The 115,343-nt window shown below is 69.3% G+C and carries 92 protein-coding genes (1 of these 92 cut by a window edge); 55 read left to right on the top strand and 37 right to left on the bottom strand.

Annotated features, from left to right (window positions below):
• Positions 1 to 3,536, bottom strand: a 3,536-nt coding sequence (locus AB0O15_RS27775; RefSeq protein WP_364323916.1) for a hypothetical protein, incomplete at its 3' end; no start/stop codon positions are given.
• A gap of 57 nt (positions 3,537 to 3,593) precedes the next feature.
• On the bottom strand, positions 3,594 to 3,971 hold the full coding sequence (locus AB0O15_RS27780) for a YbaB/EbfC family nucleoid-associated protein (RefSeq protein ID WP_364323918.1): 378 nt from the start codon (positions 3,969 to 3,971) through the stop codon (positions 3,594 to 3,596).
• Between the two features lie 381 nt (positions 3,972 to 4,352).
• On the opposite strand from AB0O15_RS27780, the gene AB0O15_RS27785 reads away from it, so the two are divergent.
• The 9 genes from AB0O15_RS27785 (at position 4,353) to AB0O15_RS27825 (ending at position 21,199) form a co-directional block, all read left to right on the top strand.
• Positions 4,353 to 4,604 (top strand): hypothetical protein, encoded by a 252-nt coding sequence (locus tag AB0O15_RS27785; protein WP_364323920.1) that lies wholly within the window; start codon positions 4,353 to 4,355, stop codon positions 4,602 to 4,604.
• A gap of 35 nt (positions 4,605 to 4,639) precedes the next feature.
• Positions 4,640 to 4,951, top strand: coding sequence for a WXG100 family type VII secretion target (locus AB0O15_RS27790; protein WP_364323922.1), 312 nt, complete (start codon positions 4,640 to 4,642; stop codon positions 4,949 to 4,951).
• Between the two features lie 82 nt (positions 4,952 to 5,033).
• Positions 5,034 to 5,783: a hypothetical protein gene (locus AB0O15_RS27795; protein ID WP_364323924.1), complete on the top strand. Its 750-nt coding sequence runs from the start codon at positions 5,034 to 5,036 to the stop codon at positions 5,781 to 5,783.
• Positions 5,784 to 5,856: 73 nt separating this feature from the next.
• Positions 5,857 to 8,667, top strand: a complete 2,811-nt coding sequence (locus AB0O15_RS27800; protein WP_364323926.1) for a hypothetical protein — start codon at positions 5,857 to 5,859, stop codon at positions 8,665 to 8,667.
• Complete coding sequence (eccCa, locus tag AB0O15_RS27805) at positions 8,664 to 12,635, top strand: type VII secretion protein EccCa (RefSeq protein ID WP_364323928.1); 3,972 nt, start codon at positions 8,664 to 8,666, stop codon at positions 12,633 to 12,635. Before AB0O15_RS27800 ends, eccCa begins: the two co-directional genes overlap by 4 nt.
• Positions 12,632 to 14,032 (top strand): type VII secretion integral membrane protein EccD, encoded by a 1,401-nt coding sequence (gene eccD / locus AB0O15_RS27810; protein WP_364323930.1) that lies wholly within the window; start codon positions 12,632 to 12,634, stop codon positions 14,030 to 14,032. Before eccCa ends, eccD begins: the two co-directional genes overlap by 4 nt.
• Before the next feature lie 10 nt (positions 14,033 to 14,042).
• Positions 14,043 to 15,341: a type VII secretion protein EccB gene (gene eccB, locus AB0O15_RS27815; protein WP_364323932.1), complete on the top strand. Its 1,299-nt coding sequence runs from the start codon at positions 14,043 to 14,045 to the stop codon at positions 15,339 to 15,341.
• Positions 15,342 to 15,353: 12 nt separating this feature from the next.
• Positions 15,354 to 17,876 carry a hypothetical protein gene (locus AB0O15_RS27820; protein WP_364323934.1) on the top strand — a complete coding sequence of 841 codons (2,523 nt, stop codon included), beginning with the start codon at positions 15,354 to 15,356 and terminating at the stop codon, positions 17,874 to 17,876.
• A 35-nt stretch (positions 17,877 to 17,911) separates the two neighbouring features.
• The gene (locus tag AB0O15_RS27825) at positions 17,912 to 21,199 is read left to right on the top strand and encodes a right-handed parallel beta-helix repeat-containing protein (protein ID WP_364323936.1); all 3,288 of its coding nucleotides are present in this window, start codon (positions 17,912 to 17,914) and stop codon (positions 21,197 to 21,199) included.
• Positions 21,200 to 21,246: 47 nt separating this feature from the next.
• Here the strand turns inward: AB0O15_RS27825 and AB0O15_RS27830 are convergent, their stop codons facing one another.
• Positions 21,247 to 21,942 carry a hypothetical protein gene (locus AB0O15_RS27830; RefSeq protein ID WP_364323938.1) on the bottom strand — a complete coding sequence of 232 codons (696 nt, stop codon included), beginning with the start codon at positions 21,940 to 21,942 and terminating at the stop codon, positions 21,247 to 21,249.
• A gap of 339 nt (positions 21,943 to 22,281) precedes the next feature.
• Between AB0O15_RS27830 and AB0O15_RS27835 the strand changes: the two genes are divergently transcribed.
• From AB0O15_RS27835 to AB0O15_RS27855, 5 genes are all read left to right on the top strand, one after another.
• A complete protein-coding gene (locus tag AB0O15_RS27835) occupies positions 22,282 to 22,881 on the top strand; it encodes a hypothetical protein (RefSeq protein WP_364323940.1) in 600 nt (199 codons plus the stop codon).
• 18 nt (positions 22,882 to 22,899) lie between these two features.
• Positions 22,900 to 23,406: a sigma-70 family RNA polymerase sigma factor gene (locus AB0O15_RS27840; protein WP_364323942.1), complete on the top strand. Its 507-nt coding sequence runs from the start codon at positions 22,900 to 22,902 to the stop codon at positions 23,404 to 23,406.
• Complete coding sequence (locus AB0O15_RS27845; RefSeq protein WP_364323944.1) at positions 23,403 to 24,134, top strand: hypothetical protein; 732 nt, start codon at positions 23,403 to 23,405, stop codon at positions 24,132 to 24,134. The genes AB0O15_RS27840 and AB0O15_RS27845 overlap by 4 nt, the downstream gene beginning before the upstream one ends.
• Before the next feature lie 23 nt (positions 24,135 to 24,157).
• The gene (locus AB0O15_RS27850; protein ID WP_364323946.1) at positions 24,158 to 24,706 is read left to right on the top strand and encodes a hypothetical protein; all 549 of its coding nucleotides are present in this window, start codon (positions 24,158 to 24,160) and stop codon (positions 24,704 to 24,706) included.
• Positions 24,707 to 24,891: 185 nt separating this feature from the next.
• On the top strand, positions 24,892 to 25,818 hold the full coding sequence (locus AB0O15_RS27855; protein ID WP_364323948.1) for a TIGR03619 family F420-dependent LLM class oxidoreductase: 927 nt from the start codon (positions 24,892 to 24,894) through the stop codon (positions 25,816 to 25,818).
• A gap of 689 nt (positions 25,819 to 26,507) precedes the next feature.
• On the opposite strand, the gene AB0O15_RS27860 is transcribed toward AB0O15_RS27855, so the two are convergent.
• From AB0O15_RS27860 to AB0O15_RS27880, 5 genes are all read right to left on the bottom strand, one after another.
• Positions 26,508 to 27,389 carry an alpha/beta fold hydrolase gene (locus tag AB0O15_RS27860; protein ID WP_364323950.1) on the bottom strand — a complete coding sequence of 294 codons (882 nt, stop codon included), beginning with the start codon at positions 27,387 to 27,389 and terminating at the stop codon, positions 26,508 to 26,510.
• 188 nt (positions 27,390 to 27,577) lie between these two features.
• The gene (locus AB0O15_RS27865; protein ID WP_364323952.1) at positions 27,578 to 28,240 is read right to left on the bottom strand and encodes a LuxR C-terminal-related transcriptional regulator; all 663 of its coding nucleotides are present in this window, start codon (positions 28,238 to 28,240) and stop codon (positions 27,578 to 27,580) included.
• A gap of 221 nt (positions 28,241 to 28,461) precedes the next feature.
• Positions 28,462 to 28,773, bottom strand: a complete 312-nt coding sequence (locus tag AB0O15_RS27870) for a hypothetical protein (RefSeq protein ID WP_364323954.1) — start codon at positions 28,771 to 28,773, stop codon at positions 28,462 to 28,464.
• 50 nt (positions 28,774 to 28,823) lie between these two features.
• Positions 28,824 to 29,837 (bottom strand): methyltransferase, encoded by a 1,014-nt coding sequence (locus AB0O15_RS27875; RefSeq protein ID WP_364323956.1) that lies wholly within the window; start codon positions 29,835 to 29,837, stop codon positions 28,824 to 28,826.
• 161 nt (positions 29,838 to 29,998) lie between these two features.
• Positions 29,999 to 30,853, bottom strand: coding sequence for a helix-turn-helix transcriptional regulator (locus tag AB0O15_RS27880; protein ID WP_364323958.1), 855 nt, complete (start codon positions 30,851 to 30,853; stop codon positions 29,999 to 30,001).
• Positions 30,854 to 31,143: 290 nt separating this feature from the next.
• Between AB0O15_RS27880 and AB0O15_RS27885 the strand changes: the two genes are divergently transcribed.
• The 3 genes from AB0O15_RS27885 (at position 31,144) to AB0O15_RS27895 (ending at position 32,506) form a co-directional block, all read left to right on the top strand.
• Complete coding sequence (locus AB0O15_RS27885) at positions 31,144 to 31,425, top strand: hypothetical protein (RefSeq protein ID WP_364323960.1); 282 nt, start codon at positions 31,144 to 31,146, stop codon at positions 31,423 to 31,425.
• A gap of 115 nt (positions 31,426 to 31,540) precedes the next feature.
• Positions 31,541 to 31,870 (top strand): Lsr2 family protein, encoded by a 330-nt coding sequence (locus AB0O15_RS27890; RefSeq protein ID WP_364323962.1) that lies wholly within the window; start codon positions 31,541 to 31,543, stop codon positions 31,868 to 31,870.
• Between the two features lie 276 nt (positions 31,871 to 32,146).
• Positions 32,147 to 32,506, top strand: a complete 360-nt coding sequence (locus AB0O15_RS27895) for a hypothetical protein (protein WP_364323964.1) — start codon at positions 32,147 to 32,149, stop codon at positions 32,504 to 32,506.
• 324 nt (positions 32,507 to 32,830) lie between these two features.
• On the opposite strand, the gene AB0O15_RS27900 is transcribed toward AB0O15_RS27895, so the two are convergent.
• From AB0O15_RS27900 to AB0O15_RS27920, 5 genes are all read right to left on the bottom strand, one after another.
• Entirely contained in the window at positions 32,831 to 33,238 is a 408-nt protein-coding gene (locus tag AB0O15_RS27900; RefSeq protein WP_364323966.1) for a hypothetical protein, read from the bottom strand.
• A 140-nt stretch (positions 33,239 to 33,378) separates the two neighbouring features.
• Positions 33,379 to 33,774 (bottom strand): PIN domain-containing protein, encoded by a 396-nt coding sequence (locus tag AB0O15_RS27905; protein WP_364323968.1) that lies wholly within the window; start codon positions 33,772 to 33,774, stop codon positions 33,379 to 33,381.
• On the bottom strand, positions 33,759 to 34,007 hold the full coding sequence (locus tag AB0O15_RS27910; RefSeq protein ID WP_364323970.1) for a type II toxin-antitoxin system prevent-host-death family antitoxin: 249 nt from the start codon (positions 34,005 to 34,007) through the stop codon (positions 33,759 to 33,761). Before AB0O15_RS27910 ends, AB0O15_RS27905 begins: the two co-directional genes overlap by 16 nt.
• Before the next feature lie 237 nt (positions 34,008 to 34,244).
• Positions 34,245 to 35,393, bottom strand: coding sequence for a hypothetical protein (locus tag AB0O15_RS27915; RefSeq protein WP_364323972.1), 1,149 nt, complete (start codon positions 35,391 to 35,393; stop codon positions 34,245 to 34,247).
• Complete coding sequence (locus tag AB0O15_RS27920) at positions 35,390 to 36,052, bottom strand: hypothetical protein (protein ID WP_364323974.1); 663 nt, start codon at positions 36,050 to 36,052, stop codon at positions 35,390 to 35,392. The genes AB0O15_RS27915 and AB0O15_RS27920 overlap by 4 nt, the downstream gene beginning before the upstream one ends.
• A gap of 220 nt (positions 36,053 to 36,272) precedes the next feature.
• Here AB0O15_RS27920 and AB0O15_RS27925 point away from each other — a divergent pair, with 220 nt between their 5' ends.
• A complete protein-coding gene (locus AB0O15_RS27925) occupies positions 36,273 to 36,524 on the top strand; it encodes a hypothetical protein (RefSeq protein ID WP_364323976.1) in 252 nt (83 codons plus the stop codon).
• Between the two features lie 214 nt (positions 36,525 to 36,738).
• Positions 36,739 to 37,314, top strand: coding sequence for a DUF4232 domain-containing protein (locus tag AB0O15_RS27930; RefSeq protein WP_364323978.1), 576 nt, complete (start codon positions 36,739 to 36,741; stop codon positions 37,312 to 37,314).
• Positions 37,315 to 37,619: 305 nt separating this feature from the next.
• Here AB0O15_RS27930 and AB0O15_RS27935 read toward each other — a convergent pair whose 3' ends face one another.
• Positions 37,620 to 38,591 (bottom strand): hypothetical protein, encoded by a 972-nt coding sequence (locus AB0O15_RS27935; RefSeq protein WP_364323980.1) that lies wholly within the window; start codon positions 38,589 to 38,591, stop codon positions 37,620 to 37,622.
• Positions 38,592 to 38,731: 140 nt separating this feature from the next.
• Positions 38,732 to 38,914: a hypothetical protein gene (locus AB0O15_RS27940; RefSeq protein WP_364323982.1), complete on the bottom strand. Its 183-nt coding sequence runs from the start codon at positions 38,912 to 38,914 to the stop codon at positions 38,732 to 38,734.
• A gap of 182 nt (positions 38,915 to 39,096) precedes the next feature.
• Here AB0O15_RS27940 and AB0O15_RS27945 point away from each other — a divergent pair, with 182 nt between their 5' ends.
• From AB0O15_RS27945 to AB0O15_RS27955, 3 genes are all read left to right on the top strand, one after another.
• The gene (locus AB0O15_RS27945) at positions 39,097 to 39,639 is read left to right on the top strand and encodes a sigma-70 family RNA polymerase sigma factor (protein ID WP_364323984.1); all 543 of its coding nucleotides are present in this window, start codon (positions 39,097 to 39,099) and stop codon (positions 39,637 to 39,639) included.
• Between the two features lie 101 nt (positions 39,640 to 39,740).
• Positions 39,741 to 40,538, top strand: a complete 798-nt coding sequence (locus tag AB0O15_RS27950; RefSeq protein WP_364323986.1) for a hypothetical protein — start codon at positions 39,741 to 39,743, stop codon at positions 40,536 to 40,538.
• A gap of 345 nt (positions 40,539 to 40,883) precedes the next feature.
• Positions 40,884 to 41,609 carry a tetratricopeptide repeat protein gene (locus AB0O15_RS27955; protein ID WP_364323988.1) on the top strand — a complete coding sequence of 242 codons (726 nt, stop codon included), beginning with the start codon at positions 40,884 to 40,886 and terminating at the stop codon, positions 41,607 to 41,609.
• Positions 41,610 to 41,949: 340 nt separating this feature from the next.
• On the opposite strand, the gene AB0O15_RS27960 is transcribed toward AB0O15_RS27955, so the two are convergent.
• Positions 41,950 to 43,056: an alpha/beta hydrolase gene (locus AB0O15_RS27960; protein WP_364323990.1), complete on the bottom strand. Its 1,107-nt coding sequence runs from the start codon at positions 43,054 to 43,056 to the stop codon at positions 41,950 to 41,952.
• A 689-nt stretch (positions 43,057 to 43,745) separates the two neighbouring features.
• Here AB0O15_RS27960 and AB0O15_RS27965 point away from each other — a divergent pair.
• The 5 genes from AB0O15_RS27965 to AB0O15_RS27985 all read left to right on the top strand — a co-directional run bounded on the left by AB0O15_RS27965 (position 43,746) and on the right by AB0O15_RS27985 (position 51,952).
• A complete protein-coding gene (locus tag AB0O15_RS27965) occupies positions 43,746 to 44,267 on the top strand; it encodes a SigE family RNA polymerase sigma factor (protein WP_364323992.1) in 522 nt (173 codons plus the stop codon).
• Positions 44,257 to 45,714, top strand: coding sequence for a PQQ-binding-like beta-propeller repeat protein (locus AB0O15_RS27970; RefSeq protein WP_364323994.1), 1,458 nt, complete (start codon positions 44,257 to 44,259; stop codon positions 45,712 to 45,714). Before AB0O15_RS27965 ends, AB0O15_RS27970 begins: the two co-directional genes overlap by 11 nt.
• Before the next feature lie 83 nt (positions 45,715 to 45,797).
• Positions 45,798 to 45,971 (top strand): hypothetical protein, encoded by a 174-nt coding sequence (locus AB0O15_RS27975; RefSeq protein ID WP_364323996.1) that lies wholly within the window; start codon positions 45,798 to 45,800, stop codon positions 45,969 to 45,971.
• A gap of 18 nt (positions 45,972 to 45,989) precedes the next feature.
• A complete protein-coding gene (locus tag AB0O15_RS27980; RefSeq protein ID WP_364323998.1) occupies positions 45,990 to 48,953 on the top strand; it encodes an ABC transporter permease in 2,964 nt (987 codons plus the stop codon).
• Positions 48,950 to 51,952, top strand: a complete 3,003-nt coding sequence (locus AB0O15_RS27985; RefSeq protein WP_364324000.1) for a hypothetical protein — start codon at positions 48,950 to 48,952, stop codon at positions 51,950 to 51,952. The genes AB0O15_RS27980 and AB0O15_RS27985 overlap by 4 nt, the downstream gene beginning before the upstream one ends.
• A 129-nt stretch (positions 51,953 to 52,081) precedes the next feature.
• On the opposite strand, the gene AB0O15_RS27990 is transcribed toward AB0O15_RS27985, so the two are convergent.
• Positions 52,082 to 52,816, bottom strand: coding sequence for a maleylpyruvate isomerase N-terminal domain-containing protein (locus AB0O15_RS27990; RefSeq protein ID WP_364324002.1), 735 nt, complete (start codon positions 52,814 to 52,816; stop codon positions 52,082 to 52,084).
• 126 nt (positions 52,817 to 52,942) lie between these two features.
• On the opposite strand from AB0O15_RS27990, the gene AB0O15_RS27995 reads away from it, so the two are divergent.
• The 5 genes from AB0O15_RS27995 to AB0O15_RS28015 all read left to right on the top strand — a co-directional run bounded on the left by AB0O15_RS27995 (position 52,943) and on the right by AB0O15_RS28015 (position 58,065).
• Positions 52,943 to 54,139, top strand: a complete 1,197-nt coding sequence (locus AB0O15_RS27995; protein WP_364324004.1) for an SDR family NAD(P)-dependent oxidoreductase — start codon at positions 52,943 to 52,945, stop codon at positions 54,137 to 54,139.
• A 201-nt stretch (positions 54,140 to 54,340) separates the two neighbouring features.
• A complete protein-coding gene (locus AB0O15_RS28000) occupies positions 54,341 to 55,546 on the top strand; it encodes a serine hydrolase domain-containing protein (protein ID WP_364324006.1) in 1,206 nt (401 codons plus the stop codon).
• Between the two features lie 36 nt (positions 55,547 to 55,582).
• Positions 55,583 to 56,785, top strand: a complete 1,203-nt coding sequence (locus tag AB0O15_RS28005) for a sensor domain-containing protein (protein ID WP_364324008.1) — start codon at positions 55,583 to 55,585, stop codon at positions 56,783 to 56,785.
• The gene (locus AB0O15_RS28010; RefSeq protein ID WP_364324010.1) at positions 56,773 to 57,426 is read left to right on the top strand and encodes a response regulator transcription factor; all 654 of its coding nucleotides are present in this window, start codon (positions 56,773 to 56,775) and stop codon (positions 57,424 to 57,426) included. Before AB0O15_RS28005 ends, AB0O15_RS28010 begins: the two co-directional genes overlap by 13 nt.
• Before the next feature lie 165 nt (positions 57,427 to 57,591).
• Positions 57,592 to 58,065, top strand: coding sequence for a cupin domain-containing protein (locus tag AB0O15_RS28015; protein ID WP_364324012.1), 474 nt, complete (start codon positions 57,592 to 57,594; stop codon positions 58,063 to 58,065).
• On the opposite strand, the gene AB0O15_RS28020 is transcribed toward AB0O15_RS28015, so the two are convergent.
• The gene (locus tag AB0O15_RS28020; RefSeq protein WP_364324014.1) at positions 58,043 to 59,035 is read right to left on the bottom strand and encodes a helix-turn-helix domain-containing protein; all 993 of its coding nucleotides are present in this window, start codon (positions 59,033 to 59,035) and stop codon (positions 58,043 to 58,045) included. The two genes, AB0O15_RS28015 and AB0O15_RS28020, sit on opposite strands and share 23 nt — an antisense overlap.
• 27 nt (positions 59,036 to 59,062) lie before the next feature.
• Positions 59,063 to 59,212 (bottom strand): hypothetical protein, encoded by a 150-nt coding sequence (locus tag AB0O15_RS28025; protein WP_364324016.1) that lies wholly within the window; start codon positions 59,210 to 59,212, stop codon positions 59,063 to 59,065.
• Between the two features lie 143 nt (positions 59,213 to 59,355).
• Between AB0O15_RS28025 and AB0O15_RS28030 the strand changes: the two genes are divergently transcribed.
• From AB0O15_RS28030 to AB0O15_RS28045, 4 genes are all read left to right on the top strand, one after another.
• A complete protein-coding gene (locus AB0O15_RS28030) occupies positions 59,356 to 60,300 on the top strand; it encodes a GGDEF domain-containing protein (RefSeq protein WP_364324018.1) in 945 nt (314 codons plus the stop codon).
• Positions 60,301 to 60,715: 415 nt separating this feature from the next.
• Positions 60,716 to 61,465: a serine protease gene (locus AB0O15_RS28035; protein ID WP_364324020.1), complete on the top strand. Its 750-nt coding sequence runs from the start codon at positions 60,716 to 60,718 to the stop codon at positions 61,463 to 61,465.
• Positions 61,466 to 61,493: 28 nt separating this feature from the next.
• Positions 61,494 to 62,108 (top strand): sensor domain-containing protein, encoded by a 615-nt coding sequence (locus tag AB0O15_RS28040; protein ID WP_364324022.1) that lies wholly within the window; start codon positions 61,494 to 61,496, stop codon positions 62,106 to 62,108.
• A gap of 16 nt (positions 62,109 to 62,124) precedes the next feature.
• Complete coding sequence (locus AB0O15_RS28045) at positions 62,125 to 62,685, top strand: histidine kinase (RefSeq protein WP_364324024.1); 561 nt, start codon at positions 62,125 to 62,127, stop codon at positions 62,683 to 62,685.
• Between the two features lie 19 nt (positions 62,686 to 62,704).
• Here the strand turns inward: AB0O15_RS28045 and AB0O15_RS28050 are convergent, their stop codons facing one another.
• The 3 genes from AB0O15_RS28050 to AB0O15_RS28060 all read right to left on the bottom strand — a co-directional run bounded on the left by AB0O15_RS28050 (position 62,705) and on the right by AB0O15_RS28060 (position 64,939).
• Positions 62,705 to 63,271 (bottom strand): LuxR C-terminal-related transcriptional regulator, encoded by a 567-nt coding sequence (locus AB0O15_RS28050; RefSeq protein WP_364324026.1) that lies wholly within the window; start codon positions 63,269 to 63,271, stop codon positions 62,705 to 62,707.
• A 264-nt stretch (positions 63,272 to 63,535) separates the two neighbouring features.
• Positions 63,536 to 64,345 carry a helix-turn-helix transcriptional regulator gene (locus tag AB0O15_RS28055; protein WP_364324028.1) on the bottom strand — a complete coding sequence of 270 codons (810 nt, stop codon included), beginning with the start codon at positions 64,343 to 64,345 and terminating at the stop codon, positions 63,536 to 63,538.
• A gap of 36 nt (positions 64,346 to 64,381) precedes the next feature.
• A complete protein-coding gene (locus AB0O15_RS28060; protein WP_364324030.1) occupies positions 64,382 to 64,939 on the bottom strand; it encodes a carboxymuconolactone decarboxylase family protein in 558 nt (185 codons plus the stop codon).
• Positions 64,940 to 65,067: 128 nt separating this feature from the next.
• Here AB0O15_RS28060 and AB0O15_RS28065 point away from each other — a divergent pair, with 128 nt between their 5' ends.
• The 3 genes from AB0O15_RS28065 to AB0O15_RS28075 all read left to right on the top strand — a co-directional run bounded on the left by AB0O15_RS28065 (position 65,068) and on the right by AB0O15_RS28075 (position 78,541).
• Complete coding sequence (locus tag AB0O15_RS28065; RefSeq protein ID WP_364324032.1) at positions 65,068 to 65,514, top strand: hypothetical protein; 447 nt, start codon at positions 65,068 to 65,070, stop codon at positions 65,512 to 65,514.
• 534 nt (positions 65,515 to 66,048) lie between these two features.
• The gene (locus AB0O15_RS28070) at positions 66,049 to 66,726 is read left to right on the top strand and encodes a hypothetical protein (RefSeq protein ID WP_364324034.1); all 678 of its coding nucleotides are present in this window, start codon (positions 66,049 to 66,051) and stop codon (positions 66,724 to 66,726) included.
• A 259-nt stretch (positions 66,727 to 66,985) separates the two neighbouring features.
• Positions 66,986 to 78,541 (top strand): amino acid adenylation domain-containing protein, encoded by an 11,556-nt coding sequence (locus AB0O15_RS28075; RefSeq protein ID WP_364324036.1) that lies wholly within the window; start codon positions 66,986 to 66,988, stop codon positions 78,539 to 78,541.
• A gap of 96 nt (positions 78,542 to 78,637) precedes the next feature.
• Here AB0O15_RS28075 and AB0O15_RS28080 read toward each other — a convergent pair whose 3' ends face one another.
• Positions 78,638 to 80,431 carry a hypothetical protein gene (locus tag AB0O15_RS28080; protein ID WP_364324038.1) on the bottom strand — a complete coding sequence of 598 codons (1,794 nt, stop codon included), beginning with the start codon at positions 80,429 to 80,431 and terminating at the stop codon, positions 78,638 to 78,640.
• A gap of 438 nt (positions 80,432 to 80,869) precedes the next feature.
• Between AB0O15_RS28080 and AB0O15_RS28085 the strand changes: the two genes are divergently transcribed.
• A complete protein-coding gene (locus tag AB0O15_RS28085; protein ID WP_364324040.1) occupies positions 80,870 to 81,148 on the top strand; it encodes a thiamine pyrophosphate-dependent enzyme in 279 nt (92 codons plus the stop codon).
• 240 nt (positions 81,149 to 81,388) lie between these two features.
• Positions 81,389 to 83,185: a GMC oxidoreductase gene (locus AB0O15_RS28090; protein ID WP_364324042.1), complete on the top strand. Its 1,797-nt coding sequence runs from the start codon at positions 81,389 to 81,391 to the stop codon at positions 83,183 to 83,185.
• Between the two features lie 183 nt (positions 83,186 to 83,368).
• On the opposite strand, the gene AB0O15_RS28095 is transcribed toward AB0O15_RS28090, so the two are convergent.
• From AB0O15_RS28095 to AB0O15_RS28115, 5 genes are all read right to left on the bottom strand, one after another.
• Positions 83,369 to 84,346, bottom strand: coding sequence for an alpha/beta fold hydrolase (locus AB0O15_RS28095; protein ID WP_364324044.1), 978 nt, complete (start codon positions 84,344 to 84,346; stop codon positions 83,369 to 83,371).
• 382 nt (positions 84,347 to 84,728) lie between these two features.
• Positions 84,729 to 85,286 carry an emopamil-binding family protein gene (locus AB0O15_RS28100; RefSeq protein WP_364324046.1) on the bottom strand — a complete coding sequence of 186 codons (558 nt, stop codon included), beginning with the start codon at positions 85,284 to 85,286 and terminating at the stop codon, positions 84,729 to 84,731.
• A gap of 393 nt (positions 85,287 to 85,679) precedes the next feature.
• A complete protein-coding gene (locus AB0O15_RS28105) occupies positions 85,680 to 87,182 on the bottom strand; it encodes a protein kinase (protein ID WP_364324048.1) in 1,503 nt (500 codons plus the stop codon).
• A gap of 25 nt (positions 87,183 to 87,207) precedes the next feature.
• Positions 87,208 to 87,834 carry a hypothetical protein gene (locus AB0O15_RS28110; protein ID WP_364324050.1) on the bottom strand — a complete coding sequence of 209 codons (627 nt, stop codon included), beginning with the start codon at positions 87,832 to 87,834 and terminating at the stop codon, positions 87,208 to 87,210.
• A gap of 326 nt (positions 87,835 to 88,160) precedes the next feature.
• Positions 88,161 to 90,743, bottom strand: a complete 2,583-nt coding sequence (locus AB0O15_RS28115; RefSeq protein ID WP_364324052.1) for an AAA family ATPase — start codon at positions 90,741 to 90,743, stop codon at positions 88,161 to 88,163.
• A gap of 181 nt (positions 90,744 to 90,924) precedes the next feature.
• Between AB0O15_RS28115 and AB0O15_RS28120 the strand changes: the two genes are divergently transcribed.
• Entirely contained in the window at positions 90,925 to 91,578 is a 654-nt protein-coding gene (locus AB0O15_RS28120; RefSeq protein ID WP_364324054.1) for a LuxR C-terminal-related transcriptional regulator, read from the top strand.
• Between the two features lie 16 nt (positions 91,579 to 91,594).
• On the opposite strand, the gene AB0O15_RS28125 is transcribed toward AB0O15_RS28120, so the two are convergent.
• Positions 91,595 to 92,086, bottom strand: a complete 492-nt coding sequence (locus AB0O15_RS28125) for a heme-binding protein (RefSeq protein ID WP_364324056.1) — start codon at positions 92,084 to 92,086, stop codon at positions 91,595 to 91,597.
• Positions 92,087 to 92,158: 72 nt separating this feature from the next.
• Here AB0O15_RS28125 and AB0O15_RS28130 point away from each other — a divergent pair, with 72 nt between their 5' ends.
• The 3 genes from AB0O15_RS28130 to AB0O15_RS28140 all read left to right on the top strand — a co-directional run bounded on the left by AB0O15_RS28130 (position 92,159) and on the right by AB0O15_RS28140 (position 94,211).
• Positions 92,159 to 93,145, top strand: coding sequence for a helix-turn-helix domain-containing protein (locus tag AB0O15_RS28130; protein WP_364324058.1), 987 nt, complete (start codon positions 92,159 to 92,161; stop codon positions 93,143 to 93,145).
• A gap of 238 nt (positions 93,146 to 93,383) precedes the next feature.
• Positions 93,384 to 94,007 (top strand): LemA family protein, encoded by a 624-nt coding sequence (locus AB0O15_RS28135; RefSeq protein WP_364324060.1) that lies wholly within the window; start codon positions 93,384 to 93,386, stop codon positions 94,005 to 94,007.
• Positions 94,008 to 94,025: 18 nt separating this feature from the next.
• The gene (locus AB0O15_RS28140) at positions 94,026 to 94,211 is read left to right on the top strand and encodes a hypothetical protein (protein WP_364324062.1); all 186 of its coding nucleotides are present in this window, start codon (positions 94,026 to 94,028) and stop codon (positions 94,209 to 94,211) included.
• 163 nt (positions 94,212 to 94,374) lie between these two features.
• On the opposite strand, the gene AB0O15_RS28145 is transcribed toward AB0O15_RS28140, so the two are convergent.
• Positions 94,375 to 95,112 (bottom strand): tetratricopeptide repeat protein, encoded by a 738-nt coding sequence (locus AB0O15_RS28145; protein WP_364324064.1) that lies wholly within the window; start codon positions 95,110 to 95,112, stop codon positions 94,375 to 94,377.
• Positions 95,113 to 95,833: 721 nt separating this feature from the next.
• On the opposite strand from AB0O15_RS28145, the gene AB0O15_RS28150 reads away from it, so the two are divergent.
• Complete coding sequence (locus AB0O15_RS28150) at positions 95,834 to 96,736, top strand: trypsin-like serine protease (RefSeq protein ID WP_364324066.1); 903 nt, start codon at positions 95,834 to 95,836, stop codon at positions 96,734 to 96,736.
• A 71-nt stretch (positions 96,737 to 96,807) separates the two neighbouring features.
• Here AB0O15_RS28150 and AB0O15_RS28155 read toward each other — a convergent pair whose 3' ends face one another.
• Positions 96,808 to 97,725, bottom strand: coding sequence for a helix-turn-helix domain-containing protein (locus AB0O15_RS28155; RefSeq protein ID WP_364324068.1), 918 nt, complete (start codon positions 97,723 to 97,725; stop codon positions 96,808 to 96,810).
• A gap of 180 nt (positions 97,726 to 97,905) precedes the next feature.
• Between AB0O15_RS28155 and AB0O15_RS28160 the strand changes: the two genes are divergently transcribed.
• From AB0O15_RS28160 to AB0O15_RS28185, 6 genes are all read left to right on the top strand, one after another.
• Entirely contained in the window at positions 97,906 to 98,649 is a 744-nt protein-coding gene (locus AB0O15_RS28160) for a hypothetical protein (protein ID WP_364324070.1), read from the top strand.
• Positions 98,646 to 99,023 carry an IPT/TIG domain-containing protein gene (locus AB0O15_RS28165; RefSeq protein WP_364324072.1) on the top strand — a complete coding sequence of 126 codons (378 nt, stop codon included), beginning with the start codon at positions 98,646 to 98,648 and terminating at the stop codon, positions 99,021 to 99,023. The genes AB0O15_RS28160 and AB0O15_RS28165 overlap by 4 nt, the downstream gene beginning before the upstream one ends.
• Positions 99,024 to 99,223: 200 nt before the next feature.
• Entirely contained in the window at positions 99,224 to 100,918 is a 1,695-nt protein-coding gene (locus AB0O15_RS28170; protein WP_364324074.1) for an alpha/beta fold hydrolase, read from the top strand.
• Between the two features lie 243 nt (positions 100,919 to 101,161).
• Positions 101,162 to 101,929: a hypothetical protein gene (locus AB0O15_RS28175; RefSeq protein WP_364324077.1), complete on the top strand. Its 768-nt coding sequence runs from the start codon at positions 101,162 to 101,164 to the stop codon at positions 101,927 to 101,929.
• An 85-nt stretch (positions 101,930 to 102,014) separates the two neighbouring features.
• A complete protein-coding gene (gene bluB, locus AB0O15_RS28180; protein ID WP_364324080.1) occupies positions 102,015 to 102,674 on the top strand; it encodes a 5,6-dimethylbenzimidazole synthase in 660 nt (219 codons plus the stop codon).
• A 331-nt stretch (positions 102,675 to 103,005) separates the two neighbouring features.
• Complete coding sequence (locus AB0O15_RS28185) at positions 103,006 to 103,173, top strand: hypothetical protein (protein WP_364324082.1); 168 nt, start codon at positions 103,006 to 103,008, stop codon at positions 103,171 to 103,173.
• A gap of 120 nt (positions 103,174 to 103,293) precedes the next feature.
• Here AB0O15_RS28185 and AB0O15_RS28190 read toward each other — a convergent pair whose 3' ends face one another.
• Entirely contained in the window at positions 103,294 to 104,190 is an 897-nt protein-coding gene (locus AB0O15_RS28190) for an ATP-binding protein (RefSeq protein ID WP_364324084.1), read from the bottom strand.
• A 309-nt stretch (positions 104,191 to 104,499) separates the two neighbouring features.
• On the opposite strand from AB0O15_RS28190, the gene AB0O15_RS28195 reads away from it, so the two are divergent.
• Together AB0O15_RS28195 and AB0O15_RS28200 are read left to right on the top strand one after the other, a co-directional pair.
• On the top strand, positions 104,500 to 104,631 hold the full coding sequence (locus AB0O15_RS28195) for a hypothetical protein (RefSeq protein WP_364324086.1): 132 nt from the start codon (positions 104,500 to 104,502) through the stop codon (positions 104,629 to 104,631).
• A gap of 384 nt (positions 104,632 to 105,015) precedes the next feature.
• The gene (locus AB0O15_RS28200; protein WP_364324087.1) at positions 105,016 to 106,851 is read left to right on the top strand and encodes a calcium-binding protein; all 1,836 of its coding nucleotides are present in this window, start codon (positions 105,016 to 105,018) and stop codon (positions 106,849 to 106,851) included.
• Positions 106,852 to 106,953: 102 nt separating this feature from the next.
• Here the strand turns inward: AB0O15_RS28200 and AB0O15_RS28205 are convergent, their stop codons facing one another.
• The 5 genes from AB0O15_RS28205 to AB0O15_RS28225 are packed head-to-tail and all read right to left on the bottom strand — an operon-like array spanning position 106,954 to position 114,177.
• Entirely contained in the window at positions 106,954 to 108,126 is a 1,173-nt protein-coding gene (locus tag AB0O15_RS28205; RefSeq protein WP_364324088.1) for a glycoside hydrolase family 76 protein, read from the bottom strand.
• Between the two features lie 2 nt (positions 108,127 to 108,128).
• On the bottom strand, positions 108,129 to 111,203 hold the full coding sequence (locus tag AB0O15_RS28210; RefSeq protein ID WP_364324090.1) for a hypothetical protein: 3,075 nt from the start codon (positions 111,201 to 111,203) through the stop codon (positions 108,129 to 108,131).
• Positions 111,204 to 111,221: 18 nt separating this feature from the next.
• On the bottom strand, positions 111,222 to 112,046 hold the full coding sequence (locus AB0O15_RS28215; RefSeq protein ID WP_364324092.1) for a carbohydrate ABC transporter permease: 825 nt from the start codon (positions 112,044 to 112,046) through the stop codon (positions 111,222 to 111,224).
• Positions 112,043 to 112,900 carry a sugar ABC transporter permease gene (locus AB0O15_RS28220; RefSeq protein ID WP_364324094.1) on the bottom strand — a complete coding sequence of 286 codons (858 nt, stop codon included), beginning with the start codon at positions 112,898 to 112,900 and terminating at the stop codon, positions 112,043 to 112,045. Before AB0O15_RS28220 ends, AB0O15_RS28215 begins: the two co-directional genes overlap by 4 nt.
• Positions 112,897 to 114,177 (bottom strand): extracellular solute-binding protein, encoded by a 1,281-nt coding sequence (locus AB0O15_RS28225; RefSeq protein WP_364324096.1) that lies wholly within the window; start codon positions 114,175 to 114,177, stop codon positions 112,897 to 112,899. Before AB0O15_RS28225 ends, AB0O15_RS28220 begins: the two co-directional genes overlap by 4 nt.
• Before the next feature lie 121 nt (positions 114,178 to 114,298).
• Here AB0O15_RS28225 and AB0O15_RS28230 point away from each other — a divergent pair, with 121 nt between their 5' ends.
• A protein-coding gene (locus AB0O15_RS28230; protein ID WP_364324098.1) for a hypothetical protein crosses the window boundary here: on the top strand, positions 114,299 to 115,343 show its 5' portion. 626 nt of this gene lie beyond the right edge of the window; the window shows 1,045 of its 1,671 coding nt (coding positions 1–1,045); it begins with the start codon at positions 114,299 to 114,301; its stop codon lies off the right edge, out of view.

The raw sequence follows: 115,343 nt of genomic DNA on the forward strand, positions 1-115,343 counted from the left end.
GTTATGGATTGTTCGAGGGCGTTGGTGAGTTCGGTGCTGTCGTCGGGTTCGGTGGTGGGGCCGGTGTGGTAGTCGGATGTTATGGATTGTTCGAGGGCGTTGGTGAGTTCGGTGCTGTCGTCGGGTTCGGTGGTGGGGCCGGTGTGGTAGTCGGATGTTATGGATTGTTCGAGGGCATCGGTGAGTTCGGTGCTGTCGTCGGACGCGGTTGACTCGTCGGGTTCGGTGGTCGGGTCTGGCTGTGGTTGAGGATCTGGTGCTGGAGTGGCTTCGGACGGCTGTTCGAGGTCCGGAGCGGGTTCGGCCGTGCCAGGTACAGCGGGCAGCGGTTTGTTCAGGTCGATGGGGTTTTTGACCGTGTCCGGCGGGTTGGGTTCGGGGGTGGAGTCTGGCCGAGGCTCCGGTGCCCGCTCGGGTGCTGGTCGGAGAGCCTGGGATTGTGAAGCCAACTTCGGCACGAAGCGTCCAGCAGCTTTCGGTTCGCTGGGTTCGCCGGGAGAACCTCCCTGGAGCGCTTCAGACCGGGGCCCAGGCAGGGAGACCGCCGGAGGGACGTCATCACGGCGATCGGGCGAGTTCGGTGAGTGTGGACGGCCCGCGCCTCGGCGGGTATCACCCAAGTCCAGCATCGCGCTGATCTGCGAGGATGAGCCGACCGTTGACGGTAGTCCGGCCACTGGTGTTCCGTCAGTCTCGACGACCTGCCATCGGAGATCGACTTGAGTGCCCAGGATGGCGCGGGCGCGTTGTTCCAGCTGATCCGCCGGGAAGGAGCGAGGGGGTTCTCCGCGGCCATCTCCAGGGTCGAACGCGTGAAGCGTCCCATCCGGCAACGACATGACCGCGAAGACGTGACCGATCTGGCCGAACCCTGAGCCGAGTGAAGGCCGGCCCATCGAGACCACCGCCCGCCTGCCCGGCACTGCGCCGCCGAGCCCCTGACGCACCGCCGCGAAGCTGGTCACCGGTGGCCAGGATGCCGGGGGGACCGCGCCGCGCCACACTGCGCCCCGGTCCCGCGCGTCGGTGTCGGCCGCCCTGCCTTGAGCGGACCGGGACGGCACCGACAGTTGCCAGAACTCGTCCACTACGGCCAGACACCACTGCGGCCCTACCACGCCCGGGGCCCGTTTGCCCGCGGCTTGAACGGCCAGGCGCCCCAGGTCCTCGATGTCGGATGGCTTCTCGATCGGCCGGCGGGTGCCGAACGCACCCTCGGTCGAAGGCTCGGCGCGCGCGTGAGTCGCCTCGGCTGTGGAGGCCGACGGTTGGGTCGCCGACTCGGCCGTTGCGGGAGCCCTGACCGAGGTTCCGTGCGCGCTGGACTCCGCGTGCGAAAGCGGAAGCGGTGTGTCAGCCGCAGTCGGGCCGGCAACTGTGCTCCGGCTCGAGGGGGCCGGCTGACTACTCGCTGACGTGGGTGCGGCGGTGTTTTGGGCGGTGGTCGGATTCGTGGTTTGTGAGGCGGACGCCGAGGCCTGGGGTGCCGGGTTTTGCGGCGTGGCGGCCGAGTCCGCGGTTGGGTCGGTAGTGCCCGATTGCGGGGCAGCCGGCGTTGTACCGGATTGAGTTATCTCCTGGCCCTGGTGAGATGGCGGTGTGGTGGTGGTAGTAGTAGCGGTGGTGGCGTTGCTGGATGTGTCGGCCGGTGGCGGCGAGGGCTGGTTCACGGCAGCGGCTGCGGCGTTGCCGTCGTAGTGCAGGGGCAGGCCCGCCTGGGCGGTCGTCGGCGCCGAGCTGGAAGAAGCCGCCGGAGGCTGGTTGGTTGGGCTGGTGGGCGAGGCCGCGTTGGAGAGGCCGGGGTCGTGGCTCGTCGAGGCCGACGACGTGTGGCTCGACGCCGACTGTTGTACCCCGTCGGGAGATGTGGTCACGGTGCCTACCGGTGTAGCCGGTGGTGCCTGGCCGGGTGTGTCCGCCGTGGAGGTGGCGGCCACGGCATCCGGAGCCGAAGTCGTCGGCTGGGCGGCGGCGCCTGCGGCCGCGTCGGCCGGCGCCTGGTGGGTGGCACCGGAGGCCGGGGTTGTGGTGGTGGCCGGTGTGCCGTTGGGAGTTGCTGCGGTTTGGTCAACGGTCTGGTTGGTGCTGGTGGTGGGCTGTCCGACGGTGGCGGCTGTGCCGTCGCTGTTGATGGCGGCGTTGCCCTGGGTGCTGGCCGAACTGGCCGGATTACCGGCTGCGGGCGATGCGGAGCCGCCGTCGACTCCTCGGCTGGACGACGTGGCTCCGGCCGTCGTGAGGGTGCTGGTTGGTCCGGTCGTGCTAACGGGCGGGTTCGATGCTGCGCCTGCGTGTGCCCCGTTGCCGTTCGTGCTGCCGGTGGGAACAGACCTTGCCCCGCCCGCGGCGGCCACAGGGGGTGCCTGTAGCCCGGGATTGGCGGCTTCCTCGTACGCGGGTGGCGCCGGCGAGTAGGGGGGTGGTGCGTCGTCGTAGTCGTGGCCGCCGGTGTTGCTGTCGTTGTGGCGGGCGACTTGGATGCCCAACATGCGCTCGAGGGCGTGGTGGAGTTCCATGGGCAGGGCGCCGGTGAGGAAGGCGTTGACGAAGGTGGCGCCGAGGCCGCCGAAGCTGCCGCCGAGTACGCCGATCATGCCGGCTTCGACAGGTACTTCGGCGGCGCCCTCGAGCAGGCCTTGGACTCTGCCCCGGTGCATGAAGTCCTTGCCGAACATCTTGTTGCCGATGAGGTTGTATTTGGAGATGAGCAGGCCGATGAGCAGGCCGGCGACGAAGTCGGTGATGGCGCTTTCGGTGTCGAAGTCCTTGGTGCCCTTGCGCTTTTCCTGAGCGTACTGGACGGCCTGGGCGAAGATGTTCTCGGAGATTTCCTGGACGCCTTCTTCGGCGCCTTCCTTCAGCATTTTCGCGGCGATGTTGATCAGGCCGTGTTTTTCGAGGGCCTCGCGGACAGTGGCGGCGGAGAACACCTTGGGGATGCTGCCGGTCTGCTGGGCTGCCCGGAGGAGATCCTGGAGGTTGCTGGGCCGTCCGGCGGCGCCGGGCACGGGGGTGCCGCGGAGCTCGGCGAGTTTCACGGCCGTGTTCATCAGTTTGGATCGGCCGGCGACCCGGGTGGCGTAGAAGAGCAGGCCGCCGAAGGCGATCCATTCCATGGCGATGGCGAAGCCGATGCCGGGGTAGGTGACGGCCTCGGCGAATTCGACGGCGATGAAGGCCATGCCTTGGATGAGGGTGATTTTGGTGTGCTCGGTGGTGAGGGCCAGGCCGAGGGTCAGTTGCGCGGCGATCGACATCAGCGCGAGGTCGTCGGCGACGCCCTGCATGACGGTGCTGGTCTCGGCGTAGGCCAGGTCGGCGGTCTCGCCTTCGAGGACTTGCGGGATCCGCGCGGCGAGATGTTCGACGCCACTGGAGGCGCGGGCGTAGTCGGCGGAGAAGGCGGCCATCTTGGCCTCGGCCGACCGTATCGTGGATTCGCTCTGTGGGGGGTAGTCCTCACCCATGGCGAACCACTTGATCATCCCGTAGACCCCGTACAGCTCGCGAGGAATGTCGAGATCGCCGTACGGCATCGGTCAGTCGCCCCTTTGAAGCTGCAGTCGTCGAAGGTACGAGGGGAATGCGCTCGTTCAGTCCTGCTGCAAGAACTCCACGATCTCGCGGGGCAGCGTCGGCCCGGCGGCCGGCAGGAACGACGCCGGGTCGACGTCGCCGGCGAGGAGCTTCTCGACGTCCACGCCGGGTGGCAGTCTCGGGGCGAGCACCTCGGCGAGCTTGCCGGCCACCTCCTTCGCGGCCTCATCGATCGTCTCCATCAGGAGCGTCGCGAGCTCGGCCGGCGCGAGCCGGCGGTAAGCGGTGCCGGTGAACTTGATGTCTCGTACCGCACCGGAATGCGAGACGGTCACGGACACCTCGCGCCGTGCAGAGGTGGCCGTCGCCGAGATGGCCTGGATCTGCCGGTAGCGTTCGGCCGCCGACTCGCGCTGCTTACGGAATGCGCTCAACAGCTCGTCATGCGAGAAGCTCACAGGTTTGCCTAACTTCCGAAGATAGTGGACCGACCGTCATGCAACGGCGTCCGAAGTGATGGTGGCAAGTGTGGTCCGGCGTGGACGGACGAACGCGCAATCATTCCTACCCGCGAGATCGTTGGCCCAGCGTCGAGCGTCGATCAAAGGGGCACCCATGCCAGCCAGGGAGCCAATGGGAAATCCCGTGACTTGCACCAGATGTCGACTGCCGTGACAGTGGTGTCGGCGCGACCGGCCGGTTCGCGCCGACACGCTCCGGCATCGAGGAGAACCGTGGTTGACAACAGTGGTATCGGTAGCGATTCAAGAACTCTCCACGCCGTTTACGGCCAGCTGAGCAGTTCGCGTGGCGGCATGACCAACGCCCAGGCGAGGGTCGAGGATGACGTGGCGATGCTGCATAAGGTGTTTCAGGGGGACTTCGGGTCCAAGGAATACTTCGATGCCATGAACGTATGGAACGAAGCCTGCGGATCGATCACCCGCAGCCTCGATGCGATCATTCACAAAATGCAGGAGGAGGTAGCGGCGCTTGCTCACACCAGTGGCGACGCCTCCGACGCGGCCACGCAGGTCGGATCGGTCGTCCGCGGCCTTCCCATCTGAAATACGTAACTGGTTGAAATACGAAAGGAGTCGTCATGGTAAACCTGCAGATGAACCCGGGTGCGGTTGACACCGTAGTCGACAATCTTCAGCGCTCCAACGGCACGATCAGGGATCAGCTGTCGGCGATCCATGATTTCGCGAACCAGCACCGCGACACTTGGCACGGCCCGTCTCGTGAAGCCTATGACAAGGCTCAACTGCTGTGGGGCAACAGTGCGCAGAATATGAACAACGCGCTCGGGGTGGCTGTGACCAAGCTGGCCGAGATGAAGGCGGCGATCATGCGAGGCGAGGCTAGGAGCGCGAGCGGCTGGGGCGACGTCAGCGCTGGTCTGCCCCGATAGAACGCAGCGGGACATCTGGCGTGCGGCCGCCGCTGCGGCCGGCCTTCGAACCGGAGCAAGGGCCCGACGTAAAGGCTAGGGAATGGCTATTGAAGACTGGCATAGCAAACTGAAGTACAACGTGAATCCGGAGGATATTCACAAGGATTATCCATCGGATTTCAGTGATGCCGACGTGCACAATGCCACGGAGTTCTTGAAGCGATACGCCAGCGGCTACGGCGACAACCAGTGGATGAACTCCAACTGGACGAGCCTAACTGAGCTCGATGATGAAAAGGCCGCGTATCTGAAGTTTCGTGAACTCGTCGAGAGAAAGTTTCTGGAGGATCCGGCGTCGGACGGCGCATACGGCGAGGGCACCAATTACCTGCCCGGGGACGGTCAGCAGGAGAAGAAGGAAGAGGCGCATCCCCCCGAAGACGGAGACCTGCCACCGCCGGTCGCCGGCGGCGAGGATGGTGATGCCAAGCTCGCAGTCAACACCGAGGCCCTCAAGACCTTTTCTTCCAACCTGGAAAAGCTGCGCCTGCGCCTGGCGACTGTCGCCAAAACTCTTTCCGAAGACGGTCCCATCAAGCCTGGGACGGCTTTCAGCGCGGCCGCTCTCCTGACGGACGCTGTCGAGGGAGCCGCCGGAGTCCGACCGGCCACGACTGACTATCTGACGAAGATCGACTACTCGTTCACGCTCATCTGCGACAAGATTCAAGAGATCAGCAAGGATTACGACAACGAGTCGGAAATGAACAAGATGACGGCCGAGAAGCTCGCAAAAGTCATGACCGAACCCTTCGGGCAGCTTGGCGGGCTGGAGAAGAAAGAGGCCTGAACCTCTCCGTCCTCGTCGCGCCGAAGATCCGCGTCATCCAAGCTACGTTATCGCCGATAGGGTTTCTTCAGTAATGACATCCCCTTCGCCGTTCAAAACCGGCGCCGACAGCTCCGTCGTTCTTGACCCGACGCAGAAGGCCGCGGCCAACGCCGCTACGACGAGCGACTACATGGGGTTCGACTGGAAGCAGATCAAGGCGGGGCTGTTCGGCTCCGGCGGGCTCACCGGTTCCGATACCAACGCCAAGACCGGAGCCACGGTGGGACAGGGGATGGTCGACCCGTCGTCGCTCATCACGGCGGGCAACGTGTTCGCCCAGGCGACCGTCGAAATGGAGGCCATCGCCGACAATCTGCTGAAGCAGGCACGCGGTCTTGCCGGTGAGGGCCGCCCTTGGACGGGGCCGGCGGCCGAGGCGTTCCTGGGGAAGATGGAATATGTCGCGGCGTCCATGAAAGCGCGGGCCGCGACTCTCTATGGCGCACCGCTGACGTCCGAGGTGAAGCTCGATGGCGCCACCAAACCACCATCCAATGTGGCAACGCAGCTGTGGACGGCGGGTAACGCGCTGTCGTGGGCGCGCACCGCGGTGACAAAGATCGAGAGTTTCTACGCGAATTACGCGGCCACCGTCGAACCGCACGCCGTGCAGCCCGACGGCACGGTCTTCGTCAGCCTGGTACCTGGGGTGCCGGAGAAGATGACGACGGCGATGCGCAAGGTGATGACCCAGTTGGTGGCGAAGTACAAGACGGACGTCTATCACGCGCCTGCCCCGGACCCGGCCGACTTCAAGCCCCCGCCGCCCAAGGCGCCGGACATTCCTCTACCGAAGGTACCTCCTGCGAAGGAGCCGCCGCCCGATGTTCCGGGTGCTGACAAGCCTCCGGGTGCTGACAAGCATGTGCCAGACATCAAAGTCCCGGGTGACGACGACAAGGATCCGAAGCCCGAAGGGCCGCCCGACGACAAGAACAACCGAGTCGGCGAACACATCCCCGACATCGAGATTCCGCCCGGCGACCCTCCGCCCGGATCCGGCCAGGGCAAATCGGCGCCGGACGAGTTGATGAACGCCCTGAGCCCCTACGTACCGCCGGGTTCGGGTTCGAAGGCCGGCACCGGCGGAGGTGGCGGTGGCGGCACGGCCGACGTCAAGGTTCCCGACTTCCCAGGTGCGGGTTCGCCGCAGGACATCGGTCCCGGGCCCGGTCCGGTCGGTTTCGCTCTGGGCGGAAACGGTCCGGGCGCGTCCGGCGGCGGCGCTTCGGCCAACGAACGCAAGGCGGCCACGGTGCCTCCGAAGGTGCCCACCATCGAGAACCTCGGCTCGCCGCCGGAGGCCGTTTCGAGTCCGATCCTTCCGGAGGGTTCTGGAAGCACGACCGTTCCTGATCTGCCACCGTCGAGCCTGCCGCCGGCCGCGACCGGCGGCGGAAAGACGGGCGACTCCGGCAGCGGATCCGATTCTTCCGGTCTGTTGCCGGGCAGTACTGATCCGTGGGTGCCGGATGCGCCCCCCACCGGAACGCCGGCCGGAGTGGGCGGTGGCTCAGGTTCCGGTGCGTCGGGTTTCGCCGGCGGCGGTGCCGATGTCGGCGGACTGGGTGATGCGGCCGGCGGCGCCGCGATTCCGGAAGCGCCGCACGTCGGGGGCCTGGACGGGAGCGGCGGCGGAAGCACCGCGGGGTCCAATGCTGGTGCTGGTGCTGGTGCTGGTGCTGGTGCTGGTGCTGGTGCTGGTGCTGGTACGGGTGCCGGATCGGCGGCCGGGCTCGGTGGCGGCGCGGGCACCGGTGGTGGGGTGCCGCCGATGATGCCGATGATGCCGCCGGGTGCGACCGGTACGGGTGCACCGGAGCGTTCTGACGCCGCGGGGCTGCTGGCGACGGATACCGCGCCCTGGACGACGGGCGTGGGTACGGATCTGGTGGGCGAGACCTTCCCGGGCACGCCTGGCGGTGAGGGCGGTGCCGCCCCGGGTGGTGCCGGCTTCGACGGCACAGCGCCGGGTCTTCCGGCCGGTTCCGGTGTGGGCGTCCCGGAGGACGATGCAGCGGCGGGCGGTGGCGTGACGCATCCGGCGACGCCGGAGCTCGGCTCGGCGGGCGGTGTGCCACCGATGATGCCGATGATGCCGCCGGGCGCGACCGGTACGGGCGCACCGGAGCGCTCTGATGCCTCCGCTCTGGTGGCCACGAACGCGGAGCCCTGGTCGGGCGACACGGCGCCGCCGGAACAAGCGAGGGGTGGAGCCGGCCAGGCTCATGGGGGAGAAGGCTTCATCGGCGCTCCGCCCCCGCCTCGGCCCGCGCCGCCGCCCCCAGCCGAGAACAGGCCGTCCGTGCCGCCGGTGCCGGCCGGCCTCCCGGCCGTCCCCGAAGAGGCCGATCCGCCGGCCGACCGCGTCGCGGTCGTCGGGGACGGCGACGACGACTTCGGGTCATGGGACCAGGACGGGCTGCCGTGGAACACGCTGGACGACGGCGAAGACGATGAAGACGACGATGCGCTGTGGTTCTCGCCGCCCCCGCCCGTGACGGACCAGCCGATGATGGCGGTCGCCGCCATGTCACCGTCGCCGTTGCGGGCGTGGCGTCCCGAGCGGGAAGGCAGGACCAGGTCGGACGGCGATGTCGAGGGCACGCCGCAGATGTCCGCCGCGGAGCCGGACGACGACACGCTGCAACGGCTCATGGCGGAGCGTGATGCCGCGGCCGAGGCGGCCCGTACGCGAGGCGAAGCCGACCAGGACGACGGCGAGGACGACGCCACGGCCGGTGACCAGAAGTCCGCCGACCAGCGTCAGGCACTGAGGCTCCTGCAGGCCGAAGACGACATCTGGCCGACGCGCGCGGCGGGACCGGGGGTGATCGAATGAGTACGGTCACCGTCAAGCGCCCGCCGCGCCTGGAGGGCCCGCCCCTGCCGACCGGCGACGTCGAGCTGCAGGAGCCGCCGGTCATGGCGGAACCGGCGCCACCCGACATCCGCGCCTTCCTGATGGCCGTGCCGATGGCGCTGGGCATGGGCGGCATGATGCTCATGTTCGGCATGTTCAGCCGCTCGCCCGCCATGTACGTGATGGGCGGCGTGATGTTCGTCGGCATGATCTCGATGGGCTTCGTTCAGATCGGCAAGGCGACCGGCGAGCGCAAGGCCAAGATGAAGTCCGAGCGGCGCGACTATCTGCGCTACATCGCCCAGCTGCGCAAGAAGGCCCGCGCCGACGCCGACGAGCAGCGCAGCGCGGTCTTCTGGAACAACCCCGACCCGGCCCGGCTGTGGTCGATCGCCTCCGGCAGCCGGGTCTGGGAACGCCGGCCGGTGCATGACGACTTCGGGCGGGTACGGATCGGGCTCGGCACGCAGAACTCGGCGATCCACTATGTCCCGCCCTCGACCAAGCCGATCGAGGACCTGGAACCACTGTCGGCGATCTCGCTGCGACGCTTCTCCGAGGCCTACCTGACGATCGACGGAATGCCGACGGCCATCGGCACGCGGAGCTTCACCAGCATCGAGTTCGCCGGAGAGTTCGCCGCGTCCATGGATCTCTGCCGGGCGATCGTCGGCCAGCTGGCGACCTTTCATGCCCCGGACGAGCTGCGGCTGGCGGTGCTGACCGACGGCCACGCCGACGACTGGGAATGGGTCAAGTGGCTGCCGCACAACGCCCATCCCACCGACACCGACGCGGCCGGTCCGGTCCGCCTGTTCGCGCACGATCACGACGAGCTGATGGCGCTGCTCGGCGCTGACCTCGGCGAGCGCGGCGAGCACGACGCCACCGCCCGGGTGGGAGCGTCCGAGCCGTTCATCGTCGTCATCGCCGCCTCGATCGAGATCCCGGAGGTTTCACGGCTCCTCGGTGAGGGAATCCGCAACGTGCTCCTGCTGGACGTGACCGGCCGGCTTCCCGGTGGCGCCAAGGTGCTGCGGCTGACCGTCCGGGACGGAGCGGTCGAGTACCCCACCGGGACCAAGACCGGCCGATCGGAGGCTGACGCGCTGAGCCGGGCCGAGGCGGAGGTCCTGGCCCGGATCCTCGCGCCGAAACGGACCAGCGGGACGCTCGAGGTCGTCGACGAGTCGCTGGAGTCGGACTTCGAGCTCACCACCCTTCTCGGGATCAAGGACGCCTACTCCTTCGACGTCCCGGCGATCTGGCGTACCCGCCACGCCCAGCGGGCCCGGTTGCAGGTGCCGATCGGCGTGACCGAGGGCGGCGAGGTCATCGAGCTGGACCTGAAGGAGTCGGCGCAGGGCGGCATGGGCCCGCACGGGCTGGTCATCGGTGCGACCGGTTCGGGCAAGAGCGAGCTTCTGCGTACGCTCGTCTGCGCGCTCGCCGCGACCCATTCGTCGGAGATCCTCAACCTGGTGCTCGTCGACTTCAAGGGCGGCGCCACCTTCATCGGCATGGAGAAGCTGCCGCACACCTCGGCGGTCATCACCAACCTGGCCGACGAGCTGCCGCTGGTCGACCGGATGCAGGACGCGCTCAACGGCGAGATGACCCGCCGGCAGGAGTTCCTGCGGGAGAGCGGCTACGCCTCGCTGTTCGAGTACGAGAAGGCGCGGGGCGCCGGCGCGCCCCTGGTCCCGTTCCCGGTGCTGCTGGTCATCGTCGACGAGTTCAGTGAGCTGCTCAGCAGCAAGAGCGAGTTCATGGACCTGTTCGTCTCGATCGGCCGGTTGGGGCGCTCGCTCGGCGTGCATCTGCTGCTCGCCTCGCAACGGCTGGACGAGGGCCGGATCAGCCGGGTCGAGGGCCACCTGTCCTACCGGATCGCGCTGCGCACCTTCTCGTCGATGGAGTCGCGGGCGGTCATCGGCGTCGGCGCCGCGTACGAGCTACCGTCCGATCCCGGAAACGGTTATCTGAAGGTCGACATCACCAGCCTGGTCAGGTTCAAGAGCGCGTACGTCTCGGGTGGCTACGCCCGTCGGATCGCACCGGCCGAGGAGGACGACCGGCTGCGGGTGGTGGCCGAGATCGTGCCGTTCGGCACCCGTACCATGTCGTCGGCGCCCGGCGTGTACGGACGACCGGTCGCCGTCCCGATCGAGGAACCGGCGCACGACGCCGCCCAGCCGGACGATCCGGCCCTGATGGACGTGCTCATCGATCGGCTGGCCGGGTCCGGCCCACCAGCTCGCCAGGTCTGGCTGCCACCGCTGGCCGACGCGCCGAGTCTCGACGCGCTGCTGCCGTCGATCGTCCCGGATCCGGAACACGGCATGATCGTCCAGCGGGAGGTGCTGCGTGGCCGGCTTCGGGTGCCGGTCGGCGTGGTGGACCGCCCGTACGATCAGACCCGGGATCTGCTCATCGCCGACGTCTCGGGCGCGCACGGCCACGTCGGCGTCGTCGGCGCCCCGCAGAGCGGCAAGTCGACGCTGCTGCGGACGTTCGTCATGTCGCTGGCCCTGACCCACACCCCGCGTGAGGTCCAGTTCTATGCCCTCGACTTCGGCGGGGGCGGCATCATGCCCATCGTCGGCCTGCCGCACACCGGCTCGGTGGCCACACGGATGGAGCGCGACCGGGTGGTCCGCACGATCGCTGAGATCACCGGCATCATGGAGCGGCGTGAGGCCGCCTTCGCCGCACACGGCTTCGACTCCCTCGGCAGCTATCTGGACGCGTGCGCCCGGGGCGTGCTGCACGATCCGCACGGCCATGTGTTCCTCATCATCGACGGCTGGTTCACCCTGAAGCAGGACTTCGAGGCACTCGAGGACCGCATCCGTGAGCTGTCCTCGCGAGGGCTGTCCTTCGGGATCCACATCGTCATCGCGGCCACCCGCTGGTCGGAGATCCGTACCTGGCTGCGCGATCTGCTCGGCACCAAGCTGGAGCTGCGGCTCGGCGACTCGATCGAGTCGGAGGTCAACCACCGCAAGGCGGCGCAGGTGCCCGACCAGGCCGGCCGGGGGATGACCAGCGACGGCATGCACTTCCTGGCCGCCGTGCCGCGGCTCGACGGGCGCAGCGGAAACGTCGACCTCGGTGAGGCGACCAAGGCGATCGTCGAGGAGATCGCCACGTTCTGGCCTGGGCCGCCCGCCCCGCCGGTGCGACTGCTGCCGGCCCGGTTGCAGGTCGAGGATCTGCCGCCCGCTCAGCCCGAGTTCAAGGTCTGCCTCGGTCACGACGAGACCCGGATCGAACCGGTCTGGCACGACTTCATGAGTACGCCGCATCTGCTCGTCATGGGTGACATCGAGACCGGCAAGACGAACGCCTTGCGGCTCGTGCTGCGGGCGATCGCCGAGCGGTATCGACCCGACCAGGCGAAGGTGGTGCTCGGCGATCCCCGGCGTGACCTGGACACCGCGATCCCGGACGAGTACGTCGTCGGCCGCGGTATCACCAGTGAAGCGGTGAACGAGCTGGCCAGGCAGGCCCTGGTGTCGATGCAGGAACGCATGCCGGGCACGGACATCTCGTCCGAGCGGCTGCGGCGCCGGGACTGGTGGGACGGCCCTGAGGTCTTCGTGGTGATCGACGACTACGACCTGCTGAGTTCCGGCCTGAGCAGCGTGCTCGAGCCGATCACCCCGGTCCTCGCCCAGAGCGTCCACATCGGACTGCATGTGATCATCGCACGGAGCACCTCCGGGGCGATGCGGGCCATGACCGATCCGGTGATCAGGCGGATCTGGGAGCTCGGCTCGCCCGCGGCCCTGCTGTCGTACCCGAAGGACGAGGGCCGGTTCATCGGCGAGGCCGCACCCATGCAGTTGCCGCCGGGCCGGGCCCAGCTCGTGACCCGCCGCGGCGTGAAGCTGATCCAGACCGGCATCGTCACGGCCGGCGTGACGGCGAAGGAAAACGCATGACGACCGCATTGAACAGCGACATCTGCCGGGTCACGGTCGTCGGCCCGGACAAGCGGATCGATCTCGCCGTACCGGTCGCCACCATGGTCGCCGCGCTGATCCCGGCCCTGGTCCGGCGGGTCGGCGGCGACGAGGAGGAGAGCGTCGGCGGCGAACGGATCTGGCGGCTCCAGCGACTCGGTGAGCCCGCTTTCGACCCCAGCGGTACGCCGGAGTCACTGGATTGGCTGGACGGTGAGGAGTTCCACCTGACCCTCAACGAGAACGCCATCCCCGAGCTGGCCTACGACGACCTGGCCGACGGGATCGCCTCGATGATCAACCGGCGCGACGACCGATGGCAGCCGGAATACCGCCGGCCCCTGTTCCTGGCCCTCTCGGGCCTGGCCCTGACCGCCCTCGCGGCTTTCCTGGCCCACCGGGGGACCCGAGTGCTGAGCGTCAGCGCCGCACTGACTCTGGTCGGCGTCTTCGGGCTCACGGCGGTGCTGTTCGCGCGCCGCAAGGACGCGATCACGGCGATGGTGTTCAGCCTGGCCGCGGTCGTCCTGTCGGGGGTGGCGTTCCTCCGGCTGACCAGCCCGGCGCCGGATCGCTTCGATCCCGGCGCGACGAGCCTGCTGGCCGCGAGCGACGCGATCGTCGTGAGCGCCCTGGCGCTCTACGTCTGCCATCTCCTCTGGGCGCGGCGCCTGCCGTACCCGCCGTTGCTGGTCCTGTTCCTGACCGGCGTCGTGTTCGGCTTCGAGCTGTCGATCGCCGGCTATTTCGAGATGAGTCACGCCACGGCCGCGGGCATCACCATGTCGCTGATCTTCTGCCTGGTGGTGTCGGCCGCGAAGATGACCCTGCGGCTGGCCGGGCTGCGCGGGGTCCAGCTGCCCAAGACCGGTAGTGAGCTGCAGTACGACATCACGCCGGCGAAGGCTGATGACATCCAGCGGCGTACCGATCGGGCTGACAACTATCTCAACGTGCTGTGCGTGACGGTGGGTCTGACCGCGCCGATCCTGCAGCACGCGGTGCTGGGTGAGGACGGTTTTCTCGGTCCGCTGATGGTGCTGGTCGTCTCGAGCTCGCTGCTGCTGCGGGCCCGGGCGTTCCTCGGTCTGTGGCAGCGCGTCTCGCTCGTGGTCGCCGGTGGCTCCGGCTACCTGCTGGTGGTGTTCCGGTTGTCGGAATCGGTGCTCGGCGACGGGCGGCTGCTGATCCTCACCGGACTGCTCGCGCTGACCGTGGTGCTGATCATGGCCGCGCTCCGGCCGTGGCCGCAGCGGCTCCTGCCGGTCTGGGAGTTCACCGCGACCATGCTGGACCTGGTGCTCGGCCTGTCGATTCTGCCGCTGCTGCTCTGGCTGGCCGGGGTTTACGGCTGGGCCCGCGGACTCTTCGGATAGGGGGCGGGCGATGCAGACTCAACGTGATCATGTGCACGCGCATGAGTTCCAGATGGGCCGGATGAGCTCGGCCCTGCTGCTCGGCGATCCGACTCAGCCGGACAGTCCCTCCAAGCGCACGGTCATGGGCATCGTCATCGGGGTCATCGTCGGGTTGCTGACCGCGGCGGGATTCGGCGTCTACGGGTTCCTGGTGCCGGGTGGGAGCAAGGAATGGCGTACGCCCGGGGTGATCATCCAGGAGAAGGGCACGGTCAACGAGTACGTGTACGTGGGCGGACGGCTCCACCGCACGCTCAATCACGCTTCGGCCCTGCTGATCTCCGGAGGGAACGGCACCGTGTCGGTCTCGGCGAAGTCGCTCGCCGGCGTACCGCGGGGCCGGCCGGTCGGTCTGATCGGTGCGCCGCAGCTGGTTCCGGCCGCCGGGCAGATCTCGACCGGGCCGTGGCAGGTCTGCACCTCGGGTGGTGAGGCCGCGGTGAGTCTCGGCTCGACCGCCGTGGCGCCGATGAATGACAACGCCTTCCTCCTCGTGTCGGCCGGCTCACAGACATACCTCCTGTGGCGGCAGCACCGAATGCTGGTGGCCGACACGGCGGTGCCGGTGGCGCTGGGCGCGGCCAGCGCGCTTCCCCTGCCGGTCCCGCCGGACTGGCTTCGGGAGCTTCCGGACGGCGGCCAGGTGTCGATCCCGAAGATGCCCGGGCAAGGGTCTCCCGGCGCGCGGGTCGCCGGTCGACCGGCCACCATCGGCCGGCTGTTCCGGCTGGGCGGCGACGGCAGCGATCAGCTGTTCGTGTTGCGCCAGGACGGCCTCGCTCCGGTCAACCGGACCGCCTTCGAGCTGTTGCAGGCGGTCTCCCACGGCGCCCCGGTGACCCTCAACGCCGCCGAGCTCGTGGCCGCGCCTCGCTCGCGCGACCGGACGTTGCTCGACATGTTCCCGGGACTGGACGCCGCGACCCCGGTGTCCCCGGCCGGCAAGATCGTCTGCCAGCGCCAGGCGTTCGTGGGCAACCGGATGGAATCGACGATCGCGATCGTGGAACCCGCGGCCATGGACGCGGCCACGCCCGGTCGCGGACTGCTTGCCTACGCGATGGACAAGTCCGCGGCCGCCGGCGACCCGGTCCTCTTCCTCATCACCGATGACGGCGTACGGTACCGCCTGTCGAACTCCAGGACCCGCGACGCTCTCGGTCTGGGGCAGGCACCGGCCGTCCCGATCTCGCGTTACGTGCTCGACCTGTTCCCGGCCGGTCCCGACCTGAATCGTGACGCGATCAACCTGGCCCGGCAGGGCTGACCGATGATGACCATGTCGCAACGATCGCCCGACGACAACACCGACTCTCTCGGACGGCAGACCATCGGCAACGCGATCGTCCTGCACACCTCGGAGGCGGTGAGCTCCGAGGCCCGCGAGATCGCGATGGCCGTACCCGTGGACCCGGACAACGAGATCGTCCTGCTCGATCTGCGACGCGACCTGTCGTACGCGATGTGGGAATCGATCGCGCGGGCCGTCCCCCGCAAGCGACGCGGCATCCGGCTGATCGTCTGCGGCGAGGAACCGGGTACGACCACCCTGGCCGGGCAGTTCCTCTCGGCCCGGCTGGACCGCGTGGTCATCGCCCCGCACGGCCAGATCGTGCGGGGTACGGCCGGAGCCCTCTTCATCCATTCCGCCCAGCACAGCGGCTGGGTGCGCTACCGGGCCGGAAAGCCGCCGAGCTGGGAGGCGAAACGTTTCCCCGTCCCGGTGTGGGACCGCGCCGCCGTCACCCCACTGCAGACCAGTGCGACCGGCGTTGCCGAACCGATCCCCGGCGGCGTGTGGATCAGGGACACCCGGGCCGAGAGCGCCGTCCGGGACCACTGGAACTGGCTGGTCGCCTCGTTGCCGTGCCAGCCGGAGCGACTCACCGTCGTCCTCGGTTGCCCCGGCACGCCGCCGATCTCGCTCGACGACATCGCCCGGTTCTGGCGCGACTTCGACGAGGAGAGCCGGGCGCGGGCAAGGTTCGTCACCTACGGAAAGGTCTTGGCGCCCACCGCGGAACCCCTCGGGCAGGTGCTGGCCGACCTGTTCAAGAGGCAGGTCGTGTGTTTCACCGGCATGCCGATCGGCGACCCGGTCCAGCCGAAGATGTTCACCGTCCGGGAGAACGGGAACTTCGGCTGGCAGGTGTTCGCCGAGGAACTGGCCTACCGGCCCCGGGCCCGGGCCAACGACCCGGCGCCGATGCCCGAGGTCCTGAATCACCGCGCGCCGCTGGCCTCCGGTGATCCGATCGAGCCGCTGGTCTACTGGTACGCCGGCGACGCGGTCGTCGAGGTCGTCCAGGCCGGTCTGTGGATGCGGCCGACGGCCGTACCCGGGCACGCCGAGACGATCCGGGCCACCCGGCCCACCGCCGACAACAACACGGTCATCTTCGACGACACGACGCCGGCCCGAGCGGTACGGATGCGGGTGCTGGCCGAGGATCTCATCGCGCGGCTCGACCGGACGACGATGGAGCACAGCCGGCTGGTCGCAGCATCCGCGGTCACCGCCACCTCGAGCAGTGGCGTGGCTGACGCCGGAGCCGACGCCGCGTTCCGGGACAGCCCCCCGGAGGACCGGACGCGAGCGGTGGCACGGGCCGGGGTCGAGGCGCCGACGCCGGTACCGACCGCATCGCCGGTCCCGGCCGTGACGATGGTGCCCGCACCCCCGTCCAGCACCGCACTCCGGTCTGCGCCGGCCGACGACACGGAAGCCGAGCCGACAACGGCCATGAGGATCGTCCGCGTGGCGCCGCTACCGGCCGACCGGGATGATTCCCGTGGCAGGGCGGCGGCGGCCGTACCGGCCCCGGCGGCCGAGCCGCCGCCGGCAACGTCGATCGCGTCCTCGACGCCGAGTCCGCTCTCGGTCGAGACCCACCAACCGGCACCGAATCCGGATCCGGTGCCGGCCGCGGACCTGCCACCGGGCCCGCTGGCGGTTCCGCCGGTCCTGGATCCCGAGCCGACCGGCTCCCGCCGCCCGCCGCGGTTGCAGCCGACTCCGGTGGCGGCCTCGTCGGCGATTCCCTCCGCTCGAGGCCTTCAGGAGGAGCGGGCGTGGCTGCGACGGACGCTGAGCGACGACTTCGACCGGGTCGCGTCGTCGGTGTCGCGAATGCTGTCCGAGCAGCCCGCGCTGCAGACCGGCGACTCACGGACGCCCGCGGAGATCCTCAGCGACTGCGTGGCCGTACGCCTGTATCTCTCCTCGCAGGGATCGGCGATCGACGCCGACCTGCGCGCGGCCCGCAAAGGCCCGCACGTCCCGTTCGCCCGGTGCGTCGTGGCCGGGCTCGGCCCGATGCCGTCGCACCGGGGACCGGCGTCCTTCACGACCTCGTTGTCCGCCGCGCACTGGACCCTGCTCCACAAGCACAAACTGCTCACCGAATGGGGCTTCCTGAACGCCCTCACCGAGCCGTCACCGGACCTCAAGGGTGACGTCGAGATATTGGTGTGGGCGATGACCGCCCGGCGTACCACCGGATTCGAGCCCCAGGGGGATGAGCGAGCCGACAACCGGGTGCTCTTCCTGCCCGGAACCAGCTTCAAGGTGCTGATGACCACCGAGCCGAGCGGCGCCGCCCGTGGCCGGGTGCTCCTGCGGGAGTTGTCGCGCACCGAGATCGCCGCTGACGGCCGGGTCGCCGGTGACCGGATCAACCTCGACGAACTGGCGGTGGCTTCGCTGCAGCGCTACGTCGAACGCTGGACCGGCAAGGACCGGCCCGCCCGGGTCGGCACTGCGGCCGCCGGCCGGTTCGTGCTCCCGCCCGGTATCGCGTAGGCGATTCATGAGACTGCAAGCCGAAGGTGGTTGACATGCGTCAGAACGCTCACCCGATGGGCCGACAGGTGATCATTGTCGGCGGCGGCGCGCCGGGCGCCTGCCCGACCATCGGCGCGGCCTTGGCGCGCGCGGAGGACGGAGCCTCGATCGTCGTCCGGGCGGGACGCTACGAGGAGCAGCTGACCATCACGAAGCAGGTGACGATCAGCGCCGAGGACGGCGCCGGGACCGTCACGGTGCACACCGCGGTAGGCAGCGTGCTCGTGGTCAGCGGCACCGGGGCCTCGTTGCGTGGCCTGGTGCTGTCGAGCGACGACGAGAAGCTCGCGGCCGTGGATGTCCACCAGGGGGAGGCCGCCCTCGACGACTGCGAACTGCGCGGCCGCTCCTGGGCCACGGTGCTGTCCCGTCTCGAGGGATCGGTCGCCATGCGCGGATGCCTCATCACCAACGGCGCCGGTGCGGGTGTGGTCGTCACGTCCAGCCGGGCGAGCACCGTCGAGGACTGCCGGATCACCAATGTCGGCTCCTCGGCCGTGCTCGTCACCGATGTCGGGTCACTGGCATTGCGCCGGTGCCGGATGACCGAGGTCACGGGCAACGGCATCTTCGTGACCGGAACCGCGGTGTGCACCGTCGAACTGTGTGAAGTGATCGGATCGGACAAACCCGCGGTCGTCATCGACGAGCACGGCGCCGCGCGGATCACCGAGCTCACCGTGAGCGACAGCGTCTCCGTGGACGTCTTCGTCCGCGGCGACGGCGAGGTCACCGTCACCGACTCGACGTTCAGCCGGGCCGGCGCTCAGGCGGTCCACATCACCGGCGCGGCCGCCCCGACGTTCCGCGACTGCCTTTTCACCGATGCCGGCAAGAGCGCCGTGAACGTCGCCGGGACCGGCGCACCGACGTTCGAGAACTGTGTGATCGCCGGCAGCCCGTCCGGTGTCCGGGTCGACGGCGGTGGTGCTCCGGCCTTCCGGCAACTGAGGATCTCGGGTAGCTCCGAGCACCTCGTCGAGGTGACGGCGAAGTCGGGCGTCGTCCTGCACGGAATGCAGGCCGAGGTACGGCAGGGCCGGGGGATCGTACTGGCCGGCGAGAGCACCGGCGAACTCAGCGACCTCGAGCTCTCGAGTCACTGTGGTGCCATCGTGGAGACCTCGGGCGGTGCCCGCCTGACGATCCGGGACGCCCACCTCACGGCCACGGCCGAGGCAGCCGTGACCGCGCGGGACGCCGCGCGGATCGAACTCGCGGGCGTGGTGGTCCGCGGAGGCGGACTGCTCGTCGAGTCGGCGGCCGTCGCGATGCTCGACGACACCGAAATCATCGACGCGTCGAGCGACGGTGTCCGCATCACCGGCGGGGTCCTGACGGCCAGCCGCGGCCGCGTGCGCTCGGCGGGCCGGCACGGCGTGCTGGTCGAGGCCGGTGGCAGCGCCGACATCGTGGAGAGCCAGATTCTCGACAGCGCCGAGGACGGGGTCCAGGTCACCGGGCTGGAGCCGGTCCGGCTGACACGTTCCACGGTGCGCGGCAGTCGCGGCCTGGCCATCCGGGACTCCGAGTCGAACCGCGTGATCGTGAGCGACGTACGGAGTGAAGCGGTCCCGGCCGAGCGCGACCCGTCGGCCGCGCCGTCAACTGCGTGGGACGAACAACCGAGCACGATGGGAGAAACCAGGATCGCGACCTCCGGACCCCTCGCCGACCTGGACGTCCTGGTGGGCCTGGCCGGTGTCAAGGCCGAGGTCAAAGGCCTGATCAACCTCATCACGATGGCGCAGCGGCGGCAGCAGCTCGGTCTGCCGATGCCGCCGATGAGCCGGCATCTCGTCTTCGCCGGTCCACCCGGCACCGGCAAGACCACGGTCGCCCGGCTCTACGGCGCCGTGCTCAAGGAGCTCGGCGTGCTGTCCCAAGGGCACATGGTCGAGGCGTCGCGCGCCGACCTGGTCGGCCAGTACATCGGTTCCACCGCGATCAAGACCACCGAGCTCGTCACCAAGGCGATGGGCGGGGTTCTGTTCATCGACGAGGCGTACACCCTGTCGGCCGGCTCGGGCGGGTCCGGGCCGGACTTCGGCCAGGAGGCCATCGACGCGCTGATGAAGATGATGGAGGACCACCGCGACGAGATCGTGGTGATCGTGGCGGGCTACTCCGAGCTCATGGAGCGGTTCCTCGACTCCAACCCGGGCCTCGGCTCCCGGTTCACCCGCACCATCGAGTTCCCCAACTACAGCGTCGACGAGCTGGTCACCATCACCACCAACCTCTGCCGGAAGCACTACTACGAGCTCACCGACGACGCGATCGAGGCGGTCACCGAATTCTTCGAGCGGACGCCCAAGGGATCGACCTTCGGCAACGGCCGGGTGGCCCGCAAGCTGTTCGAAGCCATGATCAACCATCAGGCGTCCCGGCTGGTGGTTTCCCCACCGGCCAAGGACAACGAGCTCAACCGGCTGACGGCGGCCGACCTCGCACCGGAACTCGCGGAGCTCGCCGGTGCGCCGGTCGCGCCCGCCCCTCAGCTCGACGCCACCGGTGACCCGCGGCAGGCCTTGCAGGCGAGCGTCGCGTGGCGGCGGATCGGCGAGCTGGTCGGCGCCGAGGAGGCCCGGCGGGGGATCGCGGCGAAGGTGACCGCGCTGGCGGTGAAGGGCCGCCCGGCGGCCCCTGGCGACGCCAACGTCGTCCTGGTCGGACCGGCCGGCAGCGGGCGCCGGGAACTCGCGAGTCTCTATGCACGGGCGTTATCCGAGCTCGGCTGCCTGCCGACCGGTCATCTGGTGACCGTCTCGGCCTCCGGGGCCTTGGCCGCGCGCTGGCCGGGCCAGGCGCACAGCCTCGTCGCGAATGCCCTGGGCGACGCCGAGAGCGGTGTTCTGGCCATCCGCTGGGACGTGTCCGCGACCGACGCCTTCGTGAGCGAGATGGTCGATGAGCTGTCCCATGCCGTGCACGGGGTCAGCGCGCCGGTCACCATCCTGATCACCGAGCCGGAGACGGTGGATTCCGTGCCGGGGCGATTGCTGGAGTGCTTCGGGCAACGGTGGACCGTGCCGGCGTACAGCGTCGCCGAAGTGGGGGAGATCGCCGTGCGTTACCTGCTGAGGCACGGGCACGAGCTCTCCGCCGACGTCCGGGAAGCGGTGGTCAAGGGAGCGGCGGGGCTGCCCGACCGCAGCGTCCGCGCCGCCCATGTCTTCGCCGCCGGCCTGTCGCGGACGGCGGCGGTGAAAACATTGACGATGGCCGATGTGGGCTATGCGCAGGCGAGCGCGGGGAAGTCCGGGCTCGCTTTCGTGTGACAGCGGGACGCGGCGTCCGCCCGTCAGGACGGACGCCGCGGTCCGGCTCAGGGCTGATTCGGCTGCTTGGTGTACGCAATCAGTGGTGTGTTGAGCTCGTCCCGCTCCGCGAGCGTCAGTGGGTCGGGAGCCGGAAGCAGGACGTAGGGCTGACCGCCGTCCTGGGATTCGTTCTCCACCGACGCCGCGACTCTTTCCCCCGGCGCGCCCAGGGGCGGGGTAGGAGCGAACTGTCCTTCGTTCGGCTCCGTCTGGTGCCGCGGCTCCACGTGGACCGGGGTGAATCCATCGGCGTTCGGCACGACATCCGTGGCTCGTCGCCTCTCGAGGGGAACGCCGGGGCTGGAACCAGTGGTGCTTTCCGGGTGAGCCACGGCACCGGTGGTGCCGCCCACCGGGCTCGCCGTGCTTCCGCCGGAAACCGGGAGCTCTCGCACGGCCTTGGCGTACCCGTGCGCGTGATGGTCGACCTCGGCACCGGCTTCGCGGAAGTTCTTGCTGGTCGTCGTGAATTGGTTGCCGTAAGCCTCGAGCTTCTGCCGGCGTGTGTCGACGTTGGCGTAGACGGCCGTCATCGCTCCGGCGACGATGGGCTTGATCTGGGCGGCCGTCTCGTCGTCGGCCAGTCCCCAGAGCAGCGTCGCGGAGATGTCGGCGAAGGCCGGCGAGAGCGCCGCGAACTGCGCGGCGCTCGCGGCGTACGGGGACGAGAGCGCTTCGATGCCATCGGGGTCGGCGTACACCGAGTCGGACGTCATGGGGCTCCATTCTCGCGGCCGGTAGACACAGGTACCCAGCCCGACGATAGGCGGCAGCCGGCCCGCGGCCGGCCGGATCGTCCTTAGGGGAAGGAAATGGTGCGCGTATCAGGCTCGAGGGGTCGCCCCGTTGCACGACTCGCCGGCCGGGTTGACCGGGCGGGCACCATCCACTGCCTGTTCAGCGGTTCCGGCCGCGGGGACGGATGAGCGTACGGAAAAGTCCCGGAGAGTCTCGTCGCAGTTTTGCGGCGAGACCTGGCAGGAGCGTGTCTCGTCTTGATCGGCGTAAGCACATACCGGCTTCGATCAAGGAGTTATGACATGAACCGCACCCGCAGGAGCTGGCTGATCGCCTCGGTCGTGATGGCGGCAGCCGTCGTGGTGAGCGGGGGAGTGGCCACCTCGTCCGCGGCCGTGACGACGCCCGCGCCGGCCGCCACCGCGAAGCAGGCCCCAGCGCCGCACCGTCTGGGCGAGCTGATCTCGACCGGTCTCGACGCCACGAAGATCAGCGAGTGGGTGATCTACGGCGCGCCGATCACCGGCGCCGGCATCACGTTCGGCTTCACGGTGGCCGAGCGGCAGAACGACGGCAGCACCGAGGACTACGTGACCGTCAACGAGTACCGCGGCTCCGCTCTGGCACCCGGCTTCCATCCCGCCCACACCGCGATGCGTTACGACGGCGACGTGGTCCAGCCCGCGTTCGGCTACTACGTGGGGCGGCCCGCGAAGGTCACCGGCAGGTTCGGCGGGCGGACCGTCGCCGCGCACACCGCCGGGTGGAGCCACGACCGTTCCGTCACGGTGTTCTGGTTCGACCCGGCGGACCGTACCGAGGGCCCGATGAGCGCCCTCACCGCCGTCGACGCCGCCGGCCGCAAGCTGACCGCCGGTCACCCCGAGGTCTTCGAGAGCTGAGACGACGAGAGCGGGACCATGGCGCGTGGAGACGACGAGTTCGTCACGTTCGCCCGGGCCAGTCAGGCGCGGCTGCAACAGGCGGCGTACCTGCTGACCGGTGACCGGTATCAGGCGGAGGACGCGGCCCAGGCCGCTCTGGTCAAGACCTACGCTGCCTGGTCACGGGTGCGACGAGACGACGCGTACGCCTACGCGCGCCGCGTCCTGGCCAATCTGATCACCGACAGGTGGCGTCGACCCGTCAAGGAGTACGCCACCGAGGTTCTGCCGGACCGGGCCGATCCGCGTGACCTGGCCGAGAACGTCGCCCGCAAGCGGGCCCTGATCGCGGCCCTGCGGACGCTGACCGAGAAGGAACGCGCGGTCGTGGTGATGCGCCACTACCTGGACGTCTCCGAGGCCGACGTGGCCCGCGACCTGCGGCTCACGCTGCCGTCGGTCAAGAACCTCAACCTGCGCGGAATGGCGAAACTGCGAGCCGTGCTCGACCCCGAATCAGCCCGGAGCGGGAGGTTCTCGTGAGCAATGACCTCGACGACGAGGTGCGGGCGACTCTGCAGTCCCCGCCCGGCTTCGCACCACGGGCCCTGGATGTGGAGAACATCATGGCTTCGGGCCGGTGGGTCCGGCGCCGCCGCCGGATCGCGGCCGGCGGCGCCGCCGCGATGGTGGTCGCGGCGGCCGTCCTCGGCATCGGGCACCTGCCCGGCCGGTTGGGACGGGCGCCCGTCCCGGCCGCATCGGTCTCGGCGACGGCCCGGCCCGTACCGCCCCGGGTCTCCGGCGCCCTCGGGGACGCCATCGACACCCGGATCACCGCGGGCCGCGACCACACCTGGGTGCTCTACGCGAACCGGGTCCGCGATCCGAGCGCGCCGGGGACGACGTTCAGGCTCACCATCGCGCGGCACAGCACCGGCGGGAGGACGACCGATCCGTTCGAGCTCCACGAGGACGAGGGCTCGGACCGGGCAGCCGGCTTCCATCCCATGCAGGCACCGATGACCTACGAGAACGGCCTGATCCAGCCCGCCTTCGGCTACTACGTGGGCGCGGCGACCAGGATCACCGGCCGGTCCGGCGGTGGCGTGGTGACCGCGCGTATCGCGACCTGGAGCGTGGACACCACCGTGGCCATCTTCTGGTTCGAGCCGATCGGCGAATCGCCGGAGGACGTCACGGACCTCGTCGCCTACGACGCGGCCGGCACGGAGCTGCCCGCCGGAAACCCGAGGATCTGGAACAACTGATGCCGACACGGAGGAACAGAACTGTGAAGAGGACTCTCGTCGTGCTGGCGGCCGTGCTGTTGACCGGCGGTTGCGCGACCGGCAACGCCGGCACGACCGCGCCGAGCCCGGCGCCGAGCGGCTCCCTGGCCGTGGCCAGCGGCCGGCCGGTGCGGCCGGAGCCCGGCTTCGCCGACCTGGCGCGGGGGAGCACCGTCTCGGCGGTGAAGCTGTTCGCCTACGAGCCGGCCGCGAGGTCGGCGGTCGTGGAACCGATCATCTTCATGGGCGGCGCGGCCTACTGCAAGACATACCAGGTGAAGCGCACCGATACGCGATGCCAGGAGGAATGGACGACCGAGGAGAGCCGGCGCAAGGTCACCATGACGGTGGCGGCGAAACCGGCGTTGCTCACCTGGCAGGGCGAGGACGGCGACGTGTGCGCCGAATCGCTGGCCGACGGCAGCGGGGGCACCTGCCCGATCTCGGTGAAGGCGTTCGGCGACTGGATCGCCGACAACCCGGAATCCATGGTGCAGGCCACCGTCCAGGACGGTGCCATCACCAAGATGGCACTGATCTACACCTCATGAGGAGATGCCGGAGTACGGCGGGCCGCCGCCGCACCCGAGCCTGATCAGCAGCGGAGCTCCGCACCGGAGTCGCGCACCGCTTGGCGATCCGCGTCGACCTTGCTGCCTGTTCGGCCAAACGTTCGTGAGACCACAACTTCGCGAACGACGCTGTCTGCGGAAGACGTTCAAGCGGAAGGCAGAACATGGAACTGGGTGTCGGACTACCCAACGTGGGCGGACAGGTCGAACCGGCCGAGCTCGTCACGATCGCGCGGGCCGCGGAGGATCTCGGTTATGCCGCCGTCTGGGCGGGGGAGAGGCTGATGAGGCCACTGGCGGACGTGTCCTTCCATGGTGCGCCGCCGTCCCCGGTCCCGGGCCCGTACAAGTACGCTCTCGACCCGATCGAGACCTTGAGCCACATCGCCGCCGTCACCGAGACGATCAAGCTCGGCACCAGCGTGGTGAACGCGTTGCTGCAACCGCCCATCCTTCTGGCCAAGCGCCTCGCGACGCTGGACCAGTTCAGCTCCGGCCGGGTGATCGCCGGATTGGGGCAGGGGTGGGTGCCGCAGGAGTTCGAGAGCACCGGCGTGCCCATGGAGCGGGTCGGTGACGGCCTGGACGAGACCGTGGCGGCTCTGCGCGCCTGCTGGGCCGCCGACCCGGTCAGCTTCGACGGCGACTTCGTGCGCATCGAGCGGTCGGAGATCAATCCGAAGCCGGTTCAGCGTCACTTGCCGGTGCTGCTCGGATCGGTGACCGCGGCCGGCGCCCGCCGCGCCGCCCGCATCGCTGACGGCCTGAACCCGATGCTCTTCACCAAGGACGCCCTGCTCGGGCTGGTCAAAGTGTTCCTCACCGCGGTGGTCGAGGCCGGCCGTGACCCGGACTCGGTGTCGGTGGTGGTGCGGGTCAACATGCCCCTCACCGCGACCGATCTCGCCGGCGACCGGCCGTTCCTCGGCGGGTCAGCGGCCCAGGTGGCCGGCGACCTCGCCGAGCTGGAGGGCAGCGGCGTGACCCAGGTGTTCCTCACCAACGAGGCCTTCACCACGACCGCCGATCAGGTCCGCCTGCTCGGGCAGCTGATCGAAGCGTCGACCCGCGAGGGCGTGGCCCAGCGGTAGACGCGTGATCGACCTCGAAAGGCATGATCGCGCAGATCGGGCTGCGCGCGGCGAGTTCGGGCTGGATGCGCTCGCGGTCGACTCCGACGGCGACTACCTGATGGCGGAACGCTCGCGACTCGCCTTCGGGTTCGCGCGGGCCGCGATCGGCATCCGGACCCTTCCTCGGGCGGCGGGGTGGGGCCGGCCGACCTGTTCGGGCCGCACGAAGCCGCCGACGGGCATGGGCAAACGCAGAGAAGCAGGCCGCCGAGCACGTGCCGCCAGCCGGCCACCGCGCCGGGACGCAGCGCGTGGCCGATCAGGATCTGAGCCGGTCCGATGGTTCCCCAGAGCAGGGCGGCGCCGAGGACCAGGGCAACGCCTCGGGAGACACCGTTGTGCTTTCTCATCGACGAGCCAGTCGCCGGGCCGACGGTCACCGGCCTTTCGACGGCAGTGAGCGGGCCGTCCGGCCGGCGGAGGACGTCATCAGGAACACACAGGTGGCCGGGATCCGCATTTCTCCAAAATATCCCCGCTCGCGTGCGACGGGACGGTTCTGTCCACAAGGGAAGGTGAAGACTCTCCACGGGTCGACTGCCGGTCCGGCTTTGTCCGCGCCCAGGACTTCCACCTCCGCCGGGGACAACGAGTGCTCGAGCGAGAACCGGGGCGTCCAGAGGTTCCGGAACGCTATCCCGCGGCCACTACACCGATGTCGGCTCGGTGTAGTGGCCGCTGTGCCTCTCAGCGGTGCGACGGACGTCGACGATGCTGTCCGCGAGGACGGCCGGCTGGGAGAAGAACGGTGAATGCGACGAGTCCAGCTCGATCACCCGGGTCGGCCGGGCGGACAGGGCATCGATCTCGGTGATGAGGCGTCGCTGAAGGGCGGGGCGCAACGCGTTGTCCTGCCGGCACACGACGTACGTGTGCGGAATCGACCCGAACCGATCGGCGGTGACCATGATCGGCTCGGCCGCGATGCCGATCGGACCGTCCGTGCCGAGCAGCGTGAGAGCCGCTTCGGCCGTCCCCTCGTCCACGTCCTGATAGAACGCCTCGCGCAGCGCCGCCCGCCGCCCGGCATCGCCGGTGTCCAGGCGCAGCGCTCCGATCGCCGCCGGGTCACCGATCAGATTCGGTGAGACCAGCTCCCCGGCGTTCTCCTCGGAGAAGACGTATGCCAGCGCCGGCCGGCCGGAGGGAGCGAAGGCCGCGAGGTAGACGAGTTCGCTGATGAGCTCGGGAGCCAACTCGGCGGCCAGGGTCGCCACCGTGCCACCCATGCTGTGAGCCACGACCACGCAAGGCTGACCGCGACCGATCTGCCGCAGCTGGGCCACCAGCGTCGCGGCGGCGGACGACGCGTTGACGGCAACCACCGCGGAGACCTCGTCCGCGTACGCCGACGGGTCGAACGGGCGTTGCCAGCGCGCGGCGGGGGAGTGGTTCTTGAGTCCGTGCCCGTCGAGGTCCACGGCCACGGAGGGAACGCCGCGAACGGCCAGTTCCTGTGTGACGAGGCTCCAGCACCAGGTTCCGTGCCAGAAGCCGTGCACCAGGACGACGGGAGTCGATGACCCCATGTGAACCTCTTCCCTAGCTGAATCGGTGGAGTGACGACAATCCAATGGTGAAGACAACCCGGGCCGCGCGGGGATCGTTCGTCCACCGGGAACGAAAGACTGCCTGCCGAGCCACCGCGTCACCTCCTCTTTGGTCAATCGCTTCCGCCGGACAGCTCGGCGTGATGTCGCTCCGCGCCGTCCGGCGGTCAGATCAGGCCGGCTCGGATCGCGAAGGCGACGGCCTGGACGCGGTTGTGCAGCGAGAAGCGCTGCATGACACACCACAAGATGTACTTGGCCGTACGCTCCGAGATGTTCATGACCGCCCCGATCTGCCTGGTGCCCAGGCCTTCGGCAAGATGGCGGAGCAGGACGAGCTCGCGTTCTGACAGCTCCGGGCCGGCGCTGTCGGCATGGGCGGCGTCATCCAGCCGGCCGAGCTGCTCGGTGAGCGCGGCTACGCTCGCCGGCGCCGGCCGAGCGGCCGTGCGGCGAGCCCGGCGAACGGCGGCCAGCAAACGCTCGGGCGATGCCTCCGAGGGGTGCAGAACCTCGGCCACCCCGGCATTCACCGAGCCTTGGATATCGGCGTCACCCCGGCTCTGGACGATCGCCACCGTCGCCGACCCCTGTGATCGGTGCACCCGCTGCAACTGCCGCAACATGCCGCCCGCCAGCCGAGGCGACTCGGCGACGATCACCTCGATGTCACCGTCGGGGGAGAACGGCTGAAGAATGAGTCCGTGCGATGCCCGCAGCGAGCTGACGACTCCGGCTTCCCGCAACGGTTCCGACGCGATGACCGCCACCCGGATGACGTCGAGGCCGTGAACGTGGTTCTCGGCCGGGGCGGCCCCTGTAGTACGCATGTTGAAGCCTCTCGGCGACTGGCCGCGACCGTTGCGGAAGGGTTGTTTCACCGTAGGAATCAGGGATGGCAGTGGTAGTCACCTCGGTTGGGGGAACAGGCGGTCCCCCGAACCGGGGACTCGCGAGGCTGGAGCGTCCGCGGCGTGACATCGGGGCGTGACCGGCCGCAACGTTGCGGCCGGCCACGCCCCGATGTCACAGCGGGCGGTACGCCCAGATGTCAGCCGTCGGCCCGGTCGGGGCCGTTGTCGAAGCTGGCGTGGTACGACGCGACGAGGTCGGACTGGCCATGGCCCTTCTCGGCCGCGCGCCGGAAGCGCTCAGCAGTGGCCGCGGCGACGTCGAGGCGGACACCGTGGCTCTCGCCGGCCTCCACGATCAGGTTGGCGACCTGCGCGGCCGTTGTCACCTGGACGTTGGGGGGCGTGAACCGGCCGGCCAGGATCGCACCGGACATGACGCGCAGATATCCCATGTCGAGCGGGCCACACCAGCTTGGAGTCCACACATCGACCACCTGAAAGGCGGTCATGGTTACCGTGACGCGGATCGCGATCGTCGGCACCGGTCGGCGCGTGATTTTCATCGCGTCCGACTCGGCGTGGGCTGGGCTACCCCCTCCGAAAGGCCGGAGGCTACCGCCTCGATCACGGTGACCGTGGAGCCGGTGGGCAGTACGCGGCTGAGCGTCAACCCGGCCGCCGAGAACAGCGCCTCGAACTCGGCCACCGTACGTTCGGCGCCGAGGAACACGCTGGCCAGCACGACGTCGAGCATCTTGGCCGGGTCCGGTCCGTCGCCGGACGGAATGATCTCTTCCAGGACGACGACGCGGGCGCCGGCCGCACCGGCGTCGGCGCAGTTGCGCAGGATCGCGATGGCCTGTTCGTCATCCCAGTCGTGGAGGATGTGCGACAGCAGGTAGAAGTCACCACCGCCGGGCACCTTCTGGAAGAAGTCACCCGCGGCCGTCGTCCAGCGTTCACCGAGGCCGGGATCGGGCGCCTGCTCGATCACTGCGGGCAGGTCGAACAGGGTCCCGGTGAGGCCGGGGTGGGCCTCCAGCACGGTGCGCAGCTGCGTTCCGATGCCGCCGCCGCAGTCGACCACGTGACCGCCGCCGGGGAAGTCATAGGTCCGGGCCGCCGCCTGCGGCGAGTCACCGAGGTAGGCGGTCATCATGCGGCCGAACGAGGCGAACTCCTCCGGGTGTGACCCGTAGTACGCGAAGAGATCGCCGGAGCCGGTCAGATCGACGCCGGAACGTCCGGTGCGGAGCGTGTCGACGATCTGGCCGAGGGACGCGTGGAACACCGGGCTGCCCTGGGTCAGGACCAGGTCGCGGGCGAACGTCGGGTGCCCGTCGCACAGATGCTGGCCGGAGTCGGTCAGTTCGTACGTGTCCGGCTGGGTCGTCCGGAAGAGACCGGTCGATGCCGCCGTTCGCAGGACCTGTCGCAGCGGCCGTTCCTGGGCGCCCGCCTTTTCCGCGATCTCGGGCAGCGTCAGCGGGCCGTCGGCCAGCAGGTCGGGGACGCGGAGGGCGGTCAACGCGTACACCGCGCGAGACACCGCCGGGTACAGCGCGGCGGTCATGATTGATTCGGGAATGGTGGCCATGTCGGTCAGACTCCAGCCGCGCGGTTGCGGCTGGTACGCACGACCAGACGGAGAGTGGTGCCGGCCGAGATCTCGTTGTTCATGGATCCCGACGCTAGAGCGGTGGGCGGACGTCAGGGACGTATTACCGATACGGGTCAGGCGATGAGGCTCAGGCCCTTCAGCGTGTGCAGCAGCCTGGCCAGGCGGACGTCCGTGTCGGTGCCCGGCCGGGGCTGCAGCAGCATCAGCCGCTGTGTGGTCGACTGACTCAGCATCACGGAGCACTCCAGCTCGAGTAGCCCGACCCGCTCGTCATTGATGCGCTTGACGTTGCAGTGCAGAGCCGCCACGGTGTGGTCGTCCCACCAGGCCGCGAAGTCCGTGCTTGCGGACCGTAGTTCATCAACCATCATCACAGCTCGCGGATCTTTTCCTCGCCGGGCGACCACCGCCCGAAGGTCTGCGACGAAGGCCTGGCCGGTCTGCTCGTGCTGCTCGGGCGGTTCCTGCCAGTGCCGGTACTCCGCGCAGGTGAACCACTGCCAGATCAGATTCGTCGACCGCTTCCTCGGCCCGGTCAGGTCGCCGAAGATCGCGATGTTCATCCGGTTCTGGACCAGCGCGTCACCGAGCTCGTGGACGATGGCCGCGGGAACGTGTGGTGACAACGCGTCGAGGGCAGCCACCAGCTGAGGGTCGGGTTCGATGCCGAACTCGGGCTCGAACGGCGTGGAATAGCCGGCCAGGCGGAACAGGTGGTCGCGTTCGTCGGCGTTGAGCTCGAGTGCCTGCGCGATGCTGCCGAGCATGGACGCCGACGGATGCGGCCCGCGACCCTGTTCGAGACGCTCGTAGTAGACGAGCGACATGTTCGCCCGCTCCGCGACCTCGCTCCGGCGCAATCCAGGCGTACGACGCAGGGTCACGCTCTTGATACCGACCGACGCGGGCGGCAGGGACTCGCGTCTACGGCGAAGGAAATCTCCGAGCTCAGTCGTCGCTTCGGGCATATGTCAACAATAGTCGTACCGGCGACGGCGATCGGCACCATTGATCCGACGGGCATTCTCCGAGTGCGCGCCTGGATAGGATCAGGTCCCTCAGCCGTGGGCCACGGGCTCCGCCTTGAGCCATCCATCCGATCCTGTCCTCGCCGAAGGTGCCGAGCCCGTGGTCAAGCCGTAGCTGGCTGCGACCGGCGCCACCCCGCGTGTTGTCCTGCGATACGAGGACCTGATCCCCCCGCCGTAGAGGTAAACGAGGAGGTGGGCATAGCGCCGGGGTCACTATGCTTCCGCACATGGATCAACGTGATCAACAGAGCGACATCGTCCGGCAAATTCAGCTGCTCGAGGCCAAGCTGGTGGCCGCGACGCGCGCTCATGAGGTCGTCACACTTGCTGAGCAGGCGTCTACTTCGAAGTCGGCCGTTCCGCAGGTGATGGAGACTTTCTCACTTACCGAAGAACAGGCAGTAGTAGTCCTGGACTCACAGTTCCGTGCTGTCACCTCGACGGCTCGCGAACAAATCGAGGAAGAGATCCGAACTCTGAAAGCCTCCGTCGAGTCAAAGGGGAATTGAACGCGCGTGCTGTGCCGGCCTACGGCCCGGATGGATGATCTAGGCTCTGCGGTGCGGCGGGCTGGTGGACGTCGCTCCAGGTGAATGATGTCGGGTGAGGGAGTGGATGGTTTAGATGGCTCGTCAGACAATCACGGTGTTGACCGACGATCTCGATGGCGGGGACGCCGACCGGACGGTCGAGTTCGGGTTCGACGGGGTGACCTACACGATTGATCTGTCGGAAAAGAATGCCGGCAAGCTTCGCAAGGTGCTCGAGCCGTACCTGGCGGTCGCTGCCAAGGCCGGCCGTGTCGTAGGACGGCGTGGTGCAGCCGGAGTGTCGCGGGCGAGCAGCCGGGACGACAACCAGGCGATCCGGGAGTGGGCGACCAAGAATGGTTGGGCTGTCTCGGAGCGCGGCCGTATCCCGAGTTCCGTCGTCGAGGCATACAACAACCGCTGACCATCGGAAGACATCCCGCGGTCCGTATTGAGTGGCGGGTCTCCGTGACGCGTGGGGCGACGACCCGGCAGGTGACGCACGACGGGTCGGGTCCTGACGCGGCGCCGGGCGGCCGTTCCGCCATGCCACGACGTGACACGAGGCCCTTTGAGCAGTGGCGCAGGCCTTCGAGATCCTGAGCAGTGCGACTCGTCGACCATTTGTGGTGGGCGTAGGAACAGCCGATCAAGGCGACGGTTACGCTGGGTCAACAGCAACCCGAGGAGGTGTCTGCAGATGATCAATGTGCAGGAGTTCGCCCGGCGGCTCAGCACCCTCGGAGCCGATGCGTTCACCAGCGACGATGTCGTGGACCTGGCGACCGCCGCCGATATTCGTATCAGCGCTGACCTGGAGATTGACGCCGATCTGGCGCAGCGCCTGCTTGACCGCATCTCGCCCGCGCTTCCCGTCACCGGAGCGCAGATCGTGGCGTCGCAGTGGCCGCCACCGATGTCCTCCCGGTCTACAGCGCCTCCGATGACGTTCTCCAGTCCCGGTGCCGTCGATGGCCCGACTGATCAGCCGACTCGACCCCGCAGTTCTAGGCCTGCGCACAGCGGCCGGCGACCCGGCTCTCGACGACCTGGCAGGTGAATCGGCTGGCTTACCCCTCCCGAATGCCGCGGCGCCCGCACGAACCGCTATGTGGCGATCGCCAACATCGCTGATCTGCACCTGAGCGTCGGCGAGGTGGCCGAGAGCTTGGACGGCGGCCGTGCCTTCCGCCCGGAATCGGCGTCGAGGCCCTCGCCTACGGCGTACATCTTGAGGTCTGGGAGGTCGTCTTCGGCGTCGTCTGGCTCGGCGTCTGCCTGGCGATGCTGATCGGCAGCCTCGCCGTGGCGGGCATCCTGATCGCTCCGAACGCCCGGAAACTCTGGGCGGAGTTGAGGGCCTTGGGCAGGCTCACAGGAAGGTTCAAGTCCGAGGGTCGCGATCCTGACCGGTGACTACCGGCAAAATGCCGCAACAGCGCTTCGGGGTATTGCCCGCGTGGTAGGGGCTGACGCGGACCTGCCATTGACGGGCCGGTTCATCGTGCACGGCGACCGCTGCGCAGTGTGCGGTCGCCAGCAACGCCATCTCCTCGATCCGGCCGGCGGGGAGGATGGCCCTCAGCCGTCCAGTGCCGACGGCCCGCAGCCTTGCCCGCCCCTCGGCCACAACGGTGACCAATGTCTGCCCGCCGTCCGTGAATCGGTAGATCCGAATGGTGTCGATAGTTGGTGAGACTCTCTCCTGACGCCCGTTCGCGGTATTCCACAGGCGGGTAGCGCGCTCGTCACCCCGGTCAGCCAGTTGGCGGCCGTCCCGTGAGAAGTTCACGCTCTTCGGCCTCCAGACAGGCCACGGCCCCGGTGCTTCCGTTCAACGGATTGCGCTCGGTCATCGACAGGGGTTCGGAGGCGCCCTGATCGCGGCAGATCGGTCGCCGGAGCCGCGGAGGTTCTCGCTGGATAGGGGGGTCAAATCCTGTGGATCGTGATGAGGTCTTCGAGGCCTGCGAGATCGTCGGCGTTGCGGGTGTAAATAGCGGCGTCGTGAGCGTGCGCGGTTGCGGCGATGAGCAGATCCATGACTCTTGCTCGTGGCTGGCGGCCGGTCTCGACGACGCGTGCGGCTAGCCGTGCGTAGCTGTCGGCGATGGCTTCGTCGATGGGGAGCGGGTCGAATCGGCGTTGAATGGCGCTGAGTCGTGCCAGGCGCAGCGCTCTCGCCTCGGCGGTTTTCGCGATCAGAACTCCGAACTGGAGTTCGGCGAGACTCGCGGCGCTGATGGCGAGTTCGCCGCGGATCGGGGTTATGTCGGTGGCGATGAGGATGCTGGTGTCGAGGATGCCTCGACTCACCGTTCGGCCCACGGGTCGGCGACGGTGTCGTCGAGGAGGTCCCGGTCGTCGGCCCATCGAGGGTCGGTGGGTTGATCGAAGACTCCGGCGAGGTCGTTCCACTCGCGCCAGGTGCGAGGACTCACCGGGCCGAGCACCGCGGCCGGCCGGCCGGCAACGGTGATCGTCACTCGTTCACCCGCTTGCGCCCGGCGCACCAGGTCGCTGGCGTTCTGCCGCATTTCCCGCAGTCCAACTTCATGCACAGACCGAGCGTAGCACATGTGCTACCGGCCCTCGAGGAGTGCATTGCCGGATCGAGACCGATCGATCGGGCCGCCGTCGAGCCGCTTCGATGTCAGTCGCCCTCGACCGGGCGGATCTCGGCGAGATCAGGTGCCCGATCATCGGCAGATCAGTACGTGATCATGCGGTCTCGGCGAGCAGCCGGGGAACCGCTGGGCAGGGGTGCCGCGGTCGCCGTGTCCATCGCCCTGTTGTGGTTATGAACGGCCGCTCGCGGGGGTGTCGCCGTCGAAGCCGGCCTGGCGGATCGCGAACACCTGGCGCGTACCCGGGCTCTCGGTCATGGTGTAGAGGTAGTCCGGTACGCCGCCGGGGTCGTCTCCGGAGGACCAGTAGGACAGGCTTTCGGCTCCGCCGGTTCCGGGGTACGCGACCGGCTCGGCTCCTGCGGTGCGGTGCCAGTAGCGCAGCCGGGGGCTCGGCCCGCTGCTGCTGAACCAGAACCGGTCGTTGCGGGTCGTAGCGCCCTGCACGTGGGTGAACGGAAGATGGTAGGCGTCAACGGCGGGCGCCGGGGACGGCAGATGACTCACCGGGTCGAGGTCGAAGCGCCACAGGGCGATCGCGGGCTGCTCGACGTAGGCCGAGACGACCATGCGGTCCGGCTCCGACGCCCGGTCCAGCGCCAGCGAGGAGAACCGTACGCTCGTACCCGTGCTGATGATCGTGCCTACCTCGACCAGCACGTACCGGTAGCCGGCGGCGTAGAAGCGCCCGTCGGACTGCCGGCCGAAGCCCTCGTGCCGCAGGCTCGAGGTCTTGACCTCATGCAGGTGGTGCCAGTCGAACACCCGGATCGTGCTGGTGCTGGCCACGTAGAGCAGGTTTCCGTACCACAGGGCGCCGCCGGCGTGGCACGGTACGTGCTGGATGTTCCCCTTGCCGTCCGGTTGGACCAGCAGCACGTGCCGGTACCGGTCGCGGCCCGCTCCGTGGCCGCCGGCGGGAGCGAGGCTGATTCGCGATTGGACCGCCGCGTGGTCGTTGCGGGTCTTTCGCCGGTACCAGCTCAGGGCCACGGCCTCGGCGCCGTCGTATTCCCGGGTGCCGGCGGCGTCGGCCGTGGTGGTGATGCCCTGCGGATACCAGAGGAAGTTCCGGTCGTCGGCCTGGTCCTCGCTGTTCCAGCCGAATCCGTGCGCCGCGGACGGTGACAGGCCGTCCGGAGCGGGCCTCCGGGCCGCGGAGAGCGGCTCCATGGTCCGGTTGGCGTCGGCGAGGATCTCGGCGATCGTCCGGTGACTTGCGTCGCCGCCCAAGGCCTCACGGACGGAGGCCGCGTCCGGGTTCGCCTGATACGCGATCCGGTAGTCCGGGGCCTGCACCGGGGTGGGAGAGCTGGTCATCGTCGTCCTCCGGTCGTGCCGAGTCGGTCAGTTCCCGCCGAAGGCCGACGTTGCAACGTCGGCAGCTCGACGGGCCGGATGCAAAGCACAGCGGATATGCCTATCGCCAGCAGCAGACGAGCATTCGTCCACAACGGACCGCCGAGAGCGGTGACCGGCAGGATCATGCAAATGATCACCAGAACGATCCAAGCTACTCTTGCCCGGTGGCCGCGCACGGGTAGAAGGATCCCGAGAACGAGCCAGAACTGATGGTGGGTCCAGGAGACCGGTGACAGCACGATGCTCGCCGCGCCGGCGATGATGGCCGCCGTCAGCCAGTCGCCCGCCCGGGCCGCGCGTGCGGCTCGCCGGAGGGCCGCGGCGGCTATCGCGCCGCCTAGCGCCAAGGCCAGCAGGGGGACAGGAACTTCGGCGAGGGGCCGGAGCAGCAGGGCGGCCAACGGCGGGTAGGTGAAGGGCGCGTCACCGCGGGCGAAGTCGTACAGGCTTGGAGCCGTCACCGCACCCACGTACACGTGCAGGTCGGAAAGGCGATCGTCGACCGGGCGGGACAGCGACGCCCCAGCGGTCGCCGCAGCCGCGGCGGCCGCGGCGACCCACGCCAGTCGCTTGACACCCGCTGCCCGGGCGAGACTGATCGCGGTTGTCGAGGGCACGCCGGAAGGCTATTCAGGGACGCGGGCCGGGAGCGTTCCGTTGAGCCGAACGGTAAGAGGGTGGTGCCCGAAAGGTCATGAGAGCCGGGTCGCCGCCGGCGATGTGATCCAACGGTCAGCACGAGAAGTGCGCCTGCACAGAGTTGGTTGCCGGTGACAAGGCGGTCCGACACGCTCGTAGGAGTCATCGGGGAATCACTGTTCCCCAAGGAGGTAAGTCATGACCAACAACGTTCCGGCGCCCAATCCGACGACCTCTGGGGCCGTCCTGTCCTTGGCCATCAAGGCCGTTCTGGTGGCGTTGGCCTCCCTCGGTTGGGTACCTGTTTCGGACGGTGCCATCGCCGAGGTGACGCTGGCGGTCGGCGCCGTCGCCGACGCGCTGGTCTACTTCGGCATCATCAGGCCGAGGGTCGGCGAACTGCAGCGCGCAGCGGCCGCATCGCCGGCCGAGGTCAACCAGACGGTGTGACAGGGCTGCCGCCCGTACCGGGTCGGCGACAAGCCCCGCGCCGACCTGTGGAAGTGGATGCATCGGGCAGACCGCCCGCCGACGCGCTGCTCAGGCATCGGCAGATGAGGTGGCGGTCTGCCCCGAGGTTGATGCCTGTTCGGTCAATCGGCCGTGCCTCGGCTCCCCTCGCAGGGAGGCTTGGGCCGGAGGACGTTCGCGAGGAAGGAGCGAGATGAAACTATCCTCGTTGGCGGCGGGATTGCTGGGGTGCCTCATCGCGTCGATGAGTGGATGCGCTGGGCAGCGCGGTGACGACGACAGCAGTCCGGCCCCGGCGGCTTCCCGTCACCCGAGCGCGACCGGGCAGAGCAGCGCTACGGTGTGCCATGACGAAGACGTCTCCGCGGTGTTCCGGACAGCGAGCAAGCTGGACACCGGCGCGGAGGTTTACGCGGAACTCGTCGTAACCAACGTCTCTGGTCGGCCTTGTCTGGTCGGTGGATATTCCGCCTTCTTCCTGATTGAGCGATCAACGAGATTCGCTTGGAAGAAGGGACGGTCGGCCGGCGAAGCGTCGGTACCCTCGATCATCGAGCTGGCACCGGGTGAACGCGCGGCCACGACGTTCGTCTGGACTCAGTGCCGCGCCGGGGAGCATGGTTGTGCCGTCGGCGACGCTGTCGCCATCACCTTCGATCTGTCCCACCAAGCCCCCCGACCGACGTTGCCGGTCGCGCTCGAAGGGTTCCCGCCGAGGCCAGAAATCTCGATGAAAGATACGGCGCAGTTCCCTTATGAAAGGCGATGAGGCCAGAATCCAGGACGTGGGCCGGTAACAGCACCTCCAACGCGGCCGGCGGCTCGTGCGCGCGAGCACCCATGCCGCCCGGTGGCACCGCGGCCGGCCACGTGCGGACGGTCAGGACGTCGGAGAAGGTGGTGCCCGAGTCGCTGACCCGGACGGTTGTAGGTGGTGCCCGGGGGTGATCCCCGTGCGGAACTCGTACCACCATCCCGACCGCGAGTGGAGAGCCGTGGAGAAGGCTTCCCGCGGTCAGCGCAGGCGCCAGACCAGCATTCCCGCGATGTCCCCGAAACACCGTTGGCGGTAGATCACACCCGTGTGGAAGAGGTGGCCGTCCCAGACCGGATCGGCGATGCCGGGCTGAGGCTGTTCGGCGATGTAGTAGCAGCCGTCGGTGCGGTCCAGTGCGCCCCATCCGTCCTGCCAGCACGGAACCCGCACGCCACTGGACGAGCACCCGGGAGGAGCGGCGTCAGCGTGGTGTGAGTTCCCAGCCGCGGGCGTCGCGGCCAGCGCGACGGCGACGGCCGCCAGGGCAAGTGGGGCAGCAAATGGTCGTCTCGACATCGAGGGAACTCCGAAACCTTTGTCGGCGGTACGTCCGCCACCATCCGTTGGCCGAGGACCGCGAACGCGTTCACCGTGAACAGCGGCAGGTCGCCGTGCTGGTACACGTCCTGGTCGGCGAGCTGCTTCAACATCGTCGCGGCGGCCGCCGCATCCTCCGGCGACAGACCAAGACCCGCTTCGATGGCCCGGGCCGACCGTGCGATGTCGAGGATGGCGTCGCCGCCGTGCACCGGAACCAGCTCGATGTCGGAGGACGGGATGTCCCAGAAGCCACGCAGGCGCCCGAAGTCCTTGAGCAGCCGCCTGGTGTATTCGCCGTCGGCGCCGAAGAACCGCGCGGCCCGCGGCTCCGGGAAGAACGCCGCGTCCAGGTCGGCCACGTCGTACTCCAGGATGGTCTGGGCGCCGAGCAGCTGTTCCATGGTCCACCCGGCGGTCTGCGCGCTGATCCAGTTGTAGAACGGGGTGTCCTGGCTGCATTCGTAGTCGTCCGGGTCGATGACGCTCAGCGCGGTCGGATCGGCGTCCAGACCGGCCGAGGCGCGTCGCGCCTGATGGTCGTCCGGCAGCAGCTTCCGCAGTTGCTGGACGAGTTCGCCGGTGCTGCTCCTGGCGGTTGGTTGCTCGGTCGCCAGGACCGGCGAGACCGCCAGGCCGGTCGATGCCGCCGCGGTGGCAACGACGACCGGAAGGATCCACCTTCTCCGCACGTCCGTCTCCCTACGCTCGGGGTGTGGGCCGGTTGGCCTCACCGACCCTGACGCGGATGCGGGCCCGGTTCTCATGTGTTGTCCCGGAAAGGCAGCCGGGTAGGCCCGTGCGGACGAATCGGAGGCTCTCTGAACGGGGCTCAGGATGCCATCGGCGCGGCCGGGACCCGTGCGCTCGTGATGTGCTCGAGCAAGGCCGTGGCCACGTCGTCGGGGTGGGTCAACATGGCCTCGTGGGAGCCGCGCACCATGATCGGCTCTACGCCGAGGCGAGCCGCCAGCTCGGCGCCGGGAGCCGCCAGGGCGATCGATGCACTTTCCATGAATTCGGCGACGGAGGGCGACCGGGTGGGGAAAAGTCGGCTCTCGCGTCTCACGCGGTAGCGACGAAGGGGTATGGCGATGTCACATGGTGTTTCGCTTGGTCCCGGTCGCGATCGGCAGGGGAGATCGGCGCCGTCCCGGACAGGTGTGAAGGTCAGATCCATTCCTGTCCGGAGGTGACATGACCGAGGACGCCTTCCGCGACTTCTTCGCGGCATACTTTCAGCACGTCTGGTACTTCGCGGTACGGCGTACCCGAGCACCCGCCGACGCCGACGACGTCACGTCCGAAACGTTCGCGGTGGCCTGGCGCCGCCGTGCCGACATCCCCCGCGACGGCGGGGACCGCCTGTGGCTCTTCGGCGTCGCACGCAACGTGCTGGCCAATTCTCGGCGCCGCGCCGATCGGCAGGACCGTCTGCGTGATCGGATGGCCGCGATGAACGAACCCACACCGCCGATGGAGTACGAGACCGAGGATCCGGCCGTCTGGCAGGCGCTCGCCGCACTGACCGAGGAACACCGCGACCTGCTGCTCATGCGCTTCTGGAACGGCCTGGAGGTGGCCGACATCGCGACCGTGCTCGGCATCCGGGCATCGCTCGTGTCGTCGCGACTACACAAGGCCAAGGAGAGGTTCCGAGGTGAGTTACGGCGGCGAGATCGCGGCGCGGCCGGAGAGGTGATCGACGATTTCCCCACGGAGAGGAGCACTCGGCCATGAGCGATGACGAGCTGGACCGCTTGGCCCGGCAGGACGTAGCCCTTCGGTTCGCGCCGCCGGCGCCGGGATCGGACCGCTACCAGAGTCTCCTGGAGCGAGCCATGACCACGACTGCAACCGCACCCCGGCCGGTCGAAGCCCGGCCCTCACGACGTCGCCGCCGCTGGATCGGCTGGACCACCGCCGCGGTCGCCGCCGCCGCCTCGGTGATCGCGGTCGGCGCGGCCGTGGTCCGAGGACCGGCCGAGCCGGCCCACGCGGAGCCCCCCGCCACCACGATGCGGCTGGCCGCGCAGGCCCTCACCGAAGTGAAGTCGTTACGCCTCCGTGAGGTACCGGATGACGGCGGCCCCTGGTGTGAGACGGAGGTCGGCGGCGGGGACATCCACTACTCCTGCTTTTCCCCCGGTGAGACCGAGCCCGGATTCGAGTACACGAGGATCGACGACGACGTATACCTGACCGACGAGCGCGGCAAGATCACCAAGGACAGTTACCGGAAGCCTCGCGATCCCAAGATGGAATACGAGATCTCTGATTACGCGCCGTTCACCCGGTCGGCCGGCGACGTGATCGCGGCGGCGGCCGCCGACTCTTCGCTAACCGAGCTCACCGAACTCGGCGAGCAGGAGGTGACCGGAGTGAACACCCGCCATTTCCGGATCTCGGTAGCGGAACGGACGAAGGACTCCGACCCGATCGCGGCGATCGCACAGCTGCCGTCGGCGGAGCTGGCCTGGTTCGGGCTGGACGGGATCGACGAGGCGCAGGGCGTCGCCGTCGAGTTCTGGGTCTCCGGCGACCACCTGATCCGGCGGGTGGCCGTCTCGAACAAGCCGTCCATCGAGTTCTACGACTTCAACGCGCCGATCACCATCCGTGCGCCGAGCCCGAACTAGGCCAGTGGTGCAACGGTTCGCGCCGGAGGACCGCAGCGAGGTCATCGTCGCCGAGCTGCCCCGGTTGGTCGCTGAGCCGATGCGCCCGTTGGGGCGGGCGCATCGGCTGGTGACCGTTCCTGAGTGGAGCGGGAGGTCTATCAGCGGATGTCGTCGCGGCCGGCCGCCTTACGTGTCGTCAGGTGCGAGGGCCCACACCGAGTGATGCTCACCCGTCCCGGCCGGCTCGCGAAGGCTCTGGGTGAGGCCGCCTGGAACTCGGTCCACCAGTCCCTCGGACCGGATTCGCTGCGTCTTCGGTCAGCGGACGCCCCGATATCACGCCGTTGGTTCTTGGATGGCCGGGTGAGCAACATCGACAATGCGATGACCGCGTTCCGCACCGGGCAGAGCGAGCTGGCCGAGCGATGGAGCCTGGCCGAGCTGGATCGCGCCCGAGCGGACGGCGATCTGCCCGCCGAGTTCGACGCCCTGTGCATGCTCGCCCGGGTCGCGCTGCGGAAGCGGTGCCTGACCGACGCGTGGCGGCTCGCCGACAAGGCCCGCACCGTGGCGGCCCACTTGCCGGATCGACGGCACGATCGCGTGCCATCGCACATCGAGGCGGTCGCGGCCCGAATGTCCGGCAACCTGACGTACGCGCGACGGCTCTATCGCGAGGGCATCGAGCTCAGCCTGGCCGCCGGCGACGCGCGCACGGTCATCGCCGAACGGAACAACCTGGGGTACGTCGAATTGCACGCCGGCGACATCGATGCCGCCCGCGAACTGTTCACCCAGGCCAGAGTGGAGGCACTGCAGGTCGGGAACGGCCACATGCTGCCCGACATCGCCCTGGCGGCGGCGGTGCTCAGTGCATCCGACGGTCACCCGGAACGAGCTGCTCACTTGCTGGGAGCGGCCGAGGCCGGATATGCCGCCCTCGGCATGATCCCGGACCCCGACGACGAGGACGAACGGTCGGATCTGCTCATCTCGCTCGACCGCACGATGACCCCCGACGACTTGGCTCTGGCCCGGATCGCGGGGTCCGTGGCCGGCATTCGCCGGTTACTGACCGACTGGGCCTGACCGGCGGCACCCGCCACCGGGGGACTCGCCCCGCGGCCTTCCGGGCAGGTCAGCACCACCGTCAGCGGCGGCGTCTTCGCTCCCGGCGGCGAGGGCGTGGCCGGCACCGACATCGTGGTGCCGCCGGACAGCGCCGGGCTGATCGTGCAGACCGAGGGCGTCGACCCGGGCGCCAACCTCGATCTGTACCTCTACCGCGGCGGGCACGCCGCTGACCGGCGAGGTGTGGGCGTACACCGAGCTGCGGACCGGTGGTCAGATCGTCCCCGGTCTGCTGGTCAGCTCCCGGTAGGGGACGGACCCGCCCGGGAGGACGCGGCTTCCCGGGCGGATCCGCACCTCAGGACCCAGGAAGGCAGCCGACGTCGCGGAGCCAGCCGGAAATGGCCGCGTTGGTGTCGTCGGGCAGCTCCACCATGATCGTGTGGCCACCGTCCAGCTCGACCTCGCTGAGGTCGGTGCAGTCCTTGCGCATCGGATCGGCCAGGGCGCTGTACGACGTGTCGCAGACGGTGTCCCGGCGCGCGTGCACGAACAACGCCGGCAGCGAGATGACCGGCCGCGTGGCCTCCGCCGCGTAGATCCGGTTAGCCCGATCGTTGAGGTACAGCGAGACGTTCCCGCGGAAACCGGTGCATTCGTACCCGGCCACCAGGGCTTCGAAGTCGGCCTCGGCGAGCATGCTGGTGTCGCGCGGGACCGTCGGCGCCACGTGGGCCGGGCCGAACCAGCCGCCCCTGGCCCGTACCGTCGCCAGACTGGACGGCCGGCCCACGACATCGGTCGCCGTGCGCTGGTAGATGACGTTGAGCGACGCCCGGGTATCCGCCTCGAAGTCCTGCACGGCCCGCTCGAGGTTCTCGTGGTAGTTGACGTAGTAGTCCCATTGGCCGTACGGGTATTGGTCGGTGGGGTAAAGGTCCCGGTTCACCAGCGGTACCAGATTGTCCAGGGTCAGACCCTCGGCGAGGTACGGCGTGGTCAGGTTGGCGACGGCCCGGCACCGGACGGGGTGGTGCGAAGCGATCGCCCAGACGACGGCGCAACCCCAGTCGTGCCCGACCCAGACCGCGGGGCGGCCGCCGAGCGAGTCGTGCAGCTCCACCATGTCCTGGACCAGCTCGCGCAGGCCGTACGCGGCCGGATCGGCCGGCACCGCCGATCCGCCGAAGCCACGCAGGTCGGGAGCGACACAGTGCCAGCCGGCCGCGGCGAAGTATTCGACCTGCCGCCGCCAGACGATGGCGCTACCCGGCCAGCCGTGCAGGAAGAACATCAACGGGCCGTTGCTGGGGCCGGCCTCCAGGTAGGCGGTGCGATGCCGGCTGGTCCGCAGGACCCGCGAGCGGATTGTGGTGATGGTGGCCGGTCGAGGGACGGTCGCGAAGGGGGAGCCGAGTGGCACTGCTGCGGCGAGCGTCAGCACGTCGCGGCGGGAGAAGGACACGGGACCTCCGTCGGTGTTGATGACAACAACAAACCCCGGAGGAGATGCTCGCCACGGACGGGGGAGGGTGGAACCCCATTGTCCACAAGGGCAGCCGATTGAGGCGGTCAGCAATCCGGTTGCTGCCGGGCTCCGGCCCGGTCCGGTCCGTCCAGGAGAGGAGCGGCGGAGGGACTGCCCGGCCAGGCGTCGCAGATCGCCGGACCGGACGATGTGAAGTCGAAGTTTCCTGAGTTCCGAAGGACAGAAAGCAGAGCCGGAAGGGTGACCGCCGCCGTCAGCGCGTACCCATCGGTTGAGGGGTGCCAAGGTGTGGGCGTGCACCCGCCGGCTCAGGTGGCGTGACACCCCGGCGGCCAACAGGGCGGCAGGGGTGTTGCGGGAGCGATCCGCGCGGATGGCTGTGGAACTTTGCGCGTTCGGACCGGCGGCCGGTCAGGCCGCTCCGGCGACGGGTCCGGCTCGGTGCGAAGGCGGCGCTGCCACCTGCGTGGGCGCCGTGCCCGGAGGTGTGTGTCAATTCTTCTCGATCGCGGGTGCGTACCTGTCTGCCGGTGAACGGGCAATCGTTGCTGCCCGTTCGATCGAGCTCATCCGGGCCGCTGTCGTGTGCCGCGCTCACCGTGCGAATCTTCTTCAGCAGGTGCAACCGGCGTGGCAGGCCGACCGTGTCTCTCTAGGGGTGAGCTATGCCGGAGGATGACACCGGGGGCTTTGACGAGTTCTACCGCGACACGTGTCAACGCTTGCTGCGTTACGCATATGGGTTGACCGGTGACGCGGCGGAGGCTCAGGACCTCGCGCAGGAGGCGTACGCCCGGGCGTGGCCGCGCTGGCGTCGGCTGTCGGCCTACGACGACCCGGAGGGCTGGTTACGGCTCGTGGTGAACCGGCTGTCCGCGGACCGGTGGCGACGGCTCCGCCAGTTCCGGCTCTGGTCGGCGGCGTCGATGCCCGCGCCGCCCGTTCCGCCTCCCTCGGAGAACGTTGTCGTACTGGTCGAGGCCATGCGGGCGTTGCCGGACAACCACCGCCGTGCCCTGGTGCTGCACTACCTGTTGGATCTGTCGGTGTCCGACATCGCCCAGGAGATCGGCGTCCCACCCGGCACGATCAAGGCATGGCTTTCCCGGGGACGGGTGGCGTTGGCCGCGCAACTCGGTCCCGAGCCAGAGCAATCCGTCATCGCTGGAGGACGCCGTGAAGGATGACGTGGACAGCACCTTTACTGCGCTCCGTGAGCACATCGACGGGGTCCTGGAAATGCCCGCGGCGGCGACCATCCGGCGCCGCGGGGAACGCTGGGCCCGGCGCCGCGCCACCACGGCCGCCGCGCTGTGCGTCGTGCTGGCCGGCGTCGGTGTCGCCGTCGGCCACGACCGGCTGGACCGTCGGGGACCGAAGGTGCCGAGCGCACCCCGGCCGCAGGTGAGCGAACTGTCTCTGGTCGGGTCCGCCATCGACCTCCCGGACGTGGCGGGGCCGGTCCATGTGGTCTCGACCGAATCGCTGGCCGTCGCGGCCTGGACCGGCAGCGGCGGCACCACCCACATCATCGGCGTCGATCCGAGGACCGGCCAAGAGGCCTGGCCGATGCGAACCTTGACAGGGCGGGGTTCGCTCGGTGCGGCCGACGTGGTCGACGGCGCCGTGCTCCTGACCATGGGCCGGCAACCGGGCCGGTTGGTCGAGCTCGACCCCGCCGACGGGTACAGCTCATGGCAGATCTTGTCCGAGCAGGAGGACTACCGAATTCACCTGCGTGATCGGCTGATCGTGATGTCGGCGAGCACGGGCGTCACCCGAGCTGTCGACTGGCCGACCGGTCACGTGCTCTGGGAGGTGCCGGCCGGCTCGGACCCGCCGGTTCGGATGAGAGCTGTCCCGTCGGGCCCGGATCCTCAGCTCTCCGGCTGGCCGACCCCGGACACGTCCTCCGGCGAGCGGTTCCTGCAGCTGACCGAGAGTGGCAAGGTCCTGGTCCGGGACAGCCGGACCGGTGCGGTGCAGCGCACGGTCAGCAACCTCGGGACGGCGGAGGGTCTGGTCGTGGCCGGGGACCATCTCTACACCCCGGAGCAGGGCAGTGACTCCTACCGCATCCGGCAGGCGAGTCTCACCGGCCCGGACGCTTCCAGCGTGGTCTACACCGCGCCTCCGGGCCGATCCTTCCTGGGCGCGGCACCGTGCGGTGACAACCGGCTCTGCGTGATCGACGAAGCTCCGGAGGCGCCGCCGCACACCGAGCTCACCGCGATCGACGTGGCCACCTCCCGGGAACTGTGGCGGGTACCCGCACCGCCCGGAGCGGAGTCGCCCGGCTCACGCGGAGACCGCGTGCTGGTCAACGGCGACGACGGCGCCGGCGGCGTCACCTCGGCACTCTACGACTCCACCGGCCGCCAGTTGCTCGATGAGCCGGACCGCCGCTCGATGCTGCTCTGGAACAGCAACGACACCGTGGTCTCGCTGCCCGGCCTGCACGGTCCGCCGCAGCCGGGCAAGGCGAAGGGGCACGTGACCGTCATCTCGGCCGCCGACGGGAAGGCCGTCATCGAGGGTATGGCCGGCGACGCGCCCTTGACCTGCGCCGTCACCGCGAAACGGCTCATCTGTGAGGACGGTCATCGGTTGGAGGTCCGCAGCCTCGAGCCGTGAGAGGTCGCCACGGCCGCACCGGCCACCCGCCCCCACAAAACCCTGGCGCTGCTGTAACCGACCTGGTGGTTCGCGAGTGTCCAGTGCTGATGTTCCTCGAGGCCTGGCGGCTCCGGGAGACCATCCACCCGGACGGTGACAGCGTGCTGCCGTGCCGCCGCCTCGCCGGCGATCCCGAACGCCGGCGCGTGCGGGTCGCCCCGGCGCGGCGGGCCGCCGGAACTGACGGCCCGGCCGCCAAGGCCGGGACGACTTGAAAGGGATCATCGATCGTTGTGCTCGCACTCATCCTCGCGGCCCTGCGTGTCCGTGCCGCGCAGGCGATCACCCTCATGGCGCTCACCGCGCTGGCCGCCACGACCGCCGCGGCTCTGCCGTGGGCGGTGACCGGGAGTGCCGGCCGGACGGCGGCCGCACACGTCGCCGAGGTTCCGCCGGCCGGCAAGGCGCTGTCGGTGTCCGGGCCGCGGGGAGCCGGGTCCGACCCGGAAGCCGCGGTACGCGAGTTCGCCGCCCTGGTCGGCGAGCGGTTACCGATCAGCGGCGCGACGCCGGTCCGGGGGCTGGTCGAGAACATGTCGGTGGTGGTCGGCAACGATGTCCGCAACGCGCCTGTGGCTTATCGGGACCGGTTCTGCGAGAACGTACGGGTGACCGGCGCGTGTCCCGCGGCGGCCGGCGAGGTCGCGATCAGCGCGGCCAACGCCCGCGCCATCGGCGTGGCCCCGGGTGCCCGCCTGACCCTCGCCCGGACCGGCGGCGACGAGACGCTCGAGGTACGGGTGGCCGGCACCTACCAGCTGAGCGACCCACGGGACGCCTACTGGAGCAACGCGTACTACCGCGCGACCACCGACCTCGACCCGATCTTCGGGACCTCGGCGCTCTTCGCCGGCTCCGGTCCGCGGCCGGCGACGCTCACCTACGACGTGACGGTGCCCGATGCGGTCCTGCGCGGCGACGGCGGCGCTGACCTGCGCCCGGTCCTGGCGGCGGCCGCCGGTCGGCTCGGGGGCGCCGAGGTCACCGTGGGACAACCGCTTGGCGCGCTGCTCACCGACGTGGCCCAGGACCGCGCGGCCGTCCGCTCCGGCATCGCCTTCGCCCTGGCCCAGGTGCTGCTGCTGGCGCTGTTCACGATCGCTCTGGCCGCGTACGCCACCAGCCGCTCGCGGCGGGCCGACGCGGCCCTGCACAAACTGCGCGGCAGCGGCACCCTCGCCACTCTGCGGCTCACCTTCGGTCAGCACCTGGTGCCGATGGCCGCCGGCGCCCTGGCCGGCCTGCCCGTCGGGTTGCTGCTGGCCCGGCTGGCCGCCGGCCCGGTCAGCGCGGCGGACACCGGCCCGGTGGTCCGCCTGGCCGCCCTCGCGGTCGCCGCCGTGCTGCTGGCCGCGCTACTGGCGGTCGCCGCGGTCGAGGCGGTTCTGCTGCGCTCACCGGTGTCCACACTGCTGCGCCACGTTCCCCTCCGGCGCCGCGCCTGGCCGGCCACCGTGCTCGACACCGCCTTGCTGGCCGCCGCCGTGGCCGCGATCTACCAGACCCGCTCCGGCGCGCCGCGGGCCGGCATCGCGGTGGCCGCACCGACGATGACCGCCGTGGCGGTAGCCCTGCTGCTGGCCCGGGCGCTCGCCCCGCTGGCCGAGTGGTCCGGTGGCGCCGCGGTGCGCTCCGGCCGGTTGCGCTGGGGCCTGAGCGCACTTCAGCTGACCCGGCGGCCGGGCTACCAGCGGCTGTTCGCCTTTCTGGTGGTGGCCGTGGCGATGGGGGTGACCGGCGCGGGCGCGTGGGTGGCGGGCCGTGAGGAACGGCTCGCGCGGGCGCGGGTCGAGCTGGGCGCCGACCAAGTTCTGACGGTACGGGTGGCCAACCGCACGGCACTGCTCAGCGCCGTCCGTCGGGCCGACCCGGCCGGCCGCTGGGCGATGGCCGCGGTCGTCGACCCCACGGCGCACCCACCGGTGCTCGCCGTGGACACCGCCCGGCTGGCCGCGGTCAGCCGGTGGCGTCCCGAGTACGGGCCGGTCGCCCGGCTGCCCGCCGCCACGACCACGACCGGGGCGCCGGCGCCCCTGCCGCTGATCACCGGCACCCGGCTCACGCTACGTGCGGTCAACCGCGGCCGGGCGCCGCTCACCCTGACCGCGACCCTGCGCAACGAGATCACCGGGCGGCTGCGGACGGCGCGGTTCGGCCCGATCAGCGGCGCTACGACGATCACGGCTCACGTCGACGGCTGCACGCCGGACGCCGGCTGCCGGCTCGCGCGCTGGCAGCTCCTCGGTGCGCCGCACGGCGAGGTGACGGTGCGCGGGTTGGCGCAGGCCGACCCGCCGGCCGTGATCCTCGACCGCGACCGCCTCGCCGACATCGGACGCTGGCGTTCGACCAGCAACGGCGCGGCGGTGGACATCCGGGCCCGGGACGGGGGGCTGAGCCTGGCCATGGATGCCAATCCGAGGGGCTTCGCGACCCCGGGCCGTGACGTGATGGCCGTGGACGGGCCGACGCCGCTGCCCGTGGTGCTCGCCGGGGCACCGCCGCAGCAGTGGCGGCTCGACGACGCCGCGGTGTTCCTGCCGGACGGCGAACGCGTGCCGGTCACCGTGGCCGGCACCCCCGCGCTGCTGCCCGTACTGGGCCGGCAGGGCATGCTGATCGATCTGGACGCCGCCCGCCGGGCCGGGATCGACGACGAGTCAGGGGTCGCGTACCAGGTGTGGCTCGGCCCGGACGCGCCGCCCACCGCCGCGGCCACCCTGACCGCCGCCGGCCTGAGCGTGACCGCGGAGCGGACGGTGGCGCGGCGGACGAGCCTGCTCGCCGCCCAGCCCCCCGCGGTCGTCTCGCGGGTCAGCCTGCTCGCCGCGGGGCTGGCCCTGCTCATCGCCGCCACCGTCATGGCCATCACCTTCGCCGCCGACCGGCAACCCACCCGCGACCAGCTCGAGGCCCTGCGTACGCAGGGACTGTCCCGGCCGGGCGCGACCGCGGTGGCCTGGGCCGGGCCGGTCGCGTTGCTGGCCGCCGGGCTCCTCGGCGGGCTGCTCGCGGCGGCCCTCGCGGCGCCGGTGACCGGGCTGGCCACGCCCGGGTTCCCCGACGGCTGGGCGCTGCTGGCCGCCCCGGCGCCGATCGGGCCCACCGCCGCCACGGTCACCCTGCTCGCCGCGCTGGCCCTGTTCGGCCTGGCCGGCTGGGTGTCGATCCGTCCGCTGGCGCGAGGCCTGCGGTGATCTCCCTCGTCCTGGCGATGCTGTGGAGCCGCCGAGGGCAGGCGCTCGGCCTCGGCCTGCTGTCGTTGTTCGCGGTGGCCTCCGCGGTGATCGCGCCGGGCTATGTGGCGGCGACGGATCAGGCGGTGGCGGCCGGCCAGATGGCCAACGCCACCGCGGGCGAGCGCACCCTGGCCGTCCGCACGGTCAGCGACCCGCGTCGGGTCGATCAGGGCCTGCCCGACCCGCAGACCACTGTCCGTGAGCTCGGTTCCCTGCTCGGGTCGCTCGACGGTTTTCGGTTCGTGTACGCCGCCGAGATTCCCGCCGTCGGCGTCGAGCCGGACAACGCCGACCGGACACGCCTGGTCTACCGCCAGGATCTGTGCGACCACGTCGTGACGACGGCCGGCCGGTGCCTGATCGACGAGGGGGAGGCGCTGCTGGGCGAGGAGGCCGCCCGGCGGCTGGGAATCACGGCGGGCGACCGGATCGAGCTGAGCTTCGCGGCGTTCGACTCCGACCCGCGGCATCCCGGGTACGTCTCGAACGGCACGCCCAAATCCCTGACCGTGGCCGGGGTCTATCGCGTCGCCGACCGGGCCGACCCGTACTGGGGCGACCGCGGTTACTTCGCCTTCGACACCGGCAATCGTCCTGGCGAGCCGGTGTTCACCAACCGCGTCACCTTCGAGTCGACGGATCGGGGGGCCACGGACATCACGGTGGACGCCACCGCCACGGCGTCGGCGCTGTCAGTTGGGCATCTCGGGGCGCTGCGGTCCGACCTGGCCGAATTCCAGCAGCTCGTCCAGGACCTGCAGGTCCCGGTGACCGTCGAGAGCGGAATCCCGGACCTGCTGTCCCGGATCGACGCCGGCCGGCGCGAGGCCCGGACGATCGTTCCCCCGATCCTCGTCCCGCTCGTGCTGCTCGCCTGCGTCAGCATCTTCGTCGCCGCCCGCCACGGCGCGCAGGACCGCAGCCCCGAGCTGGCGGCGGTGTCGCTTCGCGGCGTCCGGTGGTGGCAGCGGCTGTGGCTGGCCGCCGGAGAGAGCACGCTGGCCGTCCTGGCCGGTTCGATCGCCGGGTGTCTGGCCGGTCGGCTGCTGGTCGGACTGGCGGCGGCCGCGGTGCTGCCCGGGTCGCGGGCCGACGCCGGCCTCACGACGCTGCGGTGGGCCCCGGTCGCCGTGGCCGCGGCGCTGGCCGCCGTCCTGCTGGCCCAGCGCCGCCTGCTCCTGGCGCCGGTGACGCTGCTGCTGCGACGGGTCCCGTCCGGCGGCCGGGGCGCCCGCGGGCTGTTCGCCGACGTGCTGGTCCTGGGGTTGACCGTCCCGGTGCTGGTGCAGTTCGCCGGCAGTGGTGGGGAGTTCACCGGTCTCGGCGCGTTGACCGTGGCCGCGGCGGTGGCCGTCGGCGCCGTGATCGCCGCGCGGACGATGATTGCCGTCGTGGGCGGCTACGCCCGCCGCGCGCTGCGCCGCGGCCGGGTCGACCTGGCGCTGGCCGGCCTGCAGATCGCCCGCCGTCCTGGTGCGGTGCCGCTGTTCGCTCTGGTGGTCGCGGCGGTGTCGGTCGCCGGATACGGGACGGTCGTGGTGGACGTGGCCGCGCGGGGCCGCGACGCGCGCAGCGAGGCCCTCGCCGGCGCCGACCGGGTGCTCGACGTGCAGCCGGTCAGCCGGGCCGGGCTGCTGACCGCCGTCCGGGCGATCGATCCGGACGGCGCCTGGGCCATGGCCGTCGCCAGACTGCCCGGCGGCGTGCTGGCCGCTGACACCACCCGCCTGGCCACCGTTCCGTTCTGGCCCGCCGGTGGGCCGGACGCCGCCGCGACCGCCCGGGCGCTGCGGCCGTCCGCGCCGTCGTCGCTGGTCCTGCGCGGCTCGGCGGTCGCGATCGACCTCTCGGTCGAGGGGTTCAGCGCGGACCGGCCGGTACGCCTGACCGCGGTGTTCGCCGCCGTCGACGGCCGGGACGCCGCGGAGGTCGAGTTCGGCATGCTGGCCGCCGGCCGCAATCGCTTCCGGGCGACGGTGGAAGCCTGCCGGTCAACCTGCCGGTTGGTGGGGCTGCGGCTGACCACTTTGCAGGGTACGACGGGGATCGCCGGTGCCATGGTCATCACCCGCATCGCCGGCGGCCTTGCCGAGGTGCCCTCCGATCAGCTGGCGGACCCGGCACGGTGGCGGATGAGCGCGTACGGCCGGCTCTCCGCCGGCCGCCCAGGCCTGCGGATCGAGGTGTCCGCACCGGCGGGGCTGCCGGACGGTGCCTGGCTGCGGTGGAACGACGGGCCGTCGCCACCACCGGCCGCCTACGCCGGCGATCCGGCCCCACCGCCGAGCCCGGGCACGGGCGGCGATCGGCCGGTCGAGGTCCGCCGCGTGCTACGGCTGCCGGCCGTGCCCGCCGCCGGTGGTCAGGCCCTTCTGGCCGACCTCGAGTTCGCCGACCGGGCGTCGACCGATGTCGGCCCGGCGTTCGGTCCGCAGGTGTGGTTGTCCGCGCGAGCCCCCGCCGACGTGGTGGCACGGCTCGCGGCGCAGGGTGTGGCGGTCACCGGCGACGTGCGTGTCGCCGAGGTGCACCGTCGCCTCGACCGGCAGGGCACGGCACTCGCTCTGTGGATCTATCTGCTGGCCGCGGCCCTGGCCGTCGCGCTCGCCACCGGCTCGCTGGTTCAGGCCGCGCTGTCCGACCGGGCCGGTCGCGCCGGTGACCTCACGGCACTGCGTACCCAGGGTGTCGGCCGGGCGGTGACGGCGCGGGCCACGGCGTGGACCTATCCGGCGCTGGCGGTCGCGGCCGGTGTGACCGGCATGGCGGTCGCGCTTCTGCTCTGGTGGGCGACCGGCTGGGCGCTGCTGGGTGCCTCGACGGACGAGCTGGGCGGGCCGCAGCCGTACTGGCCGCGGCCATGGGTCTTCGCCGGCGCCGGCGTCACCGTGCTCACGGTCCTGACCGGCGCCGCGGTGTCGATCGGCCGGCCCCGCACACGGTTCCCCGCACGGTGACGACCTCAGCACGAAAGACCTAGGTACCGACGGTACCGACCTTGCGAAGCAAGCCGAGCCGCGCCACCACATCTTCCGGGCCGGTGAGGACCCCCTGCAGGTCCGATCCCCGTCCGGCCAGGCTGTCGATCAGGTCGGTCGTGTTCGCCAGCAGGGTGGCCGGCTGTCCGGGCCCGGCAGTGATGGTGATGTCGTCCCCCACATGCGAGATTCGATAGCTCTCCGACGGGCTGCCCGCGAGGGCGAAAGAGGTTTCGAGGTAGCGGCCGGCCCACGCGTGCGGCGCCGCCGCGGACAACAGCGCGTAGAAGATCGCCGCCTGTAGATCGAGTTCGGTGTGGTCGACCGGTCGACCGGTCGGCCGAGAGCCACCGCGATGTCCGACTCGTGCAGCCAGGCATCCCAGAAGATGTGCAGCGAGAAGACCGACCAGTGCACCTTGCGGCGCAGGGGACTCCACCACAGGCGGACAGGCGGGTCGTCGATTCGCCGGTCGATCGACTCCGCCTCCTCGCCGGCGAGTCGCCGCAGGTCGTCCAGCGTCTGGGTGGTGGGCGTCCCCTCGGAATGCCGTAGCCACTGTGCCGGCGACGACCGCGGATCGAATGGGTCATCTCCGAACGGCGAGGGGCGGCCGGCCAGCCGCGCGGTGTGGATCAGCGCGAAGTCACGTATATGCCGGGCAACGTCGTGCACGGACCAGCCGGCACATCGCGACGAGCTCTCCCATTCCGCCACGGGTAGCTGCTCGAGCATTTTGATGGTGCGTGCTCGTATGAGATTCATGGCGGGCCGTAGAGCCTCTGGGCCGCAATCGAACCCTGCCCGTTCGGACACCGACTGAACAAGCGCCCCCACCGCCATGCTCCGTTCCCTCCGGCTGACCGAGCTGGTCAGATCCCACGAATTCCGCGATGTGGCGGAGTCATCGAGAACCTTAGGTAGGGAAGGCACGCCCGGCGCTGGTGATGTCCGAACGGACCGACGTTCATGCTCGATAGCGCGAGCCTCGGCGGGCTGTCGCGTGCGCTACCGGGGTGGACGCGGAAGACCGGCCAGGACCGTCTCGGCAATGCGCCGCAAGGCGTTCTCGTCGATCCCGGCCTTGCCGAGGGCCTCGATGCCGCGGTGAACTGCCAGCAGCAGGCCGGCGAGTTGCCGCGTACGGTCCGGGCCGACATGTGTGCCCGTTCGGTCAGTGGTGTTGTGGCGTCTCGCCGCGCCGAAGATTCTGCCTCGGGCGCAAGCCGTCACTTCGCAGAATCTAGGACACCGATGACCGAACCCCGCAATGCACCGACCGCTGATCTGTCGGGCCGCTTCGCGCTGGTGACCGGGGCCGCGGACGGACTCGGCCTCGCGACGGCCGCCGAACTGGGCCGGGCCGGAGCAAACGTCCTGGTGCACGGCCGGACCCGGCCCAAGGCTGAGCAAGCGATGCGGCTTCTCAGCGGCAGGCCCGGCCTGGAGGCGGCCAGGTTCGTCGCCGTACACGCGGAGCTGAGTTCTGTCGACGAACTGCGATCGCTCTCGTCGCAGGTGGGCGAACTCGCGCCGGACGGACTCGACGTCCTGGTCAACAACGCCGGCGCCCAGTTCAGTGAGCGGCGCCTGACATCGGACGGAATCGAGATGACGACCGCCGTCGTTCATCTGGCCACCGCGGCGTTGTGTCGTCTCCTGCTCGATCAGCTGAGCCAGGCTGCCCGCCGTGCGCGAGTGCCCGCTCAGGTGGTCAACGTGACCTCGATCAATGAGCGAATCGGCAAGCCGGTCAACGATTGGAGTTATGCCGCCGGCTACGGCCAGGTTCGGGCGTACTCCAACGCCAAGCTGATGGCCTTGGCCTACACGTACGCCATGGCCCGGCAGATCGACGAGACGCAGGTGACCTTCAATGCCGCCGATCCGGGCGCTGTCTTCACCGATTTCGGGCGCAAGGCCGGTGGCTCGGCCGGCCGGATGGATCGTGCGCTGCGTCCGGTCGCACCTCTGCTGATCGCCGGCCCGGAGAAGGCGGCCCGGAGGAGCGTCCTGCGCGCTCTGGCCCCGGATGCCGCCGGTCGCAGCGGCGGCTTCTACGCACGAGGCGCCCTGCGCGCGTCATCGAAACGGTCCAACGACCCTGCGGTGATCGCCGAGGTCCAGGCCGTCACCGAAGAGCGGCTGGCAACTCTCGGATTCTGATCGCATCCGAAACGGCTGGTGGCGCTAGCGCCACTACCAGAACGGATGTTGGTGTTATCGATCGAGCAGGTCGTTTCCCATAGCGTTGCTCCTACCCGAAAGGAGCAACTGTGGCTTACCGAACGTCAACGGGACGCTGCCCGCAGGTGGCCTCAACTGCCCCAAGCCGTAAGTGATTCAGCGAGAAAGCAGGAGATTTCGATGCGAGGTACGAAGTGGTTCATCTCGGCGGCCGTCGCGGCTCTCGCCGTCGGCAGTGGCACGGTTGCGCAGGCGGCGCTGGTTCCGTCCGGCACGGCCGCCCGGCATGGCACGGCGCTCGTCGATGATCTCAAGGGTGATCTGGACCGGTATCTGAACGAGCGTGGTGTGACCGAGCATGTGTCGGCGGTGTCGCTGCGGACGACCTACCGCGACCGCCGCGGGACCGTCGATGTCGCTGCCGGTACGACCCGGTACGGAGGCCGGCAGCCGGTGTCCGGTGCGGCGCTGTGGCAGATCGGCAGTAATACCAAGGCGTTCACCTCGGTGCTGGTGCTGCAGCTGGAGACGGAGGGCAAGGTGTCCGTCCACGATCGGCTGGGCAAGTGGCTTCCGCAGTACAAGCCGTGGCGTGACGTCACGATCGAGCGGCTGCTCAACATGACCAGCGGGATCTCCGACTATGCCAACACGGAAGCCTTCGGTACCAGGATCTCCGCCGATCCGGCGACCACGTTCACCGCCGAGCAGCTGGTCTCGTTCGTCTCCCGACAGCCGGTGGGCGGGCACGGGTTCAGCTACTCGAACACGAACTATCTGCTCGCGCAGATGGTCATCGAGCGGGTGACCCACGACAGTTATGCTCACCAGCTCACCAAGCGAATCATCACGCCGCTCGGCCTGCGTGATACGTGCTACGCGCCGTACACGTGCCGGGCGAACACCGTCGCGCGGATGCCGGCCGGCTACCTGAAGCAGGCGGGACTGCCCGCACTTCTGGACAAGCCGGTTCCGCCGCTCGCCCTGACCTGGGCGCAGGGCGCCGGCGGGCTGATCAGTTCACTCGCGGACATGGCGACCTGGGACCGGGCGCTGTACGAGGGCCGGCTGCTGCCGGCCAGGCAGCAGCGCGAGCTGCGGAGCCTCGTCTCGGTCAGCACCTCCGCACCGATCAAGGAGACCACCGCCACCGACCCGGTCGGATTCGGGCTGGGCGTGGCGCAGCACTACACCGAAGCCACCGATGCGGTGTGGACGTACGTCGGCGGCACGCTCGGCTTCCGGACCCTGCACATGTACTTTCCCGGCAGCGGCCTGATCATCGCGATCGGTGTGAACAGTTCGACGGACTCGGATGCCGACAAGCTGCCCGACCTGGCTCAGACGGTCTACCAGACCCTTCGCGAGCACGGCGCCGACCGGTAGCCCTCCGAGAATGTGGCGCGGCCGAAGGTGAATGACATGAAACGATGGTTCCGCGGGTCGCGCGACGTCCTGGTCATGGTGTCCGCAGGCCTCGCCGCGCTTGCCCTGATCCTCGCCACGCTGGCATCGGCGCTGCTGTGTCTGGTCGGCATCGGTCTGCCGTTGCTGGACCTGACCTTCAAGGCACTCCGGCGCCGGGCGAACCGGCGGCGCAGGCGCCTCGACGATGCACCGGCTCCGTACCCGGTGTTGCCCGACAGCATCGTCGGCCGCCTGCGTGCCCAGGTGTGCGACGTGGCCATCTGGCGTGATCTGACGTGGGCTCTGGCGAGTTTCGTCCTCCTGCTTCCGGGTGGCCTGATCATCGTCTATCTCTGGATGTCGGCGATTGCCGGCCTGGCGGCTCCACTGCTGCTGGTGTTCCGGCCGGACGGTGCGACGCTGAGTCTGAATGGGCAGCTGGTGACCGGGCCGGCCACCGCCGGCATGGTCGTCCTGCAGGCGCTCTCCGCAGGCGTGCTGGCTTTCCTTCTGCAGATCCTGCTGTTGTCCGCCGAACGTCTTCTCGCCGGATACCTGCTGCGGCCGACCCGGCGCGCGGTGCTCGCCGGCCGGCTCGCCGAGCTCAACGAGAACCGGGCTGACGCGCTCGACAGCTGGGAGGCGAAGCTGCGTCGCATCGAACGTGACCTGCACGACGGCGCGCAGGCGCAGCTGACCGCGCTGACCATGAACCTCGGCATGGCCGAGCAGCTGGCCGGGGAGGACGAGCCGGTCCGCCGCCTGGTCGCGGATGCCCGCGCCAGCGCAAGCACGGCGTTGGAAGGGCTGCGGGACATTGTTCGCGGCATCCATCCTCCCGTGCTGGCCGAACGGGGGTTGTCCGGCGGGCTGGAAGAGCTTGCGCTTGCCGCCGCCGTGCCGGTCCAGCTGAGCACCGACGTCCCGCGGTCACTCCCGGCGCCTCTGGAGTCCGCGCTGTACTTCACCGCGGCCGAACTGATCACCAACGCCACCCGCCACAGCGGCTGCGATCAGATCGATGTCACCGTCGCCACGAGGGACGGGATGATCCGGATGACTGTCCGTGATAACGGCGCGGGGGATATGGTTCCGCGAGCCGGCGGTGGCATCGAAGGCCTGCGGCGGCGCCTCTCCGCGCTCGACGGACGGTTGCGGGTGGATTCACCGACCGGAGGTCCGACCGTGATCACTGCCGAGATGCCATGCGTGTCGTGATCGCCGAAGATTCGGCCCTGCTGCGGGACGGCCTGGTCCGGCTGCTGAGCGCGTACGACTTCACCGTCGTCGCCGCGGTCGAGAGCGGCCCGGAACTCAGCGTGGCACTGCACGAACACGTTCCGGACGTGGCAGTCGTGGACGTACGTCTCCCACCGACGCACACCGATGAAGGTCTGCGTGCGGTCACCGAGGCGCGCCGGGCCATCCCGGGGCTACCGGTGATGGTGCTGTCGCAATACGTGGCCCAACTGTTCGCCCGGGAGCTGCTGTCCGACGGTGCCGGCGCGGTCGGTTACCTGCTCAAGGACCGAGTCGGTGACGTGGTGGACTTCGTCGACTCGGTCCGGCAGGTGGCCGCGGGCGGCACGGTGATGGATCCGCAGGTGATCGCCAAGCTGCTGGCCCGTCCCAGCCATGCGCGGCCGCTGACGACCTTGACGCCCCGCGAGCGCGAGGTGCTGTCGCTGATGGCTCAAGGCCGGTCGAACATCTCCATCGCGGAGCGCATGGTGGTCACCGAACGTGCCATCAACAAGCACATCAACTCGATCTTCGCCAAGCTCGGCCTCACCCATTCGGAGACGGAGCATCGGCGTGTCCAGGCGGTGCTGACGTACCTCGGCGGTGACGACGTCTGACTCGCCACAGCCGAGTCAGACCGTGCGCCGGCAGCGAACGGGTGTGCGTCGTGAGGCAATGACCGGCCACCCGTGGCGCGGCATGCTGCTCTTGCCTCGTGTGATGCCACGGCACGTCATGCCCGCGGCCACGGGGAGAGTCGCTCGCCATCGAAGGGACCATCGTTGAGCTTCAGCACATTCGTCCTGGGCGCGGATCTGCGTACCACGATCCTCACGTCCGCCGCGGACACCGACGGGCGCCATGACTTCACCGACAACGTCAACGCCGCGGGTTCTCGAACTGCCTTGCATGTCCATACGCGGTACGACGAGCGGTTCTGGATAGTCGAGGGGTCGCTCACCGTGTGGGCCGGTCCGGAAATGGTGACTCTCCGGCCGGGGGACTACTTCGCGATTCCGATGCATGTGCCTCACGCGTTGCAAGCGGGCCCCGAGGGGGTGCGTGCGCTTCAGATCTCGTCACCGGCTGGCTTCGCCGAGCTCATTGCCCGGGCCGGCACCCCTGCCGAACTCGCGACTCCCGACACACCCGTGGACGTCGAGCTTTTCACCAGGATCGCCGTGGAGATGGGCGACGTCATCCTGGGACCGCCTGGGGCGGTGCCCGCCGACCTCACCGACGGCGTGGCCGGGTAACACCACCGTACGGCTCCCGGTGCACCACGGCGCCGGCGCGATATGCACCGGGAGGAAGTCCGTACGCGGCCTTGAACGCTCGGTTGAAATGCGCGGGGTTCGCCATCCCCCAGGTGGCGGCGATGGCGTTGACCGACCGATGGTTCTGAGCCGGGTCGAGAAGTGCTGCCCGGCACCGATCCAACCGGCGTTGCCGGATCCAGGACGACAGAGTCGACTCCTGCGACTCGAACAGCTTGTGCAGGAATCGTACGGAGATGTGGTGGGCGTCGGCGATGAGCGCGGGGCTGAGCCCGGGATCACCCAGACGCACGTCGATGTAGGCGTGGATGTGGTGCATGAGGGCGCGACGCCGGGCGTCGGGTGTGATGCTGCCCGCGCGGCCGAGATGGGTGGACAACGTCACACTGACCAGGTCGATCACCGCGGCGGCAACGCGTACTTCCTCATCAGGATCGTAGTCCTCGAGGCGCTGCGGCAGTTGGCGGCTGAGTGACGACAGGAGCGCACCGCTGGCCCGGTCGCCGGCCAGGCGGACCGCGGTCATTGTCGCGATGTCCGTGGCCGGCAGCGCGAGCATCGTGCGAGGGAACAAAAGCCTGACGTGGGTGCATGCCGAACTGTTGTAGGCGACCGGCAGCGCCGGGTCGGTGAACGCGAGATCGCCGGCGCCCAGCTGCGCCCGGCGTCCGTTCTGCTCGACGGTCACGGTCCCGCGGCTGATCACGTCGACTTGATACAACCGCTGGTTCTGCTCGCCGATCAGGGCCGGGGTGCGGACGCACTCACCAGGTGGTGTGAGCAATTCGGACACTCGGAGAGGACCGATGTCACCCACGAGCATCTTCGCGTCGAAACCATCGGTGCCGGCACGGCTCTGTAGAGGTAGCAGCAACCGGCCGACGGCCTCACTCCACGCATCGATCCGGTGCGGAGAAGGACGTCCCGAGGTTCGGAAGTGCACCACCATGGGACGCGACGATACGCGGGAGGCATATCAGGGTGCGACGTCGTAGTCGGTGCTCAGGGTGAGATCGCGGTACTGCTCGACGTCGGCGCTCGCCTGGAAGTATGACGGCACGGCCTGGGCCACATTCCTGCCGTTGACCAACCGGGAACCGCTCAGCCGCCCGGAGTCACTGGCCATCGCCGAGGCACTGAAGCCGCAGCCCGTTCAGCCGGCCAGGGCGCACTACACCTTGGGTGGCTGCCGGACGGCATGCGGGTCACCGCGGCCCGCCGAAGCCGCACAACGCGCCGGCCAAGGGTCAGAACCTCAAGTGCACCGACGTGAACGGCTACTGCACAATGGTCCTCGGCGGCGGGTACGCGGCGCTGATCGTGGTGGTGGCGTTCGGGCTGGTCGGCGGGGCTGGGTTCTATCTCGTCCGTACGCAGGCGGAAACCCGCTCGGGGATCCTGGACGGTTTCGACCAGCGGGGTCGGCTCGCCGCCGGGCTGATCGGCGACAATCTCCGCGCGAGCGACCAGAGAACCAGAGAATACGCCAACACCGCCTTCGCCGGGCCGGTCTCTGGTCTTGGCGCCGCGCTGGCGAACAGCGTGAACGCCTCGACGCCGTGGCTGGTGGTGTTGGACAGCTCCGGGCGGGGCCTGGGCGCCGCCACGCTGGCCAGCTCGGCGCGGTTTGCCAAAGCCCGGCAGCATGACCCGCTCACCGGGCTGGCCAGCCGCTCGCTGCTGCACGAGCGGGCCGAGAACGCCATCGCGCACAGGCGCCCGTTCGCCGTCCTCTTCCTCGACCTCGACGGCTTCAAGCCGGTGAACGACACCTTCGGCCATCGGGCCGGCGATGAACTGCTCCGCCAGGTCGCCCAAAGATTGATCGCCGCGACCCGTCCGGAAGACTACGTCAGCCGGTTCGGCGGTGATGAGTTCGTGGTGCTCTGCCGAGGACTCAACGACGGCGAACACGACGCGCTTGCCGTCGCCGAGCGCGTTCAGTTGCACCTCAGCGAGCAGTACACGATTGACGGCGACACGGTTCGCATCGGGGTCTCCATCGGCATTGCCACGCCGACGAGTTTCGAGGACGACGCTGAACTGGTCATCCATCGTGCCGATCTGGCCCTCTATCATGCCAAGAACAGCGGGAAGAACCGCATCACGACGTTCGTCCCGAGATGGCCGATGATCACGCCTGATCCGCTGACGGCGGCTTCGGCCGCCCAGTCCCGGCGCGTCCACACGTCGAAGCGGTGGTTCCGGAGCTGACCGAGACGGCGTTCAGCGTCGTCGGATCGTACCCGGCGCCTTGTACGTAAGGTGTAGCCTCCCCGGCCCGCGGCGGAGGTGCCGGCGCAGGCGGCGACGGTGCTGTTCACCGGGCAGTCGGCAAGATGCCGACCGCTGATGACCGCCGGAATGGCCGCACCGGCCGAGGCGGGCAGGCCGGCCAGCGGCGCGCCGTCGACCGAGATGAGCCGGCCGCCCTTGGCGATGTGGGCCTTGACGCCGTTGCCGTAAGGACGAGCCGGCCGCGCTGCCATTTCGGTCCGGAAGCGGCCGCCCGGGCCGACAGGTTCTCCCTTTGGGACAAACCGAGCCTCCGGCCCTGCGGCTGCTCCTACACTGATCCATCCGCGAGGTATATGAGTACCGATCAACTACTTCCCAGGGAGAGATCGCCATGGTTCTGCTCAGGCTCCGGGCGGTGTTGGTCATGGCCGCGGTGGTGGTGCTGGCCGGGGCCACGCCGGCGAGAGCCATCAGCGGCGGTGAGGCCGTGGCGCCCGGTGAGTTCTCCTGGATGGTCCGGCTGCTGCCGGTGGACTGTGGCGGGACCCTGATCGAACCCCGCCTGGTGCTCACCGCCAAGCACTGCCTCGACGACCGCCCCGGAGACGGCTTCACGGTGGTTGCCGGCGTGGTCGACCTGGCCGACCCGGCCCGCGACACGGTGGCTTCGGTGGCCACGTACACGCCACCTGGCGAATGGTTCGACAACGACTGGGGCCTGCTGAAGCTCGCCGCGCCGATGTCGTTGCCCACGCTGCCGCTGGCGACCGATCGCATCGATCCGGAGACGGTCACCGTCACCGGGTGGGGTGCGGCGTCCTGGGAAGGTGAGCAGCAGCGTCACCTGCAGAAGGTGGAGTTGCCGTTCCTGCCCGACGCGCAGTGCGGGGAGAACCCGGACCACTACGACCAGTACCTGTGTACGCGAACGGTGAACCGGCGTAGTTTCTGCCACGGTGACCCCGGTGGACCGGGCCTTCGCCGGCTCGCCCACGGCCGATGGGAACAGGTAGGCATCGTCAGCTTCGGCTCGGACTGCGAATGGGAGAACAACGAGGATGCGAAGCCGGTCTTCACCGACGTCGCCTACTTCGCACCAGACATCAGGCGCGCGTCCCGCCGCCTCGTGTCCGGTGGCTGATCCGAGGAGTTGCGAACGACGTGAAGCGATGGACTCCTGGGATCCGCGACGTGCTGACCATGGTGTCCGCGGCCTCATCGCGCTTGCCCTGATCGTGGCCGTGGCGGCTTCGGCGCTGCTGTGCCTGGCCGGAGTCGGGCTGCCGTTGCTCGACCTCGCGCTTCGTGCGATGCGGCGGGTATCGAACCGCTGGCGGGCCCGCCTCGACGTTCCTGCTTCGTACCCGGCGCTTCCCGGCGGGCTCACCGCACGCCTACGGGTCCTCGCCGGGGATCCCGCGACTTGGCGCGACGTGATGTGGCACCTGGCGAATGGAGTCTTTCTGCTGCCGGTGGCCATCGTCAGCGTCGTTCTCTGGGTGTGGACGGCCGCCGGTCTGATGGCACCCCTGCTGCTCGCTGTCGGGCCCGACGGTGAGACGCTGAATCTGAACGGGTCACTGATCACGGGGCCGGCCCAGGCTTGGCTTCTCGTCATGCGGGCAGTGGGGGTGGGCGTACTGACGTTCTTCCTCCAGGGTCTGCTGTTGTCCGTCGAGCGCCGGCTCGCGAGGGTCCTGCTACGACCGACCCGGGGAGCCGTGCTCGTCGGCCGGATCGCCAAGCTCAAACGAGGACCGGGCCGACGCGCTCGACACCGGTGAGGCGAAGCTTCGCCGCTTGGAACGTGATCTGCACGATGGGGCGCAGGCACAGCTGACCGCGCTGAGCCTGAAACTGGGCATGGCCGAGCAGCTCGCCGGGGACGACGAGCCCGTGCGGCGCATGGTCGCGGACGCTCGTGCCAGCGCGAGCACCGCGCTGGAGGGACTGCGGGACATCGTTCGCGGTATCCATCCTCCGGTCCTGGCGGAGCGGGGCCTTTCCGGTGGCCTGGAGGAATTGGTGCTTGCCGCCGCCGTGCCGGTGCGGCTGAGCGCCGATGTGCCACGGGCGCTTCCCGCGCCGATGGAGTCCGCCCTGTATTTCACCGCGGCTGAATTGATCACCAACGCCGTTCGCCACAGCGGCTGCGATCGTATCGACCTCGAGGTCCTCACCAGAGGCGGCCAGATTCGGATGACTGTCCGCGACAACGGCGCGGGCGGTGCGGTTCCACGTCCGGGAGGAGGATTGGAAGGGCTCCGCAGGCGCTTGGTCGTCCTCGACGGAAAGCTGGCCGTGGAGTCGCCGTCCGGGGGGCCGACGGTGATCACGGCCACGGTGCCGTTCGGCTCGTGATCAAAGGCTGACCTGGTGGTCAGATGACACCGGCCCGGATCGCGGTAGCCACCGCGTGGACCCGGTTGCGTAGCGACAAGCGACTCATGACGCACCAGAGGATGTACTTGAGGGTCCGCTCCGAGACGTTCATCTCCTTCACGATCTCGTTGCTTTCGAGCCCGGCGGCCAGATGACGGAGGACGGTGGCCTCGCGTTCGGAGAGGACCGGCCCCGCTCCGTCTCCGCCGTTGATCCTTTCGAGGCGGCGGATCTGGTCGGTCAAGTCGTTCCGGGGCACCGCCATCCCCAGACGGTCGATCGCGGCCGCGTTCTGAACAGCGGACAGGAGGTTAGCCTGGGTCGCCTCGACCATGTGCAGGACGGTAACGACGCCCGCCTTGAACATGGCCGCGGGATCCGCCTCGCGGCCGTCCGTGACGATGACCGCGACCGACCCGTGTGCCCGCGCGGCCTCTTGCAGGGGCCTCAGCGTCGGCAACACGAGCCGGCTCAGGTCGGCCACGACGACATCGCTGTGTACGTTCGGGGAGAACCGCCGGACGGACAGCTCCGGCAACCGTTTCAGCATCGCGGTGATGCCCATCTCTCGCAGCGGTTCGGACGCGAGCACCGACACCGCGATCGATTTGCTCATAGTTCACCTACCTCCATCTTCGCCGGGGACGGTCGGCCATCAGAGCTCCATCCGCGCAACGTACGACGAACGCTACGGAGGACGGGCGTGCCGATCGATGACACAGGCATGCACGAATGCCGGTGGTGCCAGCGCCACCATCGGTACGAACCAGAGCAGGGATTTGCGCCTGCACCACCGTCGCCGACCACCGCAGGGACGCGGTTTTCGCCCCTACCGATCAGACGCGGGTGCGGCCAGCGTGCGTGCGTGGTCGCGGGTGAGGTCGTTCGTCGGGAAGAAGCATTCGATGCGGAGTTCCTGCAGCGTGATGTCTTGCGCGGTGCCGAGCGTGGTCACGGTCGAGAAGTAGTCGAACCGGCGCCCGTCGCGGGCGTACTGAATGGGTATGACCGGCAACGTGGGCGTGCTGGCGTCCAGCGATCGAAGTGAGGCCGGTACACCCGGGTATGCCAGCACCTCCCGGAGGATGGTTTGCGCGCGTTCGTCGGTGACCCCGCCGATGGCTTCACGGCGCACCCGGCGTACCAGGGCCTCGCAGACCTCCGGCCAGTTCGTCACGTATCGCCGGACACCGTCCGGGTGGAACATCCGGCGAAGCACGTTCGGCGGACCCGGCGCCGCGGCGTCATGCCCGGCCTGCAGAAACTCGAAGAATCGGGTGGCCGCGCCGTTGACCTGCCGGATGTTCCAGTCCCGGTCGATGACCAGCGCGGGATAGGGCTCCTGCTGGGCGAGGATGACGTCGAGGGCGCCGCGAACCGCGGCCAGTTCCGGAGCGTCGAGCGCCGACTCCGGGTAGACCGGCGCGAAGCCCGCAGCGAGCAGGAGGCTGTTGCGTTCCCGCAACGGCACATCGAGCACCTCGGCCAGTTTGAGCACCATCGTGCGGGACGGGCTCGACCGGCCGGTCTCGATGAACGACAGGTGCCGTAACGAGACCACGGAGCCGGCCGCCAAGGCCAGCTGACTCAGGCCCCGGGCGTTGCGCCAGTGCCTGATCAGCGTGCCGACCTCGGACATCACGCCACTATCCCTCATTCCCGGCTCCGCCGGCCCTCAGCGCTCAAGGTTCCAGCTGTGCTCGAGCAGCCGGTCCTCGAGCGGGAGATCCGCGACCGTCGCCGCGTAGTTGGTCATCGCTGAGATCGCCACCCCGGTGACCACCTCGAGGATCTGGTTGCGGTCGAATCCGGCGGCGAGGAACGCCGCGGTGTCGGCCTCGTCGAGGTGTCCCCGCCTGGTGATCAGGGCCTGGGTTAGCGCCGACAACGCGGCGAGCCGCGCGTCGGTGGGAAGCCGGCGCTGCCGGATCGCGTCGACCTCGGCCGGCGGCACACCGTCGGCCAGCGCCTCCAGCGTGTGGAACGCGACCGCCCAAGCGGAGTTGTTGGCGACCGCGTTCGACAGCAGCAGCACCTGCCGCTCGGCCGGGGAGAACGTGCCCGCGCCGCGGAAGTGGCCGAAGGCGGAGAAGAACGAGTTCAGCAACGGCGACGAGTTCGCCATCGCGCCCGCCACACCCGGAATGAAGCCGAAAGCTTCCTGAAGGATCGCGAACGGCTGCTTGGCGTAGTCCGGTGCGGTGTCGATCGTGTGGATCTCGTAGTTGGTCATGCCGGCAACTCTGCGCCCGCGGCCGCCGCCCAACAATTCCCTCCGAGGTAATACCTGGCCTGACCGGCCTTCCGCGACGCGGGGTAGAGCTAGCGGTACCCGCGGGTGGGTAGTAGGCGGGATAGATCTTGACCGCCGCCGAAAATAGCGTTTTCGGCGTGGTCGAGATGGGGGTTGTCGGCAAGCCCATCAAGGAGTTGCTGACCTTCCAGATCTACGGTCGCCTGCTGGTGCAGATGCATGACGAGTTCGACCTCAACGGCGACGGTCAGCTGACCGCCGTCGAGGCTGCCGATGGCCTGGTGGGTCAGCCGAAGGAGGTCGCCGACCAGCTCCGCTCCGTGCTGCTCGACGGCAGGAAGGTGCTGGCCCGTACCGACAAGAACCACGACGGCCGGATCGCGATCGTCGCCGACACCGCCGTCGCCGCGGCCGGCGACAAGGACCACAAGCTCGTCATCTACCCCGGCATGGCCCATACCATGAACGTCACCCGGAAGTTCTCCCCGGAGTTCGGCGAACCCGACAAGCAGGTCATCACCGAGATTCAGGAGTGGCTCGATTCACACCGCTGAGAAACCGCGAAGCGGCCGTCACGGGCGTGGTGCGCCGGGACGACGGCCGGCCGCCGGTGCCGTCGTGGCGCCGGTGGACACCGCTTTCGCCGGCCGGCTCGGGCCGATCGTCGACCCCTCGACCGATCCCCGGCTCGCCGAGCCGACCGACCGGGAACCGCTGATCTATTGGGCATTCTTTGAGTGCACGTCTGGATAAGATCAGGCTGACAAGCATCTCAACTTGTCGATGCGCCACCGGGTGCTCGCAGACGTCGAGCCATCGTCGCAGGTTCGCGCCGTTCGTGCCGCGACCACCCGATGTTCCCCGGTTGAACGAGGGCTCCGCTGCACGTCATGCGGCCAGACATCACCCCGAAGGGCTACCAGCGACATACGACAATCAGCCGCCGAGTCCTACTAGGACTCGTCCGTGCAAGGTCCTCAAGTGCCTTGCCCGATGTCCAGGGAGGGCGTTTGCGGGCGTGGGCGCATTTGATGAGGATCATGCCTCGCGTCCGGGGCCGTCCCGGGTCTGCTGGAAGGAAGTCTGTCGTGAGCTATCCCTCTGATCCCGTCCCTGCGGAGAACGCCGCGCCCGTAGTCAGAGAGAAGGTCGACCGCCTCGAACTGGTAGTCGCCGTTCTTCTCGGACTCGCCGCTACGCTGACCGCGTGGGCCGCGTTCCAGGGCAGTCTTGCGGGCGGGGACTCGCAGAAGGAGTTCACGAAGGCCACGCTCAGTTCCAGCGAGGCCGGTCAGTGGTACGACCAGGGTACTCAGCAGAACAACGCGGATCAGCAGCAGTTCATCCAGTACGTCATCGCGGCTCAGGATGACGACAGTGGTGTGCCCGTGTACCTGCGCGAAACCGTTATGGACGACAACCTGGTCAAGGCGATCGAGTGGTGGGAGAAGCAGCCCGATGACGGGGCGGACACTCCGTTCGACGATGTCGAGGGCAACCCTTACACGATCGAGCAGTGGGATAAGGGCGAGGAGATGGAGAAGCAGGCCGCGAGCGAGAACGAGCGCGGCGAGTTCCTGGACGAGTACGGCGACAAGTTCGACGGTGTCACGGTGCTGCTCGCCACCGCCCTCTTCCTGTTCGGTATCGCGGCGGTGTTCCGCGGTCGGAAGGTCCGCATCGGCACACTGGGCGTCGGGGCTTTCCTGCTGTTCGCCTCGGCGGTCCGCCTGGTGGATCTCGGCGTCTACCAGTGGACCGCCTGACCTGCGGCGTACCAGACGGGCGCCGGAGCTGCATGGTGCCCGTTACCGCTATTACCCAAGCCAGACCTGCCGCCTGACATCGCCGTCGCCGGTTGTGGATCGGTACAGGCCGTTGTGCCGGGTGCGGCTGGCACGAGCCGGCGGCCGGTCTGCCGGTCGTAGGCCCGACCTCGGCTTTTTCGTGAAGGATTGATGTACGACGCGGCACGGCCAGGTTTGGGCGTGCGTACGCACCGACCCCGTCGATAGGGCCTTGATCATGACCTTGACCGATGTGCTGGTCCGAGCCGCCACTGTCGCACCCGGCCAGGGATTGGTCCACGTCGGCGACAACGACCGTTTCACCAGTTATGCCGAGCTTTTCGCCGATGCTCTGCGCATCGGTGGAGGCCTGCGCGAGGCGGGCCTGCGCCCCGGTGACCCGCTGCTGGTGGTCGCCGATGACAGTGTCGACTTCCTGGGCCTCTTCTGGGGCGCGATCGTCGCCGGCGTCGTTCCGGTGCCCCTCCCGCCGGAAGCCCAGCGCCTCGCCGCTGTCCGCCGCCACCTAGGCGATCCGCCGCTGGCGGGCGACACCGCGACGCCCGGCGCCATCCTGATGTCGCCACGCGACCTGCGATCCGCGCATCCACTTTCCAGCCCCGTTCGGGTCCGTCCGGACGACCTCGCTTTCCTCCAGTTCTCCTCCGGCAGCACCGGTACGCCGAAGGGCGTCGAACTGACCCACGCCAACGTCGTCGCGAACCTGGAGCAGGCGGCCCACATCAGCCGCGTGACCAGCACGGACATCGCGGTCACCTGGATGCCGTACTTCCACGACATGGGCCTGATCGGCACTCACCTCGTGCCGCTGCACGCGGGCTGCCGCCAGATTCGGGTGAGCCCGCTCGCCTTCGCGAAACGCCCCGAGCTGTGGCTGCGCACCGCCTCCCGGCACCGCGCCACGATCCTGTCGGCCGCCAACTTCGCCCTGGCCCTGGTCAACCGCCGCGTTCCTGAGGAGATGCTGGACGAGTTCGACCTCAGCAGCGTCCGCCTGCTGATGGTCGGGGCCGAGCCCATCTCCCCGTCGGTCTGGGCGACGTTCGCTTCCCGGCTTCGCCGGGCACGGCTGGCACCCGACGCCATGAAGCCGGTGTACGGCATGGCCGAAGCCACCGTCGCGGTCGCCTGCCCACCCTTGAACGAGATCGCCGTCCCACTCCACCTGAGCCGTGCGGCGTTGTCCCGCGGCGTCGCCCTGCCTCTTCCCGCCGGCCCCACGGGCAACCCCACCGTCTCTGCCGCGCCTGGGGACTCGGCCGGCCGACGTGGTCTCCTGCCGGCCGTGTCATTCATGGACGTCGGTTATCCGGTGCCGGGCTGCGAGCTGCGCATCGTCGATGACACGGGCATGGTGCTGGAGGACTTCCTGGTCGGGCACATCCAGGTTCGCGGGCCCAACGTCACCCGCGGCTATCACGGCGACCGCGCCGCCACGGCCGCAGCCTTCGACGGTGACTGGCTCCGCACCGGCGACCTGGGCTTCCTGCGCGGCGGCCGCCTCTGCGTGACCGGCCGGGACAAGGACGTCCTCTTCATCCACGGCCGGAATTTCCATGCCGCCGACCTGGAGGAGGTTGCGTCCGCCACCCCTGGACTGGGCTCCGGCCCCGTCGCTGTGGTCGGCGTGACCGACCCGTCGCAGGGCCGCGAACAGGTCACGGTCTTCCTGTCGGCCCCCGCCGTCCGTCCCGACCTGGCGGGTCTGACCGCTCTGGTCCGCGCCCGGGTGGCGGAGGCCCTCGCCTATGACCAGGTCCGCGTCGAGATCGTCCCCACCGGCGCCTTCCCTCGAACGACGAGCGGAAAGCTTCGACGCCAACCTCTCCGCGACCGTCTCACGACCACGACCACGACCACGACCACGCCCGCCTCGTCAGCGGAGGCGCCGCCGCCGACCGGCCGGACCGTCGCGACCGCTGAAGCGTCGTTGGCTGCGGGAGCGCCTCTGAGCCGTGCCGAGGTGGAGAGCGTGGTCCGGGCAATCTGGGCCCGCGTATTGCGAATGCCGGTGGAGACGATCGAACCTGAGGACCGTTTCCTGGCGATCGGCGGATCGTCCTTGGCAGCCATGGAGGTGCTGGCAGCGCTGGAAGACGCGTTCGGCCGCACCCTCGATCCGGCGACGCTGAGGGACTGCGCGACCGTTTCCGCCCTCGCCGACCGGCTCCTTGCCGACGAGGCCGACGAGGCCGTCGGATTGACGCCTCCGCCTTCCCCGCAACCCGACTTGGAACCCGCGAGGGCCCAGGCCGCCTCGCCCCCGGATCACATCGGTCGGCGCGAGGAGTTGGCGGTTGTCGGAATGGCGTGCCGGTTTCCCGGGGCGGATACGCCGGAGGAATTCTGGGCCAACCTTGTGGCTGGGCGGGACAGCGTCACGCCGGTGACCCGATGGGCCGACGGCGGGCACGGGGCCTTCCTGGCGGATCCGGCCCTGTTCGATGCCGGATTCTTCGGGATCGGGGAGGACGAGGCGCGGTTGCTCGATCCTCATGCCCGGATCTTCCTCGAACTTGCCCACGAGGCGCTGGAACGGGCCGGATATGCCGGACCGCACCGCACGGGCCGGCGGATCGGGGTGTTCGCCGCTGTCGGCGAGAGTGGGTATCCCGAGATCGTCGCCGGCGCGCTCGGCGGCGCTGTCGGGGGCACCGCGGCGCATGCGCTCACCGGGACGCTCCGAAACCTGACAGCTGCCCGTGTCGCACATCTGCTGGACCTCCGGGGTCCGGCGCTCGCGGTCGACACCGCCTGCTCGTCCGCGCTCGTGGCGCTGCATCTGGCCCGGCTCAGCCTGTCGGCGGGGGACTGCGACGTCGCGGTCGTCGGCGGGGTGAACCTCAACCTCACCGCCACCGGCGAGATGCTGCTCGGCGACGCACGGGCGCTGTCGCCGACCGGGCGGTGCCGGGCGTTCGCCGTGGGCGCTGACGGGTTCGTGCCGGGGGAGGGCGGGGCCGTTCTGATCCTGACCCGCCTCGCCGATGCTGGTGACGATCGCGTGTTGGCCGTGGTCAGGGGCACCGCCGTCAACAACGACGGCCGCTCGCTGAGTCTGATGGCGCCCAATCCGTCGCTCCAGCGAGAGGTGATCGCGGACGCCTACCGGAACAGCGGTGTCGACCCGGCCGAGGTCAGCTATGTGGAGGCGCACGGCACCGGGACCGCGGTCGGCGACCCCGTCGAGGCACGTTCGCTGGCCTACGCGTTCCCGCCCCGGCCGGACGGTCGTCCCCGCTTCCTCGGCTCGGTCAAGACGAACATCGGTCACCTGCTCAACGCCGCGGGCATGCCGGCACTGGTGAAGGTGATCCTCGCACTGCGGCATCGGGAGTTGCCCCCGTCGTTGCACCACGACCGGCCATCACCCCGCTTCGACCTGGCCGCGGCCGGGTTCGAGGTGGTCACCGAACATCGGCCCTGGACCGGGGCGCTGATCGCCGGTGTCAACGGTTTCGGGTTCGGCGGGACCAACGCCCACGTCATCGTCGCGGCCCATCAGACGGATGATTCCCGTGAAGGCGACAGGGCCGACGGGCCGCATCTGCTGACGCTTTCGGCGCGATCCGGGCCGGCTCTGCGGGCGGCGGCCTCCGAGTTGGCGGTCCATGTGCGGAAGCATCCGGAGTTGCGGACGGCGGACGTCTGCGCGACGGCCTCGTCGGCCCGGGACGATGGGCCCTACCGGATCGCCCTGGTCGCCGGAGACGACCTCGCGGAGCAGCTCGCCGCGGTGGCGCCCGGGTCTCCGCTCGGACGGCCGGGCCGGTTGGCGTTCCTGTTCGGTGGACAGGGCACGCAGCGGCCCGGGCAGGGCGCCGACCTGTACGCCACCGCTCCCGTGTTCCGTGCGGTCCTCGACGAGATGTCCGCGGCGGCCGGCCCGATCGCCGGCCGGACCCTGGCCGAGTGGTGCATCGATCCGACGGTCCCGGTCGCGGAACTGGCCCGGACGGAGGTCACTCAACCGCTGGTGGTCGCCTTCGGGGTGGCCCAGGCGGCGCAGCTCGCCGCCTACGGGGTCCGGCCGGGCGCGGTCGCCGGCCACAGCGTCGGGGAACTGTCCGCCGCCGTCACGGCGGGCCGTCTGACCGCGGTCGAGGCTGTCCTGCTGGCGGCCCAGCGGGGCCGGCTCACCGCCGCTCTCGCCGCGCCCGGTGCGATGCTCGCCGTCGCCGCGTCCGTCTCCGAGATCGCCGGCCTGCTGACCCGCGACGCCGCCCAGGGCGCACCGGATGGGTTCGCGGCGCACGGCGTGGTCGTCGCGGCCGAGAACGGCCCGGAACGGGTGGTGCTCGCCGGCACGCTCGAGGCGATCGAGCAGGTCACGGCCCGGCTCGGCGCGCACGGCGTGGTCACCCGCCGCCTCGCGGTCTCGCACGCCTTCCACTCGCCGGCGATGGAGCCGATCACCGATCAGCTCGGCCGGTTGGCGCCACCGCCTCGCGCCACGGTGATTCCGCAGATCAGCACGGTCACCGGCGAGTGGGGTGCCGCCTTCGACGCGCCCTATCTGGCGGCCCATGCGGTGCGCCCGGTCCTCTTCGCGGCGGCCGCAATCCGGCTGCGTGAGGCCGGCTTCGACACGATGGTCGAGGTGGGTGGTTCGGTCACGCTTTCCTCGTTCGTACGCGAGAAGGCAAAACCGCGAGCAGGTGTACGGGGAACGGCGGCTCTCTTCGCGGGCCGGGACGCGGCCGGGCTCCTGACCACGGTCGGGGAGCTGTGGTCGCGCGGGGTTCCCCTCGACCGCGCCGGGCTCGACACCGGGACGCGTCGGGTGGACCTTCCCACCTATCCGTTCCAGCGGCGCCGCTACTGGATCACCGACCCGCCACGGCCGGTCCTGTCCGTTCCGGCCTGGAGCGAAACTCCACTCCCGGACAAGACGTCCACCCGTGCCGGTGACACGGCACCGACCTGGCCCGGAGCCGGGGAAGCCACGGTCACGCCCGGGCCGGCGGGCTCAGCGTCCCGGGAACCGGGGGACGACCCGGCGGTGACGGTCCTGGTCGCCGACACCGAGGCGGCCGAGACCGCCTTCGCGGCGATCGCCGCGGCGCCGACGGACGGCTTTCTGCTCATCGTGACCAGCGACCTCTGGGCGATCGGCGCGGAGCGGCCGCGTCCCGGGTACGCGGTCTGGGCCGGGCTGGCGATGGCCTTCGCCGACGAGAATCCGCGCGCCGGTGTACGGATCGTCGACCTCTGCTCGGACGACACGGAAGAGGCCCGGACCGCGGCCGTCGAGGCCGAGAAGGCGGTGCCGGCCGCCGGACCCGCGGAGATCGTCGCCTGGCGGGCCGGCCGACGGCTCACACGGGTCTTCGTGCCGTCGGACTACGAGGAGGAGAGCACCGCCGACATGCCGGCCGTGCCCCGGGACGGCAGTTACCTGATCGTCGGAGGGGCTGGGGCGGCCGGTGCCGAGATCGCCCGGCACCTGGCCCGGCGCGGCCGGCCGAGGCTGTTGCTCGCGGGCCGTTCCGCGGCGCCCGTCGCGCTTCTCGACGAGTTGCGTGGGCTGGGGGCCGAAGCGGAGTACCGGGTGGCGGACGTGAGTGTCGCGGCGGATGTCGCGGCGCTGGTCGCCGGCCAGGATTTCGACGTCGTGGTGCAGGCCGCCGGTGTGGTGCGGCCGGGCAGCCTGCGGACCAAGACCGCCGGCGAGCTGGCCGCCGGGCTGGCCGCGAAGGTACGCGGGACGATGTTGCTCACTCGTGCGCTGGGGGAGCCCCCGCCGCTGGTGGTGGCGTTGTCCTCGATCTCGTCGGTGCGGCCGGGGCTTGCCGGTGCGCTGGGTGAGTACGTGGCAGGCAATGTCTTCCTGGACGCTTTCGCGGCGGCGGAACGGGCCGCGGGCCGCCCGTTCGTGGCGGTCAACCTTCCCGCGCTCGCCGGCGCGGGCCTCGCGGCCGTACACACCCCTCGGGGTCCGGCGAACACCGGCGACGGGATGTTGCCGATCGAACGGCTGCCGGAGGTGTTGTGGGCGGCGGCCGGGCTCGGCGCTCACCAAGTGATGATCACCGTGGCGGGTACGCGACCAGCGACTGCCGCACCGACCGTAGCACTCGGGAACGGGCTGGTGGACGGCGGGTCCTCGACGACCGGGGAGCGTCCCGGCAAGTCGTTGACGACGGGAGGGGCTCCCGGCCGGACACCCGCCGGAGGGGCGGCCAGGGTAGAAGTCTCGCCGGGGCCGGCCACGTCCGCCGGGAATGGGTGGGGGCATACCGCCCTGGTGGCGCTCGTCCGGGAGCTGCTGGCCGGACCATTGGCGCGGGAAGCGGAATCGATCGGGACCGACGAGCCGTTCCTGGCGTTGGGACTGGACTCGCTCACCGCGGTCGACATGGTCAAGGAGCTGGAGAAACGGCTCGGACGAACGCTGTCGACGACACTGTTCTTCGAACACCGGACGATCGGGGAACTCGTCGGGCATCTGGCCGGGCCGGAAGCGACGGAATTCCCGTTCAGTCCGGTGCAGCGGGCCTTCGTCACGACGGGACGGCTCTATCCCGCGGTCCCGGCCTACGCCTATGTGCGACAAACCCTTGGCGGGCCGATAGATTCCGGACGGCTGGGGCGTGCCTTCGCTCAACTGGAGCGACGGCATCCGATGCTGCGGGTGCGATTCGGTCCGGACGGCCAGTACTTCGTGGCGCCCGGCAGCAGCCGGGGACCGGAGTGGTACACGGTTGTCAGGAGCGGTGCCGAACCGCTCGCATCGACTGGCGAGTGGGACGCGTCGGTGGCGGAGCTGGACGCCGAACTGCGGAACCGGACGTTCGACCTGAGCCGGGAAGGACCGATCCGGGCGGTCCTCGTGGTGGCGGGGGAGGAACTCGCCCATCTCGTCGTGGTGATGCATCACGCGGCGGGCGACGGATACAGCATCGCGGTGCTCGGGGACGAGCTCTGGACGATCTATGAAGGACAGGAGCCGGCAGCGCCTCTACCGGTGACGTTCGCCGACCATGAGGCACGGCGAGTCCCGCCCGCTTCGGCCGACGTCGAATACTGGCGTGCGTCCCTGTCCGAATATCCACGGCTCGGGCTGCCGTTCGACGGTGCGGCCGAGGAGGAACCGTCGGCACCGTTCGGCGTACACCAGAGGGTGTTGGAAAGGGAGATCGGCGACCGGCTGACCGCGGCGGCGTGGACTGCCGGCGTGTCCGTTTTTCATCTTCTGCTGGCCGGCTATGTGCGATGCCTCGCGCGGTGGAGCGGGCAGGAGTCCGTGCCAGTTTCGGTGGCCAGGGCGGGGCGGACCGCCCGGCTCGATGGCATCGAGCGGATGGTCGGACCGTTCGCCGACACGTTGCCGGTGCTCGCCGCCGACGTGCGCGTGGGCGAACCGGCCGTGATCCTGGCGGCCCGGTTGCGTGACGCGTGGTTCGAAGCCGAGCAGCACGGATCGGTGTCGACAGTGGACCTGGCGCGGATGCTGGAGCCGAGCGGAGCGGGGCCGCGCACGGTGAGCCCGGCGAGTTTCAGCTTCGCGCGGTTCCCCGGCGTGGGCCAGAGCCGGACGAACGTGCTTGCCACGACAGCGGGGACGGCGTCGGCGGCCACGCGGCTGGGGCTGGTCTGCTTCGAGCAGCACGGGGCATTGCACTTCTCCTGGAACTATCCGATCGCGGTGTTCCGGCACGCGACCGTGGCACGGTTCGCGGAGGAGCATCTCGCGGAGATCATCGCGCTCGCCGGAGGAGAGGCCGTGCGGGATGACGTGGGTTCGCCGGCCCCTGCTTCGGTGGTGGAGCGGATTCGGCAGCAGTCCCGGCGCACTCCGGAGGGTGCGGCGGTGATGACTGACGGCGCGGTGCTCACCTATCGGGAGATGGATGTCGCGTCCGACCGGCTCGCTGGGCGGCTGGTGGATGGCGGGCCGCGGCGGATCGGGCTGCTGACCAGCCCCGGAGCGGACACCGTGATCGGCGTGGTCGGAATCCTCAAGGCAGGTGCGGCGTGGGTGCCGATGGACGTCGCGCATCCGCCGGCGCGACTGGCGAGCCAGCTCGGCCGGGCCGGGGTGGAGGTCGTGGTTTGCGACGCCGGCACGCGGGTCGCGGCCGAAGCGCTCGGCCGGCGCGGGTTCACGCTGATGGACGTGCGGGTGACGGGCGCGACCGCGGCGGCTGTGGAAGACACGGCGGCGGACACGGCGTACGTCATCTTCACGTCGGGATCGACCGGGCGCCCGAAGGGCGTCGCCGTCAGCCACCGGGCGATGGTCAACTACCTGGACTGGGCGATCACCGCCTTCGGCTATCGGGAAGGGGATCGACTGGCACAGACCGCGTCGATCTGCTTCGACGCCTCGGTGCGGCAACTGCTCGCCCCGCTGCTGGTGGGCGCGACCGTGGTGGCATGGGACCGGGACACCGTACGGGATCCGGAACTGCTGGTGGAGCGACTGGAGCGAGACCGGGTGACGGTGTGGAGCTCGGTGCCGACGCTCTGGGAGCGGGTGCTGACGGCCGCCGAACGAAGTCGGGCCGATCTGTCCCGGCTGCGGTGGGTGCACGTCGGCGGGGAGGAACTGTCGCCGGCGCACGTGCGGCGATGGTTCGACCTGCTCGGTCCGGGGCAGCGGATCACCAACCTGTACGGGCCCACCGAGACGACCATCAACGCGACCTGGCATCTCATCGACTCGCGGCCGGGTGACGACGCGACCCGGCTGCCGATCGGGCGGCCGATCGGCGGGGCGGTCGTGGAGGTGATCGCGGCGGACGGGCGGCTCTGTGCCGACGGTGAGGTCGGCGAGTTGCACATCGGCGGCACGGGGCTGGCCGACGGTTATCTCGACGATCCGGAGCAGACGCGGGCGGCGTTCGTCGAGCGCGACGGGCGGCGCTGGTATCGCAGCGGCGACCTCGCGGCGCGGGACGGCGACGGGGTGCTGTGGTTCCGCGGGCGGGCCGACGATCAGGTGAAACTGCACGGGTTCCGGGTCGAGCCCGGTGAGGTCGAGGCGGTGTTGCGGCAGCATTCCGCGGTGGAGCGGGTCGCCGTCCGGGTCGAAGGGCAGCGGCTGGTCGCCTGGGTGCAGTCGTCCTCGGCCGACGGGCCGTCGCTGCGTGCGTACCTGACCGGGCTGTTGCCGGACTATCTGGTGCCGAGCCGGTTCGAGGTGGTGCCGCAACTGCCGCTGACCGCAGCCGGGAAGACCGACCGCGCGGCCCTGGAATCGGGGCCGGCCGCGCCCGCCGGGGCATCCGAGACGAATGCGCCCCGGACCGCGACCGAGCGGCTGCTCGCTGACCTGTGGGCGCGGCGGCTCGGCGTGACATCGGTCGGGCGGGACGACGACTTCTTCGCACTGGGTGGGGACTCGATCGGTGTGCTGGAACTGTTCGCGAGCCTGGCCGAGCATCGGCCCGCGCTGCCACGACCGACGGTCCTGTACCGGCATCGGACCCTTGCCGGGCTCGCCGCCGTGATCGACGCGGCGGCCGGGCCGGCCGTCGACCACGACGTCGAGGGCAGGCCCGACGGGGATTTCCCGGTCACATTGACGCAGCGCGGGTTCCTGCTCGCCGACGCCGTCGGTGCTCCGCCGACCTGGCTGGCGGCTCCGCGACTGCGCGGCCCGCTCGATCCAGCGCGTTTCCAGCGGGCGGTGGACGTGCTGGTCGAGCGGCATTCGATGTTGCGGACCGTCTTCCCGCAGGGCGCGCGGCCGCCGGTGCAACGCGAGCTTCCGTCCGTCCGGCTCGTCGTCGGCCACGAACCGCGGCCCCGCCCGCTCGACGAGGAGTTGGCGGCGGAGCGGGAGCATCGCTTCGATCCGGCCCGGTGGCCCCTGGTCCGGTTGCGGTTGCTCAGGTACGGCCCGGAGGAGCACGTGGTGCTGGCACACGCGCACCATCTGGTCGGCGACGGATACAGCGTGGCGCTGCTGTTGCGTGAGTTGCTGGCAACCTATGACGGGGAGGGGCTGGCACCGTTGCGGGCGACGTTCCGTGACTACGTGGCCCTGCCGGCGGACGGGACGCCCGAGGTGGTGCCGCACGACGGTGATCCGATGAGCACCGGTGGAACGATCGTCACGGGCGGGCTGACGGTGAGTCCGCCCGGCGTGGCGGCGCTGCGAGAACGGGCACTGGCGGCCGGTGCGACACCGTTCCTCCCGGTGCTCGCGGCCTACCATCGTGCGCTCGCGGCGGTGACCGGCCATCCAGACCCGGTGATCGGTGTCGCGGTGACCGGTCGTGACCATGCGTTGCCTGATGTCGGGCGGATCTTCGGGCCGTGCGCGACGGCCGTCGCGGTCCGTCCCGGGCCCGGTGCCGGCCTCGCCGAGGTGGCCGTTGCCGTCGCCGACGCCCGGACCAGGAGATTCACGGCACCGTACGGCTGGCGGTACTTCCTCACCCACCTCGATTTCGGGGCGCTCGGCCCGCTCGAAGGCCAATTATTGCGGCTGACCTGGGACGACACCGACGCGGACCTGGCTGTCCCGCCCGGCACCGACGTCCTGCTGGCGGTCCGTCCGGTCGACGGCGGTCTGCGCCTGACCCTGCGTACCCGTTTCCCCCGCGAGCAACTGTCCCACCTGGAACGGGAGCTGGCCGCGGCCCTCGGCGCCCCGCCGAACGCCGCAGACATCGGCCCGGCGATGGACGCGGAGAATCTCGGCGCCTCGGAGCGCGGCGGGGGTTCCGGGGCGCTGGACGCCGCGCTCGTTGGCTATCTGCCGGCCCCCGGGCAGCTGACCGCCATGGCCGGGGCACTGCCCGAAGAGGTCCGGCGCCTGCTGCCCGGACTGGACCGCGAGACGATTCGCGCGATGCTCGTCCCCGACGGCCGTCCCCGGCTGCTGGAGACCGTCGACACCCCACTGGGCCGGTCCGGGTTCGTCGCGGTGCCCCGGTTCGCTGACGAGCTAGGCCACGCCGACCTGGCCCGGGACGCGGCGGCAGCGGTCGATCTGGCCGCCGGGCACGGCGCGCGGACGGTCTCACTGGCGGGCATGATCCCGGCTCACACCGGTTATGGGGAGGCCGTCTCTCCGTACCTGCGCTCCGGGGCGAACCTGACGACCGGTCACGCGGTGACCGCCGTGGCGGTCGTCCGTACCGTTCTGGCGGCGCTGGCAGCCCGTGGCCGCAAGCTGGGGGACTGCGTCGTGGCCGTGCTCGGCGTTGGCTCGATCGGCACATCCTCGCTGACCCTGCTGCTCGCCCGCGCCGCCGAGCGGCCGGCCGGACTGATCCTGTGCGATCTGCCGGCGGCGGTCCCGCGTCTCACTGAGATCGCCGCGAGCGTCGAGGTCCCGGTGGAGATCGTGACGGAGCCGCGGGCGGTTCAGCGGGCGGACGTGATCATCGCCGCGACGAGCAGCGGCCCGCACACGCTGGACGTCGATCAGCTGCGCCCGGGCACGATCCTGGTTGACGACTCGTTCCCGCACTGTTTCGACACGGCCCGCGCGCTGGCCCGGATGCGGAACCACGGCGACGTGCTGATCGTCGGCGGCGGCCTGCTGGACTGCGGCGAGACGACCCGGAGAAGTGCTCCCGGGCTGCCGGCGGTGACGGCGCAGCTGCCGCGGACCCTCGCGTCCTGTCAGCTGGAGTCCCTGCTGCATGCGGCGCAACCCGGCCTGCCGTTGGTCACCGGGCCGGTCGATCCGGAGCAGGCCGCCGCTTACTGGTACGCCCTCGACGCCGCCGGGGTGCGGGCAGCGCCGCTGCACCTTTTGCATGAGCGGCTCGACCTCGATGACGACGTCCAACCACCGCCTACGACCAGCTGAGGCTGGGCATCGACGCCCACCGCTTGCGGGTTGCCCAGGCGGCCGAGAGGGTCGGCTCCCGCGACCACCGTGTGGTGCTGGAACTCTGGGCGTTCGTCACCCCTGGACGGGCGGACCGGCTCGATGGAGATCAATCTGCTCGACCGCCTTGGCCAGAATTCCGAGACCTTCGCGGTGCATGGCGACGCTCCAGTGAAGGGGCGTGTGCGGAGAGGCGATGATCCGTTGACCGTGGCGGCCGTCGACGGTGTTGAAAGATTCGGGAAACCGGTAGGCGGGAGTTTGGGCCACGGCCGTCGAGCCGTCCGGTTGAAGCTCGATGTGATACTCGTCGTGCCCAGTGATGAGGCCCAGAGTCTGGTTGAGGACCGAGAAGGTCGTCTCGAGCGACGCCTCCGCGGCGGCGACGCCCTGTTCGCGAAGTAGCCGCAGAGTGCGGTGCGCGTGTGCGGCAAGAAGCTGGTTCACTGGAAGCGTCCACATGGCCTCGCGCCCGGAGGGTACGAGTGCGTCGCGGAGCCGCTGCTTCTCTTCGAGGTCCACGGGGCGGCCGCTGGCGTCACTCTTCTCCTGGACGTGGCGCTTGATCCGCTTGATCAACCACTGGGTGGCGTTCGTGTGAAAGTTGACTCGTTCGTAGGAGTCGCGTTGGTACCGCTTCATGCCTCCGGTCACCGGATCAACCAGAGTGGACAGACGATCGACAATGATGTCCACGATCTCTTGTTCGGTGCAGACGTTGCCCTCCTTCCCGATCGGAATCCGGCGGCTGGCAAGAATATCCGGTGTGTTGTATCTGAGAAGGTAGACGAGCGTCGCATCCAGCTCTCGGTATCGAATGCTCTCGACCTCTTCGTCAGGGGTCTCGAAAGGTAGCTGACGGCCCACGACGGCGGCGCCGCGATGAATCATCGCGTCCAGCGTCGCCACGAAGTCGGTGTTCTCGCCGCCGGACATGTGCACCTGCCAGCCGCTCTCGAGATAGGTGAATCGCTTCGCGGAGTCGCCGGTGACGAGCGAAAGCAGCGCATGGAGGGCGGCCACCTGCACCGCCGTCACGGAAGTGCGCTTCGGCACCGCGTTCTCTTCCCACGATCCGCTGTTGTGGTCGTTGTACGGGTAACCACAAGCGTCCAGGTACGGCACGAAGTCGGCCAGCATGCGCCGGTGACGGTCACTGAGATCATCGTCCGATATGAAGCCGCTGCCAAGTGCCTGGAACGACAGATGCGCCATCATGGCCTGGGTGTCCTGGCGATGGCGCCAATTGAGGTCCTTCTCGCTGTTCAGGTCAGCGATCTCGAGGGTGATGTGGGGGTGTTGCAGTTGTGTGGCCGCACCACGAAGACGGATGACGTCCTGCTGTCTTTCCAGCTGCCTGTTCGTCGAAAGCATGTGGAATGCGCTCAGTAGCAGGTTGCGACCCATTGCCCCTTCGGGTGAGTAGCGCTCGGGGTCATGCTGGTGGAGTTCGATGAACGCCCATGCCGTCTGGATGTGGTCGCGCAGATAGACCTTTTCTGACATGTCCCCGTGCGCCGCCCGGGTCTCCGTGGCCGGTACGAACGGGATGCGACGTGCCTCTTCGTCAACATTGATCATGCCGTACGGCACCGCGATGGAGTGTGTACCGCGCTCCTTGAGAAGACGTTCCAGGTCGCGAAGCTGGCTCAAGGTGTAGCTGGGCTGCGCACGGGCGGCCAGATCGTCATTGCGATAACCTTGATGATCGCCGATGGAGCCGCCACTCAGTTTCTCGTGGAGCTCCGTCAGTAGTTCTTCGTCCCTCGCGACCAGTTCAGAGGGCGGAAGCCATGGTGCTGCTTCCGGCGATTTCGGCTGGGCCTCGCCGATGCTCGCTGTTTCGGCAACCCCGCGGAGAGCGCCCATCACTGGACTTTCCTGAACGATACGAATGACATTTGTCCCTCTCAGAACGCGATGCTATGAAGGGAATTCCCTCAACGCCCGATGCGTGTGATATGGCCTTTCCGCATTGATTTCGCGGGTCTTTCCGATGCAGACCGGGGGCCACGCTAGCGGCTCAACGCGCATTACCGGTTCCGGGTTGCACCGACGAACAACCCATCCTGCCCGGTTGATCGATCGCCCTTACGCATACGGCGAGATGCCTGTTCGGCAAACGGAGGGGTCAACCGGGAGAGTTCGCAGTCCGATGCGTAGATACTTCCCATGGAAAGTGTCGCCTCCGCGACAGAGGAATACGCCGGGGCGGCGTGATCGGCCTACTCGCGGGCGCCCCTGATCACGCCCCACCCCTTAGCTCGACGCGTTGCTCGCCGGGTGAGTTTCATCGCTGCCTGAGCGGTGAACCCGCGGGAGAACCTCGACGTCACCGTCGTCATCTTGAACAACCGGTCGTACGCGATCCTCCGCGCCGAACTCGACCGGGTCGGCGCGGATCAGGAGGCTTGCGCTGCCCGGAGGATGCTCGACCTGTCACCGCCCGATCTGGACTTCGTCGCACTCAGCATGGGCATGGGCGTCCCGGCGAGCCGCGCCCGGACGGTGGGTGAGCTGCGGCAGCAGTTCGCCGCGGCAGTGGCCGAGCCCGGACCTCATCTCATCGAGGCCGTGCTGGCCTGAGGGCCACCTCATGCTCGCCGGGCGGGTCAGGCCGGACAGGCACATAGTCCTGCCCGACAGTCCAGAGCGCCAAGATCGCGCCGACGGCGAAGTTACAGTAATTCCGGCGGGCTGCCGCGGAGTCCATTAAGGACTTTTAGTGGAGCGAACGCGTCAATCCACAAGAACACGATGCCACTTCATTCAGGCGCATCTCTCGCATATACCTACGTCCGCGCCGTCCGCAGAGGAGCAACAATCGTGGCAGCCGATGAACATGCCGCTGTCGTCGTGGTGGGTTCGGGTTTCGGTGGCTCGGTAGCGGCCTACCGCTTTGCCGAGGCGGGCCGGCAGGTGGTGGTGCTCGAACGTGGCCGGACCTACCCGCCCGGCTCGTTCCCACGCACCCCGGCCGAGATGACACGGGCCGTCTGGGATCCGAGTGGTGGTCTGCACGGCATGCTCGACGTCTGGTCGTTCCGGGGCATCGACGCGATCGTCGCAAGCGGGCTCGGCGGTGGCTCGCTGATCTACGCGAACGTGCTGCTGCGCAAGGACGAGCGATGGTTCGTCCGTGATCAGCCGATCCCCGGAGGCGGGTACGAGGACTGGCCGGTGACCCGGGCCGACCTCGATCCGCACTACGACCGGGTCGAGCGCACGATGATGGCGCGACCCTACCCGTTTGCCCACCCGCCGTACGACAGCACGCCGAAGACCGTGGCGATGGCCAGCGCGGCCGCCGATCTGAAGCTGGAGTGGCAGCTGCCGCCACTGGCGGTGAGTTTTGCGCCCTCGGCCGACGAGCTGCCGGCACCCGGACGGGTGATCCGCGAGCCCAGTTACGGCAATCTGCACGGCGTACCCCGCGTTACCTGCAGGCTCTGCGGCGAATGCAACATCGGCTGTAACGAGGGCGCCAAGAATTCGCTGGATCACACCTATCTCTCGGCGGCCCAGCACAAGGGCGCCGATCTGCGGGTGCGCCACGAGGTGCGAGGAGTCGCGCCCCGCCACGGCGGTGGATACGAGGTCCGTTACGTGATCCACGAAGATCCCGGCCTGGGTGAGCCACGCGACACCGCCCGGTTGCCCGAGCGGGTCATCAGCTGCGATCGTCTGATAATGGCCGCCGGCACGCTCGGCACCACCTGGCTGCTACTGCGCAACCGGGAGCAGTTCGGCGGACTCAGCCGAGCCCTGGGTAGCCGCTTCAGCGGCAACGGTGACATGCTCGGCTTCGTGTCACGGGCACGGACGCCGGACGGGTCGCACCGTCCGCTGCGCGGATCGCAGGGACCGGTGATCACGTCGGCGATCCGGGTTCCGGATGAGGTCGACGCCCCAAGCCGTCGCGGCACTTCGGGTCGCGGCTACTACGTTCAGGACGCTGGCTATCCCGCCTTCGCCGACTGGCTGACGGAGTCCAGCCAGTGGCCGGGATACCTGCGTCGTGCCGTGATGATCGCGGTCGCCCGTGCCCGCGCACGGTTCAGCCGCACTCCGGGCCGGACGCTGGGTGCGGAGCTTGGCGCCTTCCTCGGCGGCAACGAACTGTCAGACGGCTCCTTGCCATTGCTGGGAATGGGACGCGACATCCCGGACGGCGTACTGCGCGTCGAACGTGACCGGCTCACCGCTGACTGGATCACCGGCACTTCGGAGGGCTTCTTCGCGAGCGTCGAGTCCACCATGCGTGACGTCGCGGACGCGCTCGGAGGTACCTTCCGGCCCAATCCGCTCCGGTTGGTTCAAGAACTGATCACCGTGCACCCGGTCGGAGGTGCGCCGATGGGACGACACGTCGAAGAGGGGGTCGTCGACAGCCGCGGTGAGGTCTTCGGCTTTCCCGGCCTGTACATCGCCGACGGCGCGGCGCTGCCCGGGGCGGTCGGTCCGAACCCGGCACTCACCATTGCCGCACTGGCCGACCGCATGTGCGACTTCGCATTGTCGGCTGCGCCGCGCTCGCGCCCCGCCGCCCCGTACCCGCCGAAGACACCCGCGGATGAGCCGACGACGAGCCTGAGCTTGAGCGAGGAGATGCCGGGTTCATGACGTGCGTCGCCTTGGCGGCAACGTTCACCGGACGTCGATCATGGGTCTGAGCGCGAGCCGGGCCGGGCTTGGTAGGAGCGGGCGCAGTGGCAGGCATGGCCGGCCGCCGATGCGCGAGATGCCGCTCCGGGCTCCACTCGCGATGCCCGGCGGCTACCACCGCGAGCGGCGGCAACGACAGTCTCAGCGGGTCCCCTCGTAGAGCCTGAAATACAGGTTGTCGAGTTCTTCGACGTGGCCCTTGATATCCGGAGGATCGACGATGTCGTGCCCGATGCCGAGAGCCGCGGGCAGTTCGTGGTCGGCAAGGGTGAGATGGTTTGTATCGGCGAGATGGCGAGCGACGTCGACTGCCCTGTCCCGATCGATGTAATTGTCGTTCGCGGAAGTCACTACCGCCACGCTCTTCAGGCGCCCGTTGGAGCTCTTGATCTCGCTGTTGCTGCGGGCGATGCGGAGATATTGCGACAGAGCCGCGAAGGAGAAGCCGTGGCCGTCGACATGGTCGGGGAGAATCCGGAAACCGTACAGCACGATGAGCGGCTTGACCGCCGCCGAGGGCGCCCGGCCACGGCTAGGTACATAGAACGGGGACAGCAGCAAAATACGCTGCACCGCGTCGGGCCGGTGGGCCGCCAGCCATGTCGCAAGTACAGCGCCGCCGGAGATGCCGACGACCCCGACCTCGTCGCCCAGGCCGTCGGCCACGTTCATCGCGTCGTTGGCATAAGTCACCAATTGAGTGGCCCTGACCCTTGCATGCGCCGACGTGTCGAGCAAACCGTGGTCCGGTGCGCGGGGTACCCAAACGTTGTAGCCCATCCGGAAATAGAGTCGAGCGAGCTGGGTGAACTGCGATGGGCAAGCGGTGTAGCCATGGAGGAGGACAACTGCTTTGGCGCTTCTCCGACCGTGGGACAGGAGCGCACTACGGCATTCAGGACGAACGGAAGGATTTTCGGTGTCGGCCTTGACGGCTTCTTCAGCCTGGTTGGCGGCTGTCGGAAAGCCGAATTCTCTGGCCGGAGCTGCTTGCAACTGGGAGGTCCCGAGCGGCCAGACGTAGATCGTGACGACCAGCACCAGAAGGAGCGCGATGAGACCGCGGATGACGAGCGCGAAACGCCGCCCCGCCGAGCGTCGACGTACCTCCCCGGTCATTGTTGCCCCACTCATTGGCGCATGCCTCCACTCGGAACGCCTCGTAAAAACGAACTTCCGTACAATCCAGATTTATAAAACTTCAGAGGCGGCCGCATCGTCAACTTCTCGTGTCCTAACGGCTTCTCTGCGCTTCCCGTGTGAACGATGTCGCACAGAGCCGGCATATCCATGTGTGCACGCGAGCGAATCGATCAAAGGCGCACCGATACCTGCGCCTGAGGCCAGTCGTTCAATTCGGTGGCTGGCCGCTCGTGCAATCATTTGGTCGGTCCTCACCCGCCTGACCTGACCATCATCAGCGGCGATGATCGCCGCCGGCGGCAGCGACGAGGACTGAGTCCCGGCTGCTCAACCGCCGGGCGGACCTTCCGATGAGCGCCTATTGACGGATGCGTGCCGACGTTGAGGAGCGCTGATCGCGTCGGCCGCGGGGTGGAAAGGCTTCGGGCCCGCGCATGCGCAGGATCATCGCAACCGCCGCCAGCAACCATGGCAGGTAGGCCGCGAGCATGACGCCGAAGTTCGGGCTGGCGCTGACGCCGTAGCGCTCCTCCATCAGGATGATCAGCACATTGGCGGCCATCATGCCGGACCAGGCGAGGGCGGGAATCCGGATCCAGGCGCGCGATCGCGCGAAGGCGTAGATGCCGGCGAGGTAGAAGGGGCCGAACAACAGAACGTCGATCCAGATGGTCATCTGCCAGAACGCCGGTCGTGCCATCAGCAGCGGGTCGAAGGACCGCCCGTACCAGTGGATGAAGTCGACCACCGGCGGCGGTGGCCAGAAGGGATAGGAGAAGTGGGCCGGGTCGCCGATGACCAGCTGCTCGATATCGATGGTGTAGGTGACGACGACCGCGTTGACCGCGAAGAACGCGACGAACAGGGCGTCGATGAGCCGCTTGCGCAACGGCACCGTTTCGGTTTTACCGGCCATCGCCGCCCTCCATCGGAACCTCTGGCTACGATTGTGGAATCACACGGTGTCTGCCGGACCAGCCGGCGACGTTCGGAAATGTCATCGACGCGGGCGACATGTGAAGAACCAGCCTATGGCGGCCCTTGCGGTCTCCCACAAAGATCGAAAATCGTCTGCCACGGTGCCCCTGCCGTTTCCGATGAGCCGATCTCGGCCGTAGCCCGACCAACACCCGAGATTGTTGTGTACGAAGGTGACCGTCGGAACGTCTCTGTCCACACGGGCCGAATGACCGGCCCGACCGGCCGTCTCCCGTGGTCGGCGGTCAACATCGTCTTGGGCGCCGCGATCGTCCTTCTCTGGATGTGACCGGTTCTCGCCGGGGATCGGCAGCGTACAGCCGGGGCCTGATCAGCGCTGCTGGAGCGGACCGCGATCGACGAAACTGAAACTGGTGGTCGGATCGACCTCGCCGATCTGATCGACGTTCGCCTTCTTCGTCTTGGCGTCCCACAGCACGTGTCCGTACGCCTCGTTGGAGATGTAGAACGTCGGACGGCCCTGATCGTCGGTGCGGCCGGTGGCGGTCACCGAGAACAGGGTGGCCTTCGACCGCCGGCAGTCGGCGGCTTGCAACCAGCTTCCCTCACCCGGGACCAGTTTCACGCCCAGGCAGGTGGGCGCGTCCTGGAAGTGACCCTCGCTGCGGAGCGACCGGATGACGAAGTCGACGCCGGCGGGCTCGAGCACGAAGAGGGTGTCCACGCCAGTGCCGTCCGACGCCGTCACCTCGTACCAATGTCGATCCAGGGAGAGGTTGCGGTCGATCTCCGCGACGTGGATCTGAGTGCGGCGGCCGCCGCCCGGAAGTGATGCGTACGGATCCGCGGAGGACGGGGCCGGCGATGGGCGCGCGGCCGCTGATGGGCGCGGGGACGGCGCGGTGGCCACCGGCTTGTCCTTCGACCGGAGGCTCAGGCCGACGGCCGAGCCCGCCAGGATCGCAACGGCGGTGCCGGCGGCGGCGACGATCAGCCCGGTCCGGCGCCGGGTACGGTGCCCGGGCCGGGCCGGTGCCACCTGATCGTCCGGCGGGATTTCGCCCGGGACCAGCTGCGCGAGCAGCTCGCGGGCGGACGGGCGGTCCTCCGGTTGCTTGGCCAGAGCTGCCGCCACGACACCGCGCAGTGGGTCGGGCAACCCGTCGAGCCGTGGTGGCTGGGTCAGGATGCGCATGGCGGTGGCGGGTGCCGAGCCGGCCTCGAACGGGGTGCTGCCGGTGGCCGCATAGGTCACCACCGCGCCCCAGGCGAAGACGTCCGCGGCCGGCGTCACCGGACGGCCGTCGGCCGGGTCGAAGCGTTCGGGCGCCATGTAGGCGACCGTTCCGACCATGTGGTCGGTACGGGTGTGCTGGCTGGTGGCCTCGAACGCGCGGGCGATGCCGAAGTCGATGACCTTCAGCCCGCCTCGGGCCAGCAGGACGTTGCCGGGCTTCAGGTCGCGGTGGATGACGCCGGCGCCGTGGATGGCGGACAGTGCGGTGGCGATGCCGACCGCCAGCCCGTGCAGTTCGGAGCCGGTCAGGACCCCGTCGTCGCGGACCACCGCGGACAGGCTCGGGCCGTCGACAAATTCCATGACCAGGTACGGAGGGTCATGTTCCGGATCGGCGTCCAGAACCGCGGCGGTGGAGAACGGTGGCACCTGCCGGATCCGGTTGAGCTCGCTGCGGAACCGGCCGCGGAACTCCTCGTCGTGGGAGAGTTCCGGCCGCATCATCTTGACTGCGACCAGGCGTGCGTAGCTGTCGCGGGCCAGGAACACCGTGCCCATGCCGCCCTGTCCCAGCCGGCCGAGGATCTCGTACCGGCCGAGCCGGGCCGGCTCACCGGGTCGCAGGGGCAGGACCATGTCGGTACGGTAGCGGGCGGCCGGTTCAGGCCGCGCCGCGGTCGACGAAGCTGAAGGTGGCGGGGGAGTCGCCGGCCTTGTCGAGGAAGAGCACCTGGCCGGCCGGTTTCCATCGCACCGTGCCGTAGTCGTCGTTGACGATCCGGTGAGCGGGCCGCTTCTTGTCGTCGACGGCGCCGGTGGCCTCGATCGTGAAGGTGGTCTCGGCGGCCTCTTGACATTCGACGGTGGTCAGGGTCGTCAGGTTGTCCTCGGTCTGTACTGCCGCGCACCACCGGCCGCCCTCTTCGCGCGCTCGCAGCGCCTCCACCAGATGCCGGCCGTTCTTGGCGGGCAGGATCCGGAAGAGGGCGCCGTCGTCGGTGCCGTCGCCGGTGGCGATCGGTCCTTCGTAGGTGGCGCTGAGGTCACGATCGGCCGGGATGAGGTGGATGATGATCTTTCGCTTCCCCGCCAGGATCGCGGCCAGTTTCGGATCTGGCGCCGCTGTCGGGGACGGGCTCGGCGACGCGGCGGACGGTGCCGTGGCAGCGGATGGTGCCGGGGAGCCCGGAGCCTCGAGCGGCGCGGCCGTTCCGCAACCCTGCCCCGCGGGCAGGAGCGCGGCCAGGGTGAGACCGGCGACGACCCGGCGAGAGTGCTTCCGAGGCACGGCTCATCTCCCCATGTTCGCCGTTATGGACGGGAGCAACTGTTGCGGAATCCTCGGCCGGTGACCATGCCGGTGTCGAAACGGGCACCTTGGGGGTGTGCGTACGGGCATATCGACCTATCGGGCGAGCCGAGTGCATGGGGCAGTGTTCATACGCGCCGAAATCGCTGCCCCTTCGATCATTCGATCTCATCGAGAGCCTGCGGGATCGTGAGGGCGTGACGGCCACTGCGTCGTTCATGCTGAGGTGCAGGTGTTCGTGACCGGCGCTACGCGCGGACGAACTGCAGGACGCCCCGTTCGGCGGCGACGACTGAGCGACCCATTCACAGCTCTGTTGTGATTGACAGCTGTAACAGCCGGTCATGCACGTCGTGTCGGGTTTTGACGTCGAGTTTGGCCATCACGGCCGCTACGTGGTTGTCGATCGTGCGCACCGACAGGGCCAGTGCGTCCGCGATCCGGGCATTGCTCCACCCGTGACTGACCATCCGCGCGATTTCGATCTGCCGCTGGGTGAGACCGGCGGGGTTGTCGCGGGTTGCCCGGCCCGGTCCGCGTGAAGCTCGGATGCCCTGGCGGCGAAGCCGACGGCGCACAGTCCGGCCCAAGGGCAGCGCCCCGAGGCGGTCCAGGAGGGGTAGCGCGGCGAGCCAGAGTTCCGGATCTTCGCTCTGCGCCAGGGCGACAGCCTGTTCGTACGGCATTCCCGCCGCCGCCCACCCGGCGGCCCCCTCGGCGTGGCGCCCCTGGTCCTGGAGCTCGTACGGGCCGGGGGTGGGCTCGACCGGACAGCCGGCCCGGGTGAGCCAATGGCCGAGTTCGTGTTCCCACCGAGGATGCCGGAGGCGACGGGCCCACTCGTACACCGGCTCGGCGTGCCGGCGTACCGCATCCCGGTCGCCGCGCAGCCAGGCCGCCTCGGCGCGGGCCGAAGCGAGCAGACCAACCCGGGGCAGATCTCTCACCTGCCCGAATTCGGAGATCGAGGGTGGCAGTGCCTCGTCTTCGGGGCGGCCGCGGCGGATCGCGGCGTGGCCGCGGACGACGGAGATCACCCACTGCGACATCGGCGGTCTCACCTCAGGGTTCGCTTCGGCCACCCGATCCATCTCGTCCCAGTGACCGCGGTAGAAGGCCAGGAGTGCCTGGTGCGGCTGCACGAACCCGATGGAGCTGAACTGTTCGGTCGCCTCTGCCACCCCGGTCGCCGCCTGGATGTGCGTCTCGGCCTCGTCCAGGCGCAGATTGTCGAGCAGCGTCCAGGCAAGGTTGATGTGAGCGCGGCATACCTCGGCGGATACGTCGGCTGCCGCGGCGATTCGAAGGGAGTTCAAAAGGGTGTCGTGACCGATGTGCGGTTCGCCGAGCGACCACTGTGCGGTTCCGAGGTGGTTGAGTGCGGTGGACAGCACCGCCGGGTCGTCCGATGCCCGGGCGTGGGCCGTTGCCCGTTCCGCCCAGTCGAGAGCCTGCGGGTATTCGGAAGCGCGTAGGTGCAGCATTGCGCGGTTGCTGTGCGCCAGTGCGAGCAGGCGCGTATCACCGGTTCCGCTCAGGACGTCGACCGCCTCCTGCGCCGCCGATTCGGCTGACAGATGGTCTTCGTCAAAGGTCAGCGCGGAGGACAGCCGGCGAAGAGCTTCCCCCAGCGCGCTCCGGTCTGTCCCCTGTCGTCGCAGACCGACTGCCTCCTTCAGCGTCCGGGTCGCGCCGATGAAGTCGGCCGTCGTCTGGCACTCGACCGCGTATTCCTCCAGCACTTCCGCGAGATCGGTTGCTGAGAGCCGGTCGCGGTGGGCCAGCACGGATCGGTAGTGCGAGACCGCCTCACGGTGTGCGCCGGTCCGGCTGGCGTCCCGGGCGGCCGTCGTACCGTGACGGACTACCGCGTCTGCGTCTCCCGCCCGCATGGCGTGGTGGACCAGCCGGGACGGGTCCGTGCCCGGCCGGGCGGCCAGGACGGCGAGCGCTCGGCGCTCGAGTTCGATCTGCCGGCCCGGCGTGAGGGAGTCCGCGAGTGCCCGGCGGGTCAGCTCGTGCCGGAACGAGACATGCTGCGGGCTGGATGTGATCAGTCCGAGCCGTTCCGCCGCCGGAAGTTCGTTGATCGCCTCGCCGACCAGGGCGGTGACCACCGGGAGCTCGATCGTGGATGGGATCATCGCGAGTTGCTCCAGGGCGGCGCGCGCCTCGGCGCCGAGATGGTGGGTACGTGCCAGTACCGCGTCGACCACGGTGGGTGGGGTGTCGCCGGTGTCCGGGCTCAACCGGATCACCTCGGTGACGAAGAACGGGTTACCCGCGGTGACGCTGTGCAGCCAGTCGGCGTCGACGCCGGTTCCGGCGCTGAGCCGGCGCACGCCTGCCGCCGTTAACGGTTGCAACGCGATGTGCCGTACCCGTTCCGAACTGGCCACGGTTCCCAGCAGACGCCGCATCCGATGGTTGGCGGCCACTCCCTCGTCGCGATAGGTCAATATCAGGGCAAGCGGCAGGTCGGCGATGCGACGGACCAGGAAGTGCAGCACGTCGAGGGTGGCCTCGTCAGCCCACTGCAGATCCTCGACGGCCAGCACAGTGGCCCGACCACCGATGAACTCCCCGCGCAACGCACCGAAAACGCTCTCCCGGTCCTCGGCGAACAGGGCCGCCGCCAATCCGGGACCGAGGTGAGGAGCCAGATCCCGCAGCGGCCCGAGAGGCCGGGGGATGGCCAGGTCGTCGCAGTACCCCACAAGAACCCGGACGTCATCGCTCCAGCGGTGCCGGCCCGCGGTGATCACGCTCGACTTTCCGATCCCTGCCTCGCCGTGAACCACGGCGACGCACCCGCCGCCCGCGGCCGCCTCCTGCACCATCCTGGTCAGGTCACCGATGGGTGTCTCACGCTCCAGCGGCTCAGTCACCGTCGCATCCTCGCATGGTGTCTCCGGCGGGCCGGCTGCTCAGCCGGGCGAGCGTAGGTAGTGGCCCTCGGGAAGCGACCTAATTTGGGTATTCGTCACTCATGACCGGCAACCCGGCGTGTCCGTAATCTGCAATTGCGATTCGTTCATGTGCTTTCCTTGGGCCCGAAAGGGATACGCAATGTCGGCGGTCAAGTATTGCGCGAACGCGGTTCACGCCGAGCCGATCAGGGTGGCGATAATGGCGCGCGAGCCGCTGCGGGAAGCTGGAGTCGTGGAAGCGCTTCGTGCATCACCCGACTTCGCGCTCCAGCAATTCGTCGCGGGACGGCGAAGCGACGTGATCGTCGCGGACTTGCAAGGCCGGTTCCGCGAGACGATCCCAACACTCAGGCTGGCGCACCACGAGCACGGCACGGTGACGGTCGCGGTGATGGACGAGGCGGCCGAAGTCGGGGTGCAAGCGGCGATGGAAGCCGGTGTGGTCTCCGTCCTTCATCCTTCCGACGCTTCCCGTGGCCGCCTGCTGTCCGCCGTCCAGCAGGCGGCCGGCACGACTCCCCGGAACAATGCGACGTTGTCAGCCGATCTCACCCGGCAATTCTGCCGGTTGCGTGACGTCGGTGCGGCCGGCCGGCCCCGGCCGGAGCTGTCAGAACGCGAGATCGTCCTGCTCGGCCACCTCGCCGCGGGTCTCGACACTGCTCAGATCGCCAAGGTCATGGACATTTCGCAGCGTACGGCGAAGTACATTCTCTGGTGCGTCATGCAACGCTTCTCCCTGCGTAACCGGGTCCATGCCGTCGCGTTCGCCATCCGAGCAGGCCTCCTCTGAGATTCCGAAGGCTCACTCATCGATCTTTCGTGGAAGCGGTCGTGTCGGTGGCCGTCAGTCCAAGCTTTTCGATCGCGGCCAGCGCGGCGCGTTCGTCCTGTTCGAGGGTTCCGCCTGAGATGCCGATGGCGGCGATCACCAGATTTCCTTCGCGGATCGCATAGCCACCGCCGACCGGCATGACCCGCGGCAGGTTCTGCAGAGGACTCACCGACGGATCCTGTACGTAGCCGTTCCAGTAGCTCGACGAGACCTGATAGGACACAGCGGTCCACGCCTTGTCGATGGCGATGGGACCGGCCAGGAAGGGTGTGCGGTCGCCTCTCTCGAACGCGACCAGATTTCCGCCCGGGTCCACGATCGCGGTGGCCGGCTCGAAGCCCAGCGCGACTCCGGCTTCGCGTGCGGCCTCGAGAAGATCCGAGGCCGCACGAAGGGTGATCGACGCAGTCCGGTACGAGTGGTTGGCCGAGTCAGTAGTGCCTGTCGTGTCAGCGGTGCCTGTCATGATCGCAAATCTAGTGATCGGTAACCGGCTCGCGACCTCATCGTGGGAGCCAAAGTTGGTTACATTCGGGCCATGAGCCACATCAAGCCCGAGCGTCACCGCGCTGTTGTTCTCGCGCTGGATGGGGTCAAGCCGTTCGACCTCGGGATTCCGGCCCAGGTCCTGGGACAGGCCACGGATTCGCGCGGCGAGCCGTTGTACGACGTGTCGACCTGTTCTCTCGGTGGTCGCCCGGTACGCACATGCCACGACTTCACCGTCATCGTCGCGCACGACGAAACCGAGCTGATGCGAGCTGACACGGTCATCATCGCGACCCAGGATCACACCGGTGAACTACCGCACCCTGGTGGTCTCGCGCCTGCGTTGGCTGATGCGGTTGCCAATCTGCCGACTACGACCCGGATCGTCAGCTTGTGTACCTCTGCGTTCGTGCTCGCGGCGGCCGGGCTGCTCGACCGGCTGAGCGCGACCACGCATTGGGGCATCAGCGACGAGTTCGCGCGACGATTTCCACAGGTTGATGTGGATCCCAGCGTGCTGTTCGTGGACAACGGCCGAGTACTGACCTCAGCTGGTGCAGCCGCGGGCATCGATCTGTGCCTGCACCTGATACGTCGCGACTTCGGCGCCCAGGTGGCAAACGAGACGGCACGTCGGTGCGTCGTGGCGCCTTGGCGGGAAGGCGGCCAGGCACAGTTCATCCACCAGCCCGTTCCGGTCGACGTCGGCCGGTCCACGGCTCCGACCAGGGAGTGGTCGCTCGAGCGGCTGGCCGAACCTCTGACACTCCCTGACCTGGCCCGGCACGCCAGGATGAGTACCCGGAGTTTCACCCGGCATTTCCGGAGGGAGGTCGGTCAGAGCCCGCAGCGCTGGCTGACCCGGCAGCGCATCGATCGTGCCCGGCAGTTGCTCGAATCCACCGATCTCACGGTCAGCCAGATCGCCAATGCCGCCGGCTTCGTCGACGCCGTCGCGCTGCGCCGACATCTCCATCGACACATCGGGCTGACGCCCAAGGCGTACCGAGAGGCCTATTCCGCTTCACTCTGTTAGGGGTAGGTCCTCCACGCTCTGCGGGTCCACCACCTGAGCCCAGGCCAGTTCCCGCAACCGGCAACCCTTACTGAAGGCGCGAGGCTGGAAGTCACCAGGAGTGGCGGATCGCGGTGATGGATTGATGGCGGCGGTTGTTGACGACGTCGGGGGAGAGCGGCGTGGATTCTCGGCGGCGCCGTCCAGAGGTGCAGCCAATGGTGCGCGTCCGATCGGTGGGCGGTAGAAGGTCACCTTTGTGGCCTTTTCGGCGCGCGGCGAAGTCATACAGTCCTTCGTTGTGTCGATGGGAAGTGTTTTCACAGCGGTCTGTGGCGTGGCGTTGCTCCTGGCGCTGCTCGTCACCGGGTGGGCGGTGGCGGTTTTCAACAGGTTCGTACGATCCCGGAACCAGGTGGACGCGTCCTGGGGTCAGATCGACGTGCAGCTCAGGCGCCGGTACGACTTGATTCCGAACCTGGTTGCCACGGTCCAGGGGTACGCATCTCACGAACGAGGAACGCTCGACGCCGTGGTGGCCGCCCGGGGGTTGGCCGTCGGAGCCGCTCAGGGCGCACCGATGCGGGACCGCGCTCAGGCCGAGGGCGAGCTGACCCACATGCTCGGCCGGCTCTTCGCGCTCGCCGAAAATTACCCCGACCTCAAGGCAAACCACAATTTCGCCCGCTTGCAGAGCGAACTCGCGGCGACCGAGGACAAGATCGCCTATGCGCGGCAGTTCTTCAACAGCGCCACCGAGTCGTACAACAACGCCGTGCAGACCATGCCGGCCTCGATCGTCGCCACGGTCGCGGGATTCGGCACCCGCGACTTCTTCCACGCGGCGGAAAGCGAACGGGGGCCCGTGCAGGTCCGCTTCTGAGCGGGAAAGCGCGCACCGATGAACTTCACCGGCATCGTCGAGGTCGTCTTCGCGCTGCTCGCGCTCGTGCTGTGGGGGTTTGTCCTCATGGTCGCGCTGGCTGTCAGCCGGCCCGCGCTCAGCAGCGGCATCGGCGTTCTCCTCATCGGCACCGTCGTCGCGCTGGTGATCCAGCACCGCCGCCACCGGCGACCAGCTGCGTGAGATCGAGGCCGGTCCGGGCCGTTGAACTCGAGACTGGACCGGCCCGGGAAGGTATGCGCGCTCGCCGCCCTCTCGCTGTTGGTGGTCGCCTTCGCCGACGCAGGCGAACGCGCGAAGGCATTTGGCGTCTACGGCGCCGTCCACGCGCCGATAGCGGCAAGCCTCAACCGGCCCTCTGACCCCATTCGGTCAGCGCCCGCTGGATACCGGCGCCGGCGCCGGCGCCGAGAGCAGCGTCGAGGTCGTCGCGCTCCAAGGTGCGGCGGAGCTCGCTGAGCAGACCTTCGCGTTCGTCGTCATCGTCGGGGTCCGGGATACGGCCGAGAGCGGCGTACCCGGCGTCGGCCGCGCCCAGCAGACGGGCCGCCCGGTCGGGCTCGCCGTCGGTGGCGCTGAGAACCGTCGCGCCCAGGGCCAGGTCGGGCAGGATCTGCTCGTACCCCATCTCGAGGGCCTGGGCCTGTGCCTGCGCGAACAGCTCGCGTGCGGACTCGACGTCACCGCTGTGCAGCTCGACGTACCCGAGATTGAGGTGCTCGGTCGCGACCATGCGTGCGTTGCCGGTCTCCCGGCCGAGCGCGATGCTCTGGCGGTAGAGGGTGCGAGCGTAGGCGAGGTCTCCGGACATCCGCGCCGTGGCCGCCTCGATGTGCAGCGGCATCTGCTCGGCACCTCTGTCCGGCAGTCCGGCGGCCAGCGCACGGGCCTCGTCCGCCCGCCGCCACGCGTCGCTGAATTGCCGCTCACGCAGGGCGAGCCGGGCGAGCATGCACAGCGCGCCGATCTCGGCCGGCACGTCCGCGTCCGCACGGGCCCGATCGAGCCCCGCCCGGCTCCACCGCGCCGCGAGCTCGGTCCGCCCGGCCCGGAACGCGGCCTGTGCATCCTCGATGTAGTTCATCCGCAACCTCCGCCGGTCGGCCTCGCACCATCCAAGAACAGCGAGGAAGCTCCGGCCCCGTCACCTGCCCGGAGACGCAGCGAAAAACGCCCCACAGGACGAGCGCCGACATTTTCGGGACGACGATGCTGCCGGTCTGCCGGGACACGCGGACCTGCTGCCGCGTCGCCGGGCGTTCGACCGAACGGGTCGACTCACGGTGTTCCAGCTGGTCGAGGTTCACACCGACGGGCAGACCTGCCGTCACCATCGGAACGGAATGTCCTTCGGTACGGCGTTACCGTCACGATCTCGCGACGGCCGACGTGCGGTCCTCCTCCGATGTGACTTCAGACTGTGTTCGGACAGCAATTCCGAAAGACGCCGGGCGGACCGCAGGATTTCTTGATCTATCCAATCTGACTCAGCGGAGCTCGTCCTCTCGGCGAACGTCGAAGCAACCAGCCGATCTAGTACTGGTACGCGACGAAAAGTGCCTGTTTGATCGTTTAACTTCTCAGACTTGCTCAACATCGCTCACTGTTGAGGCCGAATCGCCGCCATCAGTGCAGCTTCGATGGGCCATTGTGTTCCACCTTCCGTCTGAACGTGCCAAGCCTCAGTCGCAGCTGCCTCTAGATCTCCCGGCGAATCCGGTGCCGGGCCGGCAAGGACGGAAAACTTGATGAATCTCCTCGTAAGAGCGGCCGCAGCCCTCGGGGCTTCGGTCGTCGCGCTCACCGTGTCGGCCTCACCGGCCACAGCAATCATTGACGGGCACGAAGCCACCCAACGCTACGACGGCATGGTGCACCTCACGGTCGACTACCCGGACGACCCCACCGTGAACTGCGGTGCCGGCCTGTACGACGCGTGGCACGTGGTGGTCGACGCGCATTGCGTGTCCGACAACCAGGTGATTCCCGACCCGGTCGCGGTGGACCCGTCACGAATTATGGTCCGGGCCGGTACCAACGACCGCACCAGCGGCGGGGAAACTGCCCGAGGCACCCGTGTCCAGCTGCACCCCGACTGGACGTGGGGCACTTCCGGTCCCGGCAAGCCGGTGGCGGACATCGCGTTGGTCACCGTTGATCACCCGATCAACCAGCCGCTGATGAAGCTGCCCCCGGCTGCCGGATCAGAGCCCGGCACTTCGCTGCGGGCCATCGGATGGGGACTCACCGAATTCCCGCCGCCGGCCGACGAGCCCGACCGGCTGCCGGCGATGCTGCGCCAGCGCGACATCGTGCAGCTGCCCGCCGCTTCCTGTGCCACCGCAGACCCGACGATCGGCGAGGGTGACATTTGCATCTCCGTCGGCACCTGCCTCGGAGATGCCGGCGGCCCGGTGCTTACCCCGGCCCGCCACCGCGCGGCCGGCACCGAACGGTGGTGGGTGTGGCAGGCACTGGTTTCACGGGCAACGAACGACGACGACCCGTGCGGCGCCCCCGTCGTCGCGACCAGCCTCCCGTACTACCGCACCTGGCTGGCGACTGCCGCCTCCTGCCCCCTTGACCGCATCACCTCCACCGCCACCGGACGCGCCCCGCAGCGCCCCCTCAGGAGCAATCAGGCGCACGGCCAACGGCGGGTCACGAAGGATGAGCTGCCTTTCCTGGGTCAGCTCACCGGTGGCTGATCGCTGACGGACCCGCAGAACGCCAGCAGGGCCCACTACCCGGCAGCGCCCACTCAGGAGACTGCCGTCGCTCATCGTCGGCTCTCCGCCTGAGAACGGGCGAAGGCTGCGGGCGTTATCCCGTACCGTTGTTTGAAGGCGCGGCTGAAGTGGCTGCCGTCGGCGAACTGCCACCGCGACGCGACTTCCGAAACGCTGTTGGGTCGAGTCGGCGATGACAGCGCCCGCCGGGCCAGCTCAAGGCGACGATCCCGGACGTACGCCGTCAGCGACGTCCGTTCCGCGGCGAACGCGCGTTGGAGTGTTCGGACCGAGACGTGCAGTTCCCGGGCGAGCAACGCCGGGTCCGGCCCGGGTTCGGTGAGCCGTTGCTCGATCAGTGCCTTCGCCGCCAGCACGATCGGCGAGGTCAGCTGGGGGTCGGCGGCGCCGCGCACAAGCGCTCTGGTGAGCTCGATCAAGGCGGTACGGGCGGCGAGTAGCCCCGCCGGACCGAGTTCGTTCAGCAGCCGTCGGACCGTCCGGGCGTACGCAAGAAGCATTCGCACCTCGGCCGACCCGGTGTCGCCGGAGACCGTGCGGGAGCCGAGCAGCGGCGTAAGCTCAGCGGCGGGCAGGACGAGCAGGTGCGCGTCGGTGTGCCGCTCGTCGCCGAGATCCCACGTCCCGCGCCGGACCACCCACGGCCGCACACAGTCCTCCGCTGGTACAGGTCGGCCCGACGTCACCAAGGCTGAGGTGCCCGCAATGGCAGCCACGGCCGCGTCCTGGGCGCCGCCGCGACGGAACTTGGCGATACCGAGGTTTACGCCCTCCATGTCGATGCCGTACTTCCGTGCCAGCGCCAGCACATTGTCGTGGCTCATCAGGATCTTCTTGCCGTTGCGGACGATGCCGTCACCCTCGCGGAAGAGACCCCGCTCCAGCCCGCGTGCCCCGCGCAGCCGGGCGATCAGATCCTGGATGATCTCGCCCAGCTTGCGCACCATCGTGCCGAGCTTGCTCAGGCTGGAGATCAGATCGCGGGCTCGCGGTCGCCGCGACGTTGCTGCTGCCGCTGGAGCCCCCCTGCGGTCGCGGGCCCGCCGCCGGCGCCCACCGGGCCGGCCGCCCCGAGCATCGGCATCAACCTCAGCGGGATCGCGGACTGGGGCACGGCCTGGCCGTTCGTGGACGTGTTCCGGACCTCCCGGAGCTGGATCAGCCAGCAGCAGGGGGCAGGCTGGGGCAAAGGCCCGGCGCTGGACCTCGACGACCGCGGGTGGGTGCGTCGCCTGGAGCCCGGGACGTGGGCCGAGACGCCGGTGCTGCTCGAAGCCGCCCGCATGCCGGTGGGGCGTTACGTCGTGACGTGGAAGGGCGACGGCGACATCGGGCTGTGGAGCGGTGACAATCGGACCAAACCGCTCAACCCGACCGCCAACCGGTTCGAGTTCGACCTCGGCACAAGCGGCGTCTTCCTGCGGCTGACCCGGACCAACCCGGCGGACTACGTACGCGATATCCACGTGTGGATGCCCGGCTACGAGAAGACCGGCGCGCAGCAGGTCTTCCACCCGGTCTTCCTCGATCGGCTCAAGGGTTTCCGCACGCTGCGATTCATGGACTGGATCTACACCAACGACCCGAACCGCTTCGACGCGAGCAGCCTCGCCGCGGGGCCGCACCTGGACTCGGCGACGCAGACTCGCGGTGTCGCGCCCGAACTGATGGTGGAGTTGGCCAATCGGGTCGGCGCCGATGCCTGGTTCAACGTGCCGCACCTGGCCACCGACCGCTACGGCCGCGAGTTCGCCACCCTCGTGCGGGACACCCTGGCGCCCGGCCGGAAGGCGTACGGCTGGGCCTGTCAACCGACCGGTTCCAGGCCGGTCTGCGTTACCACGCGCGCAAGGTCGTCGACTCGGACGTGACCCGGCTCGTCGCGGTCGCGCCGGCGCATGCCGCGGGCGTCGTCGACGTGGTCGTGTCAGGCCCGGCCGGCGGGAGTCTCACCGGCTCGGCGACGACGTTCGCCTACACGGCGCCGCCGCCGACGATCACCCGGCTGAGCATCACGAAGATCCCGGCCAAGGGCGGCACCGCCGTCACGGTGACCGGCACGTCGTTCACCGGCACGCAGTCGGTCATGCTGGGCGGTACGGCGGCCACGAGCGTGAAGGTCCTTTCCGACACGCGACTGCGGTTCGTCTCTCCGGCTACGTCCGCAGGCCCGGTCGACGTCGCCGTGCGTACGCCGTACGGGACGAGCGCCGTGTCACCCGGCTCCCGTCTGACGGTCGGCTGACCGACCGAATGCTGCCTCGCCCCTGCCTCAGGCGAACTCCAGCCGGCCCGCTCGACGAACGCGGACAACCCAACCTCACGGCCCGCACAGCCGAATGACAACGCGAGCATCCTGAAAACCAGCACGTGGATCGAGGCTGAGAGGAACCTGGACGATTTCGGTTACCTCGGCTTGACACGTCCATCTGTATCAATTCCCGCATGACACGACGCACAGGAATTGTCGCCGGGATCGGGGTGCTCGTCATGGCGGCCGGGGCAGGGCTCATCGCCCTTGCCCCGCCGGCCGGAGCAAGCACGGTGCCACCCGCGGTGACGTGGAGCGACTGCGTGGCCTACTCGGACGAGACCCTCGAAGCGATGGGTGTCTCACCGGAGGAGCTACCCAGGATCCGGGCGCTGCTCGCCCGAACCGACTGCGGCACCGTCCAGGTGCCGCTCGACTACAACCGCCCGAACGGCACGAAGATCACGGTCGCGATCAGCCGGCTCCGGGCTACCGACCAGCGACACAAGCTGGGCAGCATGGCGGTGAACCCGGGCGGGCCGGGCGGCAGCGGCTATCTGATGCCGCACGAGCTGGCGCTGACCAGCCCGCAGTTCGAGGCGCTCGCCGAGAAGTATGACCTGATCGGGTTCGACCCGCGCGGCGTCGGCTACAGCACCCGGGCCGCCTGCGCGCGCCCGGACGACGACGTCACGCCGCCTGAGATCCCGGCCGGGCCACTCACCAAGGAGACAGCCAAGAAGATCTACGACTTCCAGGTTCTGCAGAACCAGACCTGCTGGCAGAGCGACCCCACCTTCCTGGGGCAGCTCACCACCGCCAACGTGGCCCGCGACCTCGAGCAGGTGCGCAAGGCGCTCGGGCAGGAGAAACTCAGCTACTTCGGCGTCTCCTGGGGTACGCTCCTCGGCCAGGTCTACCGAAGCCTCCACCCGCATTCCGTGGGCCGGATGTGGCTGGACAGCGTGGTCGGCCCGACCGCGAACCGGCTCGACTCGCGCTTCCGCGACGTGACCGCCGCCGACGAGGGCAAGATTCCGCGCTGGGCCGCCTGGGCCGCGGAGCGGGACACGACGTACCACCTCGGCGACACCGCCGAGGAAGTGATCGCCCTGGTCAAGCAGGTGAAGGCCAAGCTGGACGCGGCGCCGATCGTCTTCAGCGACCTTGACCAGCCGATCGACGGCAACCTGGCCGCCTTCCTGGCCGTTGCGCCCAGCCCGTTGTGGGCCGAAGGCACGCCCGCGCTGGCGGCGCTGACCACGGCGAAGACCGGCGACCCCATGCCGGACGCACTCCGGCCGATCCTCATCGGGGACGGGCGGCAGGAGCCCACCGAGCCGCCGGCCGACCTTCCCGAGCAGTTCAACGACGCCGCCGGCAAGGCGATCCTGTGCAATGACGACACCAGCCCACACGACTTCCCCACCTTCTGGAAGACGTACCGGAGCCGGCAGCGGGAGTTCCCGATCACCGCGGGCCTGGCGCCCTTTACCCAGATCTGCGCCGGCTGGCCGATCCCCGCGAAGGAACCGTTCCAGCTGCGCAAATCGAACGGCTCCCTTCAGCTGTCGGGGCACCGGTGGGAGAGCCCGACGCCGTTCCCGTGGATCGCCCAGGTGCAAGCAAAGATCGGCGGCACCGCATTCACGGTCGAGGACGACATCCACGGTTCGGTCGCGCGGGTGCCGGAGTGCACCGAGCACCTCGAGGCGTACTTTCTGACCGGCCGCCCCGACTCCGGCGGCTGCGACGGCGTTACGCCACCCTCCGACTCGGCCGCGTCGACCGCGTCGACCGCGTCGACAGTTGCCGCTGCCGCTGAGTCGGCGCCGGTCAGCACCGACTGGGCGCCCTCCGGCAACCGCTGGAGCTGGCGCAAGCACTGATCCCGTCCCGCCGCGGTGGCCGGTCTTCCGGCCGGCCACCGCGGCCTTGGCCGCTTTGAAGCCGGCCGCGCTGCCGGAACCTTGAAGTGCGGGGGTGGCGAGGTTCGTTTGGTACGAGTGGTGTCCGCTGTGGTTAGACGTCGGCGCTACATTGGTGATCTTCATGTATGTCGTGTTGGTGTGTTCGCCTGTCGGAGCAAGGCGGCATGACCTCGCGAACGCTGGCCCCTACGAAGGAAGTTCATGGATTCGTACACGATCACGATCGCCCCGAACGACGACAGCGGCGCCGCGACCCGGCTGGTGGTCGATACCTCCGGTGATCAGGTCCGGATCACCGATGTGCACCTGCACGCCCCGCAGGGACTGTCCAGTGGGCACATCCCGACTGTCGACTTCGATCTGCTCCTGCAAGCGGTGACCGGCACCGTGACCGCGTCAACCGGTCAGCGGGGCAATGACACAGCCGAGCTGAGCGCCCCGAGCGGGACCCCTGCCCTCGAGGCAACCACCGCTGACCAGCCTGTCGAACAGCCGGGTGTGTCTGAGGTGCCGAAGGGCCGTACACGTAAGACCGCTCCGCGGGCTGCGGCCACACCGGCGCCGCGCCGGCCACGCGCGCGTGCTGCCACCGCACCGTCCGGGGACGAAACTGGTGCGCCTCGGCGACCGGCAAGAACGGCCGCCGCATCGACGACGCGTACGGCCAAACAGGCCCCAGCTAAGGCAACCAGGAAGGCCGCGGCGGCGAAGACCCCGCCCGCGCCGGTGAAGAAGCGGACCGCCACGAGCGCCACGGCCCCGGCGAAGAACCAGAAGCCCGCCAAACGAACCCGGGCGGCCGCTACCACCGCGGCGCCTGCCAAGAACGGGCGGGTCTACCGCGTTTCGCCCGACGATCTCGCGGCGGTCTTCGAGGAGATCGGGACGGTGGCAGGGGTGGCCGAGCACTATCAGGTGCCTCGCCACACCGCCCAGGGGTGGATCAGGCGCCTGCGCGCCACGGCGTGACGAAGTCCAGACGAGCCGACCCGATGAGGCAGTCGAGAAACCTGAAGCCCCGGCGGCGCGGGGCTGAGCGCAGCGGGAGCCAGCCATGGTCCATGACCTGTACGAGATCATCCACCGCCGACGCGACGTGCGGGGCGAGTTCACCGGCGAACCGCTGCCCGACGCCACCCTCGATCGGATCCTGACCGCCGCGCACGCCGCGCCCAGCGTCGGGTTGTCCCAGCCGTGGGACTTCGTGGTCGTCCGGGACACGGCGTTACGCAGGGCGTTCCACGAGCACGTACACCGCGAACGCGAGGTGTACGCCGGCACCCTGGACACGGAAGCAGCCACCCGGTTCGCCCGGATCAAGATCGACGGAGTACTGGAATCGACACTCTCGATCGTGGTCACCTACGACCCGCAACGCGGCGGCCCCACGGTCCTGGGCCGGCACGCGATCGCCGACGCCGGCCTCTACTCGACCTGCCTGGCCATCCAGAACCTCTGGCTGGCCGCCACGGCAGAACAGCTAGGCGTCGGCTGGGTCTCGTTCTACCGAGAGGAATTCGTCCAAGACCTGCTGGGAATACCGGCCGCCGTCCGGCCGGTGGCGTGGCTGTGCCTCGGCCCGATCACCCAGCTCCAAGAGGTCCCCGACCTGGAGCGACATGGCTGGCGCAGCCGCCGGCCACTGCACCTGGCCCGGCACGACGAGCGCTGGGGTGTGTCGAAAGCGCCGGTCACAGCCACCCCGTTGCTCTGAGGCAGTGGTAAACCGCTACTTCAGCGGTGGAAGTGGCGCATACGGTGTGGCTGTGGCCGGTGATCACGTGCGGCGGCGGCTTACGGAGACAGCCGGCACCTGGAGCGGTCGGATGTGTTATCCACAGCTCTTTCCACAGGGCTCTGTCGGCCGTGTTTCTGCGGGCTGCGGCGGTTGTGGCGGCAGGCTTGCTGTGCCCCGCGCGTGGTGGGAGGGAAGCAGTGGGGTGCAAGGCGATGCCCCGTGCTCGGCCGGTACCGTCGGTGTCGATATCGGCCGCCAGCGGACTAGGGATTTGATGATGGGTTGGACTGAAGCTGACGGTGATGCATTGTTCCGTCAGCCCTCGGATGAGCGGGCCGGCGAGGGTGCCTCGTCGGGGTTCGATGGCAGCGCCGAGGCGATGCGGCGGCTGCGGGTTCCGTTCGAGGCGGACCCGGCCGATGTCGCGGAGCAGGGTCAGGACGTGCCGCTGGACGACGATGAGCACCGCCGGTAGGTGCGGCGTTGTGGTTGGCCGCTCGGGCGGTCGAGGCAATGGGAGCTCGGCGACGGTTGGCACGGTGGCCGTTGCCCTGGCCCGCCTGCACGACCGCGGGCAATAGCGGCGATACTGTCCTCACTGCTGTGCGCGATCCTCAGCCCAGACAACCCTGCGGGTGGGACCCATGTGATGCGCTGACACTGCGGTGTCTGTAACCGGGGAGACGGAATGGGTTGGTCCTGCCGTCCACGTGTGGGTGACGTGAACCCGCCCCTGCGCACAGGGCCCGCCTCGTACGACGGCTCCGTGGTTGAAGCCCCAGCGTTGCGGAAGTCTCTTTCCTTGCGGGCCGCGCTCCCCGGGATGCCTTCCGATGGTCAGCGGCTCGAACAGCTTTTCGGCGTACGCCATGTCGAAGCCGACGCCGTTGTCCCGTACCGAGAATGCTGGTTGCTGCTCTTCCTGACCGCTGGAAGCGACTTCGATCCGCGCGTCCCCGCGGCCGGCGGTGAACTTCCAGGCGTTGCCCAGCAGGTTCTCCAGGACCAGGCGCAGCATGCCGGGGTCGGCGCGGGCCGCGAGCCCGTCGGCGACCACGACCTGCACGGCACGCTCCGGTTCGCCCTGGCGCAGCTCGGCGACGACGTCGATGGCCAGGCCGGTGAGGTCTACCGGCTCACGGCCCGGCTCGGCACGGCCGAGCAGCGAGAGCTGCAAGAGGCCCTCGACCAGGTCCTGTAGGGCGTCGAGCAGTGCCGCGGTGTACGGATGGGCTGCGGCAGTGAAGACCGATGACGCCGGCCGATGTTCGACGATGTGGCTGGCGTACATGACGGCGACGGTGTCGGCGACGCGTTCGGCGGCGAGGTCATGAGTGATCAGCAGGACCGCGCCGCCCTGGTCGCAACGGCGGCGCAGCACGTCGAGGGTGTGGTCGACCAGCGGCCGGTCCAGTCCAGTGGTGGGCTCGTCGGCGATCAGCAGTAGCGGATCGGATGCCAAGGCGAGGGCGGTGACCAGACGCTGGGCCATCCCGCCGGACAGCTGGAAGGGATAGCGGTCCAGGTCTGCTGCGTCCAGCCCCGCGTCGGCGGCGACCGAGGAACGACAGGGGGGTCTCGTGCTGAGCGCTTAGACGTCCAGATTTGCCGCTGTTAGCGCACAGTCGTGTGCACCCGACTCTGGCCGACCCCAAATGGAAGGTCGCTGAGTCGGCAGCAACATCTGCCCGTGTCGCTGTGTACTGTGCGAAAAGCTGGGATGACGCCAGGGGACTCCGCCATCGAGTTGAGTGGCGTCCACCAGTTATCGCCCGAGGCCGCGATCCGGCAGGATGCGTTCATGACCGACGATGCGCGGCACCGGCTCCTGGAAGAGATATTCGCGTTGTTCGACGCGTTGATGAGCGCAGGCGATGGCGGGCCGGACGACGTGGTCAACCTGCTGGATACGATAAATGGGCTGAACCGTTGATACGTCGGAACTCGGGGATGGCCGCAGCCGCCGTGTGCCAACCCCACGGGTGTCAATAGGGCACAGGGAGGGTGCAGCAGACCCCGTCGGTGTCGGCGGGGGTGGACTTGTGGTGCCCGGTGATGATGACGCCGTCGAAGTCAGACGAGATGGCTTGTGCCCCGTTGGCGGTGAAGTTGGCGAAGACGCCCGAGCCTGAGTCGGCGCTGGCCAGGGCCGCGTCGGGCCGCCTGAGTGAGCTGGATCGTACGGTGTCGTGCCGCCTCCGGAGCTGAGCCCCTGTGGAAACACCGCGGCGGCTGTCACGGCTGGGCAGGCGGCCGCGGGAATCGCTTGAGTCCGGTCTGTCCCGGCCGATCAGGAACTCTGGCGATCGGAGGGCCCGTGCGCCGGCTGGGGGACAACATGCGGCTTTCGAGGGGTACGGCACGGGCGGTCGCCGTGGTCGCGGTGGTCGTCGCGACGATGGCCGCCACGACGCCACCGGCGATGGCCGTCTCCCGGCCCACCGCGGCCACCGGCAAAGCCTGCACGATAGTCGGTACCGTGCGCAATGACCGGCTGGTCGGGACGTCCGGGGCTGATGTGATCTGTGGCCTGGGCGGCAACGACACCCTCGACGGGCGCGGTGGCAACGACACCCTGGACGGCGGCGCCGGCGGTGACACCCTGCTGGGTGGCGCCGGCAGCGACCGGCTGGTGGGCGGCGCCGGTACCGACCGGGTTTCCTACGGTGACCACTCCACGCCGGTGATCGCATCGCTCGACGGCCGGCCCAATGATGGCTCCGCCAAGGAGGCCGACGCCATCGCCGGTGACGTCGAGGGACTGGTCGGCGGGTCGGGGGTCGACACCCTCACCGGCAACGCCGGCCCCAACCAAATCACCGGCGGTAGCGGCAGCGACTACCTCTACGGGGCTGGTGGCAATGACACCATCCAGGGTCAGGACGGCAACGACCAGCTCGACGGCGGCCCCGGGCCGGACCTGGTCGTCGGCGGGAACGGTGACGACTACTGCACCTCGGACGGAACCAGCAGCGCACTTGACTGCACCGTCTCACCGGTGGTGACCAAGCCGCGCAAGGTGGCGTTCGCGTTGCATGTGGTGACCGCTGACGACGAGCCGATCCCGGGGCTCATGGTGAGCTTCGTGGGTGCGGGCCCGGGTACGCCCACCGACTCCGACGGCCGGTTCAGCGTCAACCGGATGACCGGCCACACTCCGATGGAGATCCGCGGGTCGATGCCGGGCTACGCCGGTTTCGTGTACTTGGTGAGCTACTTCAACCTCGTCGACGACACCGATACGACGATCCGGCTGCCGCGGCTGGTGCCGGTCACGGTGCACGCCACCGACGTCGATGGCGCCCCGCTGGCCGGCGCCGCCGTGGATCTGGACACCTCGGCTCTGGAGGGCCGGCTGTGGCCCGGCGGCCCGCAGTACCAGCTCGGCGGCAGCGCCACACCACCGCATTGGTCCCCGATCCGCACCGACGCCGACGGCACGGCCACCATCCCGGTGCTGGCCGGCTCGACGGTCAAGGCCGGCGTCAGCTACGCGTTCGACGGCGACGTCGGAGTCGGATCTTCGCCCTGGACGAGCGAGGTGACCGAGCCCGTCGAGTTGAGCGTCGCGGTGGTCCGGCCGAAACGGGTGTCGTTCACGGTCGAGGTGCTCGACGGGGCGGGCGAACCCGTTCCAGGGCTGACGGTCAGCTTCACCGGCGCGGGCGCCGGCCGGACCACCGACGCTGACGGCCGGCTCAGCGTGAGCCGCCTGGAAGGGCCGGCCGCCATCGAGATCCGCGGTTCGCTGGCCGGCTATCGGGGCTTCGTCTACCTGGTCAGTTACTTCACCCTCACCGACGACCAAGTGGCGACCATCAAATTGCCGCGCCTGGTGCCGATCACCGTCCACGTCACCGATGTCGATGGCGCCCCGGTCGCCGGCGCGGTCGTAGGCCTGGACACTGGTGCGCTCGACGGTCAGCTGTGGCCTGGTGGCCCGGACTACCAGCTCGGCGGTAGCGCGACGCCGCCGCCGTGGAATCCGGTCAGCACCGGCGCCGACGGCAGTGTCACGATTCCGGTGCTGGCCGGTTCGACGGTCATTGCGAACTCCGGCTCGATCGTCAACGGCAAACCCGGATCGGCGTCCTCGGCACCTGCGGCGAACGTCACCGAGGCCACCGATCTGTTCGTCAAGGTGGTCCGATAGGTCAGGCATCGGCCGTGGCCAGGCGACTCGAGAGTATGCGCCCGGAGGCGACGCTGAGCTTCCCCCGCTTCGATGGAGCGCCCACCCCTTGGAATAGGTCATCTAGGCGATGCGCCAGTGGTCGCGCGGGCTCCAGGCCAGCGCCGCGAAGATCTGGACGACCGCAGACTGCTCCAGGGTCTGCGCGGGAACGTTCGCCGGGTCGGGTGCGCCGCCGCCGCTGGCCTGGAAGTGGAACAGGCCGGTGGCCGGGTCGCGGTTCTCGGACCACAGCCGGGCGGCGTACCGCTCGAATACGGCCCGGTGCCGCGCGTCCGGAGCCTCCGAGGAGAAGAGCAGCAAGTCGTTGAGCAGGTACGCGTTGAAGATGGCGGGCTGCTGGTAGAGGCGATCGTCGGTGGTCCAGTAGTCCAGCGCGCCGCGCGCCGCGGCGACCGCCTCGCGGAGGTAGGAGCGGTCGTGGGTGGCCCGGTAGAGCAGAGTGGCCGAGGCGATCATCGCGCCTGAGTTGTAGGTCCACAGCGTCTCGTTGACGACGCCGTCGTAGGAGATGTCGTTCCAATACAGGCCGGCGCTCTGCCGCAGGCAACGCTGGTTCCAGCCGAACAGTTTGCGGGCGAAGTCGAGATCGGCCCGCTGGTGCCGGATCAGGTAGAGATGGGCGGCGAGCTGGGCGCCGAGTCCGGTGACATTGGCGGCCCGGAACGAGTTGTTCGCCGACTCGACCCATTTCTCGCCGCCGGGGCAAGGTCGCGACTGGTCGTTGTCCCAGCCGCGCTCGACCGCCTTCAGCGCGTCGACGGCGTGCGGGATCAGCCGGCTGTCGCCGGTGGCGTGATAACCGCGCACGAATTCCAGCCCGACGATCGCGTTGTCGTCGTAGAACAGGTCCCCGCCGGTGCCCAGCGGCGGCACGACGTAGGACTGGTAGCCGGCGCTGCCGGGCATGCCGCTGAAGTACGCGTCGAAGCCGGCGAACCGGGTGGCGAGGTCACGCCGGCTCACCGGGCTGTCACCGCGCGCCTCGTGCAGGGACAGGGCCGCGGTGACGGCTTCGCGATAGGGCCAGAGATACGAGTACGGGTTGTCAGCCGGCTGTTTCGGATAGTTCTCCTGGTAGAGCGGGTCGACGTAGAGGTGCTCCTGCAGCGACCGGTAGGCGGCGGTGGCCCGGTCTTTCCAGGTGCCCGCCGCGGCGGCGGGCACAGCACCTGCCGAACCGGCCAGCAGCGCGGCGAGCCCGGTGGTGACGGCGAGACGGATGGCGTGGCGCATGCTCACTCCTCGGTGGTGGGAAAGGTCAGCAGCACTGCGGTGGTTCCGAAGGCCGGCACGGTGGCGGTGACCTTCGCGTCGTGGATCTCCAGGGCCGAGCGGGACTCGCCCAGATAGGTGGCCGTCCAGGCGGCGCCGGCGGGGAAACCCGGCGTGATCGTGCAGTCCACCGGGGCCGAGGCGACGGATCGCAGCCGCACGAGGACCTGCCCGGGCGCCGGCGTGGTGAGCCCGGCCAGCCGCACCCGATCGTCGGAGAGGGTGACGGCCGGACCGGCGGCGGCGATCGGGCCGGTCGGGGCGGAGGCCGGCGCCGGCACCGCGGCGAGCGGGTTGGTGGCGTCGGCCGCGACCCGGGCGGCGAAGGCGGACGTCGTGTCAGGGCTATCCGACGGGCTTGCCGTGACGCGGTACCGGAACGTCATCTCGAACGCCTGCCGGCTGGGGAAATTGGTGTCCCACAGGTTGTTGTGCACCCAGGAGTAGATGGTGCCGGGCTCGTGTGACGGCGTCGATACCGGGAACGGCGCGTACGGCACGGCGATCGCGCCGAGCTGGACCAGTGGGGCGTCGACGGTCACCCAGGCCGCCCCGAAACCGTCGGCGTGCAGACCGATCCAGTGCCGGACGGCCTGCATGTGGGCGGCTCCGCCGGGCACGTACGGCAGGTCGGTGCCGTTGACGGTCGCGGTGGCGTCGATCCGGAGGACCGGGTCCGGGAACGCGAACGGGAACGCGAAGAAGGCGCTCTCCTTGGCCATCGTCGCGGGCTTGGCGATCCGGTTCTCGATCTCCAGCACGCCGGTGCCGGGTCGCAGCGTCAACGTGGTGCGGACCCAGTCGGCGCCCGGCGCCACGGATTCGTAGGTCAGCCACTGCCGCACCGCGGTACGGCCGGCGTCGACCAGTGCCGCGGGCCGGGCCGTCCCCCGGGACCCGAGCAGGGCCAGGTTCGCCGTGGCCTCGGTCTTCGACGACTGGTGGTTGATGCCACCGGCGGTCGCGTAGTGGTCATACACGTACGCGTTGAATCCGAAGGTGCCGCTGGGGTCGACGAGCTCGGCGCCGGTGCGCTTGTCGATGATCGAGTGGATGGCCGCGGTCGCCAGATCGACCTCGACGCGCAGCTCGTCGTTCTCGAGCACGGATCCGGCGGGTGGTGGCGCGGCGGCCGTGGGTGGGCCGGCGTCGACCAGGTCGAGGCGGAGGACGCCCAGCGGCGGCACGTCGTCCACCGCGATGTGCAGAAACCGCCCGGCCTCCCGATGCGTCGGGTTGAGCTGCGGCGTCTCCTCGACCGGCAGGGACTTGCCGGTGCGCGGGTCGGCCACCGACAGCGGCGTCTCGATCGGGATGCGGCTCTCCGGCACGAACGCGGTCACCACACCGGTCCGCGCGTGCGCCGCGGGATTCACCACGTACAGCGCGGCGCCGCCGTCCAGCGTGCCCGCGAGCCGCGCCACCGCCCGGGTGAGCAGCCGCTCGGCGTCGTCGTGCGCGGCGAGTGCGGTGTGGTACTTCCAGTGCCACTGCTCCTCGCCGGAGTGGGTGTGGTCGTCGCCGTGCGTCCAGGGGTCCGCCGCACCCCAGGTATGCTCGTCGAAGAGCGAGGCGTTGAGGTACACGCCCCGGGCATCGGCGGTGTCCGTGGCCGCGCCGGGCGCGCCACGCAGGCCGGCGATCGTGCTGACCGTCTGGGCGTCCGCCACGGCGGCCTGGGCACGCCGGACGAGTTGCAGCGGCCGCGCGGCGGAGCCGATGCCGTCCGCCCACCAGTCGTTCCAGCTGCCGGTGAAGGACGGCAGCCGCTCGCTGTACCGGCGCTCGGCCTCAGTGAAGAAGTCCTCGTTGTGCGAGAGCCGCAGGCGCGGATAGGCCCACTCGGAGTTCCACCGCCGTACGGTCTCGGCCATGATCCGCCGCGGCGGCGCGTTGTCGCCGAAGCGTCCCTGCACCCGCAGGTGCAGGATGTCCCACGGGTACGGCGGCCGGTGCAGGGGAGCGTCGGGAACCGGGAACCCGAAGGCCCGCCCGTCGTACGGGTACGGCCGCGTGGCCAGCGCTGTCAGGTACGCCGGCAGCAGGTCGTCGACCATGTCGTAGGAGACGTCGAAGCCGAGCACCGACCCCTCCATGTAGGCGAGCCCGTGCGGGGTGTCGGTGGACCAGACCAGCACCCGTTCGCCGCTGGGCGCCCGCCACCAGAACAGACGTGGCACGTCCTGCCCGCCGGTCAGGTGCGGCACCGACCGGCCGGCCCAGTTGTGGGCGACGGACAGGTAACGCACCCCGTTCTCCGCGAGCACGTCCACCAGCCCGCCGACCGCGCCGGGCACGTCGGTCTGCATGGCGGCCCGGATGTCCACGCCGTGCCGGCGGCGGATGTCGCGCGCGATCCGCAGCAGTTCGTGCAACTCGTCGGTCGAGCAGGTCTCGGTGTGCAGGTTGAACGGCATCGCGGTGAGCTCGATCCGGCCCTGCCGCACCCGGTCGATCATGTCGGCGACGGCGGCCGCGGGCCGGTTGGCGCACCACTGCTCGAACGACCACAGCGACTCCACCGACCAGCGGAACCGGGCGTCGTCCGGCCAGTCGTCGGTCTCCCGGATCAGGTCGAGTGCGGAGTCCAGATAGGACAGATGCTCGGCCAGAACCCGGCCCTGGGGGTCGGTGTACCCGATGTCGAGGTGGGAATGGTGCACGAGGTGGACGTCCCAGTGGCGGACCGGTGCGAGCACGAGCTCGATGCGCTCGCCGGTCGCGACCTCGGGCAGTTCGACGGTGATCGTCTCCGGCGCGGCCACCTCACCGACGAGCAGGCGCAGGCCGTCCGGCGCCGCGGCGACACGGGCCGGGATCTCGGCGCCGGACGCCGAGCGTACAAAAGCCTGGGTCAAGGCCCGGCCCGCGCGGACCCGGACCGATTGCAGCAGCGCTCCCGATGCGGTTCTTCGCAGCAGCGGCTCGGCCTGCACCCGGATCGGCCCGGCCGACGCCGTGGTGGCCCGGTTCCGCAGGTCGTCGCGGGCCAGGTCCCAGTCCCAGGTCGACCTCGCGATCAGTGTCTTGGTGGTCACCGGGCGCCTCCTCGGGGATCAGATGTTGGACTTGAGGCTGGTCACGAAGAATCGCTGGAAGCCGAAGAACAGCGCGACGGTGGGCAGCGACACGACCAGGGCGGCGGCCAGGACCGCGGGCTGGCCGACGGCGCTGAAGTTGCCCTGCAACCCCGCCAGCGCGGCCATCACCGGCTGCACCTCCGGGCTCAGCGACAGGGTGATGCCGAAGAACAGCTCGTTCCAGATGTAGACGAACTGGAACACGAACGCGGCGGCCATCGCGGACCGGGAGAGCGGGACGTGGATCGACCAGAACAGCCGCAACCAGCCGGCGCCGTCGATCCGGGCCGACTCGGTGACCTCCAGAGGCAGTGTGGTCAGGTAGTTGCGGACCACGAACATCGCGAACGGGATGCAGATCGCGACGTAGACGATGCCCAGGCCCCATGGGGTGTCGTACAGGTTGGTGGTGGAGGCCGCGAGGAACAACGGCCGGGCGAAGACCTGCAGCGGCAGCAGCGTGCCGGCGTAGATCAGCCAGAACCACAGCGCCTTGCGCCGGACCGGCATCACCACCAGGGCGAACGCGGCCAGCGTGGCGATCAGCACGGCTGCCGCGGCGCAGACCGTGGCGTAGAGCAGGCTGTTGCGGGCGGCGTCGGTGAAGTCGGCGGCCTGCCAGCCGGCCTCGATGTTGTCCCACAGCGCGAAGCTGCCCGGGAACCACCGGGCGGTTCCCGAGTAGGAGTCGTTGGAGACGGCCGCGTTCACGATCAACAGGTAGGTGGGCAGCAACCAGATCAGGCCCAGCGCCACCACAACGACATTGCGCACCACCCGGCCGGGGGTCAGGTTCCTCATCGGCTGCTCCTCAGATTCGAGCGCAGATAGATCCACGAAGCGCCGACGACGACGATCGTCAGCACCACCGCGATCGCCGAGCCCTGCCCGGCGTCCTGGAGCAGGAACGTCTCGCGGTACATCGACAGGGCGAGCGTCTCGGAGCTGCGGGCCGGGCCGCCCTGGGTGAGCACCCAGATGACGTCGAAGGCGCGCAGCGCGTTGGCCAGCGTGATGCCGACGACCACGACGGTGACGGCGCGCAGCTGCGGGAACGTGACGTGCCGGAATCGCTTCCAGCCGTCCGCGCCGTCCAGCGCGGCCGCCTCGATGGTCTCCACCGGCACGGTCTGCAGGCCGACGAGGAACAACACGACCGCGACGCCGGTGCTCTGCCAGGTGCTCAGCAGGATGGCGCTGATCGTGTTCTGCGGCCAGAGCAGCAGCCACTGTGCGGTGAGACCGTCCAGTCCGGCCGCGATCAGCAGCTGGTTCACGGCGCCGTTGGTCTGGAGCATGAACGCGCCGACCACGGCGACCGCGGAGCCGGAGATCGCGTACGGCAGCACCACCGCCAGCCGCGCCCAGCGTCCCCATCTCGTGGCATTGGTCATCACCGCGATGGCCAGGCCCAGCCCGACCGGCAGGACCAGCGACCCGACCACCCAGATCAGCGTGTTGACCAGCGACCTGACCAGGATCGGGTCCCGGAACATCTGCGCGTAGTTGGCGAGCCCGGTGAACTCCGGGGCGATGCCCTCACCGAAGAAGCTGCGGTGGAACGTGATGGCGAACGGCGTCAGGAGCACCACCGCCACGCATCCGACGGCGGGGAACAGGAAGGCCGCGCGGGACGCCGCGGCCCGGACCGTCATCCGGCCTGCTTCTTCCAGGCGGCCCACTCGGTCACGGAGGTCTTCTGGATCGCGTCGAGTGTCTTCGGGCCGGTGCCCGGGTCGACCATGAACCCCTGCAGCTCGGTGGTCGCGGCCAGCACCAGCTTGGACGGGAAAGCCTCGTAGAAGCGGTTCAGCAGCACCGGCTTGTCCTGGGCGACCTGGGTCTGCAGCTTCTTGATCAGCGGGTCGGTGGAGGGGACATCGGGATTCGCCGAGCTGTCCGCGAGGAAGGTGGACCAGACCGTCTGCACCGACGGGTCGAGCCAGTTGCCCAGCTGCTTGACCGCGTCCTCGCGGTTCGGCGCGTTGGTGGGCACGGTCCACGCGCCGCCCTCGACGAAGGTCGACCGGGGCGCGCCGGGCGTCACGGTCGGCATGAAGAAGGCGCCGTAGTCCTTGTCCGGCGTCATGCCGGCCAGCTTGAGGTTGCTGTTCTCCCAGGTACCGACCGGGAGCATGGCCACCTTGCCGGATTTCATCATCGCCGGGGCATCGGCGAGCTTGACGTCGGCCGGGGTGGTCCAGCCCCTGTCGATCCAGCCCTTCCAGATGGCCATCGCGTTCTGGGAGACCGGGTCGGTCCAGGCCGCCTTGTTCTGGGTGAGCTTGGCGTAGAAGTCGGGGGACTGGGCGGCGACCAGGGTCTGGTAGGGGATGAACGACGTCCAGGTGTCGGACTGGCCGGTCCACAGCGGCGTCACGCCGTTCTGCTTGAGGGTGGCGGCGGCCTTCTCGAACTCGGCGAACGTGGTCGGCGGCTCGATGTCGTGCTCGGCGAACAGCGGCTTGCTGTAGAACACCACCCAGTAGGACTGGTACATCGGCAGGCCGTACACCTTGCCCTGGAAGGTGTAATTGGGCTTGAGCGCCGGGTCGACCCAGCCCTTCTGCTCGGCCGAGTTCCACACGTCGGTGAGGTCGGTCAGCAGCCCGGTCGAGGCGAGGTCCTGCAGCTTGTATCCGCTCCACCACTTGACCAGATCGTTGGTCTTCCGGGTGGTGATCGACGTCCGCACCACCTGTTCGTAGTCGGAGGTCGACGGGACGCTGACCGGTTTGATGCCGCGGCCGGTGATCTTCTGCAGCGCCGTGCCGGCGTCGACGAAGCCCTTTTCCCAGGTGGGATTGTCGGAGTAGAGGGAGAGCGGGCCGGCGCCGCCGGCCGGCTCGCTGCCGCGCCCGCAGGCGGCGGCCGACGTGACCGTGAGCACCGCGGTGAGAAGCGCGCTGGCTGTCCGTTTCGTGATCCGCATCTCCGGCACGGTATCGCTACCATAGACACTAGGCAATACGTTGGAAACAAATCCTGCTGGGGCACGGAGATGTGGACTGGGCAACTCTGGTACCGATACCATCGCCGGGGTGGTTGACCAGATGAGTTACGAGTCCGAGCCGATCTACCCGCCGGCGACGGGTGCCGTCCGTCGCGGATGGGACGCGGTCCGCGACGTCCTTCCCCGCCCCGGCGCGGTGCTCGCGATCGACGGCCCGATGGTGCAGGACTGGGCCGCCGTGCTGGCCGCGCTGCCGCCCGATGCGTTGCTCGTCGACATGCGCACCGCGACGGTCGGCTGGGATCAGGTGCGCAAGCGCACCGAGTCCGCCCGCGAGCTGGCCGGCGACCCCGACTTCGCCACCCTCGCCACGGGGACGCTGGCGGATCTCATCGACCGGGTGCCGCCGGTGCCACGCGACCCCGGCCGGCTGACCGTGGTGTTCGGCCCGGGCGCCGCTCTGGCCGGGCACGACGAGCTCTGGTATGCCGACCTGCCCAAGCGGTACGCGGAAAAGGCGACGATCGACGGCCACGGCCGCAACCTCGGCCGGCCGGCCGGCGAGGCGGGTGACACGCGGCGCCTGTTCTATGTCGACTGGCCGCTGCTCGACCGGCACCGCGACGCCGTCGCCGCAGACCTCACGCAATGGCTCGACCTGCAGGATCCGGCCGATCCGCAGCTGCTCGCCGGCGCCGATCTCCGCGCCTCGCTGGCCTGGCTGTCCCGTCGTCCGCTGCGCACCCGGCCGACCTTCAACACCACCTCGTGGGGCGGGCACTGGGCGCAGGAGCAGCTCGGCATGAATCCCGGCGCACGCAACACCGCCCTCGGGTACGAGCTGATCGGACCGGAGAGCGGCATCCTGATCGGCATCCGGGACGGCGGCGCCGTCGAGGTACCGTTCCAGCTGCTGGTCGCGTCGCACCCGGAAGCGGTGCTGGGCGAGGCCGTGCACCCGCGGTTCGGCACGTCGTTCCCGATCCGGTTCGACTACCTCGACACGTACGGCGGTGGCAACCTCTCCGTGCACTGCCATCCGCGGCCGGACCGCATGCGTACGGTTTTCGGCTGGCCGTACCCGCAGCACGAGACGTATTACATGATGGTGGGCTCGCCGGAGAACGTGGTGTACCTGGGACTGC

The organism is Actinoplanes sp. NPDC089786, from assembly GCF_040684855.1.
Taxonomy (GTDB): domain Bacteria; phylum Actinomycetota; class Actinomycetes; order Mycobacteriales; family Micromonosporaceae; genus Actinoplanes.

What these genes read in the sequence shown, in the direction of transcription:
- AB0O15_RS27890 (WP_364323962.1), top strand. Translation starts at nt 31,541, where the DNA reads ATGGCTCGTCAGACAATCACGGTGTTGACCGACGATCTCGATGGCGGG.
- AB0O15_RS27790 (WP_364323922.1), top strand. Translation starts at nt 4,640, where the DNA reads ATGGTAAACCTGCAGATGAACCCGGGTGCGGTTGACACCGTAGTCGAC.
- AB0O15_RS27895 (WP_364323964.1), top strand. Translation starts at nt 32,147, where the DNA reads ATGATCAATGTGCAGGAGTTCGCCCGGCGGCTCAGCACCCTCGGAGCC.
- eccB (WP_364323932.1), top strand. Translation starts at nt 14,043, where the DNA reads ATGCAGACTCAACGTGATCATGTGCACGCGCATGAGTTCCAGATGGGC.
- AB0O15_RS27885 (WP_364323960.1), top strand. Translation starts at nt 31,144, where the DNA reads ATGGATCAACGTGATCAACAGAGCGACATCGTCCGGCAAATTCAGCTG.
- AB0O15_RS28020 (WP_364324014.1), bottom strand. Translation starts at nt 59,035, where the DNA reads ATGGTGGTGCACTTCCGAACCTCGGGACGTCCTTCTCCGCACCGGATC.
- AB0O15_RS28040 (WP_364324022.1), top strand. Translation starts at nt 61,494, where the DNA reads ATGGACTCCTGGGATCCGCGACGTGCTGACCATGGTGTCCGCGGCCTC.
- AB0O15_RS28050 (WP_364324026.1), bottom strand. Translation starts at nt 63,271, where the DNA reads ATGGGCATCACCGCGATGCTGAAACGGTTGCCGGAGCTGTCCGTCCGG.
- AB0O15_RS28170 (WP_364324074.1), top strand. Translation starts at nt 99,224, where the DNA reads ATGACACGACGCACAGGAATTGTCGCCGGGATCGGGGTGCTCGTCATG.
- AB0O15_RS28145 (WP_364324064.1), bottom strand. Translation starts at nt 95,112, where the DNA reads ATGAACTACATCGAGGATGCACAGGCCGCGTTCCGGGCCGGGCGGACC.
- AB0O15_RS28095 (WP_364324044.1), bottom strand. Translation starts at nt 84,346, where the DNA reads ATGACCGGGGAGGTACGTCGACGCTCGGCGGGGCGGCGTTTCGCGCTC.
- AB0O15_RS28035 (WP_364324020.1), top strand. Translation starts at nt 60,716, where the DNA reads ATGGTTCTGCTCAGGCTCCGGGCGGTGTTGGTCATGGCCGCGGTGGTG.
- AB0O15_RS28205 (WP_364324088.1), bottom strand. Translation starts at nt 108,126, where the DNA reads ATGCGCCACGCCATCCGTCTCGCCGTCACCACCGGGCTCGCCGCGCTG.
- AB0O15_RS28190 (WP_364324084.1), bottom strand. Translation starts at nt 104,190, where the DNA reads ATGGCCCAGCGTCTGGTCACCGCCCTCGCCTTGGCATCCGATCCGCTA.
- AB0O15_RS27945 (WP_364323984.1), top strand. Translation starts at nt 39,097, where the DNA reads ATGACCGAGGACGCCTTCCGCGACTTCTTCGCGGCATACTTTCAGCAC.
- AB0O15_RS27990 (WP_364324002.1), bottom strand. Translation starts at nt 52,816, where the DNA reads ATGGCGGTGGGGGCGCTTGTTCAGTCGGTGTCCGAACGGGCAGGGTTC.
- AB0O15_RS28220 (WP_364324094.1), bottom strand. Translation starts at nt 112,900, where the DNA reads ATGACGGTCCGGGCCGCGGCGTCCCGCGCGGCCTTCCTGTTCCCCGCC.
- eccD (WP_364323930.1), top strand. Translation starts at nt 12,632, where the DNA reads ATGACGACCGCATTGAACAGCGACATCTGCCGGGTCACGGTCGTCGGC.
- AB0O15_RS28225 (WP_364324096.1), bottom strand. Translation starts at nt 114,177, where the DNA reads ATGCGGATCACGAAACGGACAGCCAGCGCGCTTCTCACCGCGGTGCTC.
- AB0O15_RS27865 (WP_364323952.1), bottom strand. Translation starts at nt 28,240, where the DNA reads ATGCGTACTACAGGGGCCGCCCCGGCCGAGAACCACGTTCACGGCCTC.
- AB0O15_RS27915 (WP_364323972.1), bottom strand. Translation starts at nt 35,393, where the DNA reads ATGACCAGCTCTCCCACCCCGGTGCAGGCCCCGGACTACCGGATCGCG.
- AB0O15_RS28125 (WP_364324056.1), bottom strand. Translation starts at nt 92,086, where the DNA reads ATGACAGGCACCGCTGACACGACAGGCACTACTGACTCGGCCAACCAC.
- AB0O15_RS28175 (WP_364324077.1), top strand. Translation starts at nt 101,162, where the DNA reads ATGGATTCGTACACGATCACGATCGCCCCGAACGACGACAGCGGCGCC.
- AB0O15_RS28005 (WP_364324008.1), top strand. Translation starts at nt 55,583, where the DNA reads ATGAAACGATGGTTCCGCGGGTCGCGCGACGTCCTGGTCATGGTGTCC.
- AB0O15_RS27870 (WP_364323954.1), bottom strand. Translation starts at nt 28,773, where the DNA reads ATGACCGCCTTTCAGGTGGTCGATGTGTGGACTCCAAGCTGGTGTGGC.
- AB0O15_RS28215 (WP_364324092.1), bottom strand. Translation starts at nt 112,046, where the DNA reads ATGAGGAACCTGACCCCCGGCCGGGTGGTGCGCAATGTCGTTGTGGTG.
- AB0O15_RS27785 (WP_364323920.1), top strand. Translation starts at nt 4,353, where the DNA reads ATGACCAACGCCCAGGCGAGGGTCGAGGATGACGTGGCGATGCTGCAT.
- AB0O15_RS28060 (WP_364324030.1), bottom strand. Translation starts at nt 64,939, where the DNA reads ATGACCAACTACGAGATCCACACGATCGACACCGCACCGGACTACGCC.
- AB0O15_RS27825 (WP_364323936.1), top strand. Translation starts at nt 17,912, where the DNA reads ATGCGTCAGAACGCTCACCCGATGGGCCGACAGGTGATCATTGTCGGC.
- AB0O15_RS27880 (WP_364323958.1), bottom strand. Translation starts at nt 30,853, where the DNA reads ATGCCCGAAGCGACGACTGAGCTCGGAGATTTCCTTCGCCGTAGACGC.
- AB0O15_RS28025 (WP_364324016.1), bottom strand. Translation starts at nt 59,212, where the DNA reads ATGGCCAGTGACTCCGGGCGGCTGAGCGGTTCCCGGTTGGTCAACGGC.
- AB0O15_RS28055 (WP_364324028.1), bottom strand. Translation starts at nt 64,345, where the DNA reads ATGTCCGAGGTCGGCACGCTGATCAGGCACTGGCGCAACGCCCGGGGC.
- AB0O15_RS27965 (WP_364323992.1), top strand. Translation starts at nt 43,746, where the DNA reads ATGCCGGAGGATGACACCGGGGGCTTTGACGAGTTCTACCGCGACACG.
- AB0O15_RS28195 (WP_364324086.1), top strand. Translation starts at nt 104,500, where the DNA reads ATGACCGACGATGCGCGGCACCGGCTCCTGGAAGAGATATTCGCGTTG.
- AB0O15_RS27795 (WP_364323924.1), top strand. Translation starts at nt 5,034, where the DNA reads ATGGCTATTGAAGACTGGCATAGCAAACTGAAGTACAACGTGAATCCG.
- AB0O15_RS27820 (WP_364323934.1), top strand. Translation starts at nt 15,354, where the DNA reads ATGTCGCAACGATCGCCCGACGACAACACCGACTCTCTCGGACGGCAG.
- AB0O15_RS28155 (WP_364324068.1), bottom strand. Translation starts at nt 97,725, where the DNA reads ATGGTGCGCAAGCTGGGCGAGATCATCCAGGATCTGATCGCCCGGCTG.
- AB0O15_RS28080 (WP_364324038.1), bottom strand. Translation starts at nt 80,431, where the DNA reads ATGGGCGCTCTCCGCGGGGTTGCCGAAACAGCGAGCATCGGCGAGGCC.
- AB0O15_RS28140 (WP_364324062.1), top strand. Translation starts at nt 94,026, where the DNA reads ATGAACTTCACCGGCATCGTCGAGGTCGTCTTCGCGCTGCTCGCGCTC.
- AB0O15_RS27800 (WP_364323926.1), top strand. Translation starts at nt 5,857, where the DNA reads ATGACATCCCCTTCGCCGTTCAAAACCGGCGCCGACAGCTCCGTCGTT.
- AB0O15_RS27855 (WP_364323948.1), top strand. Translation starts at nt 24,892, where the DNA reads ATGGAACTGGGTGTCGGACTACCCAACGTGGGCGGACAGGTCGAACCG.
- AB0O15_RS27940 (WP_364323982.1), bottom strand. Translation starts at nt 38,914, where the DNA reads ATGGAAAGTGCATCGATCGCCCTGGCGGCTCCCGGCGCCGAGCTGGCG.
- AB0O15_RS27835 (WP_364323940.1), top strand. Translation starts at nt 22,282, where the DNA reads ATGAACCGCACCCGCAGGAGCTGGCTGATCGCCTCGGTCGTGATGGCG.
- AB0O15_RS27840 (WP_364323942.1), top strand. Translation starts at nt 22,900, where the DNA reads ATGGCGCGTGGAGACGACGAGTTCGTCACGTTCGCCCGGGCCAGTCAG.
- AB0O15_RS28075 (WP_364324036.1), top strand. Translation starts at nt 66,986, where the DNA reads ATGACCTTGACCGATGTGCTGGTCCGAGCCGCCACTGTCGCACCCGGC.
- AB0O15_RS28130 (WP_364324058.1), top strand. Translation starts at nt 92,159, where the DNA reads ATGAGCCACATCAAGCCCGAGCGTCACCGCGCTGTTGTTCTCGCGCTG.
- AB0O15_RS28100 (WP_364324046.1), bottom strand. Translation starts at nt 85,286, where the DNA reads ATGGCCGGTAAAACCGAAACGGTGCCGTTGCGCAAGCGGCTCATCGAC.
- AB0O15_RS27860 (WP_364323950.1), bottom strand. Translation starts at nt 27,389, where the DNA reads ATGGGGTCATCGACTCCCGTCGTCCTGGTGCACGGCTTCTGGCACGGA.
- AB0O15_RS27925 (WP_364323976.1), top strand. Translation starts at nt 36,273, where the DNA reads ATGACCAACAACGTTCCGGCGCCCAATCCGACGACCTCTGGGGCCGTC.
- AB0O15_RS28120 (WP_364324054.1), top strand. Translation starts at nt 90,925, where the DNA reads ATGTCGGCGGTCAAGTATTGCGCGAACGCGGTTCACGCCGAGCCGATC.
- AB0O15_RS28010 (WP_364324010.1), top strand. Translation starts at nt 56,773, where the DNA reads ATGCGTGTCGTGATCGCCGAAGATTCGGCCCTGCTGCGGGACGGCCTG.
- AB0O15_RS27995 (WP_364324004.1), top strand. Translation starts at nt 52,943, where the DNA reads ATGCTCGATAGCGCGAGCCTCGGCGGGCTGTCGCGTGCGCTACCGGGG.
- AB0O15_RS27930 (WP_364323978.1), top strand. Translation starts at nt 36,739, where the DNA reads ATGAAACTATCCTCGTTGGCGGCGGGATTGCTGGGGTGCCTCATCGCG.
- AB0O15_RS28105 (WP_364324048.1), bottom strand. Translation starts at nt 87,182, where the DNA reads ATGGTCCTGCCCCTGCGACCCGGTGAGCCGGCCCGGCTCGGCCGGTAC.
- AB0O15_RS27875 (WP_364323956.1), bottom strand. Translation starts at nt 29,837, where the DNA reads ATGACCGCCGCGCTGTACCCGGCGGTGTCTCGCGCGGTGTACGCGTTG.
- bluB (WP_364324080.1), top strand. Translation starts at nt 102,015, where the DNA reads ATGGTCCATGACCTGTACGAGATCATCCACCGCCGACGCGACGTGCGG.
- eccCa (WP_364323928.1), top strand. Translation starts at nt 8,664, where the DNA reads ATGAGTACGGTCACCGTCAAGCGCCCGCCGCGCCTGGAGGGCCCGCCC.
- AB0O15_RS28000 (WP_364324006.1), top strand. Translation starts at nt 54,341, where the DNA reads ATGCGAGGTACGAAGTGGTTCATCTCGGCGGCCGTCGCGGCTCTCGCC.
- AB0O15_RS27950 (WP_364323986.1), top strand. Translation starts at nt 39,741, where the DNA reads ATGACCACGACTGCAACCGCACCCCGGCCGGTCGAAGCCCGGCCCTCA.